Source organism: Paenibacillus sp. RC84, assembly GCF_041260495.1.
Lineage (GTDB): Bacteria > Bacillota > Bacilli > Paenibacillales > NBRC-103111 > Paenibacillus_F.
This window is the reverse complement of the sequence record NZ_JBGBYL010000010.1, coordinates 1-115,343: the sequence shown is the minus strand read 5'-3', so window position 1 is coordinate 115,343 and position 115,343 is coordinate 1. Positions and strand designations below refer to the sequence as shown.

The window sequence follows — 115,343 nt, the reverse complement described above, 5'->3', positions numbered from 1 at the left end:
AAAATATTTTCTTAAATACGGACTGATCTTCCTCGCTGTCCTGATCGCCGTGCTCGTGCTGACGAACGGAATGATGACGTACCTGATGTCGAGAAGTCTGATTACGCCGATCCGCGCCCTGCAGCGTTCCGCGGAGCACATCAAGGAAGGGCGGCTGGATATTGAAGTGCGTCCGGCTTCCAGCGACGAGATCGGGGAGCTTGCCGTTTCTTTCGAAGAAATGCGCCGCAGGCTCAAACAGTCCATTGAACTTCAGATGCAGTACGAGGAAAACCGGAAGCAGCTGATCTCGAACATTTCCCATGATCTGAAAACGCCGGTGACGGCCATCAAGGGATACGTCGAGGGAATTATGGACGGCGTTACGAACTCCCAGGCCAAATTTGACCGTTATCTTCAGACGGTCTATTCCAAAACGGTCGACATCGACCGGATGATCGACGAGCTTTTTCTATACTCCAAGCTGGATTTGCGGAAGCTGCCTTTTCAGTTCGAGGAGGCGGATTTAACGGCCTATCTGAAGGATTGCGTCGAAGACATGCAGTTCGATATGGAGAAAAAGGGAATCCGGCTTACGCTTGAGCTCTCCTCGGAGGAACCCCTTCCGGTCGTAATCGACCGGGAGAAGCTGAGGAGGGTACTCACGAATATTACGGAAAATGCGCAGAAGTACCGGGATAAGCCGGAGGGGCATATCCGTATCTTCGTTCTGGAGCGGCCGGAATTCGTGGTGATCGGCGTTCACGACAACGGGCAGGGCATTCCGTCCGATGTGCTGCCGCATATTTTCGACCGGTTTTACCGGGGGGACCCGTCCCGGAGCTCGCAAACCGGGGGGAGCGGGCTGGGGCTCGCCATCGCTAAACAGATCGTCGAAGAGCACGGGGGCACGATCTGGGCCAACAGCCGGTTCGGGGAAGGGACGACCATTCAATTTACCGTGCGCAAAAACCGGGAAGAGAAAGGAAGGATGGCAACATGAAAGAAGGCGGACGCATTCTGATCGTCGAGGACGATGTAAGCATTGCCGAGCTGGAGCGCGATTATTTGGAGCTGGACGGATTTACGGTCGATATGGAGCATCACGGCGAAACGGGCCTTCAGCGGGCTCTCGTCGAACGCTACGACCTGATATTGCTGGATGTGATGCTGCCGGGTACCGACGGCTTTGCCATCTGCGAGCGGATTCGCGTGGAGCGGGATATTCCCATTCTGATGGTTTCCGCCAAAAAGGAGGACTTGGATAAAATCCGCGGCTTCAGCCTCGGAGCCGACGATTATATCATCAAGCCGTTCAGCCCGGGAGAACTCGTGGCGCGCGTCAAGGCGCACTTGTCCCGGTACGAGAGACTGAAAGGGCAGCAGGACCAGGATAAGGACGAAATCCGCATCCGCGGACTCGTCATTAACCGTGCTTCCAGAAGGGTATACGTAAACGGCAAAGAAATTCCTTTCACGACCAAGGAATTCGATTTGCTGACTCATCTTGCCATGAATCCCAACCGCGTGTTCAGCAAAGATCAGCTGTTCGACCATCTGTGGGGCATGGACGCGATCGGTGATATTTCGACCGTGACGGTTCATATCCGCAAACTCCGGGAGAAAATCGAGCCGAACCCGTCGGATCCCGCCTATATCGAGACGATCTGGGGAGCGGGCTACAGGTTCAAGCCGTAAGGGTTCGAAGGGGGAGCCCCGGGTTCCGGCGGACCGCTTTCGGCCGCGAGATTTTCGCCGGAACCGGTATAGGCGATCGTGCCCGTCGGATTGGTGTAAGGCCCGATCGGACGGAACTGGCGGATATGCTTGATCCGCGACTGGAGGCTGACCGGACCGCTGCCGCCCACCTGCATCACCGACGAGGCGGACACACCGAGCACCTTAACCGGGCCTACCTGGATGGTGCCGAGGTTGCGGGTCGTTTTCTCCGCTTCCGGTGGAAAAAGCACTTCCGGATGCGGACGGGCGAAAATGGAATACGCTTCGAACGAGCCTTCGTCACCCAGATAGACGGGAATTTCCCGCTGCAGGGCGAGAGCTCTGAAGCGTGTGTGAATCCCGCCGTTGTCGCCGATCTGGAAAACGGCGGAGCTGGAGACCGAAAGCACTTTCGCCTGGGTGAGCCAAACCAGACGTCTGGCCATGGCTCAAGTATGGGGCAGCGGAACGAGCGGTCCCACTATGACGGATTCCGGCGGGGTATCGAACATGGACGATGCGGTGATGGAATCGGTGTCCCCGATAAGGAAGGTTGAAGAACTGGATACCCCGATGATATAGACGGAGCCTACCTGCAGACATTTATTTTCCACATAAAAATCTACCTTCACGGATGTTCATCTCCTTTTCCTTCCTGATATTGAGCCAAATAATTGCGGATGCCGGCGCGTATGTCGGCTTTTGTTTTTTCGATAAGTTTCCACGTTGCGTTCCCCGGCGGCTCCTGTTCGCCTACGCCCGTATGCAAGAGATCGGGGGAGGAAGCATACTGCCGGACTCTGGCTTCGATCTGCTGCCGCAAATCGTCCATAACCCGTCTGCTTTCGTCCGCTCCGATGTTCAAGTGTCGCTTGGCCGCAAGCTCGATCAGCTCTTCCATGGCTTCGCGGTCGAGAAAGTCGTGAAGGTGCCGGTTGGCGGCTCCTTCGTCTGCGGCCGGGCGGTCTTCGCCGGCTTGTGCGGGCTCCCGGCTTTCATTCGGGGAGAAGCCGTCGGAAGACGGAGTCCCGTTACCGGGGAAGGAGGCGTCCATTCCGTTTACGGAGAAATCTTCGATTTCGTCCACGGTAGAGGGAGAGACGCCGATCGTCAGTGTGCCGTCCAACTGTTCGACTTTCAGTTGATCGAATTTGTATTCGATGCGGTCGATATGTATCCCGCGCTGTCGCTTCAACTCTTCGATCTCGCCGCGCATGGCTGCGGTCGTCTCTTCGAGCTTGGCAATGCGGGCTTCCTGCCGCTGAATGTGCGTCCACATCTGTTGAAGCTGATAGGCGTACAGATTGGGATCGCCCGGCCCGTAGCCGTACATAAGCTCACCTCTCTTTCGCTTTCGCAAAAATGCCGCCGGGGCTCATCCCCGGCGGGAAGTATGAGGCCGCCTGCAGCGGCAGGGCCCGGCGCGCTGTCAACTGCCGCGGGAGGGTCCTCGGCAAGCCGGCGGCCGCCACGGCATCCACGGCGGGAACGGCGGCTGCAGGTGGGGACCCGGCCCGAGCAGGCCGCCCGCTCCGGGAGCCGCCTCCGCAGCGCCGGTGGAGCCGGGAGCCGCCGCCGGCTTGCCGGACGCGCCAGGTCCGGCCGAACCGGCCTTACCGGGAGGCCCTCCGCCTTCCGCAGCGCCGGGCAGGCCCCCGCCTGCGGCTCCGCCGAAGCCTGCGAGGGGGCCTTTGCCCACTTCCGGGGCGGGTCCGGTGAAGCCGCCCGTGTTGTACTGGTTCGAGAGCGCACGGATGCTGCCCGCGCTCCCGACCTGCAGGACGGAGGAGTTGGACACGGCATCGACCCTGAGCTGGTGGATCGTAATCGTCTGATGGATCGTCCAGCTCATGCCGTTGCCGTTTTATTCGCTTCAGCTTCGACAGCATCGCTGTCGTTCGTATTCGTGGCGCTGACGGCATTAAATACATGCGGCAAATCACCTGTATTAAAAGAACCTGCTCCAGCATAGCTTTTTGAACTGCTGTTTGGCGATATGACCAGGCAGTCCCCGAATTGAACGACAGAGCTGGGGCCTACGGTCAGTATTTTCACGTTTCCGACGATGGCCGGCATAGGCGTTCTCCTTTGCTGCATCTTCTTTTATAGCTTATGTACGGGAGCGCCCAGATGTTCATACTCCTTTCCCCGATTTAACGGATTCCGCAAAGAATGTTCACCACCGGGCGGTCTCCGTTCATATAATGCAGAAGAAGCGGGGGGGAGCTGCGATGAATCAGCCGGACACGAGTAAATGGCTTAAATGGGAGCATGTCGAAAAATTTCTCGATCAGCCCCAGAAATATATTGAGAATATCAAATGGATCGAAGGGTTCGTGCGCGACGTCTTCGACCGTACACTACCGCCGCCCCAGATGAATGCGGACGTTCAGCAGACGCAGACGCAGCCCAAGGCTCAGCAGAAGGGCAAGGAGCGAACGCCGTCCCAGGAGCCGAGGGAGACCGTGAACGGCGATACGTTCGAAACGCATACGGACGTATTCGTCCGGTTAAAAATTCCGAAACGCGAAGATCCGCGTTCGCTGCAGGTACTGGTGAAAACCAGTCACGTCAAAATTCTCGGGCTGACGGACGAACCGAGAAAACTCATTAAACTGCCCAGCCCGGTTCTGCCGAAAACGGCGAAGGCCACTTACAAGGAAGGCGTTCTGCAAATACAGGTGCGCAGGCGCAAGTATAAAGACAGCTACCATGAAGCGTATATCGAGTACTGATACGAAAAGAACCGGCCGTCGGAGGCCGGTTCTTTTTTTGCTGTGTTGGAGAGATGGATTCACGCTCGGGTTCTCTTTTGTTTCAGCGTGCAGCGGTGCCGAAAGGAGATCGGAGCGTCCCGATCCTACAAGTAGGGTCCGAAATCGCAGCGCGTGCAGCTCCCGGCAACCGGTGTTTGGCGTCTCCTGGCGATGGTCCGAAAGCGATTGGACCGGACCCCGGTTTTCCTTAATCCTTCGGGAGCCTGACATGAACTTCGGTGCCGATATCCGGCTCGCTTTGGATTTTGAGAGTTCCGGCATGGAGCTTGACGATGTTCTCGGCGATGGCGAGCCCGAGTCCGACGCCTCCGTTCTTGCGGCTGCGCGCTTTATCGACGCGGTAAAACCGGTTGAACAGCTGCGGGATGTCCTCCTTCTCGATGCCGATCCCTTTGTCCACGACGGAGATCTGCAGGTGACGGGGCTGCTCCCGGACGATGATGTCGATCGGCAGCTGACTGTACTTGATCGCGTTGTCGAGCAGAATGATCAGCAGCTGGCGGATTTTCTCGGGGTCGCCTTTCATCTTCAGAGGAGTGTCCTCTTCGGGAAGATCCAGACGCACCTCGCGGTCGAACGTCAGCTGAATGGACGCGGCCGTAGCCTGGACCAGGGGGCGCAGCTCGAATTCCTGCCATTCGGTCCGCTGCCTTTCGTCGGAATCCGCAAGAGTGAGCAGGCTCTTCGTCATTTCCCTCAGCCGGACGGATTCGCTCAGAATCGCTTCGATCGCTTCTTCACGGATCTGGGGATCGTTGCTGGCCCAGCGCTTGAGCAGCCTGGCGTAGCTCTCGATAATCGTGAGCGGGGTGCGCAGTTCATGGGAAGCATCCGCCAGAAACTGCTTCTGCTGCTCGAAATGCTGTTCCAGCCGGCCGATCATTTCATTAAACGTCTGGCCGAGCTGGGCAATCTCGTCTTTTTTTCGCGTGGATTTGATTTCCAGCCGTCTGAATGTCCCGCTCCGTTCAATGCTTTCCATCGTCTGGGCCAGCCTGTGAATGGGGTTGAACACCAGACTGGCGTAGATATACCCGATGATAACGGATAAGACAAGCGCACCGAGCGTCGTATAAAAAAGAGCGAGAAACAGCACCTGCACGTTATCGTTCAGGGTGACCAGCTTGCGGGCGATTTCCAGCGAAGCGATCTGGCGCTCGTTTTCCATGACCGGTACCTGTACATAGAGACAAAAGCCGTTGTCCGTGGAGACCAGCTTGGAGATGGTGCCCGAAGACGTTATAAACTTGGCGGGACGCTGTAGGAGCGTTTCGTCCGTGTAGATTTCTTTTTGCACCATGGAGTCCGGTCCGATGAGCCGGATGAGTTCGTTGGCTACGAGAAAGTCTTTGAGCAGAAAAGGATTTTCCCAATATTCAGGATGCTGCACCACATTTTCTTGAAGCAGCAGCTTGGCTGCTTTTCGTTCGATATTTTGAGTCTCATTGCGCGAATTGTTTTCGATAAACAGATAGTAAATGAAGAAGTTGACACCCAGAAGAATCAGAAAAAGCAGGGAAGTCTGAAGCAAAGCGAACCGCAGCTTAAGACTCATCGGGGCCACTTCCTTTTATGAGGTAACCGACACCGCGGATCGTATGGATCAGCTTGCCGGGGAAATTTTTTTCGAGCTTCTGCCGCAAATAACGGATGTAGACGTCCACAATGTTCGTATCGCCTACAAAATCGTAGCCCCATACATCGGAAATGATATCTTCCCGGGATTTCACTTCCCCCTTGTGCTGGAGCAGGTACTGCAGCAGGTCGAATTCCTTGGGCGTAAGCTCGACGGATTTCCCCATGCGGGTAACCTCGCGGCTCTTCAGGTTCATGAGAATATCTTCCGCCTGAAGAATCTGTTCGTTCTCCGCCTGGCTCTGCTGAGTCGTCAGCCGGAGCAGGTTGCGGATGCGGGCGAGCAGTTCTTCGATGGCGAAAGGCTTCGTCACGTAGTCGTTCGCCCCCTGGTCCAGGCCGCTTACCCGGTCGGGCACCGCGTCCCTTGCGGTCAGGAGGATGACGGGGACCGCGGACTGCTGCCGCAGGCGGCGCAGCACTTCCAGCCCGCTCAGCTCGGGGAGCATGATATCGAGCAGGATGAGATCCCACGGCTCCGCCAGAGCCATGTCGAGCCCCTCGCGCCCGTCCTCGGCCAGACTGACCTCGTAGCCCTCATGCTGCAGCTCCAGCTGCAGGACGCGTGCAATTTTACTCTCGTCTTCCACCAACAAAATTTTGCTGCTCATCCCGCACCTCCGCTTTTACAGATAGTGTTTGTGGAGGGGGCGGTTTCCATACGGAACAGATGAAAATTGAACGGCAATCCGGCAAGGTTTGAAAAAAGAGGCCCGTTTTTAGACAAAAGGGCTAAAATGTAAGGCTGTTTGGCCGGCGGGACCCGTTGATTTTGACCCGTAAAGATGATATTGTTTTGACTACAGAACTAAAATAGGATTTTGGTCAAAACGGAGGTGCCGAATGGATCAGCGGCGCGATAACATTCTCGATGCGGCGAAAAAATCGTTTGCTTTGTTCGGATACAAAGGAACGACGGTCGACCAGATCGCCAAAATCGCCAGTGTAGGGAAGGGAACGCTGTACCTGTATTTTGAGACAAAAGAAGATTTGTTAAACGAGATCGTCAAATCCCTGATCGCCGAGATGAGAAAACTGGCCGATGCCAGCATTTCCAAGGGCGGCACGATCATGGAGAAGCTGCATTCCGCAACATACAGCATTCTGGTTTACCGGAAGGAGCACGAGCTGCTGCTTAAATTGTCGCAGGAGGTGGCCCAATTCGGTACTCCGGCGGCTCAGCACGCTCTGCGCGAGATCGAGGAAGGCGTCATCGGCTACATCAAACAGCATCTGGAGATCGCTGTCGCGAACGGAACCATCAAGCCGTGCGACCCCGAGATTACCGCCTTCGTGCTGGTGCGTATGTATCTAGTGCTGCTCGTCGATTGGGAAAGAAAGCACCCGCCTCTTACCAATGAGCAGATTTCGGATTTAATCCAGCTTTATATGATGGACGGAATCGCCCTCTAAGGGCGGTTCGTCCGTTTACACCCTAAATTATGAACTAGAGAAAGTATCCTGGGAGGGAAATGTTAGATGAAGTTTGTTAGACCTGTTGTATACGTAGTGATGGCCGGATTGATCGGCGGGGGAACTTTCCTGCTCTCTTCCAAAGAAGCCATGAGCAGCACTCAGAACCGTCCGGCGAATCTGCCGACCGCTTATATCGAAGCGAATCAGGTGGCGGCAAGTTTTAAAGCCGGTGGCCGCGTGACCGAAATTCTCGTCAAAGAAGGGGACACCGTGAAGAAAGGCCAGGTGCTGGCCCGGATTCAAAGCCAGGAAATCGAGGCGAAAGTAGCCCAGGCCAAAGCGGCCGTAGCGCTCTCCCAAGGGAAAATCGCCGAAGCGAAAGGCGCGGAAGCGACAGCCCAGGCGAAAAAACAGCAGGGTCAGGAAGCGGTGACGCTTACCGCGGAAACGGCCGAGAAACAAGTGAAGCAGGCCGAAGCGGTCGTGAAAGCCGCGCAGACGAAGGTCGACGCCCTCAAGAACGGAGCGAGACCGGAAGAGAAAAAGCAGGCGGAAATTCAGCTGAATGCGACTAAAGAGGTTTTCCAGACAGCGGAAGAAAGCTACAACCGGGTTAAAAAAATGAAGGAAGAGGGTCTCGTCGCCCAGACGGACGTGGATAAAGCGAAGGTCAGCTACGAAGAGGCCAAAGCCAAATACGAAGTGGCGCAGCAGCAGTATGCGCTTGCCCAGCAAGGACCGCGCGTGGAGGAAATCCAGGCCGCGGAAGCGCAGCTGGAACAGGCCAAAGCGGCCGTCGAGCTGGCTAAGGCGAACATGGATCAGGTGAAAATCCGCCAGGGTGACGTAAATGCCGCTCAGGCGTCGATCCAGCAGGCGCAGGGCGCCGTCAAATCCGCCCAGTCCGGGCAGCAGCAGGCCCAGGCGGCCCAAAGCGAAGCCGAGACGTACCTGAGCTATACCGAGCTGCTTGCTCCGTCCGACGGCATCATCATTTCCCAATCCGCTCAACTGGGTGAAATGGTAGGCTCCGGCTTCCCGGTGTTCACGATGGAAACGTCCGCCGAGACGAAATGGGCGCGTTTCTATCTGAAAGAAACGGACGCGGCCGGCCTGAAAGCGGGCGATACCGTGACCGTAAAAGTGACGGCTAACGGCGCCGCCGTGACCGGCAAAGTAAGCACGGTCGCTCCGGCTGCGGACTTCGCCGTGAAGAAAGCGACTCAGAACGCGTCCGATACCGATATCCGCTCGTTCGGCGTGAAAGTCGAACTGCCTCAGCTGCCGGAATCGGTTCTGACGGGAATGACCGTACAATGGGAAGGAAAAGCGGGTGATACCGTTGCCCCTTAAAGTCGGAAGCGTGATCGCCGAGGAATGGCGGCAAATTTTCAAGGACCGCCGGTTGATGGCGATTCTGTTCCTCGTGCCGATCCTTTACACAACCTTATTCGGATCGATTTATATACAGCATAAAGTAACCGAGATGCAGACCGTTGTCTTCGACGAGGACAACAGTCAGCTCAGCCGCCAGATCGTGCAGGCGTTCGACCAGAGCGAAACGTTCCAGGTCGTGAACGCCTACCATTCGGAGGCGGAGGTGACGGAAGCCATCTCCCGCGGAGAAGCGAAGGTCGGGGTCATTATCCCGAAAGAATTCGAAGCCCGCATTAAACACGGCGATGTGCAGCCGGTCATGACGCTGATCGACGGCGCGAACATGATGATCTCCAACTCCGCGACGCGCGCGGCCAATGAGATCGTGACCACGTACAGCTACGGCGTCAGCGGCAAGAAGCTCCAGCAGCAGGGCCTTCAGGATGAACAGGTCAGCTCGACGTTCTCCGCGGTCCCGTTCCGCTACCGGGTGCTTTACAACCCGACGTTCAATTACAGCGATTTTATGATTTTCGGTCTGGCGGGCGCGATTTTACAGCAGGTGCTTCTGCTCGGCATCGCCTTGACCATCACCCGCGATAAGGAAAAAGGGATCTGGAGCCGTTTTGCGGAGTGGAAAAAGATGCCGTGGCGCCTCGCTTACGCGAAATCGGTTCCCTATTTTATCGTCGGAATGCTGAATGCGGTCGTGGTGTTCACGATCATGCTGTTCGGCTTCGACCTTCCGATGCGCGGACAGATTCTGATGGCCTTGCTGCTCTCGGCCTGCTTCAACTTTGCGGTGCTCGGCATCGGGTATTTCATCTCCCTGTTCTCGAGCGCGCAGCTCGGCTCCACTCAGATTGCGATGCTGATCGCGGTGCCGTCGTTCATGCTGTCCGGCTATACATGGCCGTTTGAAGCGATGCCGAAGGCACTGAGCATTCTCGGTCATATGCTGCCGCTTACTTATTTCCTGGAGGGTGTCCGCCATGTGTTCGTCAAAGGCAACGGCTACGACGTCATCGTCAAGGACTGCATCGCGCTTGTTCTGACGGGTCTCATCACTTACTTTGCGGCATTCCTGCTCACCCGGTTCGCCATGTTCCGCAAGCAGAAGGATGAGCCGGCTTCGGCCGGGCTGCCTGCGGTTCAGCCGGAGAGCGGCTCCCTTACGGTGTAAGAGTCCTGTTCCGGCCGACACCCTGCCAAACGACGTTTCACCGGCGCGCGAAAGCCTTGCTTTTACCGTGCACGCGCGCCGTTTACATAGTTTCAGTCATCAGCGCTTTTGTTCCCATGTCCCTCAGCCTGCGTTTAGTTCTTATCATACCTTGGAAAAGAAGGGATTTTCGATGAAAAAAATCATAGCTACGCTGACCGCGTCCGCTTTTGTATTCGGGATGATGCCTGCCGCATGGGCGGCGGATACCCATTCGCCCTACTACGAAATCAAAGACGGCAACCTTATTCAACTTCACGCGACAACCGATAAACCTCTCGATAAGGACGAAGTACGCCTGCCCGCGCTGGAGAAAGTCAGCAAGCTGACCCTCGATAACGTGCTGGAACGTACGCTAAACAACTCCTACAACATGAAGCTGCTCTACCTGAAAACGGCCGCGCTCGGAAGCAAAAGCAGCGATCTCAAGAATCAGAGCGACAACCTGTACGGCGGCAGCTTCGAAGGCTATAAGCTTCCGGCTTCCCCGCAGGACTACATGACGCCCGAGGCGATGGAGAAGTATCAGATCGATCCGACCAAAGCGACCCCGGACAGCTTCTTCTGGATCGGTCCGGTTGTCGAAACCAACACAGTGCTGAATAAAGTCATCGAAGGCCAGGGACAGATGGTTAATGGCATTAACCAGATTTTGCAGGCTCAGCGCGAACAGATGAAAACAACCTCGCATCAGCTCGACACGGATATGTGGAACAACCTGCTCCAGACCGATGAAGCGATTGAGGGCATCAAGCTTCAGGTGACGGCGCAGTACGTGCAGCTTCTCGGTTCCAAGAAGCAAATCGTCCTCATGCATGAGTACAAAGGCGTGGCGGAGAAAGAGATGAAACGCGCCCAGGTGCTGAGCGACGCGGGTCTCGCTTCTCCCGAGGACGTGGAAACCGCTCGCAAAGCGGTGAACAAAATCGGCGACGATATTCAGACGCTGGAGAACAATTACCGCCTGGGTCTCGTACAGCTGTGCTTCGATATCGGCGTGGAATATTCTCCGGATCTGCTGCTTGAAGAGCCGGCCGCCGTATCCGCGAACGTGGAGCCGGTTGTGAAGAAAGATACCGAAACGCTGCTCGCCAATTCTTTTAAACTGAAAATGGATCACAACGGCATCGACGAAGCCATCTGGCAGCAGCAGAATACCGTGACCAAGAATACGTACGGCGGCCAGTATCAGAGCGTCAACACGGGAATCGCTTATCAGAAACAGGAACAGACGAAAGCCGAGCTGGTCAAAAAGATTTACGCGACCTATAGTGATGCCGAGAACGCTTATCAGACCGTGCTGAACGAGCAGCGCAACCTGAAAGACGCGCAGGCCGATGTCGCCAAAATGAAAATCCGTTACGAGAACGGGTTTGTCTCCAAGCACGATTTCGATAAATTTTCCTTTAAACTTCAGCAGGCTCAAACCACGCTGGAGGGAGCCAGACTGAAATACTTCGCGCTGGTACGCAAAGCCGAAGCGATGGATAGAGGGTTTATCTCGTAAAAGGCCCGTATTTCGGAAGTTTATGCAGCTGAATGTATATGGACTTTATTATTATGCGAATGAATAAGAGGGACCGGTCCTGGGGATCGGTCTCTTTTTTAGATCCATTGAAAGGATGCTTGTTGAAAAACGGAGCATGAAGAGTCCTTAGTATCCCGTTTTTTCGTGGTTAGGTCGATTGTATTCGGCGGTCATCCGCTTGCCGGTGAAGGTCGTGTTCAAAAGTAGGGAAACAGGAAGTTGACATTGTATAAATATACATTACAATGAATAATTAATCCATTTCGTATATACACGTACCGGAGGCGAGAGCGATGACCTTTAAGATCCGCACGGGTCTGCCGGCGAAAGCCGATTATTATGAGCTGTTCCAATCGACAGGATGGAACGGGGACGGAATCTGGACGGAAGACATGCTGCACGAAGCGGTCCGGAGCAGCTGGTACGTCGTTACGGTCTACAAGGGCGATAGGCTGGTCGCGTCAGGCCGCATGGTTTCGGACGGGGTTATTCAGTGTATCATCTGCGAAATGATGGTGCTGCCGGATTACCGGAACCAGGGACTTGGCAGCAAAATCATGGATCATCTTCTGGACTACTGCAGGGCAAAAGGGATCCGCTGGGTTCAGCTTGCCTGCGCCAAAGGGAAGCAAGGCTTCTATGAACGCTACGGATTTCGCGAGCGGCCGGCCGATGCTCCGGGGATGGGCCTGTTCCTCTGACCGGGGAGGATGGCCGGCCTTGATGCGAGTAGCGGCAGGAAGTGTGGTGGAGCATGGGTATGGGCGAAAGCACGCCTGGAGCGGGAACAGCCGCACGCCTAGAGCGAAGGCAGCCGTACGCCGAGAACGGCGAGCGCACGCATCCCGGCGGTCCCGCAGCCGAACGCAAAAAGACGTACAGAATTGTCTCCAATTTTGTACGTCTTTTTCGTGTATCCGGCCGCTTGCGGGTCTGTCCCTCCGGGCCGCGAAGAAAGCGGGCACCGACGGAGCGGCTTACAGCCCTTCGAAGCTGAAATCGTCGTCGCTAAGCGGTTCGACGCGGAGGGCGCGGACGTAGCCGTTGCCTTTTTTCGAGAAAAAGTCATGCTGCTTCGTCTGCGTCCGGATTCCGTTCAGAACGACCGGATGAACCGGCTCTTCCGGGAAATAAGGATCGCGTCCGAGATTCATCAGCGCTTTGTTGGCGTTGTAGCGCACGTAACGCAGCACATCGTCCTGCAGGCCGAGCGGAGTGTACAGCTCTTCCGTGTAGAGCTTCTCGATCTCGTACAGCTCCAGAAGCAGCTTGATCTGCTCCTCGGCGGCTTCCTGCTGATCGGCTTCGCTCAGAGACGCGAACAGCTCCTGCGCCAGCGTACCGACGTACAGGCCGTGGATGCTTTCATCGCGCAGAATGAGGTCGATGATCTCGCCGCTGTTCGTCATTTTGCCTTGTCCCGCCAAGTAGAGCGGGTAGAAGAAGCCGCTGTAGAACAGGTAGCTTTCGAGATAAACGGAAGCCGTCATCGCCAGATACAGGTCTTTGTCGGACTGGATGCTGTTGTAGTAACGGTTGATGAGATCCGCTTTCTGCTGCAGGCGTCCGTTCTCTTCGACCCAGCGGAAAATGCCGTCGATCTCTTCGTTGCTCGCCAGCGTCGTGAAAATGCTGCTGTAGGACTTCGCATGAATCTGCTCCATCATGCCCATAAACGACAGCACCGCTTTGCGCTGGAGGCCGTCCATGTGCTCGACGAGTCTCGGCATGCCGACTCCGCCTTGAAGGGTATCCAGAAGCGTCAGGCCGCCCAGAACCTTCTTGTAGACGTCCTGCTCGTCGGGGCTCATCTCGATCCAGACCATTTTATCGTCGGAAAGGGGAATTTCTTCTTCGGTCCAGAACTGCATCACGTTCTGCTGCCAAAACGACCAGGTGTAATCGTCGTCGGGTTTATTCCAATTGACGGCTTTCATCGCTTTCTCTCCTTTGGATGGGGCGCGCTGCAAATGCGGCATCAGTCGCTGCCGTGCATAACCATAGGCAGCTTTATACGGGGCTGACAATTCCGGCCCTGCATAAAGCTGCTTATAGGGATAGCGCCATACGGATGATTTGCGGCCTGCGCGGAGCATTTTTACGCTCCTTTCGCGCAGCCGGTTTCTTTTACACGAATCTATTCTTATCCTAGCCCTCTCTTAAACGGAGCAGCTCAGGCATTCTTCCATGGTCAACCGCTTTGTGCGGGTATAGTAGAGCGATTTCAGGCCTTTTTTGGCGGCGTACAGGTAGTTGCGGGCCAGCTCGCGGGTCGAGATGTCGCTGTTTACGTGCAGTACGGTTGAAATCCCCTGATCCACATGTTCCTGGATTTCCGCGATAAGATCAATGATCTTGAACGGGTCCATCCGGTAAGCCGACTTGTAGAAGAACATGTTCTCCTTGGACAGGTAAGGCATCGGATAGTAGGTCGTCGAGTTTGCATACGTGCGCGTTTCGATCTGATCGACGATCGGCATAACGCTCGAAGTGGCGTTTTGAACGTAAGAGATGCTCTGCGTCGGCGCGATGGCCAGGCGGTAAGCATGGTACAGGCCGTGTTTCATGACCTGTTCTTTCAGGGCTTTCCAGTCTTCCGGCGAAGGAAGATTCATGCCCTCGAAGAGAGCTTTGACTTTATCGGATTCCGGACGGTAATCCTTCTCTTCGTACTTGGCGAAATAGGTGCCTTTCGCGTATTCGGAGCGTTCGAAATCGGCGAAAGTGATACCGCGGTCGCGTGCGATTTCCATGCTCTTCTCCAGCGAGTAGAAGTTGATGGCCATGAAGAAGGCGCGCGCAAACTCTTTCGCTTCCGGGCTTTCGTAAGCGATCCGGTTCTTCGACAGATAGCCGTGCAGGTTCATCGCGCCGAGTCCGACGGAATGAAGCTCCTTGTTCGCTTTCACAACGCCCGGCGCGTTCGCGACCGTCGTGTTGTCGCTGACGGAAGTCAGCGCTTCGATGCCGCTGTGGACGGAATCGCGGATGCTTTTCGTTTCCATCACGTTCACGATGTTAAGCGAAGCGAGGTTGCAGGAAATGTCCCGGCGGATAATATCGCCTTGGCCGTAATCGCCGATTTCCGTCGTCTCCTGGAGCTGGAAAATTTCCGTGCACAGGTTGGACATTTTCACTTTGCCGATGTCTTTCAGGGCATGTCCGCGGTTCGCGTTGGAACGGTTCATGATGTAAGGATAGCCGGATTCCAGCTGGATAACGGCAATTTTGGTCAGCATGTCGCGGGCGCTCATGACGACTTTCTTCTTCACGTTCGGGTTGGCTAGCAGCTCTTCGTACATGTCGTCGATATTCATATCGTCGAGGTGACGGCCGTACTCCTTGTAGACGGAGAACGGGGCGAACACGTGCAGCGGCTTGTTCTGCTCGGCCAGCTCGTAAAACTTCTGCGGCACGATCAGGCCGATGGAAAGCGTCTGGATGCGGGATTTCTCGTCCGCGTTGATCTTTTTGCAGTCGAGGAATTCGATGATGTCCCAGCCGAATACGGAGTAGTAGACCGCTCCGGAGCCCCGGCGCTGACCCATCTGGTCCGCATAGGAGAAGGCATCCTCAAGGAGCTTCATGACGGGCATGATGCCCTTCGCGGCGCCTTCGACGCCTTTGATCGGCTCGCCGCGTCCGCGCAGCTTGGACATGTTCACGGCTACGCCACCGCCGATTTTGGACAGCTGCATGCAGGTGCCGATGACGTACTGAATGGAGTTCAGGGAGTCGTCCATCTCCAGCAGGAAGCAGGAGACCATTTCGCCCCGGCGGCTGCGTCCGGCGTTCAGGAACGTCGGCGTTGCCGGCTGGACGCGCTGCTCGATGATCGCCTTGGCGATCCGCTGGGCTTTGCCGATATCGCCTTCACCCAAGTGAAGGGCGACGATGGCGGCACGGTCCTCGTACGATTCGAGGACTTGCTTTTTATCGTTGGTACGCAGGGCGTAATCTTTATAAAATTTCGAAGCGGCCATGTAGGATTGGAACTTAAAGCCGCTTTCGCGGATGGTTTCGTGGATGGCTTCGATCTGCTCCAGCGTGTAGTGTTCGTACACGTTCTCGTAGAAATCTTCGCCGATCAGATAATCGTAGCGTTCTTTGATGCTGCCGAAAGGAACGGTCTGCCCCTGCACTTCTTCAAGGAAGGCGTCCAGCGCTTCGCGGTCTTTCTCCAGACGGTAAAACCCGTCTTCCCCCGGTATCATGAGTTCGTTGTTCAGTTCAATATGCTTCAAGATGGCGCACCCCTTTATGGAATCGTTCCACGTCGCTAGACGTGCCGGAAAGTTCGAATTTGGCAAGCACCGGAACACCGTATGCCGATGAAATGCGGTCGGCGCTCAGGGCAAAGGATTGTCCCCAGTTCTGGTTGCCGCTTGCGGCTACACCGCGCAGAAGGGAAGAGTGATGTTTCAGAAAGTCCAGCACTTTGCCGGGAATTTGACCGAATCCGGTCGTATAGGTAACAAGGACGAACGGCTCCTGGATCGTCAAATCCTCTTCGATCCGTACGGCCTTCAAATTCAGCTTGTTAATGAATCGTTGAACATTTCCCGTACGGGAATCGTACACTACCAGCATGGAAGCATCTTCCTTTCCACTCTTTCAAAAATACGGGGCGCGCCGACCACGGGAAGTAGTCGGCGCGCCCGGATGAAAGCCGCTCCTTGTGTGACAAAGAGCGGCTCTAAATTCACAGTCAGCTTCCAGCCCTTTCGCGCGCCGCTGACGGCTCTGCAAAAAGGCTGGCTGAAGCCGCGCGTACAAGCCGGCTGCCCGGCTCCCCGCCCGGAGGCGGAAGAGGGGGACAGCCAGGCAAGCGGCTGTATGTGAAAAACGTCCGGACACCTCCCTATCTCCCGTAGGTTCAGCGGTGTCTTTCAGACAGGCAGGTCTCCTGGCTCCAGGTTCATTGCGCCCCTCCGCGGCCTTCCCGACGGCATTCGTCAGTGGCGGTATGGGTGGGGCGCTCCCCGTTGACAGTGGCGGGACCGCGCCGGATTCTCACCGGACTTCCCTTTTGATTCCCGCCTGGTAGGCGGGAAACCTGTCCAATCCATATATAGTCTATATATAGTGAATATGTAGGTGATAGATATGAATTTACCTCAATATATTGTGGTTTGTCAACTGTGCGTAAGGACTCAACAAGGGGAGAAAAACCGAGATATAAGGCGAAAAAGGTGTGATAACCTGCCCATAAACGGGCGAGATTTTATTTCGGATTCTTTTTATTTCGACAAAGTTTGCGGGCGGCGGAGGGACGTGCATCCACGCTGGTCTCCAGGCGCTGAGCGGGGGTTTTACTTGCATCTAAATAAAAAAGGATCAAGCTCCTTGGATTGGAGCTTGATCCTTTTTTACATGTTTAAATTCTTTTTGTTGTTCTTTTTATAAAGAATCATTATGCCAGCAAGTATCCATTCGATCACGTGCAGAGCGACAGATAAAGTGAGAGCGGATAAAAAATCCTTGATGTACACACCGGGAATCAGATGAGCAAAAACATAAATCAAAAGACAGTCCGCAATTATCGTAATGATTTGTCTGCCGTAAACGGAAGGAGGCCTTTGGAGTCCGGCTGTCTCACTGGCCGCTGCCCTGCCTAACCAGCTCATCCACGGACCACGCCACGCACCAGGGATACTGGTTTTTCGTTTCCTGCGGAATCCAGTAGCAGCGGTCCGTTTTATTTTTATCGGGGTAAAACACATACATGAGCAGCTTCACTTCGCTGATATCATCGGTTTCGCCCGGACGGGGATTCGGGTAACGGACCGTACAGCCCATTTGAGATGAGAACTGGGTGGACACGTTCACTTCATACGTGTACATGAAGCTGGACCCTACACCGATCGAAAACACATCGCCGGGCGCCTTGCCCGCAGGCTTGCATTCAACGGATACGCTGTTGGAAACGGAGGTGATGGTTTTGCTGACTTTAATAAAATTTTCTTCGATTTTCATGGATTCCGACCAATTCACCGGCATACTGAACGAAAGCTGCTTATCCGCATAATCGGGCAGCGCCGTAAATCTTTGCACATAATTCTCGATGCGGTTCGGATCGGGCTGTTTCGGAAACGTGCTCAAGGATTTGCCTTTGCGGGCTTCGATGCTAAGATCCGATACGGAGAAAAGACTGAGCTGCACGCCCAGGTCGTTCTCCTGCCAATCCGCCAGTTTGTAGGTAAGCCTGGTTATGTTGGGCCGGATATACAAATGTGCAGCCGTTTTTTTGGTGGCAGACGGGTACAGTTCAATCGAAAATTCCTTGATGCTCTTCATTTCGGAAGTGACGGACCGCGTCCGCTCATAAGCGATCTTCAGCTCGCCGCCGAGACCTACAACCGGAACTTTGCCGCTAAAGTTGAGAGAAGCGCCGAATTTGTACTTCGCGGATACCGCCGCCTGCTCCTCCTTCGACCACTTGAACCGGAAGGAACAGATAGAATCTTTAAGCTCGGAGCCGTTCAGCACGTGGGGAGGGGGGCTTTCCACAACGCCCAGAAACGTAAGATGGTCATCGTTGGCCCAGTTCGTAAGCGTGTCCGTCAAGGTAAGCCGGTCGGAGCGGTATCGGCCTATTCCGAGATGTTTTTTCATACCGGAGCCGTCGAACGTCTGCGTAAACCAGATTTCCGACCGGATATGTCCCTCGTCCGTAGGTTTGAAAAACTGGAAAGCGTCCACATGGTGCCCGGAAGGCGTCGACATATGCCCCCAGTTCCGGGGAATGGGAGACGACCAGCGGCCCGAAGGGACGGAGTATTCGTATCTCCTGGCTTTGATGTCTTTCTCGGCTTTGCCGCTGACGAACATCTGAAGGACGCTGCCTGTACAGCCATTCTCGATAGAGCCCGGAACGATCGCGAAGTGGCTGACGTTTTCATCTTCCGCTATGGACTGCGGTTCAGTTACTTTCCGGGGCGGCGCATTCTCTTCGTGGTGCAGGAGCCACGTTTTTAAAGCTTCTTTTTTGCGGGGAATGACCGCCTTCGTATCCCGGCTTCTTTGAATGTAGCCGACCATGATCCGCACTTCGCCGCCGGGGTCCCGGTAGCTGCACGCCGCCGCATGAGTGACGTCCGCAATGCCGATTTCATCCGCCTTGCCGTCATTCGCGGGGCGTTGTTCACGGACATCAGTCCGCTCCCACGTCTGCCCTCCGTCATCCGTCCAGTTCAGCGCCAGCTTGCCGTCCGCACCGGAGCCGATGAGATACAAGCGGGTTCCGGCCGACACGGCTGCGAACCGGCTGTCCGTCCGAAGGCGCATGCGCTCGCTTAAGGTAAGAGCCGATGACCATTCGATCCCGTCCTGGGAGGTCATTTGGTGCAGCGCTCCCCTCTGATCCGCGTAAAACAGGTACAGGACGCCTTCATGCGCGCACGCCGCCAGAGCAGGTATCCAGCCTCCGCTGACCCCGTCGCCCCCATAGGCCACTTTGGTCAAATACTCGATACCGAGCGGCCCTTTCTTCTTGTTGGGGCTCTTAACGACTCTGACCATTTCTTGTTTATCATCATTGAGATAGGTTTCCATACAGACGAGATCCAGCAAATTCCCGTTCGTGTAAAAAAGATAAGCTTTATCGTTGAAAAACGTGCCGGCAGCCGGTCCGAGATTGGATGCCCTCGTATAAAACTCCTCAAAAGCATCGTGTTTGGTTTTGGCAGACATGGTCTCACTCCAGTGGTTAATAAGATGGCGTTCTTTTCCATGGACCACTATACCAAACCGAAATTTTTAAGAAAATTAACGAAAGTTAACGGAAAGAGAAGGATTTTAAAATTCCCGGAGACGGAAAAGCAAAAAGATCCCTTCCCGGAGGAAAGGATCTTTTTAAGGTGATTAATTGTTGGCGATAGTTTCCGGCGTCGTCAGCTTGTCGTAGAACTCGACGTACTTGTCCTTGTCCGCGGTGTTGCGGACAGCCATGGCTACGCGCGGGTGTTCGTTGAGCGTTCCGGCGACCATGTAAGGAATGATGTAGCCCCACTCCACTTTCTCGCGCATGGCGACCATGTGGCGTTCGATCAGGTCCAGGACGGGACGCACATCGTAACGCGGGTTTTTCAGGTAGCTGACGAGCAGCTCGGTGGTGCAGTTGCCTGCCGCGCGGCCCATGCCGAAGACGGAGGTGTCGAGGAATTCGACGCCTTTCTCGGCACCGATTACGGTGTTGGAGAACGCGAGTTGCATATTGTTATGCATATGAAGGCCCAGTTTCTTCTCGGGGAGAAGACGCTGGAATTTATTGACCATATAGTCGATATCCTTATGATTCATGCTGCCGTACGAATCGACGACGTATACCACGTCAACCGGGCTTTTGTTGATGAGCTCGAACGCTTCGTTGAGTTCGTTTTCCATCACGTGGGAGAGAGCCATGATGTTCAGCGTCGTTTCGTAGCCCATGTCGTGGAACTTTTGTACCAGCTGCAGACCCTTGTCCACATCTTTGATATAAGAAGCTACGCGGATCAGATCCAGCTGGCTCTGCTCGCGGGGGAGAATGTCGTTCTCGTCGACGCGGCCGATATCCACGAGCGCGGAAAGCTTCGTATCGTTTTTGGTAGGGATAACCTCACGCAGGAAATCCTCATTCAGAAAACGCCAAGGGCCCGCATTGTCGCTTTTCAGGAGCTTGGCCGAGTTTTTGTAACCGATCTCCATATATTCAACGCCGGCTGCGTTTAAGCCGCGATACATATCCTGAACAAATTCCACGCTAAAATCCCAATTGTTGACGAGTCCTCCGTCGCGTATCGTACAATCGAGAATTTTATGCTGATCGTGTTTCATTTCGGTACCCTCCAAAAGCCGCATACCGGCTCAACTTTTTGCTATATTATCACGCATCTGATAAGGGTTGTCAATCAATCGGCGCAATTGTCGGACAAACGAAAGAACTGACAGACGGTCAAATAAAAAAGCGGACTCCTAAGGGAATCCGCCTTTTTACAGGTTCCGGCGCCGCATGCCTTCTTTTGTAAGTCCGGGTTTACCGGACGAGGACAAGCTTCCCAATGAGTGGCAGCGGTCTCATTCTGCCGTCATGAGCGTTCCGGATCCCGATAAAAGCCAGCGCGAAGACGGAGATGTCCAGGGGAGGCATAAGCAGGTTCTCCACACCCGGAAGCAGCCCGAGCAGCAGATGCGCGAAAACCGCGTAGAGCAGGAGCAGCAGCCCCTGGTTCGCATGGTACATCGCGAATCTGGAATGCCTGGCAACCATCAGCGGCAGACAAAAAATCAGATAAGCGGACATGGCGGCGGATTTGTTGCTGTCGATATCAGAGGAATTGTGATTGTGCATACGCGGACACCTCACACTCAGAATCGAAAACATGAAGCCGGAGAAATTTCTGCTATACTTCTACTATAGAATATGCATACCCCGTTTGAAAAGGGATAGACGCAGGCTGGACACGGAAATGGAGGAATTTATTTGGAAAAAGCTTCGGTTCATATAAAAAAGGCGGGATACGGCGATTCCGGCGCGATTTTGCGGGATATCGACTTCCGTATCCTGGAGGGCCAGCTGATCGGTCTAATCGGGCCTAACGGCGCAGGCAAAAGCACGACCATCAAGAGCATGCTCGGCCTGCTGAAGGATGTCGAGGGGAACATCGAATTTGCCGACGGACGGGCTTCGGTGGCTTATGTGCCGGAGCAGCCGGTGCTGTACGAGGAGCTTACGCTGTGGGAGCACATGGAGCTTGCGGCGGCGGCCTACGGGCTGGAGCGCCCGGTCTTCGAGGAACGGGCGGAGGCGCTGTTGGCCCAGTTTAAGCTGTCGGGTGACCGGCACCGGCTGCCGGTGGCCTTCTCCAAAGGCATGCAGCAGAAGGTGATGCTCATCATCGGCTTCCTTAACCGGCCCTCCTTGTACATCGTCGACGAGCCGTTCATCGGACTGGACCCGAGGGCGACGAAGGACTTCCTGGAGCTGCTGCGGAAGGAGCGGGAGAGGGGAGCGGGCATTCTGATGAGCACCCACGTGCTCGATACCGCGGAGCGCATCTGCGACTCTTTCCTGCTGCTCAGCGAAGGGCGGATCGTAGCGCAGGGGACGCTGGACGAAGTGCGGCAGGAGTCGGGACTGCCGGACGGCACTCTCTTTGACTGCTTCCATGCGCTGGTCTGAGGAGGGGGAGAAGATGAACATGACACCGGCAAAATTATTCAAGCGAAGGCTGCTCGATGACTGGACCTACCAGTACCGCATTCTGCGTACGGCGGTAGACTGGACGGTGGCCGTGTATCTAATCGTTCCGGCCCTGATCTTCGCCTTCATTTATTATTCGGCGTGGTGGCGGACGCCGCCCGAATGGTTCGGCTATATCCCGGCATCGCTGGTCGCCGTTTTCTTGTATCTGTTCGCCTGGTCCGGCACCGTCCGCTTCTTCATCGAGGAAGCGGACCAGCTCTTCCTCGTGCGCAGCGAAGGCTGGATGCCCGCGATCAAGCGCCGCGGGCTCCTGTACTCGCTTGCGCTGCAGGCGCTGACGACGGCCCTGCTGGCCGGCGCTCTGCTGCCCCTGCTGCGCGCGGAAGGCTCGGGCGGCGCGCTGAAGCTTGCGGCCCTGTTCCTGGCCGTCTACGCGGCCAAGGTCAACCTGGGCCTGCTGCGCCAGCTTGCGGCGCTCGCCTGGGCGGGATGGAAGCGCGTGGCCGCTTCCATCGTGCTGTTCGCGGCAGGCTTTCTCATCTACTGGGCCTGCGTACAGTTGATTCTGGCGGGTGCTGCCGCGGGCTATCTCGCCGCGCCGCTCCTGCTTGCGGCCGCGGTTCCGCTCAGCCGCCGCCGTCTGCGGGCGGCGGGAGCGTTCTACCCCGACGTGCAGCGGGAGCGGGAGGCGAGGCTGAAGCTCGCCTCCCTGATGCTCCGCGGCATCGTCGAGGGCAAGAAGCCGCGGCAGCGCCGGGCTCCGCTGGTGCTGGGCCGCTCGCAGCGGGTGGTCCGCGGGACGGGCGCTTCGGCGGTTCTGGCCGATTCGCTCGTCAAATCGGTCCTCCGCCGGCCCGGCCAGTGGAAGCTGTACGCCCAGTTGACGGCTGTGCTCGCGTTCGCCGCATGGCGGCTTCCCGGTCCGATGCACGTCGTCCTGTGGGCCGTCGCCGCTTTCGTGCTGGCCTACTGGATGAAGTCGGTCGCGCGGGAAACGCTGGGCGCTTCCTTCTTCCGCATGTTCGCGTGGAGCGAAATCAGCAAGCAGGAGGCGCTCCGCAAAGCGTCGTTCGCTCTGGCCGTGCCCGGACTCGCGCTGATCGGGCTTGTCGCGGGCGGCAGCATCTCGCTGCCGCTGGGGATTGCCGCTCTTGTGCTTTCCGTGCCCGCCGCGTATGCGGCCGCTTTTCTGGTGACCATCTGGTATTAAACGCCAGGGTTTGGCGAACACTAAGGGCGACCGGCAAGCGTGCGTCCCGGGTAGAAAGCTCGGTAGGAAGAGCGCACGGCGGATCTGACAGCACCGGAAAGGATGCCTTATGAGCGACACACCGATATTTTTCGAATTTCCGCAGGAACGGGATATGCGGCTTGCTTATGATACGTTGTTTGAGCTGGGCTACCGGCCGGGCGTCAATGCTTCGGAAGGGAAGTCTACGCTGCACATCCATGTGGAAGGGCAAGACCTTGCTTCCGCCATGCAGATCGCCCAGGCCCACGCGGGTGAGCTGATCGACGCGCCGCCTGCCGCCGAGGTCAGTTACAGCGAACCGCAGGCTTATGCAGCGGCGTACGATCTCGACACGATCCGGATCCCCGCTCACTTGATCCAGGATCCGGAGGAGGACGCGCCGGAAGGGACCCTGGCTGCTGTGCATAATGGGAACGGAATCGGCAGCGTTCCGGACGCTTTTACCGGTGCGGCGGGTGCGGATACCGACGGCTCGTACGAGGAGCCGCAGCGGCAGTTTGACCCGTCCGACGACGATCTGGACCGGTTCTCGGCCGGGATTCATTTATGAGACGGAGCTGCCCTGCGGGTCCCGGCTGTCCGCCGGACGCCCCGCGAGTTCTTGGCGCATAACAGAGGCGGAGCGCCCCATGAGGATGGTCGCTGCATGGTCTCGTCCTCCTGTTGTTATTCAGCGGCAGCGGATACCGGCAGGAATACAGCCGATCCGCGGCAGCCTGAACTCCTTTCGCCAGAACGACAAAAAAACCAGCCTCTCCGGAAGGAGGAGTTGGTTTTTTTGGTTTAGACGGGGCGGTAGTGTCCTGTCCCGTTTGTTCAGCGCTTGGCTGTGCGATGTCATCCGGCCTGGCGGGCGGCTTCGAAGCACCCGCTTTGCGCGGAAACAGGCTGCATTTTACAGGGAGGCAGCTTCCTGCTTCCATCGGCAGCCCGCAAGAGAATAAGCTGCCGGAAGTCCTTCTCGATTCCCGAAAGACTCATGGGTGACGAATGGAACGGCACCGTACGTCCGATTTTCTCCGCTTTTCGTGCCCCATCGCAGCCGGTTAACGGCGATTCCTTATTCCTTATGCCGCAGTCCCGTCTCTTAAACAGTCACTTCCTCCGCCCGCATAGCCGCATGCTTGCCCGCCGTATAGCCCGTGGCGAAAGCCGCCGTAATGTTGTAGCCGCCCGTATACCCGTGAATATCCAGAACCTCGCCGCAAAAAAACAGGCCCTCCGTCAGCTTGGATTCCATCGTTTTGGGATCGATTTCTTTCAAGTTCACGCCTCCGCCGGTGACGAAGGCTTCCTCGATCGACAAGGTTCCGTTAACGCGGAGAGGGAAAGCTTTCAGGAGCTTGCTCAGCTCCATCCAGTTCTGCTTGGGCAGGTTGGCGTGGGTGAGCGCTTCGTCCAGCTCCGCTTTCCGGAGCAGCAGGGGAACGAGACGCTCGGAGACGGCGCCCTTCAGCACGTTCTTGATCGCCCGTTTCGGTTCGGCCGCGGCGAGCGCCAGCGTCTGTTCGAACACTTCCTCCGTACTCTGATCGGGGAACAGGTCGATAGTGAGCTCGACGCTGTCCTTCTGCGACTTGCGGAGTTCCTTGACGACGAACTGGCTGCAGCGCAGCGAGATGGGGCCCGAGATCCCGAAATGCGTAAAAATCATATCGCCTTGATGGGTAATCAGCTTCTTGCCCTTGGCGTTCCATACGGTAAGCGCCGCATTGCGCAGCGACAAGCCCTGCAGCTCCCGGTTTTTGATAAAAGGCTCAGCCGAAGTGAGCGGCACTTCCGTAGGGAAAAGCTCGGTAATGGTATGACCGGCCGCCTCCGCCCAAGCATAGCCGTCGCCCGTCGAACCCGTGTGAGGCACGGACTTGCCGCCGGAAGCGACGATCACGCATTTGCCCCGCAGCGTTTCCCCGGTTTGCAGCCGCACGCCGGTCGTCCGCCCGTCCTCGTAAAGCACGCGGTCTACGGAGCAGTGGGTCCGGATGGTTACGCCTTGGCCGCGCACTTGGCGGATCAGCGTATCTACGACGGTTTTGGCTTTATCGGAAACGGGGAACATGCGCCCGTTGTCTTCCTCTTTCAGCCGGATGCCGAGATTTTCAAAGAAAGCGATAATATCCTGGTTGTTGAAATGAGAGAAGGCGCTGTATAAAAAACGGCCGTTGCCGGGAATGTGCCGGATGAGTTCGTCCATTTCCTTATTATTTGTGACGTTGCAGCGTCCGCCGCCCGAAATTCCGAGCTTCCGGCCCAATTTGTCGCCTTTGTCCAACAGAAGCACGCTGGCTCCGTCCGCGCTTGCGGCGACGCCGGCCATAAGACCCGCCGAACCGCCGCCGATAATAATGACATCGTAAATCATGTAGTTGTAAACTCCCTGAACCTTCGAATTTTATTCGATCATATCACGGATCGTCCGCTTTTCAAACCGGTAGGGATCGCGCCTTGGAAGGGTGTATGGAGGCCAAATTGGAAGGGACCGGCGGGAGATCAGGGAAGGGGCGAACCGTCGCAGTCTCCGCGGCGAGCCGGGGAACGAAGAGACCGTCCAGCTTTCTCTCTTTTCTTATTATATAGGTCAGCTTAAAATGGCAGCTCAGGATGGGGGCAGTTCGTGAACGTAGGTACCGATCCACGACCGGCTGTAATGCTCCCGGACCCGGATGACCAGCTTGTCCGGATATACCTGGACAAGAAGACTCTCGCTCTTAGCCGGTTTTACCGGCTTTTGATGGAAATCAAGCACTTTCCGGACCGAGGAGGATCCGATGGAGAGAAAGCCGGTCGGGACTGCCTGACCGCCAAGACTCCAGTCGTAATGGGAGTGGCCGGAGAAAAGAACGGCCTGCGGATACTCCGTCATTACGCGGCGGAACGCCTTATAGTCCGTTACGCCCCGCTCCTGCCCGGAGCCTTTCAGCGTATGGACAAGAGGCTGGTGCAGGAAGACGAAGACCGGCCTGCCGGGGTGCGTCCGGGAAGCCTCGGACAAGCGCCCGCCGAGCCAGTTCATCTGCTCCGCCGACAAGTAAGCGTCCTCCCGGGCATCTTTGACGACGTCCCGGTAGCCTTCTCCGCTGAGGAAGATGAACGTGTATCCGGCCATCTCCGCCGCATGGTAAGGCTTCTCGTAGCCGAAGCAGCGCGTGAACAATCCGACCGCCTCGCGTGTGGACCAGAACGGATTGAGCCGGCTCGTATCGATAGAGCCGAACGGCGTACGCCACATCCGGTAATACTCGTGATTGCCCATTGTCGCATGAAGAGGCGGATGGGGCATGGCGTTCAGCACCGCTGCCAGCGCGTTGTAGTCCGCCGGATTGCCGTCGGTCAAGTCGCCGTTCAGCACCATCATGCCGCTGTCCGGCGCTAGAGCCGCATGATCCAGTAAAGCCGTCCGCAGGAGATCCTGCGACAGTTTGTCGTGCGCCTCGATGTGAATGTCGCTCAGCACGGAGAACGTCAGCAGCGCCCGGGGCGTCTCTAACGGGGAAGCCGTCCGTCCGCCGTCCGCTCCGGCTCCGGCTTGCTGCCCGGAGTGCTGCGGTGGCGCTGCGGCAAGCAAAGCTTCTGCCGCAGGCACCGTCTGCCGGCCCGGCGGCAGAAGGCAGACGGCTGTGCAGCAGGCCAGAAAAACCGCGGCGGCACGCTGAAAATGTTTCACGGCACTACACCTCCGTCTCCATTGTCAGGATCATTTGGGTTAGTGTTCCTTGCCGCCTGTTTTTTATGCGTACGACCCGGGCCGGAGCCCGGTTATCCTGAGGTCGGATATCGGCCCCGACTTAGGTCCAGGACCAAAAACCGCCGCGAGTCCGTTTTGGCGAATGCCGCTGTCGACTAGAATAAAGACATAAGACAACGACAACGAAAGGCGGTGACGCAAAAAGATGAAACGCAATCCTAACATGGGCCTGGCGATCGTGCTGATCGCATTCGGAGCCTGGCTGATTCTCGGCAAACTGGGCATTCACCTGGGTCCGATTATGAGTTACCTGATTCCGATCGGCATGATCGTGGTCGGCTACTTCGGGATTCAGAGAGGCAGCAAGCTGGGATGGGTAATCGCCCTCCTCGGTATCTTCGCCCTTCTAGGCAAAATGACGACATTGTTCATTATCCTGATCGCTGTCGCCATGATCGCGTTCGGTGTATCGATGCTGAAAGGCACGTCCAATTCCTAAGCCCAAGACGCTGATAAAAGAAGGTGGTAAATACAATGAGCATTCTGAAACGAATTCGTGATATAACGGTAGCAACGCTGAACGAGCGGCTGGAAGAAAGCGAAGATCCCATTCGCCTGATCGACCAATATCTCTCGGCCAAGAGAGAGCAGCTCATGCAAAGCGAGCGTTTGTATCAACAGTGTACGGCGCATGCTTCCTCGCTGAGACAACAATACTTAAGTGCACTGGAAACGAAAGAGAAACGCGAGCAGCAGGCCGCACTCGCCCTGAAAGCGGGCGAAGAGAATATGGCCCGCCTGATCCTTCACGAGAAGCTTCAGGCCGAAGAGCGCAGCGACCAGTACCGCGGCCTCTACGAGCAGGCCGGACAGTCGGCCGCCGAGCTGGAAGAAGAGCTTCAGGCCATGCGCGCCGATTACCAGGAAGTGCTCGACAAGCGGGGCTACTACATGGCCCGCATGGAGTCGGCGAGGCTGCAGCAGCGGCTGAACTCGCGCCTGGGTTACGGAGACGGTTCCTCGTCGCCCCGCATGTTTTACCGGATGGAAGAGCACGTATCCGATATGGAGATGCAGGCACACGTCCTTCGCGACCTGCGCCGTACAACCCGGGAGGGCGGCTCCGAGAACTCGAATCCGGTTTTAGAGAAGGAGCTTGAGGCGCTGCGCCGCAAGATTAACCGGGAGGAGTCATAATACATGAGAAAACTATACCGCTCGCGCACCGACAAGAAAGTAACGGGACTTTGCGGCGGACTTGCGGAAGTGTTGAACGTCGATGCAACCCTGCTGCGGCTGCTCACAGTCGTCGCGGTGTTCATCACCAGCGGTTCGCTGATCCTGCTTTACTTCATCGCCAGCTTTATCGTTCCGAAGGAACCGGGCTTCGACCCACCGCGCGGTCCTTACGGACCGGGTCCGTACGGCGGAGACTCCTACGGTCCTTACGGCAACGCCAACAACAATAACTACGGCGGCTCTTACGGCGGCAACCAGGCTTACAACGGCTGGAACGGCAAAGAGGCTAAACACGGCAGACAGCAGTCCGCCGCAGGCTCCTCTTTCGGAGCGCCGAAGGCTGACAATATTGATGAAATGATGAAAGATATCGAGAAAAAAGCGATGCAGCGCGAAATCGAAGAGCTTCGCGGCAAACTCGACCGCTTGGAAAAGCAACAAAAACCAACTAATAACGATTCCAAAGGAGATGTATAAACATGGGAGTTTTTTCGAGAATTAAAGATATGACTAAGGCGTCTATTCACGAGGTATTGGATAAAGTCGAAGATCCGGTCGTTATGCTCAACCAGTATATCCGCGACATGGAAGAAGAAATCGCGAAAGCGGAAGTGACCGTGGCGAAGCAAATCGCCAACGAGCGCAAGCTGAAACAGCGCCTGGAAGAAAGCGTACGCCTGTCCGCCGACCGTGAAGGCAGAGCGGCAGCCGCGCTGAAAGACGGCGAGGAGCAAGCGGCACGCCAAGCGCTTGAGGAAAAACTGTACCACGACGAGAAAATCGCCGAGTATACCGATCTTCACGAAGCTTCCAAAGGTCATGCGTCTGAACTGACTCAGCAGCTTCACGACATGAAAGACGAGTATTACAAGCTGCGCAACAAGCGCAATGAGCTTGTGGCCCGCACTCAGCTGGCCAAAGCGAAAAAACAAATGGCGCAAGTGAGCTATAACGGCGTGATCGAAAGCGGAAATGCCTCTAGAGGTTTCCAGCGCATCGAAGAGAAAATCATCCAGCTGGAAGTGGAAGCGGAAATCGCCCGCAAGCCTTACGTACCGGCGTCCGGTTACAGCAGCGTGTCGAGCTACAATCCGTCCGATTCCGCCAAGCAGGCCAAAGTCGACGAGCAGCTCCAGCAGTTGAAGAACAAAATCGGCGGTACGAAAGCCGAGAAGTAATCGGCTTCGCAGAAGCCTTATGACTGACCGGCAGGCGCCGGAATTCAGAGCAGGAATTCCGCGCCGCCTCCGGCCGGTTCTTGCCGCAATAAGCGGCACCTCTTGCAGCTATACCTGACCTTGCCTTCGGAGATCGGACTCCGGAGGCTTTTTTTCTGTCCGCTCCCTGGTTGATTGACCAATCATGCGACGCGGCTCCGCAGGTGACAAGAGCGAATTGCCCTCCAACGCGGTGCGCATACTACGGAAAAGAAAGGAGATGAACCTCGAATGGCTAAATCCAACAATTCCAAAGAGCAGGATATTCACGAAAAAGAAAATAAACAACGCAAAAGCACCCCGTCCGAATCCGGCGGCGTCGACAAAAAACTGAACGGGCCGAATTTTCCCGCGACGTAGCGGCATTTAGGGTCTTGCGGACGCCATGGATCTTATACAGCCCCTTTGCTTTCTTTTCCCCCGATTGTATAATGGAATGGAAAAGAAAATGTCCATGACATTGATCACAGGGGAGTGAACCGATTATGGTGATGTCTTTTGACTCATATATGAGAGACATGGTACAACCAATGCGTGAGGATCTGACCCGCATCGGCGTGAAGGAACTTCTGACGCCCGAGCAGGCAGCGGAAACGCTGGAGAATTCGGAAGGAACGCTGCTGCTCGTTATCAACTCCGTTTGCGGCTGCGCGGCGGGCCAATGCCGTCCAGGCGTTGCCAAAGCTCTGCAGAACGAAGTGAAGCCGGATCACCTGTACACCGTTTTCGCCGGTCAGGAGAAAGAAGCGACGGCTAAAGCCCGCGAATATCTGGCGCCTTATCCGCCTTCGTCGCCTTCGATCGCGCTGTTTAAAGACGGCCAACTGGTGCATTTTATCCAGCGCCACCAAATCGAAGACCGTTCCGCCGACATGATTGCCGGCGATCTGACGGATGCCTTCGAAAAGTACTGCAAATAAGAACGAGGCCGTTAACCGGTCCGTTCTCAATAAAGCAAGCTCCTGCGGCCGTCTTTGGACGGAAGCGGGGGCTTTTTTCTTGTCCCCGGGAGGGCTTCGCGCGGCGTACGGCTTAAATTAGTCATATGGCCCTAACACGTTGAGCATATCAGACTATAGCCCGGCCCGGAGGAATTGAGTAAAGTTTTAATATAAAGAGAGCGTTTCCAAGATGTGGGGATCGGGAAACGTCCGTGGACGTGAGTGTAAAACGAACAGCTGAATCCGGAAGCGGGCATGATTTTTTCATGTGGCCCGGAGGAGGTGATTGAGCGGATAAAAGTCGGGATGAGCGGCGCAAGTATAAACGGCGGCAGGACGCTGATTACAAAGCGGCGGAATGAAGCAAGCAAAAGGAGGTTTTTTGAAAGCGTTTACTAAAGATCGAAAAGATCGTCCACTCAAACGAGGAAGAAGGGAAATAAATGAAAAGCAACAAAAAAATTAAAATGACCTGGCTGGGTTTCTTTGCGCTTCTGCTGGCGCTGCTCCCTCTGTTCAACACGGGCGCGGGCAGGGCTTCTGCGGCCGAACCGGCCAAAATCGTCGGGTATTTTACCTCCTGGGGGATTTACGGCCGCAATTATCAAGTTAAAGATATCGACGGCTCCAAATTGACTCATTTGAATTATGCCTTTGCGGACATTTGCTGGGGCGGGGTGCACGGCAACAATTCGACCGACAGCCCTAACAAGCAGACGTGGTCTTGTACGGATTCACATGTGCCTCTGCAATCCAAATCCGTCCCTAACGGAACGATTGTGCTTGGAGAGCCGTGGGCGGACGTAAATACGCCGTACGCCGGCTACTCGTACGAGGAGTGCGACCAGAAGGCGCTTTGCGGCAACTTTGCGGGTCTGCGTGACCTCAAGAAAAAGAACCCGTCGCTCAAAACGCTCATCTCCGTGGGCGGATGGACTTGGTCCAACCGTTTCTCCGATGTGGCGGCCAACGCGACTACGCGCGAAACTTTCGCCAATTCCGCTGTCGAGTTTATCCGCACGTACGGTTTTGACGGTGTGGATCTGGACTGGGAGTATCCCGTAGCGGGCGGCCTGTCCGGCAACACCTACAGCCCTGCGGATAAGCAGAACTACACGCTTCTGCTCAAAAAAGTCCGCGAGAAATTGGACGCGGCCGGAACTGCTGACGGCAAGAAATACCTCTTGACCATCGCATCCGGCGCCAGCCAGAAGTATGCGAACAACACGGAGCTGTCCGAGATCGCCAAAACCGTCGATTGGATCAACATCATGACGTACGATTTCCACGGCGGCTGGGAAAAGTCGACCAACCATAACGCGGCGCTTTATCCGGATCCGAACGATCCGTCCACGGGCGAAATCAAGAAGTTCAACACGAGCGACGCGATCGACATTTACTTTCAGTCGGGCGTTCCGGCCAACAAGCTGGTGCTCGGTCTTCCTTTCTACGGCAAGGGCTGGAAGGGCTGCCCTCCGGGTCCGAACAATGACGGCCAGTACCAGACCTGCGTAGGGGGCTGGGACGGCAGCGTTCTGCCGACCGGTACTTGGGACGACTGGGCGTCCGGAAACAGCGGCACGTTCGATTACGGCGACATCATGGCCAACTATGTGAACAAGAACGGCTTCACCCGCTACTGGAACGACACGACCAAAACGCCTTATCTGTTCAACCCGACGAGCGGCACGTTCATCTCCTATGAAGACACGCAATCCATTGCCGCCAAAACGGCTTACATCAAAAGCAAAGGCCTGGCCGGCGCGATGTTCTGGGAAACCAGCTCCGACTGCCGCACGAGCCCGAAATTCTCCTGCACCACCAAGCTGCTCGATAAAGTAGCCGCCGATCTTCTGAGCCCAGTAATACCGGATACACAGGCTCCGACAGCGGTTACGAATCTGGTTTCCACGGGCAAAACATCGACCAGCGTAACCTTGAGCTGGACGGCCGCGACGGATAACGTGGGCGTAGCAGGATACGAAGTGTCCTACGGCACGACGAAAGTCAATGTGACGGGAACCACCGCCAACATCACGGGCCTGACGGCAAATACCGCTTATACGTTCACCGTAAAAGCGAAAGACGCGGCAGGCAACGTATCCGCACCGGCTTCCGTAACCGTCACGACGGACGGCGGAACGACAACCCCGGATACGCAAGCTCCGACAGCGGTCACGAACCTCGTCTCTACCGGTAAAACATCGACCAGCGCAGCTCTTAGCTGGACAGCGGCGACGGATAACGTAGGCGTTACGGGCTATGACGTCACATACGGCGCGAAGACCGTCTCCACGACGGCGACAAGCCTCAACGTGACCGATCTTACACCGAACACAGCCTATACGTTCACGGTCAAAGCCAAGGATGCGGCGGGCAACATATCCGCTCCGGCTTCCGTCACGGTTACCACGGACCCAGCGACGAACCCGGGCTCTCCAGTTCAGCCGACCTTCACGGTAACGAGCGATTGGGGAACGGGCTACAACTTCAGTTTCTCCATCAAGAACACGGGAACGACCCCGATCACGAACTGGAAGTTGGAATTCGACTATGCGGGAAGCATCACATCCGTCTGGGATGCATCCATTGTCAGTTCCGCCAATAACCATTTCGTGATCAAAGGCGCAGGCTGGAACAACACGCTTCAGCCCGGAGCTACCGTTACTTTCGGAGGCGCGGGACTTGTCAAAGCCCAACCGACGAACATTGTGGTAACAGGCAGCTAATCCGCTGCGGATTTTGAAGTGAGGTAATCTGACATGAAAAACCGTCCCGGCCATCCTTTTGGTGGTTGGGGCGGTTTTCTTTGTGGTAAGATAAGTTCAAACCTTAGGTGTGGAGAAGGAGGATTTTTTTAATGAGCCTGCAGCAGGAAATTATCAAAGAACTTGGCGTTAAACCGCAGATCGACGTTCAGGAAGAAATCCGCAGACGCGTAGATTTCCTGAAGCAGTATGTAAAATCGGCTGGCGTATCCGGTCTGCTGATTGCCATCAGCGGGGGCATCGACAGCGCCGTTGCCGCCGGTTTGTGCAAAATAGCGACGGACGAGCTGACGGAAGAGAGCGGCAAAGAGTATAAGACAGTCGGCGTCTTCCAGCCGTACGGGACACAAGAGGATATTCATGACAGCTACGCGACGGCAGAAGCGTTCAACCTCAAATACCGCATGGAAACCAATATCGAAGAAGCGGTGAACGAGATCGCGCTCGAAGTCGAGTTCGGTCTGAAAAATGCGGGCGACTCCCGCCATATGAGTAAAGAAGGCAAGGGCAACGTGAAGGCGAGAACACGGATGGTCGTGCAGTATGCCATCGCTTTCGAAATGAACCTGCTCGTCGTCGGTACGGATCATGCTTCCGAGGCGATTACGGGCTTCTTTACGAAGTGGGGCGACGGCGCCGTCGATATCACTCCTCTCAGCTCTCTCAACAAACGTCAAGTACGCGCTCTGGCGGCCGAACTGGGCGTTCCGGACAGTGTGCTGCATAAAGCTCCGACTGCCGGACTGTGGGAAGGACAGACAGACGAGAAGGAACTTGGAGTCAGCTACGAGGACAACAGCGACTATCTGGAAGGCAAAGCGATCGATCCGGGCGCCGCGGAAAAACTCGAGAAGCATTATATGAAAACGAGACATAAGCGCAACAGCATTCCCGGTATTTAAATCCGAGCGTTCAGGCGGAAACATGCCTGGCATTCGGAGACATGTTCTTTTTCGGGAAAAAAGATAAAGAAGCGGAGGAGCGGAGCTCTTTCGCTTCTTTTGTGTATGCCAGTGCTGCGATTTTACCGGAGGACGGCAGGGGAATTCCGTTTCCTCTTTTTCCGGAGCGCGGTAAACTGCGCACTGATCAGCCAGAGCCGTAATTAATACAGATCCTGCCGTCCGAGGGAGCGGTCAGGCGAAGCGTAGCCAATGCCCGGAGCGGAACAGTACGGTACGGCTGGATGTGCAGGCTGACTGTTTTATCTTTGCATATAGAAGGCGCGTCCAGGCTTGACCTCGTGGAATGGCCATGCCACAATCAGGCAAGGTGAACGAAACGGAAAAAAAGGATGAGTAACGGAGGCGTACACATGATTATCGGAATCGGAATGGACATGGTTGATATCGCCCGTGTAGCAGGATTGCTGCGGGAAGAGAGCGGAGATCGGTTCATGCGGAGAATTTTAACCGAAGAAGAACAGCAGCTTGCAGCCGGGAAAAAAGGCAGGCTTGCCGAGTTTACGGCAGGGCGTTTTGCCGCGAAAGAGGCCGTGGTCAAAGCGTTGGGATGCGGAATCGGCCGCCAGGCGGGTTTTCATGACGTCAGCGTCCTTCCGGACGAGTCGGGCAAGCCCCATTGTTTCCTATCCGAGAGGACGAGGCAAAGGCTGGGGCTCGGACAGGACGTTGTCATTCATTTGAGCATTACGCACACGGATACGATGGCGGCGGCCTACGCGGTTGTCGAGCGGCCTTAGCCCGGAAAAGGCCGGAAGGCGGATACACTCACGGTTACGGGGCGTTATGAAGGCGCATCGGAAGATGAGCGGGCCTGCTCAATAGCGCACGTCAGGTATGCGGCGAATCGCCATCAAGCGGAAGTGCCAAGAAGGCGTACAGGGTAAGCCGGCATTCGGAGGATAAAACGCGAAGGGTAAATGAAAGTCCGCAGTCGCGGTCAAACGCGAACGGTAAGCGAAAGGGACTGCTATAGAACAGCAAGCGAAAAGGAGAGCTGTAGAACGGCAAACGAACCGGAGAGCTACAATCTGGCGCCCTCCTGGGTGCAGCCCGTGTGCGCTGCCAAAGTGGGCCGATGCAGCGCTGCACAAAAGGCTGGGTGTTTTGTAAACTCCCCCCGCGCAAAAAAAGACAGCCCGTTTCCGAAGCTGTCCGAGCTGCCTGATTCTGTACCCAGAGGGCCGTGCGGTTGGCTGACGTAAGCGAGGCGAGCGCGCACCACCACGCTCCGGGAGCCGCGGCTCAAAGATGGAAAACCGTCTGAGCCGGGCCTACGGCCAAGCGGAGAGCTTGGCACGTGAGGCAGAGCCTGTGAGACAGGCGGCCGCAAAAAAACTTGCGGCGCTATCCCGTCACAGGCGCCAGCGGCCTTGTCAGGGACCAGGCGCAAACGAGCAGGCTGAGGCCGCTCATCCCCTGCAAAATGACGCCGGAGTAGCCCAAATACCAGAGGGCCATCACGATCGTAAGCGCGAAGAGCCACAGACCGAGCCAGAAAAGCCGGCGGTCGGCGGCCGCTCCGAGCAGGACGAAAACGACCGAGAGCAGGAACGCCCTCAGAAGCGCGACGAAATAAGGGCCGACCGCCTGCACATATTCGAGCACGGCTACGGCGCCGATCAGCATAACGGCGGGGAAGGCGAGCATAATGAGGGAAATGGAGCCTTCGCGCGCGGCGCCGGCTTTGCGGCGCATTTTTACCCAGATCACGATGCTGGCAAGCACGGCCGCCGCGAATATTCCCTGCGCGAGCCAGTCTAAATCGACCCATTCTTGAAAGAAATCGACCGCCGCCGCGACGACTCCCTGAATGCCCCATACAGCCAGATAAGGCGCGAGCCAGCGAAAGCCGGAAGGAATCACGGCCGGTCTGCCGGGTGCCGTTCGGGCTTCTTTCATTTTGTACAACCTCCGTTCCCGAATCCAATCATCCGAAAAAGTCCGAATACGACAAGAATACCCAATTCAGCCCGCAAAAACAAGCAAAGGCCGGACAGTTCCATCCTCCCCTCTTTTGCTTTATAATAAAAGGTTGTGGGTGTTCAAAACGTGAGCCCCGGAGAGGAGAGGGAATCCAGGTGGCAGAGCTTGAACGGCAGCAGGAACGCAATCAGCCGGTACCGGCTGAAGAGGGACAAGTTCCGGAAAAGCCGAAGAAAACAAAATCGGCATCCAAAACGGATAAAACACCGCCGGTGGAATACCCGACGGAACAAAAACGATTTTTCTCCGCCAATTTGTTGGCGTGGTATTTGATACATCGCCGCGATCTCCCGTGGAGACGCAGCCGCAACCCTTATTATATCTGGATTTCGGAAGTTATGCTCCAGCAGACGAGAGTGGACACGGTGATACCGTATTTCCACCGGTTCGTCGATTTGTTTCCGACGGTAGAGGCTTTGGCCGTAGCCCCGGAGGATGAGGTTCTGAAAGCGTGGGAAGGGCTCGGCTACTATTCCCGCGCGAGAAACCTCCAGCAGGCCGTACGCGAGGTTCACGAGCGTTACGGGGGCATCGTGCCGGACACGAAGGAGGACATCTCCTCCCTCAGAGGGGTAGGCCCGTATACGTCAGGCGCGATTCTCAGCATCGCGTACAACAAGCCGGAGCCCGCTGTCGACGGCAACGTCATGCGGGTGCTTTCGCGCTACTTCCTCATCGAGGACGATATCGCGAAGCCCGCCGCAAGAGTGGGGATGGAGCGGCTGGCCCGCGATCTCATCCCCGAAGGCTCCGCGGGGGACTTCAACCAGGCGCTGATGGAACTCGGCGCCATGGTCTGCACCCCGCGCTCGCCGCAGTGCCTGACCTGCCCGGTCATGGACCACTGCTCGGGCAGGCTGGCCGGCAGGGAAGAGACCCTGCCGGTGAAGAGCAAGGCCAAGCCGCCGAAACCGGAGCGGCGGCTTGTGGCCCTGATCGAGGGCGAGGGCGAGAACGCGGGGCGGATACTTATCCGCCAGCGGCCCCAGGAGGGCCTCCTCGCCCGCATGTGGGAGCTGCCGCACGTAGAGCTGCCGGCGGCCGCCTCAGGCGGCGCCCGCGGCTCCCTCGCGGCAGCGGAACCTCCCGGCCCCGAGGGCGGGCCGGGGCTGCTTCTCGCGGCGGCGGATGAAGCCGCCGCATCTTCCGCCGGCGCGGACCGGTCGGCGGAGGCACAGCCTGCCGTCGGCAGCGCGGCCGCCGGGCCGGAAGCGCCGGCGAAGCGGGGCCGCCGCGGCAAAGCCGCCGCTGCGGGGAGCGAGGCTCCCGCAGCTTGGCCGGGCGATGCGCACAGCATGGAGCATCTGCGCATCGCGCTGGCCGAGGAGGAGCACGTGGACGTGCTCCCGCAGGGCTGGATCGCCGACACGAACCACACCTTCAGCCATCTCTACTGGGACATGAAGGTGTACCGGTGCCGGCTCGGCGGCCAGGGAGGCGCTCCCGCGGGGCAGCTGCCTTATCGCTACCGCTGGATGTCGCCGGAGGAGCTGGAGCGCTACGCGTTCCCGAACGTGTTCCTGCGCGTCTTGAAGATGTACGCGGAGGAACAGGGCGTATGGGCCGGGAAGTAGACCCGGCCGCCCGGGCTGCCGTCTAAAGGCGTATCACCGGGACGTAAAGCGCGACAAGGGCTCTAAACCGTTCCTTCGCAGCTCCTTCAGCGCCTCGGCCGTTAGCTAGGCATCGCATTCGCTGCTGGATCTGTTCGGAAGGATCACGCTCGCCGGCAGCCGGTTCTCCCTTGCGCCGTATGTCCCGCTCCCGGGCCGAGCAAGCACGAAGAACGTGCACCTACCCGGAAAGGGCAGATTCTTTATCCCTTATAAACACATTCCCATAGACACATTTCCATAAACACATTCTTCTAGACACATTCTTCTAGACACATACAGCCCCATATAAAAAAGACGCCCTCCCAGGCTTATCGCCCGGGAGGGCGTCTTGCGTATACCGGAATTATTTCTTAGCGGCTTCGTAACGCTTGTTAACGGCATCCCAGTTAACAACGTTCCAGAAAGCGGAGATATAGTCCGGGCGTTTGTTTTGGTATTTCAGGTAGTAAGCGTGCTCCCATACGTCCAGTCCGAGAAGCGGAGTGTCGCCTTCGAAGAGCGGGCTGTCTTGGTTAGGAAGGCTGTATACTTTCAGTTGGCCGTCTTTACCGAGCGCAAGCCATGCCCAGCCGCTGCCGAAACGGGTAGTAGCCGCTTTGGCGAAATCTTCTTTGAATTTATCGAAACCGCCCAGCTCGCTGTCGATAGCTTGAGCCAAAGCGCCGGTAGGCTGACCGCCGGCGTTAGGAGCGATGGTTTCCCAGAAGAGGGAGTGGTTGGCGTGTCCGCCGCCGTTGTTGCGTACTGCAGTGCGGATCGCTTCCGGAATGCTGTTCAGATCGCTGATCAGATCTTCCAGGGATTTGTTCTGAAGGTCGGCATGGCCTTCAAGTGCCGCGTTCAGGTTCGTTACGTATGTGTTGTGATGACGGTCGTGGTGAATTTCCATCGTTGTTGCGTCGATGTGCGGTTCCAGTGCGTTATTCGGATAAGGTAGAGCCGGTAATTGATGTGCCATGATTTGAATACCTCCTAAGCGATATGTTAACACTTACCTGTTTATTATAAGACGATTTTTGATAGTAAATCAACATTTATGTATATTAAGTCGGTTAGACCGTATTCTCCCGCCTTCTTTCAATCTCCCGGATGACCTGCGCGTGTATAGCCGTACCCTGTGCGTTGAGCCAGGGAGACAGCTCGCTCATCACCGAATGGTGATAAGATAATTCTTCTTCATCCCAGGCGGAAGCGTCCAGTGAACTCAGTTCGTGCAGATGCCGTCTTTCCTGCTGTGCCATTTTTTCACCTCCTTTTATTAAGAATGACCGGAAACCGGAGTTATTATCAGAAATTTTCTGCAAGAAGGCGCCGGGAAGATGTGAAGAAGACGGGGGTGAGGTTTAGAAGAACCGGAAAGGACAACGTTTTTCTTTACCGTATGATTTGTAAGCGCTATACATTTTTGCTTGCAAAAGCAAATAAGGGATTGACACCCGGCATGAAAGCGTTTATCTTAAATTTATAAAAGTTAAACCCTTTTAATTTTCGAGAACAAGCTGACACGGATGACAGAAAAGGAATTTGAAGTGGTTTGCGAGGTTTTAGGCTGAAAAATGGGCGTAATATCCAGAAATCCGAATCGGTTTACATGGAAATCATGCCTTTTATTTTTGGACTAAAATTAAAGCGTTTTAACTTTCGGAAGGAAGGATGCCATGAGAACCAAAACGGCAAGGCACCAAACGCTCTGGTTTTACATCTTCATTTCACCCTGGCTGATCGGAGCTGTTCTGTTCGCCCTGTATCCCATCGTATCATCAGCTTACTACAGTTTTACCGAGTATGACATCGTAAATCCCCCGAAATGGATCGGTTTTCAGAACTACGTCGATTTGTTCCACGATGATATCTTCTGGATTTCCATCTGGGCTACCGTGCGGTATACGCTGCTGAGCGTTCCGATCCAGCTCGGGCTTTCGCTTCTTTTCGCGCTCCTGCTCAATCAGAAGATCCCGTTCAAAGGTTTTTTCCGGACGGTCATGTATTTCCCGAGCATGATATCGGGTGTGGCCATGGCTCTGATCTGGATGTGGATTTTCAATCCGCAGAGCGGGCTTCTCAATCAGGGGCTCAGCCTGCTGGGGCTGCCCGGGCCGCTTTGGCTGTTTGACGAGAAGTGGGCCATCTTCGCTCTCGTGCTCATGTCGCTGTGGACGGTAGGCGGGGGAATGGTCATCTTCCTGGCCGGTCTGCAAAGCGTGCCGCCAAGTCTGTACGAAGCGGCCGAACTGGACGGCGTAACGCGCCTCCGCTCTTTCTGGCACATTACGCTGCCGATGATCTCGCCCGTGTTCCTTTTTCAGCTGATTATGGGTCTGATCGAGTCTTTCCAGGTCTTTACCCAAGCGTTCATCATGACCAAGGGCGGACCGAACTATTCGACGATGTTCTACGTGTATTACCTGTATCAGAACGCCTTCAAGAATTTCAAAATGGGCTATGCTTCCGCGATGGCCTGGCTGCTGCTGATCGTCGTCATGGTCCTTGCCCTGCTTATTATGAAAGGCTCTAAACGATTCGTTCATTACGAAGGGGGAGACGGAGTTTGAGCAGCACGGTTCCTACACAGCCCGCGAGGGCCTATAAACCTTCCAGGCTGAAGGCTGGGCGCAGAACATGGTTCGACTGGTTCGTCTTCGCCATGCTGATCGTCCTGTCGGTCTTGATGATTCTGCCGTCGGTTCACATGCTGTCCACGGCTTTCAAAACGCGGGCGGAATCGCTGAGATTCCCACCGACGATCCTGCCGGATAAATTCGTGACGGAAAACTTCAAGAAATTGTTCGAGCTCGATTTTCTCAACTGGTATCAGAACAGCCTGCTCATCGGCATTATGACGGTGATCGGCACGGTGCTTTCCTCCGCTCTGGTCGCCTACGGTTTTTCGCGGTACCGGGCGAAGGGCAAGGACGCCCTGTTCGCTTTTCTGCTGGCCACGATGATGCTGCCTTACCCGGCCGTCATGATCCCGCAGTTCATCCTGTTCAAGGAACTCGGCTGGATCGATACGTTCCTGCCGCTGATCGTTCCGGCCTTTCTAGGCTCCGCCTATTTTATATTCCTGCTCAGGCAGTTCTATACCTCCCTGAGCAACGAGCTTTTCGAAGCGGCCAAAGTCGACGGCTGCTCGGAGCTCCGCCAGTGGTGGAGCATCGCCCTTCCGCTGTCGGGCCCGGCCCTGGCGACCGTCGCCATCTTCTCCTTCATCTGGAGCTGGAACGACCTGCTCGGGCAGGTGCTTTATCTGAACTCGACCGAGAAGTTCACTCTGCCGATAGGTATGGCCGGCATGGTGTCCTCGACCACGCGCCCTCCTTCCTGGAACGTCGTTATGGCCGCATCTCTGCTGGCGCTGGTACCGATTCTGGTTTTATTCTCCGTCGCGCAGCGTTATTTCGTACAGAGCATCGTGCTGACGGGTGTGAAATAAGAGAGGGAAACAATAAGGAGGTCTACCTTAAATGTGGATGACTAGAAAACCGTATCATATGACGCTCGCGGCCGTATTGGCGGCGTCGGTAACGCTGGCGGGCTGCTCCGGGGGAGACAAGAAGACCGAGGGAACGGGCGGTTCCGGCAAGTCGGGAGAAACCGTAACGATTACCCACTACACTCAGGACGCGCCGGACAAAGCCTACGTGGAGCAGCTCATTCCGGAATTCGAGAAGAAGTTCCCCAACATCAAGGTCAAGGTGGTAAAAGCGCCTTACGAGCAATTCGAATCGAAGCTGCAGAGCATGGTAGCCGCCGGCAATTCGCCGGACGTCACTTCCCACTGGGGCGATGCGGGCTTCGCGGAATATTACAACAAAGGCTTGGTCCGCGACATAACCGATCTTCTGAAAGAAGACAGCTTCAAACCTTCCGACTATGGAATTTCGGATCATTTGATGGATATCTACAAAGTCAATGGCAAAACTTATGGAATTCCTGTCTATAGTTACGTATCCGTTCTCGTATATAATAAGGATATGTTTGACAAGGCAGGAATTCCGTACCCTCCGTCCGATTATGAAGACAAATCGTGGACGTTCGAGAAGATGCAGGAATATGCCAAGAAGCTGACCAAAATATCCAAAAACCTGAACGATACCCAGTACGGCATCGATTGGGGCTGGTCCGAGAGAGATATGAGACCGCTTTATTTCGGCGCCAGCACGTATCCGGAAGAAACGTTTACGAAGAACGGGGGTAACCCGGAGGTTTCCAAATTCAATTCGCCCGAAGTGAAGGACGCTTACCGTACGCTGTTCGATATGATGCACAAAGACAAAAGCATGATCGATCCCGTTACGACCAAAGCTGTCGCGGGCGAAGGAGGAGACCCGTTTGCCGCAGGCAAAGTCGCGATGTCCGTGGGCGGTGCCTGGCTTCTCGCCGGTTCCAACGATTTCGGCTTTAAAGTCGGCGTAGCCGCCGTCCCGGCCGGGAAGAACGAGAAGGCGAGAGACGTGCTGTTCGTCGATCCCCTGTTCATCCTCAAAGACTCGAAGCATCCGAAAGAAGCGCTGGAGTGGATTAAATTCCAGCTTTCCAAGGAAACGCAGGAGAAAGCGGTCGAACTCAGCGGAGGCACGCCGCCGGCGAATTCGCAAGCAGGCGAGAAGTATTTCAGCTACTTCCAGAATATCGATCCGAAAGATCTCAAGAACGTGTACGAAGGCGGCCTGAAGTACGGCGTGGAATCGTGGAACCATATGATCCCGGGCTACGCGGAGCTTAACACGATCATCAAAAACGAAATGGAGCCGATCGAGAACGGCAAAAAATCGGTCGACGAAGTCATGCCGGATCTTGAGAAGCACATCAACGACGTTTTGGCGAAAAGGCAGAAAAAATAACACAGTCGGACTCTTGACCAGCCCCGCTGCATGGTGGGATTCCGACGTTGGGAGTTCGATTGGATGAAAATAAGCATATTTGACGTTGCAAAAAGAGCGGGAGTATCGGTGGTCACCGTCTCCCGCGTTCTGAACGACTCGCCTACGGTGAGGGAAAACAACCGGCAGAAAGTGCGCCAGGCTATCAAGGAGCTCGATTACCGGCCCAATTCGGCCGCAAGGAGTTTAGCCAGAGGGAAGACGGGCGTAATCGGCCTTACGCTTACGACTTTGCAGGATTCCCTGTTCGACGGAATCGTCAAGTGCGTGAACGATGCGCTGAAGGAGCACGGCTATTTCCTGGCCTTGTCCATCGGACCGGACACGAGCGATTCCGACTGGGGAGAAGGCAGCAACTTTCTGTATCAGGAAGACAGGGTGGACGGAATTATCGTACTTTCCCCTCTTAAGGAGGAAAACGACGTCCTGGAGTTGAAAAGGAAAAAGATCCCATTTGTACTGGTGGATAACCAGCAGGAAGACATGAGCGCCTCGGTCGTTAACGTCGATAACTATATGGGCGGTTTGGAGGCGACGCGTCACCTGCTGAGTCTCGGGCATACCAAAATCGCGCATATCGCGGGTCCCGAGCTCTACCGGAGCGCCAGGGAGCGGAAACGGGGCTATATCGATGCCATGGCGGAAGCGGGGCATCCCCCGTTTCTTTTGGTGGATTCGGATTTCGATATCCGAAGCGGCTTTGACATCGCCAAGAGCTGGCTGGCGGAGGGCGAGAGGCCGACGGCCGTATTCGCCGCCGACGATTTCATCGCGCTGGGCGTGATCGAGGCCTTCCGCGATGCGGGACTTCACGTGCCGCGCGATCTTTCCGTCATCGGCTACGATGACCAAGCCTTCTCGTCGGCGATTCATCCCCGGCTGACGACAGTCCGTCAGCCCTCCGAGGGGATGGCGCAGGAAGCGGTGAAGCTGCTGCTGAAGATCGTGAACGGCACGCAGAAACGGAATGCTTCGGTGAAGCTGGAGCCGAAATTGATCGTGCGCGAATCCACGGCGTCTCCGGACGGCAGAACACTCGAAATAGACAGATAAAACAGGAGCTGTGAAATAGGAGAACAATTGCATGGAACGGGAGATGGAGAACTGTGAACTATTATTTGGGCATGGATGCAGGCGGCAGCAAAACCTATGCGGTTATCGCCGATGAAACCGGACGGGTGGTCGGCACCGGCAGAAGCGGTATGGGGAATCATCAAATTCATCACGATCGGGCGGCCGCGAGCATCGGGGGCGCCGTGGACGAGGCGCTTCGCGAAGCGGGCCTGACGAAAGCGGATATCGCTTTCGCTTATTTCGGGCTGGCGGGGGCGGACCGCGAGATCGACTTCCGCATCCTGCGGAAGCTTCTGGAGCCGATCGGCTTCACGAACTGGGATCTCGCTTGCGATACCATCGTCGCCATGCGGGCGGGCACCACGAAGCCTTACGGCGTCGTCGCCATCTGCGGCAGCGGTGTGAACTGCTCGGGCATGAACCGGCAGGGCGAAGCCTACCAGTGCGGCGGCTTCACCTACACGTTCGGCGACTTCGGCGGCGGGGGCGGCCTTGCCGTCGAAGCGTTCCGCTCGGTCGTCCGCGCCTGGGACGGACGGGGAGAGCAGACCCTGCTGACGGGCCTGGTTCTGGAGCTGCTCGGCTACGAGACGGTCGGAGACATGTTCCACGAGTTTCTCGACCATAACAAGTCCGTTCCGCTGGAGCTCGCGAAGCTGCTTTTCACGGCCGCAGGCCAGGGAGATCAGGTTGCACGCGATATTCTGAAGGAGCAGGGCGAGGAAATCGGCCTCTCGGTCAAGGCGATCGTGAACAAGCTCGGCATGGCCGAAGAGGAGTTCGATGTCGTACTCGCCGGCAGCGTGCTGATGCGCGGAAACGGCGACTACGTCGAGAAGTATATCGTAGACGCGGCGAAGAAAGCGGCTCCGGCAAGCACGATCCGCCGGCTGGACGCCGAGCCTGTAGTGGGCTCCGTGCTGCTTGCGATGGAACGCGGCGGCTTGACGGTCAGCGAAGAAGTGAGCGAGAAACTGAAGCAGTTAAAAATGTAAACCAAATCGGGGAGTGAGAGAGATGGACAAAAGCTTGAAAATCGTCGTCATCGGTGGAGGTTCCTCTTATACACCGGAAATCGTAGAAGGATTTATTCTGAATTACGACAAGCTGCCGATTCGTGAAATTTGGCTCGTCGACATTCCGCAGGGTGAATGGAAGTTGAACATCGTCGGCAGCCTGGCGAAGCGCATGGTCGAGAAATCCGGCCTGCCGATCCAGGTTCATCTGACGCTGGACCGCCGGGAAGCTCTGCCGGGCGCAGACTTCGTCTCCACGCAAATGCGTGTCGGCATGCTGGAAGCCCGCGCCTGGGATGAGTCCATCCCGCTGAAATACGGCGTCATCGGCCAGGAAACGACGGGACCGGGAGGCATGATGAAGGCGTTCCGGACGATTCCGGTCCTGCTCGATATCTGCCGCGACATGGAAGAACTGTGTCCGGACGCTTGGCTGCTCAACTTTACGAATCCGGCCGGCATGGTAACGGAAGCTATCTCCAAGCACAGCTCCATCAAATCGATCGGCCTGTGCAACGCTCCGATCGGCATGCACAAATGGCTGATGAAAGAATACGACGTTCCGGCGTCGAGCATTTATACCGAGTTTGTCGGTCTCAATCACCTTCACTGGATCACGCAGATCACCGTGGACGGGGAGTCGAAGCTGGAAGAACTCGTCGGCAGCGGCAGCGGATATTCCGCCAAGAACGTGCCTCAGATGGAATGGAACGCAAGCTTTATCCGCGGTCTGGGCGCGGTGCCCTCCTACTATCTCAAGTATTTCTACCTGAAGGATGAAATGCTGGAGGAACAGATCGAGGCATCGAAGAAGGACGGCACGCGCGCCGAGGTCGTCAAGCGGGTCGAAGACGAGCTTTTCGAGCTCTATAAGGACCCGGATCTGGCGGAGAAGCCGAAGCAGCTGGAGAAGCGCGGCGGAGCTTACTATTCCGAAGCGGCGGTTAACCTGATGTGTTCCCTTTACAACGACTCAAGGGATATTCAGACCTTGAACGTGCGCAACGACGGCATTCTGGATTTCCTTCCGGACGAGTCGAGTATCGAGGTGAACTGTGTCGTGACCCGGCAGGGACCGATCCCGCTTTCGGTGACACGCGTGCCGGAGGCTGTCAAAGGCCTGATCCATGCCGTGAAAACGTATGAAATCCTCGCGATCGAGGCGGCCGTTACGGGAGACAGAAGCATCGCCCTCCAGGCGCTTGCCCATCATCCGCTCATTTCCTCGGTCAATACGGCCGAAAAGATGCTGGACGAAATGCTGGAGCAGAACCGCGCATATCTGCCTAATTTCTTTCCCGCTGCCGAACATTCGAACGTTTAACGGTTTACGGCCCTAATCATTATCGACAAAAGAAAAATCGACAGCGAACAGACGAATTAGCTGTTGGCATAGAACGAAAAACAGCCGGGATTACCCGGCTGTTTTTTTGTGCCCGGAAGTAGACCTTCCAAAAGATTCAAATGAGGAAGAACCCGAAAACGGCTTCTTCCAGGTCCGTAATCCTATGAAACTGTTGGAAGAAGAAGGACTTTTTAGGCGAAAAAAAGCACAAAAAGTCATGTAAACGCTTCCTATTAAGCGCTTTCAAGAGATTTATTAAGAAAAGCTAGTGTTTTTTGAAAAAAAGGGAGGATTTTCGGCGTTTTTTGTCGTAAAATTATTTTTACACCGAAAAATTGATATTGTGGGAGTGGACCTCATGCGTGTTCGTTCTTTTCGATTGTCTGATTACAGCTCGATCTCCGGTTTGCTTCAGGAAGCGCTCAGCGATCCTTGTTACAAGGAAACGATGCAGGCGTTTGCCAAGCAGCTGTCGTGGGACGGCGAATTAGTGTTGGTTGCGGAAGAGCAGGATGAGCTGGTTGGTATGGTAATCGGGACTATCGATGATAACAAAGGGTACTATTACCGCCTGGCAGTTGCACCCGGGCATCGTCGCAAGGGAATCGGCAAGGCTTTGATTGAAGGAATGAAGCAGCGTTTTATGCAGCGTAAGGTTAAACGCATTCTTGTCACAGTCGATCATCACAATGAATTGGTGCTGCCTGTTTATGAGTCGGCGGGATACAATCACTCCGATTTTACGAGAACGGCAAACCGGCTCAGCATTGTAAAGAAAGCAAGCATGTAGGGGTCAATTATAGTATAATGAAGGCATATCTTTTTGTCGCTGGCGGACAGGCTCCGCTCCCGGGAGGAAGGTATGCTTTTATTGTAACCACTTCTTTTATGCCGGGAAGAACGGGCTCCGTAGGGAGCTTTTTTAGTCGCTGCGTATTTATTTTTCTACGCGGGTTCCGGTCATTTCGTTTCAACCTGATCGAATTTCAAATTAACCGACAATACCAATGAAGTCATGAGCATAAGCTGCATTAGCCGGATGAGACGGTTTATATAGAGGGGCAATTTCAATGAAATCTTTCGAGCATTTTGTCATTAAGAGCTTTAAGCACGACGGTCATCTGCACCGGATGTGGCTGGAGAACTGGAAAGTGCCCCGGCACGAGCTCCATCCCGAACATCAGAGAGAAAACATGAACGTGTTTATCAACAATCAGACGAAAATCCAGGAAGCGGACGGGAAGGAATGGACAAGCCGGATTCCGGGCGTCTCTTTTTTTATACCGGGGGAATGGTACAATATCGTCGCTCTTCTCGAAGAGGGGGGCGTGCGCTACTACTGCAACGTAGCCTCTCCGTTTTACCGGGCGGGCAACGTGATCACCTACATCGACTACGATCTGGATGTGATCCGGATGGCCGGAGGCGACGTTCATGTCGTGGACCGGGAGGAATACGAGCAGCATAAGGCGCTGTACCGGTATCCTCCGCTGGTCGAATCGAAAGTAAAGGCGGGGCTGGACGCCCTGCTGAAGCGAATCGGCAAACAGGGCGCCCCGTTCGGGGACGAAAGCGTCCGCCGATACTATCAGCTGTGGAAGGACAGGGAAACGGAGGCGTGAGGTGACGGATTCCGGGCGGGAACCCCGGTCTTCTTCCTCGCCCGCACCGGAGACGGGCGGAGTGCAGGGAGGCGGGCGCATTTCCGGTAGAAGAAACTGGAGCAGGCTGGGAACTTTCGTTGTCATTATACTGGCTGCTGCCGTTATTCAGCGGTACGGATTCAACATTTCCGCCGTCCGCGGAATATCGATGGAGCCGACCCTGCATGAAGGGCAGCGGCTTTTTGTGAATAAAACGGCTGCTTGGACCGGGAATTTCAGCCGGGGAGACGTCGTAGTCCTGAAAGAACCGGATGGGACAGACACGGAGAAGACCCACCCCTATCTGGTCAAAAGGATCGTGGCTGCGGCCGGTGACCGGCTTGAAATTACGGACGGCCGGGTATTTGTAAACGGGGAAGAACTGAAGGAGCCCTATACGGACGAAAGGATCGGGGACGGCGATTACGGTCCTTTAACCGTAGGAAAAGGCTACTGTTTCGTCATGGGCGACAACCGGCGCAGCGGAGCGAGCCTGGACAGCCGGAGTTTCGGTCCGGCAGCCGTTAGTTTGCTGGTCGGACGGGCAGAATGGATAGTATGGCCGCCAGACGCCCTGAAAGGTCTCTAGGGAGGCTTTTAGGGGCACGAATAAGACCAGAGAAGCAGATGGCGCTTAAAGAGCGCACACGCAGGAAGAAAGGCCCCTGCCCGGATACGCCGTCCGTTAGCAGAGCCGGCTTGGACGTTCCAACTCAGACGATACGGAAGGAGGGATAGAGCATGCGGATAACACTTGCGGATGCTTCCGAAAGGGAACTGCTCCTGCTTAAGCAGGAAATCATCCAGGCGGCCCCGTCGCTCGGAATCGATAAAATCGGTTTCGCTTCGGCGGAGCCTTTTCACGATTTGAAGGATATTCTTCTTCGGCACCGCGAGAAGGGCTATGAATCCGGCTTCGAAGAGCCGGATATCGATAAGCGCGTTAACCCGGACCGCAGCTTCGAAGGGGTCAAATCCATCATCGCCATCGCGGTCGCCTATCCCTCCAAGCTGGTTAACCCTCCACGCTCGGAAGCGGGGGCGTACCGGGGGATGCTGGCCCGGGCCGCCTGGGGCGACGATTACCACCTGGTCCTGCGGGAGCGGTTGAAGCGCCTGGGCGCGTTTCTGGAAGAGCGCGTCGAAGGCGTCCGGTTTATGGACATGGTTGACACCGGCGCTCTCGTGGACCGTGCCGTGGCCGAGCGTGCGGGAATCGGCTGGATCGGCAAAAACTGCGCCGTCATAACCCCCGAGTGGGGTTCCTGGGTTTACCTCGGCGAATTGCTTACAAATCTTCCGTTCCCCGCCGATACTCCTATTATGGACCAGTGCGGGGAATGCCGGATTTGCATCGACGCTTGCCCGACGGGAGCGCTTGTCGGGCCCGGGCAGCTGAACTCCAGCCGGTGCATCTCCTTCATCACGCAGACGAAGGGAACGATTCCGGACGAGTTCAAGGAGAAGATCGGGAACCGGCTGTACGGATGCGATACGTGCCAGATCGTCTGCCCGGTGAACAAGGGCAAGAACTGGACGCACCACGAGGATCTCCAGCCGGATCACGAGGTCGTGAAGCCGCTGCTGATCCCGCTGCTCACCATGGGCAACCGGGAATTCAAGGAGCGCTTTGGAAAAAGCTCGGCGGCCTGGAGGGGGCGCAAGCCCATCCAGCGCAATGCGGTGCTCGCGCTGGGCAATTTCAAGGACCGGTCGGCCGTTCCGGTGCTCGCTTCCCTGCTCAAGGACGATCCGCGTCCGGAGCTTCGGGCCACGGCGGCCTGGTCGCTCGGCAAGATCGGAGGCGAGGCGGCGCTGGAAGCCGTGCTCCGGGCGCAGCGCAGCGAACGCGACGAAGCGGTGCTTGCCGAGCTGGACAATGCGGCGCGGAAGCTCGGCGGGCCTTCGCCAAGCGGCGGCGATCCGGCCGCGCCAGAAGCCGGCGGGCCGCAGGCGGACGGCGCCGGAACGGCACCGGCTGCGGAGTAGCCGCCGTGCGTTAAGCCCGGGGCGTGCTGCCGCAAGTGCCGACAGCCAACTACCACAAGCGGAGGGATGCGTAATGGACGACAGCGGCAGAGGAACGGTCACGACGGCAGGGGAATCTGTCTATATAGAAACCGATACGCTGGATTCTCCAATCGGCCCTCTGCTTCTCGCCAGGACGGAGACGGGGCTCTGCGCGATCGAATTCGGGAGCGGTCCGGAAGCGGTCCGCAAGCTGGAGCAATGGACGGACCGCTGGATTCCGGGCGGCACCCTTGTTCCGAATCCCGGAGGACTCCGGGAAATCAGAGAACAGCTTGACGAGTATTTCAGCGGACAGAGACGCTCGTTCGACCTCGCATTCGATCTGCGGGGGACGGAGTTTCAGCTCCGGGTCTGGAAGGCGCTGCTATCCGTTCCGTATGGAGCTACCGCTTCTTATAAAGACATCGCCGCCGCCATCGGATCGCCTCAGGCGGTCAGGGCGGTCGGCGGGGCTAACAACCGCAATCCGGTCCCGATCGTCATTCCGTGCCACCGCATTATAGGCGCAGGCGGGCAGCTGGTAGGATACGGGGGCGGGCTTCCCGTCAAGACGGCTCTGCTTGAGCTGGAGGGCTGGTCACCGGCGGATGTCCGGCATACATCGAAGAATCGGGAGTGGAAAGCATGAAATATGTTCCTATTGATTCCATAGAACCGGGACAATATCTGGGAAAGACGATTTTTACGGCGTCCGGGGCGGTTATGCTGGCCGAGGGGGTTCAGCTTACCGTTTATATGATTAATACGCTGAGACGCATCGGGGTTTCCATGCTCTATATCCAGGATCAGGAGACGGACGATATCGAAATTCCCGAAGTCGTCAGCGAGGAAACGAAGCGGATCGTCATCCGGCAGATGCTGGACACCTTCGATTCCATCCGGTCCGGTAAAGACTTCAATACACGCCACATGAGCAAAAACGTGGATACGCTGCTGGACGAAATTTTAAAAAACAAGGACGTTCTGATCCAGCTGACGGATATCCGCACGAAAGACAATGACATGTATCTGCATGCCCTCAATGTCTGCATGATTTCCACACTGATCGGGATCAATATGAATCTGAATCCGCAGCAGCTGAAGGAGCTGGCTATCGGTGCGCTTCTTCACGATGTAGGCAAGCTGGACCGGATTACGGACGACGAAGCCAAGGACGACCGGCTTCATCATACGTGGAGAGGCTTCGAGCTGCTTAAAGCCAAGCGGGAATACAGCCTGCTTATCGCGCATGTCGCGTTCCAGCACCACGAAACGCCCGACGGGCTCGGCAAGCCGCGCAGACTCCTGGGAGAGCAGATTCATCTGTACGCGAAGATCGTAAGTGCGGCCGATACCTACGACAGTCTCCTTCAAGGCAGCGGCCTGGATGCGGGGCTGCTCCCCCATGTGGCGATCGAGCACATGATGGCTATGGCGGGTACGAAGCTGGACAGGGACATCCTGATTCACTTCCTGCGCACCGTATCGGTCTATCCGACGGGGATTTCCGTCCGTCTGTCCACTCGTGAAACGGGTGTCGTGGTCGGCCAGCACCGGGGCTTGCCGGGCCGTCCGGTGGTCCGCATCATCAAACAGGGTGGCGGCAAAGAGTACGATGTGAAGGAAATGGATCTGGCGAAACACACCACGCTTTTTATCGAACACGTGTTGGCCTGAGAAGCTTGGATTTTCGGCTTTATAATGCTATGATGAGTTTGACTGAAAACAATTTTTGAACGCAGGGGGAAAAGCAGGATGTGGCAAATTATCATTCCGATTCTGACCTTGATAGCGGGACTGGTCGGAGGCTTTTTTATCGGAGTGTTCTATCTCCGTAAGCAGCTCGAATCGATGCAGAACAATCCGGAAATGATCCAGAAGATGGCTAAGCAGATGGGCTACAACATGAACAAGCAGCAAATGAACAAAGTGCAGACCATGATGAAGAACCAGAACCTGACCAGCAAAAAGCCGAATAAAAATGCAAGATCCAAATAAAAAATCCGCATGAAAGCGGCCGGGAATCCTGTTTCACAGGCTGCTCGGCCCTTTGAGTAGAACGGACCAGTATTATCCAGAGGTGGTTGGCTTATGCCCAGCAACAAAGACAAGATTATCGCTGCTGCCATGGAACTTTTTCACGAGCAAGGCTTTCAGGCTACGGGCCTGGAAGAAATTCTCTCCCGGTGCGGCGTGGTGAAAAGCAACTTTTACTACCATTTTAAGAGTAAGGAAGAGCTCGGCCGGCAAGTCATTCAGCAGAAGATCGCGCTGATGGAGGAGCAGATATTCGGGCCGTCGCTGGGCAACCGGGCGCTCGGGCCGAAAGAGAGGCTGGGACGGCTGTTCCGCCTCATGCAGGTCTCGGCGGAAGAGCATGATTGCCGCAGGGGATGCTACATCGGCAACCTGGTTCTTGAATTGGGGGACCGGTACGAAGAACTGCGCCGCTTGCTGGTGGATTTTCTCGAAGACATAGAGAATAGAATCGAAGCCTGCCTGCAGGAAGGGGCAGCTAATCAAGAGATCAACCTTCATGGCATGAAAGCCAGGGAAACGGCCGTTGCGCTGACCGCACTGCTGCAGGGCGGCATGCTTCTCGGCAAAGCGCACCGCAGCAGTTTCGCGCTGCAGTACGGCGGCAAGCTGGTGAAACATATCATAGGGAACGGATCGGAAGGAGAGCAACATGCCGGCTAAAGAATACAAAAACACGAAAGTCGCGGATAACCGCGAACAGATTGAAGGGCATATCCGGGAAATACTTCGTTTGATCGGAGAGAACCCGGAACGCGAGGGGCTGCTGGATACTCCGGCGCGTGTAACCCGGATGTACGAGGAGATCTTCGCCGGATATGAGGCGGATTTTCGCGACGTACTCGGCGTAACCTTCGATGAGCAGCATGAGGAACTCGTTATCATCAAAGATATCGTCTATTACAGCCAGTGCGAGCATCATATGGCGCCGTTTTTCGGCAAAATCCACGTGGGTTACATTCCGAGCGGAAAGATAGCGGGCCTCAGCAAATTCGCCCGTCTGGTTGAAGCCATCACCCGCAAATTGCAGGTGCAGGAGCGCATTACTTCCCAGATCGCCAACACACTGGACGAGGTGCTGGAGCCTCACGGCATTATGGTCGTCGTGGAAGGCGAGCATCTGTGCATGTGCTCCCGCGGCGTGAAGAAGCCCGGCAGCAAAACCGTCACGTCGGCCGTACGCGGCTCGTTCCGGACGGATTCCGCTTTGCGGGCGGAGTTTTTGTCGCTGATTAAGTAATTCGGCGGAAAAATGCGGGTGAACCTGCCGGACCGCTGCGGGAAAGTCAGGCGAACGTCGGATCCAAGCAATCGCAGGCAAAACAAAGTAAATAAGAACTTCGGCCCAACCGAAATTCAACTAGCAAGAAGGACAGTCTTAAAAAGGCTGTCCTTTTTTGTTAGGTTCATCGTCTTAAATGCAACTAAAAACAACAAAACAAAATTAAATACACAATCTTTACTTGTATTTAATCGTGAGTTTACAAAACTTCTTTACCATAACAACTGTAAGAGAAATGAATCCAAACGCAGCTTATTCCATTTTACAAATTCGAGAGGATGAACGACGGTCATGAAAAAAACAGCTTCACTTTGCCTGACTCTTCTTATGGCGATTTCCCTTCTGGCAGGCTGCGGAAAAAGCGGCAGCGAAGCGGGTGCCGCGACCAAGCCACCGGAAAAGGCGGGAGGCAATGAGGGCTCTTCCCAATCGGGCGCTCTGAAAGGCGACCTGACGGTGTACACCGCACTGGAAGACGACCAGATTAAAGCTTACCTCGAATCGTTCAAAAAAACGAACCCGGATGTAAAGGTAAATATTGTCCGGGATTCGACGGGCATCATTACGGCCAAGCTGCTGGCCGAGAAGGATAACCCTCAAGCGGACGTCGTCTGGGGCGTTGCGGCGACAAGCCTGCTTGTGCTCGATCAGAACGGCATGGTGGAGAGCTACTCGCCCAAAGGGATCGAACGTGTCTCCCCGATGTTCAAAAGCACCGGCACTCCGGCGAAATGGGTGGGCATCGACGCGTGGGAAACGGCTTTTATCGTCAATACGAAGGAACTTGAGAAAAAGAAGCTTCCGGTTCCGAAGACTTACCAGGATCTGATCAAACCCGAGTACAAAGGCATGATCGTGATGCCGAATCCGGCTTCCTCGGGAACGGGATTTTTCGATGTGACGGGCTGGCAGCAGCTCTACGGCAAAGGTCCGTCCTGGGAGTTCATGGACAAACTTCATGACAATATCGCCGTCTACACGCACTCCGGTTCCAAACCGGCCAAGATGGCGGCTGCCGGGGAATACCCGATCGGCATTTCGTTCGGTTACCGCGGCATCCAGGAGAAGAAGAAAGGCGCGCCGGTTGAAGTTGTATTCCCTCAGGAAGGCTCCGGCTGGGATGTGGAAGCGAACGCCTTGATGAAGAAGGCGGCGATTAAGCCCGAAGCGAAGGCATTCCTGGACTGGGCGATCAGCGACGAGGCGATGAAAGCCTACAACAAGAACTATGCGATCATCAGTGTGAACGACGGTTCCGGCACGATTCCGGAAGGCTACTCCAAAGACCCGCTCAGCCAGCTCATCAAATACGACCTGAACGATGCGGCGAAGAATAGAGACGGCATTTTGAAAGAGTGGGAAAAACGCTACAACGCCAAGAGCGAGCCCAAATCCTAAAATAAAGCGGTAATCCCGCTTGCGGCAACAAGCCAGAACCGTTAAGCCGGCAGCCGGAAGGAGAGGAACACATGAATCAGGCTCACTTATCGATCCGGGGGATCCGCAAGACATTCGGTTCTTTCACGGCCTTGGACAGCATTTCCCTGGATGTCCGCAAAAATGAATTCGTCTGCCTGCTCGGCCCCAGCGGCTGCGGCAAAACGACGCTGCTCCGCATCATTGCCGGGCTGGAGCACCCGGACAGGGGCGCGATATCGGCAGGAGGAAAAGACATCACCGCTCTTCCTCCGGCTCAACGGAATTTCGGCATGGTGTTCCAGTCGTATGCCTTGTTCCCGAACATGACGGCAGCGCAGAATATCGCGTTCGGCTTGAAGAGCCGGAGGCTCGGCAAACGCGATATCGCCGAGAAGGTGAGAGAATCGTTGGACCTGGTGGACCTCTGGGAGATGAGGGACAAGTACCCGTCGCAGCTCTCGGGAGGCCAGCAGCAGCGTATCGCGTTGGCGCGCGCCGTCGCGCTGTCCCCGGACTTCCTGCTGCTGGATGAGCCGCTGTCGGCGCTGGACGCCAAGGTGCGGCATAAGCTGCGCGGAGAAATCCGCGCGCTGCAGGAGAAGATCGGCGTCACGACCATTATGGTGACGCACGACCAGGAGGAGGCGCTGACGATGGCGGATCGCATTGTGGTGATGAACAATGCGGAGGTCGCACAGATCGGCACGCCGAGAGAGGTTTACGAACGGCCGGCTTCGCCGTTCGTAGCCGATTTCATCGGCGCGATCAACTTCCTGGACGGAGCCGAGCTCCAGGGAAGGGGCGTGCGCGGCGCCGGCATGATGGCGGTCCGGCCCGAGCATATCGGCGCCGAAGAGCCCGGTTCGCGCGGCGGCATACCGGCCGTTGTCCGCGGCATCGAATTCCGCGGACCTTTCTATCACGTCGTGCTGGACGTATTGGACAGCGGCGGGGAGCCGCTCGGACGCCCGATGACGATTCACGTGTCCGCCCAGCATTACCAGCAGCTGGGCCTCGAGAAGAATAAGAAGCTGTCGCTCCACCTGCCGGAAGAACGGCTGATCGCCTTCGAGCCCCAGGCCGCAGCGAAGTAAGAGAAAGGAGTCCTTGTCATGATGATCGTACGCAGGGTGCAGGGCGCCGCCAGAGACCTTCGCTCCAGTCTTACGGGAACGGGAGGAAGGATCAGGCGCCGGCACGGCAAAGAGGAGCGGATACAGCAGGCTCTGATCGCCCTCATGATCGCGATGCTGGCCGTTACGGTACTACTGCCCCTGATCGGGTTGTTTTCCAAAGCGTTTTACGATAAAACGAGGCAATTTGCGGGTCTGGAAAACTTTGTCGTGTATTTCACGACACCGGCCCTTCTCCGTTCCCTGCTCCATACCTTGAACGTGTCTTTACTCACTACAGTCATCTCAGTCAGCCTCGCGTTCTTGTATGCATATGCGCTGACCCGTACGGATATCAAAGGCAGGACGCTTTTCCGCTATATCGCGCTGCTCCCGCTTTTTGCCCCGACGATGATGCACGGGATCGGCCTTATTTATTTGTTCGGCAACCAGGGGCTGGTGACGACCGGTTTGTTCGGTCTTCTGCCCGCCGGACTGGATATCGGCTTGTACGGTCCGGTCGGAATCGTACTGGCGGAAGTGGCTTACACCTTTCCTCAGGCGATGATGATCATGCTCGTGTCGCTGGCGGTAACCGACAACCGGTTGTACGAAGCGGCCGAAACGCTTGGGGCGGGGAAGCGGAGAACATTTCTGAGCGTAACGCTGCCAAGCGTGAAATACGGCGTCATCAGCGCTCTGTTCGTCTGCTTTACGATGAGCTTTACGGATTTCGGCGCCCCGAAAATCGTCGGGGGCAACTACAATGTGCTTGCGACGGATATTTACAAGCAAGTGATCGGCCAGCAGAACATGACGATGGGCGCGGCCGTAGGCATCCTGCTTACACTGCCGGCTATTCTGGCTTTTGCGGTGGACCGTTTCGTGGAACGCAGGCAGAAGGCGCTCGTTTCCTCCAAATCGGTTCCCTATCGGATTCAGAAAGGAAGCTGGCGCAACGCCGTGTTTTACGTGATTTGCAGCTTGATCGGGGGCGCCATCCTGCTCCTGCTGGGTGCCGTAATTTTCGCTTCCGTGATTAAGGTGTGGCCCTATGATTTATCATTTACGTGGAATCATTTCGATTTCACATCCGTGGCCGGCGAAGGGCTGGCTCCTTTCTGGAACAGCATGCAGGCGGCTCTCTATACCGCTTTGATCGGTACGGCGGTTACATTCATTTTCGCTTATCTAATTGAAAAAGTGCGCCACTGGCACGCTCTGCGGCAGTTTGCTTATTTCCTTTCGATTCTGCCGCTCGCGCTGCCGGGAATGGTAATCGGGCTTGCTTTTATTTTCTTCTTCAACCGGCCGGACAATCCGCTGAGCGGGATCTACGGCACCATCTGGATCGTCGTTTTGGCCAACATCGTGCATTTCTATGCCGTTCCTTTTATTACGGCGACAGCCTCGCTCAAGAAACTCGATAAGGAATTCGAGACGGTTTCGGAATCGATGCGTGTTCCGTTCTACCGGACATTCGCACGGGTAACGGTTCCCATGTCCCTGCCGGCTGTCCTGGAAATGTTCGTTTATTACTTTGTGAATTCCATGGTAACCGTGTCGGCAGTCGTGTTTCTGTACTCCGCCGATTTCAAGCTGGCTTCGGTTGCCATTGTCAATATGGACGATGCGGGGGATACCGCCCCGGCCGCCGCCATGTCCGTCCTCATTCTGCTGGCCAACATTGTCGTGAGGATCGGCTACGAGCAGCTTACGAAAGTGATGCGGAACCGGGCTTCCGCCTGGCAGCGGAAATAATTTTTTAACAGGTTTGAACGTTAGCCCGATAGAATATCAACGCCTTTACTTCATCAAACCGAAAGCGGAGCCGGATAGGCGGATGATCCGCGACGGCCCGTTACCAGGAGGAGACTCGACATGATCAAAGCCGTCATTATGGACTGGGCAGGCACGACTGTAGATTACGGCTGCTTTGCTCCCTTGAATGTTTTTATAGAAATATTCCGCCGCAAAGGCATAGAAATTACGCAGGAGGAAGCACGCGGACCGATGGGGCTCCTTAAATGGGATCACATCCGTGAGATTACGAAAATGCCTCGCGTGGCGGACCTCTGGGAACAAAAATTCGGCAGCCGCCCCGACGACCGCGACGTAGATACCTTGTATGCGGATTTCGAGCCGCTCCTGTTCGCTTCGCTGCGCAATCACTGCGAGCCGATCCCCGGCGCGTTGGAACTCATGGGAAGACTGCGCGAACGCGGGATCAAGATCGGGTCCACAACCGGTTATACCGAGGAAATGATGGACATCGTCGTCGAGGAAGCCGGCAAAAGAGGCTACCGTCCCGATGTGCTCGTGACGCCTACGGAGATGCCCGCGGGCCGTCCGTACCCCTGGATGATCTACGAGAACTGCATCCGTCTCGGCGTTTACCCGCTGCATCATGTCGTGAAAGTCGGAGATACCTTGAGCGACATCCGGGAAGGCCTGAACGCAGGCGTCTGGACGGTCGGGATTGTGCTCGGCAGCAGCGAGCTCGGGATGAGCGAAGCGGAGGTATCCGCCTGCCCGCCGGAAGAACTGAAGCGCAGATGCGAGGAAGTGCGCGAGAGATTTTATAAAGCCGGGGCCCACTATGTGATTGAATCCGTCGGCAGGCTGGATGCGGTGCTGGAATTGATTGAGGCGAGACTGAAAGCCGATGCGGTCGCCCCTGCAGGTACGGCTGTATCTGCGCCGGAAGGTGTACGGCATGCATAAGGGGGAAGCGGAAATGGTACAGACGGACACCATGTACTCGGCGATGCCGGACAACGAATACCTGCTGCTGACGCCGGGGCCGTTGACGACGACGAAGCGCGTCAAAGCGGCCATGCTGCGAGACTGGTGCACCTGGGACCGGGATTATAACGGACTGGTCCAGGATATACGCGCCCGCCTTGTCGCTTTGGGTGCAGGACGAGCGGAAGGCTACACCTGCGTGCTGATGCAGGGCAGCGGAACGTTCTGCGTGGAGTCCGTCATCGGCTCCGTTATCCCGCCAGGAGGCAAGCTGGCCGTGCTGACGAACGGGGCCTACGGTGACCGTATTGCCCAGATGGCGCGCGTACTCGGCATAGAGACGGCCGTTCTCGATTCGGGAGAGCTCAGCCCGGTCAGTCCCGGCGAGCTGGAGGAACTGCTTCGGCGGGATGAGGCGATTACCCACGTGGCGGTCGTTCATTCGGAAACGACGACGGGCATGCTGAATCCGATAGCCGAAGTAGGCGCCGCAGCCAAGAAATACGGCAAAACCTTTATCGTCGATGCCATGAGTTCGTTCGGCGGTATTGAAATGGATATGAGCGAGCTCAATATCGACTTCCTGATCAGCAGCGCCAACAAGTGCATTCAGGGCGTTCCGGGCTTCGGCTTTGTGCTGGCCCGCACGGAGGAACTGAAGCGCTGTGAAGGGCAGGCAAGGTCCCTGTCGCTGGATCTGTATGACCAGTGGAACACGATGGAACGGCAGTCGGGCAAGTGGAGATTTACATCTCCCACGCACGTGGTTAGAGCTTTTCACGAAGCGCTGAAAGAGCTGGAGGACGAGGGCGGCATCAAGACCCGCTGCGAACGTTACACCGAGAACCAGCGCACGCTGGCTGAAGGGATGGAAGCGATCGGGTTCCGGCCGCTGTTGGACCCGTCCGTGCAGTCTCCTTTTATCACTTCTTTTTACTATCCCGATTCGTCGGACTTCACGTTCCTTGCCTTTTACGAGGAATTGAAAAAGAACGGGTTCGTCATTTATCCCGGTAAAATATCCGCCGCCCAGACTTTCCGAATCGGATCGATCGGCGATATTCATCCGGCCGATATGCGGCGGCTTGTACGCACAATAGCGGACGTCACGGGAGGTGCTGCGGTAACGGCGCCTCCAGCCCGGAACTGAGACGGGAGAGCGTGGGATTTAAAGCGAACGGGACAAGCGGAATGATCACTTGCGGGGAGGATTCGTCATGAAAGTATTTTGTCTGGGCGGAGCGGGCCGGATTTGCAGGGAAGCGATCCTGGATCTTGTCCAGTATTCCGTATTCGAGCAAATTACGGTCGCCGATTTTAACGAAGAGGAAGGACGCAAGGTCGTGCGGGAGCTGAACGATCCGCGTGTGGAATTCATAAAAGTGAACGTTTATGACAAAGAAGCGACCGTCGCGCAGATGCGGGGCTACGATATCGTCATGGACGGTACGGCGATCACGCTTAACGGATTGTCTACGGCGTGCATAGCGGAAGCGGGCTGCCACGGCATCAACCTGAACGGCTTCGGGGACGAAGACGCTTCGGCGGCTCTGTTCGAGCGGTACGGCAAAACTTGCGTGCCCGGCTTCGGCATGACCCCGGGCGTCACCCAGATGATGGCGATGCACGCCGCTTCGCAGCTCGATACGGTGGATACCGTCCGCGTCAGCCACGGGTCTTACCGGCCGATCGCTTTTTCGAGGTCCATTACGGAAACGACGACCTATGAGTACGATCCGAACCTTCCGGGCCGCGTCGTATACGAAAACGGGCAGTTCATTCAGGTTCCGCCTTTTGCGCGTCCCCGTGAAATCCGGCTCCCCGAGCCTTACGGCACGTCGGTTCAATATATCATCCCGCATGCCGAAACAAAGACGCTGGCAAGGGCTCTGGCGAAGAAAGAAGTCCGTCTGATCGAAGTCCGCGGTACTTGGCCGCAGCCGAATATGAGACTCGTTCAGGCTCTCTATGAGTACGGGTTTATGCGCAACGACAAGATACGGGTCAACGGCGCGGAAATCGGCATCATGGACTGCATCAGCGAATATTTGTATCACACCCGCGAAGGCTCGGAGACGGAGCTGTACGGCTACGCGCTGCATATCGAAGTCACCGGCGTTAAAAACGGCGTGCCGATGCGGCTGACGCTTACGCATGCGCATCCGGCCTCCGACGGCTCCGTGCCGGGCTGGGAAGGACTTCGCGCCTACACCCGCAATGTGGGCATCCCGATGGCCATTGCGGCCGTCATGATCGCGGAAGGCCGGGTCAACGGCGCGGGCATCCTGACGCCGGAAGAAGCTTTCGAGCCGCAGGCGGTCTTCGCCGAGCTGGAGAAGCGGGGCATCCGCATTCATCAGGCCACGGAAGTGTTGATGGAACGGGAGCCGGTCCAGGCATGAGCGCAGCCATATCTTTCCACTCCGTTCTGCTCGGCTGCGCAGTTGATTTTGTACGAAGGCACAGAATAAAACACGAACGGCCGATCATCAAGCGGCTGACCGTATGGATTGATCCGTCCGGAACTTATCATGGGTGCCGTATCCATAAAAGGCTGTCGCCCTTCCGCAAGGTTGGGTATAATGAATCCGGAAACTATCACAGAACCGAAAGAACGGAGGCGGGCATGTGTCTCTAGTAGGGGAAGAACGCAAGGAACACATCCTCCACTTGCTCAATCTTCACAATAAAGTCCGGACACACGAACTGGTGGAGCATTTCGAAGTTTCCTCGGAAACGATCCGGCGCTATCTGGAGGAGCTGGAGCAGGAAAACAAGCTCAAGCGCGTGTACGGCGGGGCGGTCAAGTTTGACTTGATGAAGGAAGAACCTTCCCCCTTTAACCGGGAAGTCACGAAAGCGGAGGAGAAGAAGCGGATCGGCCGGGCGGCCGCCGCGATGGTCCGGGACAACGACGTGATCGTCATCGACGACGGAACGACGACCCTGCAGATGATCAATTATTTGGCGAATACGCGGAATTTGACCGTTCTGACGCCGTCGGTGCCTGCCTTGTCTCTGCTTATCGAATACAAGAACAAAGAAATGTTCTCCGGGGACATTTATTTTATCGGGGGCAAAATCAATGCGAAGCATTACCGTGCATCCGGCTCGGTAGCCGAGAGTATGATGGAATCCTTCTACGTGGACAAAGCGTTCGTGGCCGTCGACGGGCTTCATCCGCAAAGCGGGTTAACGAGCTACGATGCCGAGCGGGGGCTTCTCGTCCGGAAGTTTATGGAACATGCGGCCCAGACAGTCGCGCTGATGGATCATACGAAGAACGGCAAGACGCACTTCTACAAAATTTCGGATCTGAAAGAAATCCACGCGGTTATTTGCGATACGGAGCATCCACCCGAGTGGAACGGGGATTTCGAGGCGATAGACACGAAGTGGATTGTGGCGGAATAACCCGCCAGGACGGCGCGCAAATGTTAGGTGTCGCATGACGGTGGTCAACTACATGCAGGAATAAGGGAGGCTGGTTTCCGGCTGGCTTTACCTATTCTCAAGAAGGTCTTGTCCCAAAAAATGTTCGCACGGTAGGTCGGTATCTCCAATGGAAAACGAAAAGATCTCAAACCCACCGCAAGGTGGAGATGAGATCTTTTTTTATAGAAACATTTGATTGAAGTGGGGCGCGTAAAATCAAAATTGACTTTGTAACGGCCCCTTCGCCGCATTAATAGGGAAGCCAAGTGAGCTTGCTGGCGGGCTCGAATCGTTCATTGACATGATCCCAGTTGACGACTTTCCACCAGTCTTCGATGTATTTGGCTCTGTTGCTTTTATGTTTGAGGTAATAAGCGTGTTCCCACACGTCAAGCACCAGCAAAGGAATAACGTCCCATTGGGAAAGGTTCTGGTGTTTTTCCGCCTGCAAAATTTCAAGCCGGTGGCTGCGCGGGCTCCAAACCAGAATAGCCCATCCGCCGCCTTCCACTTTCTTGGCGGCTTCGGTGAACTGCTTCTTGAACCGGTCGAAGCTGCCGAACGATTTGTTGATTTCGGCGGCAATGGGACCGTAGGCTTTCCCGCCGCCGTTCGGTTTCATGATGTTCCAGAAAATCGTGTGCAGGTAATGGCCCGCGCCGTTGAAAGCCAGCTCCCGCTCCCAATGCTTGACGAGATCGAAGTCTCCGCTGTCGCGGGCTTTCGCCAGCATCTGCTCGGCCTTGTTGAGATCATCGACATAGGCTTTGTGATGCTTGTCGTGATGCTCGCGCATGGTCGCCTCGTCGATATGAGGCTCCAGAGCGTTGTAGGCGTACGGCAGGGGAGGAAGCTTGTGCCCGCCTATCGGCACGGGCTTGTAGGGCGACAGGGCCGGGACGGTCTGCCCCTGCCCCGAAGCGTGGGCCGGAGGCGGCGCTGCACCGCTCTGTGCCGCCATATCGCTTAGGGGCGGACGGTCGCCTTCCGTGCGCGTGTCCCAGGGGCCTTCCGGCCCGGCAGGTCCGATCCCCGCGCCGGGATAAGCGGACGGTCCCGGCGTGTAGCTCGCCGGAGGACCGGGCACCCCGACGCCGAAGCCGGGAGGCACACCCGTTCCGGGTGTGGGGCCCACGCTCTGCGGGACGGGAAAGCCCGGGCTGCCGGATGAGTAGCCCGGAGGGGGATACCCGGGGTATCCGACGGGATCGGGGCCGTCCGAATCGTGGCCGGGGACGGGCACGCTGTAGATCCCGTACTGTCCCGGACCGGTTCCGGGACCGGCTCCTCCGCCGGCCGTCCCCGGCGTGCTGACGCCTTCCAGCGAGCTGCCGGCTCCGCCGATGGAGGTACCGGGCAAGTCATGGCCGTCCGGGTTGTTCTCGGATCTGCCGAAGCCCGCCCCGGGCAAGATTACGCCGCCCGGCCCGTAATAGCCGGGTGCGCCCCATGCTCCGGGCGCCCCCCATGCTCCGGGAGCGCCGCCCGGACTCCCGGGCGCCCCGAAAGCGCCCGGACCGTCCCCGGCTTGGCCCGCGTAGCCGCCAAGGCCCGAATGAGCGCCCGGCGGCCATTGGCCCGGTACGCCGAAGCCCCAGCTCCCCGTACCGTAGGGGCTGCCCTTCTGGGCGGTTTCAAGGCCTTTGAGCGTGCCGAGGAAGTACTCCGACTCGCGGATAATATGCTCGATGACCGTTTTGACAACGGGATTCGAGCTGACGGGTTTGCTTTCTTTTTCTACAATCTGCAAAAACTCGATAAATTGAACCGACTGCTTGGTGGAGACATCGATCAACTGCCGCAGCTGCTGCTGAAGGAAGGGATCGGTGGGATTTTGAGTGCGGATCGCCCATTCTACCCATTGTACGGCTGCCGCCTCCGTCTTGGCGAAAACTTCCTCCCACTCCTTGAGCGCCTGCACATAGGCCGGCTCCAGCGCAGGGACCAGTTCGCGGATAACGACGGTATGCTCCTTCTCCTGGGTTTTCCAGAAACGGATTTCTTCTAAAATTCTAAGCGGCATCAAGCTGCCGTAGACCGAAAGCATCAGGACTAACCTCCCCGGAATCAACGTTATTCCTATCTTTATTCAAGGGAGGGATTGGCCTATTCTACTTACATTTCAACAAAACCCGATTCCGAAAGCTGGGGACGGGAGATTGTTTTCAGGAACCCGAAGGTGCGGGTGATGTATTCGTCGGGTTTCGCCGAGTAGATCAGTTCGTGTTTGCCGGTCGGAAGCACCCAGTAGTTGCTGAACACGTTGTGCTGATTTTTATAGACCTGTTCGGCAATTTCATGCGGGGCCCGTTCATCTTCATCGCCGTGAATGAAATAAATCGGCATCGGATATTCATGAGTAGTGACGGCCTGATACGGAATCTGATTCATGTTAACCCCGTTAAGAAGCGGGAAAAATACACGGACAAGAGGGAGCGAAGGGAATTTAGGAATATTTACATACTGTTTCATATTATGATAAAGCGTATCGGGATTGAGCAGGAACGTGCTGTCCAGAATCATGCCGTCGATATCTTTGGTCTGCAGGGCGGCCTGGAGGGCTGTGCCCGCTCCCATGGAGAAGCCCCATACATAGACGCGCTCGGAGCCTTTTTCTTTAATATAATTAACGGCCCCAAGAAGCTCTTTGGATTCCTGGATACCGGCCGTAACGATCCGGTCGTTTTCGGGATGGACGTAGCCGTAATCGAACATCAGCACATTGTATCCGCTGTCATGAAGCTTTTTGGCAAGAGAATAGATGGGGACCCAAAGTTCTTCGCGGTTGCCGCCGTACCCGTGCGAGAAAATGACCGTCTGGGAGGAAGCTTGTGCCGTCGGAATGTACCAGCCGCTAAGCGTGCTGCTGCCGTTCGAACTGGGAAACGTAACGTTCTGATAAGGCAGACCGACCGCTTTCGCAGGGTTCGAGCTTAACGGCGCAATGGTAGGCCGAGCCAGCGTCCAGGCGATAAAACCGTGGAAGCCGAGGATCAGACTGGAACAGAGCACGAAGAAGCAGAGAAGAGAAAGCAGGACAGCCTTCTTGCGTCGCGAAAACGATTTAACCGGAATATGATCCAGCGGTGCGGGTTGAAGGGGAGTCGAGTTAACGGGATGCATGCTCATATAGGTTCCCTCCTTTGGAGAATGGGTCTTTGTAGGAGAATTTAGTTAGTAGGAACCTGAATAATTAGAAGGTTTATAATTAACTAAATATTCTGAAAAGGACCTCGTGGTACTCTAATATTATGTCAACTTACACGCTTCGTCAATATGTGCAACACAATGTTAATTGTCTTGTAATCTCGCTGTAATACAAGGCTTTCGGGCGGTTTTTTCCTTTGCCTTTCGAGGGTTCATCAAGTATAATAAAAGAAACAGAGTTTCACTATGTGAAACAAAAATAGGCGGTGGTGAAACCCGATGGAGGAAGCAAAATCGACCGTCCGCGCCGTGGAACGGGCACTGGATGTACTCCTGTGTTATACCGACGCAACCGAACTGACGTTAACGGAGATTTCATCCAAAGTCTCTTTGCATAAAAGCACGGTTTACCGTCTCCTTGCGTCCCTGGAGGCGAAGGGATTCCTTGTGAGGGAGTCCGACGGAGACAAATACAGGCTCGGCTTCAGCATCTGGGAACTTGCCGCGCACATGTCCCAGAGCGACGACCCCGGCATGATCCTGCTGCCGGAGATGGAACGCTTGCGCGATCAGGTGAACGAGACGATCTCGCTGTACGTGCGAGACGGCCGGGAACGCGTACGCGTCCAGGCCGTGCAGAGCAACCACGCGATCCGGCGGGTCGCGCCGATCGGTGCGAGAATGCCCCTGTTCGTCGGGGCATCGAGCAAGATCCTTCTCGCCTTCGGCGAGGCGGAAGTGCAGGAACAGGCGATGCTGGAGGCCGAGCTTGCGGGCATCCTGCGGGAACCGTTCCTGCAGCAGCTTCACGAGACGCGGAAGGCGGGCTACGCCACCAGCGTCGAGGAGCGCGAACCGGGAGCGGCGGCGCTTGCCGCTCCGGTGTTTAACCGCGCGGGCAAGCTCGTGGCCGCGCTGGCGGTGTCGGGGCCGTCCAACCGGCTCACGCTGGAGGCCATGCTGGAGCAGGCTCCGGTCGTGATGGAGGCGGCCCGGCGAATGGGCACCATGCTGAGATAGCGCGGCATGGGGGTTGTGTGGACACAGGAAACAAGATGGCCGGAGAGGGACTGCGGGAGAAGCATCGGAGGGAATACCGGAGAACGGCCGGGACTACCGAAGAACAACCGGGAGACTACCGAAGAACAGCCGGCCAACCGACTGCCGGAGGCATTCTTCAGCCGGAAGATCCTGTCCGGGATCTGGAGCGGGTTAGGCCCGCGGCCGGCCTGCTGTTTCAAACCCTTCCGCGGAAGCGTATCAATAGATAAGGCCAGCTGAGCCCTTGCCAGCTGGCCTTCGCTTGCCCGTGCGGGAAAGGGGAGGGAAAGCATGCTCCCTTTCCGAGAGGCCGTTTTCCCCAATATTCGATTGAGGAAGGCGCGTAAAGGCATTTTTTTCCACCATGGGGGCAATACTAGATCGGAACATACGGAAGGGGACGGGTTGATGGAACAGCGCAAGTCGATGATTGCGATCTGGATCAGCCTGATTAGCAATGTCGTCCTAACGGGCATCAAGCTGGTCGTCGGCTGGTTGTTCGGCAGCCAGGTTCTGATTGCAGACGGAATACATAATGCCGGTGACGTGATTGCCACGGCAACGGCTTACAGCTCCATGCGGATTTCCAACCGCCCGGCCGACCACGATCATCCTTACGGGCACGGCAAAGCGGAGGTGCTCGGCTCGGGGGCCGTCGCGCTTCTGCTGGGCGCCGCGGCAATCTATATGGGGTATCATGCGGTTATGGCGCTTTTAGAGCCGCCGGGCGAAGCTCATGTCCTCGCTCTGGTCGCGGCGGTTATTTCCCTGGTCTGGAAGCAATGGCTCTACGTATATACGATGAGGCTGGGCAGGGCCGCGAACAGCAAAGGCCTTATTGCCACGGCTTACGATCATCTGGCTGACGTTTATGCTTCCATTGCCGCTTCTGCGGGGATCGCACTGGCCCTGGCTGGCGATTACCTTGATATTCCTTTCTTGGCCTACGGGGATCCGGCAGCCGGAATTATCGTCTCTTTCCTCGTCATCAAGCTCGCTTATACGATGGGGACGGAAGCGGTCAATATTCTAATGGAAACGAACGTCGAGGACGCCAAGCTGCAGCAGTATAAGGAGATCATTGAGTCGTTTCCCGATGTCAAACGCATCGACCGTCTGCGTGCCCGCGAACACGGCCATTACATACTTGTTGATGCGAGGATCGGTATTATGGGCACGTTAACGATTCAGCAGGGGCACGATATCGGGCGCAGCATCAAGGAAGCGATCCGGGCCAAGCATCCCGAAGTGGACGAGGTGCTTGTGCATCTAAATCCTTGGTACCCGGATGAGGAACATAACCCCGATGCCGGCCGGGATCACTCGTTCGAAAGCGGCAGCTAACCCGGTTAACGGAAAAAAGTAAAAAATAACGAAGACGGCATTCCTGCGGAAGGAAGGGCCGTCTTTTTCTATGCCATACAAAGCGGATCTGCGGATCTTATGAACGCCGCAGCCTGATTTTAAAATTTAAGTTTTGCACGGCCTTTTACTAAAATTTATAAGATCGCTGCGCCCTTAAAGGTTTAGAAGATGTCTGTATGCGGCGGCTTTTCTTTTATACACTGAAGTTAGATCAAAGCATAGAGGATCGAATTCGTGTTAAAGGGGATATGGGTATGGGTCTTGCCATGAAAACGGATTGCCAGATTTGCGGGCACACGCTTGACGCTCGGTCGGAAGCTTACATTTGCGTGCATGAATGCACATTCTGCAAAAATTGCACGGAAGAGAGAGGTCACATCTGCCCTAACTGTTCGGGAGAATTGGTGCGAAGACCGCGTACGCCGTTAACTGAGGCAGCAGCTTGTCCACTAGGCTAGGAAGAGCGAGAAAGAAGCGCGAGAGATAGTTCATGTCCTTGATTGTTAAGGACAGAAGAGGGTCTCAGGAAGCATAGAGTTGAGGGCATGCTCTAGAGTTGAGGGCATGCTCCTCTTTTTAGCGCCGTTCGAACTCAGAGGAGCGAGGACCGCAGCATTTCTAACGCAAAAAAGAGAGCCCGAGGGCTCTCTTTTTTTGTTTACTGGTTACTAAGCGTTGGTTTTTAGTACATCATTTGACGGAGTACGGTTTGCAGGATACCGCCGTTACGGTAGTAATCCACGTCCACCATGCTGTCCAAACGAACGATAGCTTTGAACTCGAACGACGTGCCGTCTTCACGGGTAGCCGTTACGGTTACTTGCTCGCCTGGCTGCACATCGTTGGACAAGCCGGAAATCTCGATCGTTTCGCGGCCGGTCAGACCAAGCGTTTTCCATCCTTGACCTTCGAGGAATTGAAGCGGAAGTACGCCCATACCTACCAGGTTGCTGCGGTGAATACGCTCGAAGCTCTCTGCGATAACGGCTTTGACACCCAGCAGAAGCGTACCTTTGGCCGCCCAGTCACGGGAGCTTCCGGTTCCGTACTCTTTACCCGCGATAACGACGAGGGAAGTGTTTTTATCCTGATAGTTCATCGAAGCATCGTAAATCGACATCACTTCGCCTGTCGGCAGGTAAGTCGTTACGCCGCCCTCGGTGCCCGGAGCCACTTGGTTACGGATGCGGATGTTCGCGAACGTACCGCGCATCATGACTTCGTGGTTACCACGGCGGGAACCGTAGGAGTTAAAGTCTTTTTTGTCCACGCCATGCTCGATCAGGTATTTGCCCGCAGGGCTGTCTACCTTGATGTTACCGGCAGGAGAGATGTGGTCCGTCGTAACGGAGTCGGCAAGAAGCGCAAGCGTTTTGGCGCCGCGGACGTCTTTGATGTCGTCCAGGGACTGGCCAAGGTTTTGGAAGAACGGAGGCTCTTGAATGTAAGTGGAGTTTTTGTCCCACTCGTACAGCTCGCCTTCCGGTACCGCGATTTGGTTCCAGCGCTCGTTGGCACGGAACACGTCTTTATATTTCTCGCGGAAAGCTTCGGCCGTAACGGCTGTTGCGACAGCTTCCTCGATTTCTTTGTTGGTCGGCCAGATGTCTTTCAGGTAGACAGGCTCGTTGTTCGTGCCGTAGCCGATCGGATCTTTCGTCAGGTCGATGTTCACGTTGCCTGCCAGCGCGTAAGCGACAACCAGCGGCGGGGAAGCGAGGTAGTTCGCTTTAACCTGCGCGTGAACGCGGCCTTCGAAGTTACGGTTACCGGACAGAACGGCAGCGACCGTCATGTCGTTGTCGGCAACGGCTTGGCTCACTTCGTCCGGAAGCGGACCGGAGTTACCGATACAAGTTGCGCAGCCGTATCCCGCTACGAAGAAGCCAAGATCTTCAAGCGGTTTAAGCAGGTTGGCTTTCTCCAGATAGTCGGTAACGACCAGGGAACCCGGAGTCAGGGAAGTTTTCACGTAAGCCGGCGTTTTCAGGCCGCGCTCGACGGCTTTCTTCGCGAGAAGGCCCGCACCGAGCATAACGTTCGGGTTGGATGTATTTGTACAGCTGGTAATCGCTGCAATTACAACGGCGCCCGTGCTCATTTTGGCTGTTCTGCCGTCCGCGTATTTCACTTCGACTTCTTCGGCGATTTTCTCGTCGGACAGGCCGTATCCGCCTTTGTCTACAGGCGTACGCAGGATGTCGTTGAAAGATTCTTTCATCGCCGTCAGCTCGACGCGGTCTTGAGGACGTTTAGGGCCTGCAAGGCTCGGTACAACGGTGGACAAGTCGATTTCGATTACATCGGAGTAGATCGGCTCTTCCGAGTCTTTCGTACGGAACATGCCTTGCGCTTTATAGTAAGCTTCAACGAGAGCGATCTGCTCTTCGCTGCGGCCTGTGTTTCTCAGGTATTCCAGCGTGCTGTTGTCAACCGGGAAGAAACCTACGGTTGCGCCGTACTCAGGAGCCATGTTGGCAACCGTCGCACGGTCGGACAGGACGAGGTCGTCAAGGCCGGGACCGAAGAACTCGACAAATTTACCGACAACGCCCTTCTTGCGAAGCGTTTGAGTGACAGTGAGGGCAAGGTCGGTCGCCGTTGCGCCTTCGGCAAGACGTCCGGTCAGTTTGAAGCCGATAACTTCAGGCGTTACGAAGTACAGCGGCTGTCCGAGCATACCGGCTTCGGCTTCGATACCGCCAACGCCCCAGCCTACGATACCGAGACCGTTGATCATGGTGGTGTGGGAGTCGGTACCTACCAGGGAGTCCGGATATACGGTCGTTTCACCGTCTACGGTTTTGGTAGCCGCAACGGAAGCGAGATACTCCAGGTTTACCTGGTGAACGATACCGGTCGCCGGAGGTACGGCACGGAAGTTATCGAATGCGGTTTGCGCCCAGCGCAGGAAGCGGTAGCGCTCTTCGTTACGCTCGAATTCAAGCTCCATGTTGGTTTCAAGCGCCATACCGTTACCGAAAGCGTCGACCATAACGGAGTGGTCGATTACGAGGTCAACCGGTACGAGCGGGTTAATGCGTTTAGGGTCTCCGCCTGCGCGTGCAACGGTGTCTCTCATTGCCGCGAGGTCAACTACGACCGGTACGCCGGTAAAGTCCTGCAGGACGATACGGGCAGGAATGAAAGGAATTTCTTTATTGTGGTCGGCGTTCTCGTCGCCCCAAGTTGCGATTTGCTTCACATGTTCGTCCGTGATGGCGCGGCCGTCGTATTGGCGGATCGCGGCTTCAAGCAGAACTTTAATGGAGAAAGGCAGTTTGGATATTCCGGCGAACTGCTGCTGAAGATCCTGCAGGCTGTAGTAGTGGTAAGATTTACCGGCTACCGTCAACTGCTTGCGTACGTTAAAAGCGTCTTTTTGCGGCATTGCAAAGCCTCCCTTATGATCTTTGAAATGGCGAATTGAAATTTGTCCGTGTCTTACGTTTGGTTGGTTGATGGTGTTTCATCTGATGAAACTCAATTTCATATTTCGCTATATCCTTAGTATACCGTGTTCCCCCTGCCGCGTAAAGAATAAAATGACTCATTTTTATTTGAAATTTTTCATATATTTAAGCGAATATCCACGCGTATTATCCATGCGTATAAGGCCGGTCCCCGCAACGGACTGTAGGCTCTTGGGAGGGAAAGGCATGTCCTGGAAAACAGCGCTGTACGATTATCTGCACGCACGCAATACGGCGGAAACGGAAGCGTCGGCCGGAGTGCTGGCAAACGTGGTGGAAGACGAACGGTTCAGCCGAGAAACCGACGCCCGGTATCACCGGCTGATCGAAAGCCGCAAAGAACGCGGAGTCAAGGCGCTGCGTGGAGAAATGCGGCTTAAGCTTCAGCATGTGAACGAACACGAGGAAGGCGTTACCGCGGATGTCGAGTGCCAGCGGCAGTTTTTTTACGAACAAGGGGGCAGGGAGCGGAAGGAATGCATCGTCATCCGGGAGCGGGTCGGTTTGATCCGTAAGGGATCGCGCTGGGTCATCGCGGAGATTTCGGCCCGGGAGAGTGAGCGGGAAAAAACGAGACAATCGTACTCCTGGCTGGCGGAGGAAGGAATTTACACGCCCGAAGGTGAAATCTCCTCGTCGCAGCCCTACCTGAATTATAGTATACTGAACCATGTCGGAACTTACCCCGAAACCCGGAAGAAGCTTTACGATCGCGGCAAAGCGGTCAAATATGCGGACACCTGGTGGAAACGGTACAATCCGGCTTTTATTGAATTTGAAGTGGACTGCACAAGCTACGTCTCCCAATGTCTCTTTGCAGGGGGGACACCGATGAACTATACTGGGAAAAGAGGCGCCGGCTGGTGGTACGCGGGCAAGCAGGGCAGCCGCGAGTTCTGGAGTTACAGCTGGGCGGTCGCCCAGGCTCTTCAGCTTTACGTGCCCGCTTCCCGCAGAGGGCTGAGCGGAACGCTCGTTTCCTCGGCCGCCGAACTAAGGCCGGGCGATTTTATCAGCTATGACTGGGACGGGGACGGACGTTTTCAGCACAATACGTTCGTGACCGCACTGGATGCGAGCGGCATGCCGCTCGTGAACGCGCATACCGTCAGCAGCAAGCACCGCTACTGGGATTATAAGGACTCGTACGCGTGGACGGATAAAACCCGGTACGCCTTTGTCCGTGTTTCGGATGAAATGGATGGATAAATAAAGATGATCGAAATCAGGCGGAGGGGAAACATGAGCCGGAAATTGCGGATAGGACTGATCTATGGCGGTAAATCCGGGGAGCATGAGGTATCTTTGCAAACCGCGCATGCCGTCATTGGAGCATTGGATGTATCGAAGTATGAAATTACTCCTTTCTATATTACGAAGCAAGGGGAATGGCGCCGGGGAGCGGCTCTGAACGGCCGGGTGGAACGCAAGGAACTGCTCGCTTTCGACGCTTCCGAGAGCGAAGCGGCGGGTGCGGCTCTGGCTCCTTTCTTCTCCGGCCTTACGAGCCAGGCGGGCGGGGTAATGGCCGAAGTGGCCGCTGCGGGTGAAGCCGCCCGGACGGAAGCCGTCGATGTCGTGCTGCCGCTGCTGCACGGCACCTTCGGAGAGGACGGCACCATCCAGGGGCTGCTTGAGATGGCGAACATTCCGTACGTGGGAGCGGGCGTGCTCGCCTCGGCCGTCGGAATGGACAAAGTCGCCATGAAGAAAATGTTCGCGCAGGAGGGGCTCCCGCAGTGCGTGTACCGGCACTTCACCCGCTCCCAGTGGGAGAAGGATCAGCCGTTCTTCCTGATGGAAACCGAAATTTCCATCGGCTATCCGTGCTTCATCAAACCGGCCAACCTGGGTTCGAGCGTGGGCATTTCCAAAGCCCGCAACCGGCAGGAGCTGATCGAAGCGGTGGAGTATGCCTTCCAGTTCGACCGGAAGGTGATTGTGGAAGAGTTCGTGGACGCGCGGGAGATTGAAGTCGCCATCCTCGGCAACGAAGAGCCGCTGGCCTCCGTTCCGGGCGAGATTGTATCTTCCAGCGAGTTTTACGACTACAAGGCCAAATACGTCGACGGCAAATCGACGATGGTCATTCCGGCGGATCTGCCGGAAGAAACCGCCGCGCAGATTCAGGAACTCGCCGTCCAGGCGTTCCAGTCCATCGACGGGTCGGGCCTGTCGCGGGTCGATTTCTTCCTGACCCGGACGGACGGCCGGATTTATATCAATGAGATCAACACCATGCCGGGCTTTACCCCGTTCAGCATGTATCCCCTTCTCTGGAAGGAAACCGGCAAACCTTACGCGGAGCTGCTGGACGATCTCATCCGGCTTGCGCTGGAACGCCACGCGGCCAAACAGCAAATCAAATATACGGTGGAGTAACGGCTTGGCCGGACACCGTTTTCGCATGCAGGGGAGCAGGCTGCCGTCTGCAGGTACAACCCCGCGGGCCCGGGTAAACCGGAGGCTGACGATGATGCCGGAGAGCGGCTTTCCCGCATGCGCTTTTAGCAACGACTACTATTTCGATCAGCCGGGAGGGCGCTATGGGCTTTCAGACCGAATTTAATTCCGTATGCAAATTCAAATCCGAGCAGGAACTGTACGAGCTGTTGGAATACGGGCGCTGTAAAATGCGCAAAAGCGGGTTCCGCGTGTATCCGACCGGCCAGAAAGTAATCGCGTATTCGCCGGCCAACGAGGCGGTGGCTATCGTAAAGATCAGCGCTTCTATCGCGGAAATCACTTTTCAGGGGGATGAAGTTACCCTCGTGGAAATGGATCTGGTGCGCAAGCTGACCGAGGAAGAGGCGCGCGTGCAGACCGCGTTGGCCTACGAGATGTTTTTCGGCGAACAAGGAAGCCGGTAAGAAGCGACCGTTTCGGACAATCCTTTTTGTTGTATACCGTGAATATGAAAAGCAGCTTTGATCTCGGCCCCGGTTGAGAAAACGGCTGCTTTTTGTTTTGGGCCGCTGAAATTTCGGATCGTTAAAATTTTGCTTCCATAAATATAGTAGCCTTTTATTCGGGGCATCTTATCACTAAAGACCAATCAGGAGCAAGGATGTGACCAACGGCCATGATCGTACGCTTGGGGTATGTGGCGATGTCCACGGAAGTGAAGAATGCGTCCCCGTCCAAGACCATGACGGCAACGCTGTTCGGCCAGTTGAATGACCGGGAAGCCGCTGTCCGCAAGCTGGAGAGAATAGGAGCCGAAAACCTTCATAATACGCTCCGGCTGCTTAGGCATAACCGCGCTTACGATATCAAGGTGTACCGCTACTCGTCCAAACTGATTCCCCTGCTGGGCCATGACATGCTGGAAGGTTGGGATCCGATCCCGGCTCTTGCCGAGGAATTTAAAGAAGTGGGGGATTACGCCAAGCTGCACGGAATGCGGACGAGCTTCCATCCCGATCACTTTACGGTTCTCAGCACCCCCCGCAAAGATGTCCTGCTCAAGTCTTATGCGGACCTTGAGCGGCATGCCGCGATGCTGGAGGCAATGGGACTCGGAGAGGACGCCAAGCTCAACATCCACGTAGGCGGAACTTACGGAGATAAACTGAAAGCGGCCAAGCGGTTTGTGGCTCATTTTGCCGATTTGAACGAAAGCGCCCGGCGCCGTCTCACTCTGGAAAACGACGACAAAACGTTCACCGCCCGCGAAACGCTGGAAATTTGCGAGAAGGTCGGAGTGCCCATGGTGCTCGATGTCCATCATCATCAAGTGAATAACGAGGGGGAGGACATTCTGGAGCTGTGGCCCCGGATACAGGCGACATGGGAAGGGCAGCTCTGCGTCTCGCTTCCGGATAGCGCGGATCAGCCGCTGCCGCCCAAAATCCATGTGTCGAGCCCCAAGAACGATAAAGACATTCGAAGCCATGCGGATTACGTGGAAGCCGGACCTTTGCTGGAATTTTTCAGAGGCATTGCCGGGATCACTCCGCGGCTCGACGTTATGATTGAAGCCAAAATGAAGGACGCCGCCCTTTTTCGTCTGATGAAGGATCTGGAACGGGAAAAAGACGTAGACATACTGACAGAGGCTTCCGTGCAAATAAACGTTCCGTAGGATCGTGCCGGAAGCGATGAAGGCAAGGGAATCGGACTGTGCGAGATGATGGCTCACATAGGCTGCGATTTTTCGCTTAAATCTATAAAAACCTCCGGAATTCCGCGTTAATCCGGTAACGGCGCATGTTTTTGCCGTGTTCTTCTTGTCTTTGCCGGTCAAATGGGGTACCTTGTTAAAGTGAAGGATTGTCCAATTTCGAACCGAGAGGAGATTGTCGAATGACGACATCGGGTTTATTGAACGGCAAGAACATTCTGGTTATGGGGGTTGCCAACGACCGCAGCATCGCATGGGCGATTGCGCAATCTTTGGCGGCTCAAGGCGCGCGCCTCGCATTCACTTACGAGAGCGAGCGTGTGGAAGAGCGTGTACGCAAATTGGCCGGTAATATTCCGGATTCGCTTATTTTGCCCTGCAACGTAACGGTAGACGAAGATCTCGTACGCCTGGCTGATGCGCTCAAAGGCGAGTTCGGCGTTCTGCACGGAGTGGTGCACAGCATCGCGTTCGCACGCACGGAAGAGCTGGAAGGCATGTTCGTGGATACTTCCCGCGACGGCTACGCTCTGGCACAAGATATCAGCGCATTCTCGCTGGTTGCGGTGTCGAAGCACATGTATCCGCTGATGACGGAGGGCGGCAGCATCATGACAATGACCTACCTCGGCGCGGAACGCGTTATGCGCAACTACAACGTGATGGGCGTGGCCAAAGCGGCGCTGGAAGCAAGCGTACGTTACCTGGCGGCCGATCTTGGCCAGCACGGTATCCGTGTGAACGGCATTTCGGCCGGTCCGATCCGTACCCTCGCCGCCAAAGGCATTAAAGATTTCAACTCCATCCTGCATCAGGTGGAAGAGAAAGCTCCGCTGCGCAAAACGACGGAAACGGCGGAAGTCGGCGATACGGCCATGTTCCTGATGAGCCATCTGTCCCGCGGCATTACCGGCGAAATTATTCACGTAGACGGCGGTTACAACATCGTAGGCGCGTAAAGCAACGCTGCCTGCAAGGAATAGTCCTTCCGAAAATTTGCAACTCCATACATACATGAAGACCCCTTTGGGCGGTTACACCTTGTGAGAATGGGAAGGTGTGCGCCGTCTGTGGGGGTTTTTGTGTTTTTTGTTGTTGTGAAGCGATCCGATATCAGGTAAAATTTATGAAAATCAATCTTATTTTGCAAAAAGAGAGGACCTTCCATGGCGCGTTTTTTGACCCGGATCGGAAATGAGCGGATCGGCATTGAAACGGACTCCCCGGTACTCGGTGAGTGGTTGAGAGAATCATTTGATAGAGGCTTCGGGGACGACGGGGAAGAACCGCGTCTGCGGCTGGATATAAAAGGCGGATACGGCGTGCCGTTTGTCGATTTCGACGTTGCCGTGGAGAAGCGCGGCGGGAGGGTTATCTATACCCGGGCCGATTACCGGATCGAAGCCGACGAGGATCTTAAGTCGGCTTCCGTTGCGGTTCAAGACGAGTTTGCGCTGAAGCATGCGTTGATGAATGTCTACAGCGCTTTCCTGATCCGCAACGGGCTGGGCCTGCTGATGCACTCTTCGTGCGCCGTTCAGGACGGCAGGGGCTACTTGTTCGCCGGCCCGTCTGGAGCAGGCAAATCAACGGCCGCGCTGCTGTCCAGGCCACGTGTCCTGCTCAGCGACGAGGCGACGGTGATCGCCCTTCCCGAAGCGGGACCGGACGGCGGAGCCGGGGCGCTGGCGTACAACTCGCCTTTCCGCAGCGATTCGCGCTGGGATATCGGCGAGGGCATTCCGGCCGCTCCGCTGGAGGGGATGTACGTGCTCAGGCAGTCGGAGGAAGTCCGGACGGAGCCGATGAAAGCGGCGGACGCCCTGCCGATCGTCATGAGCCAGGTTTTCTTCTGGACGACGGGGGCAGAGGAGACCCGCGCGGTGATGCAGCTGTGCATGCGTTTCCTGGAACGGGTACCGGTCCGTGAGCTTTTCTTCCAGAAGAACGATCTCTTCTGGAATGTCATTGCTCCCCGGAAGGCCGGCGTCTGATGGGCGGAGAGGTCCATAGCCGACTCGGCAGCGAAGGACTCGGCGCCGAGGCGCTTGTCGTGCGGCGCGCCCTGGAGCTTAAAGGGCGCGTGGAGATTCCGTCGCGCGGCACGAGCATGCGGCCGCTGATCCGCGAGGGCAGCGTCTGCACGTTCGTGCAGGTGAGCGCCGCGGATCTCCGGAGAGGCGATATCGTCCTCTTCCAAGGGGAAGAGGGAGGGCTTATCGCCCACCGCCTGATCCGCCGTGGAGGAGAAGGCCCGCAGGCTCCGCTGCTCTGCAAGGGCGACGCGAACATCGGCTTCGATCCGCCTGTGCCCGCCGCGAAGGTGCTGGCCCGGCTGGAGACGATAAGCCGGGAAGGCCGCGTATCGTCGAGGCTGTCGCCCGGCTTCCGGGTCTGGGGCCGGATCATGACGGCTTTTCCGGTACTTTCGCGGGGATTCCGTCTAGCTTCGCGGGTTGCGGGAAGGCTGCGCGGGCAGAAAAATTGACCGGCGGATGAATGTACCGCGTACGCGGCTTTATTTTTTGGCAGATCCTACGAGGAAATTTGGGTGAAACGATGTGGCACGGAATTCGTTTCATTTACTATACTAGAACTATACTAGATTGCGAGAGAAAAGAGTGATATCCAATGACGACTGTAAATCAGGAACCTTACCGTGTCGGCGGCAAAAGCTTTACGGCCGTCGCTATCAATACCGCCGCGAAGGCGGGCGAATGGATTAAGAGCCGGGTGGGTGAAATCCGCCGGGTGGATGTGAAGTATTCCCCCCACGATCTTGTGACGGAAGTGGACAAGGGATCGGAGAAAATGATCCGCAATCTGATTCTGACGCATTTTCCCCATCATGCGTTTCTTGGCGAGGAAGGCGTGGAGCCGGGCCCCGAGGCGTCGGCGGCCGCCCTTGACAACGTGAGCGATGCCGAGTACTTATGGATCGTTGATCCTATCGACGGTACGACGAATTTTATACATGGATTTCCGTTCTTCAGCGTGTCCATTGCGCTTGCTTACAAAGGTGAAGTGATTGTGGGCGTGGTCTACGATCCCATGCGCGACGAGCTGTTTGTGGCGGAAAAAGGCAAGGGCGCTTATCTGAAAGCCGCTAAGCTTGGCGTATCGGATGAATCGGCGCTGTCCGAAAGTCTGGTCGGAACCGGTTTCCCCGCCGACCGCGAAGGCGCTCTTCCAATCAACCTGGCCGGTATCAACGCTCTCATGCCGAAGGTGCGCAATCTCCGCAATGCGGGTTCGGCGGCGCTGCATCTGGCTTACGTGGCGGCGGGCCGTCTGTCGGGCTTCTACGAAATCGGGCTGAATGCCTGGGATATAGCCGCGGGTGCGCTGCTCGTCCAGGAATCGGGCGGTCGTGTAACCGATACGGCGGGACAGCCTTATACGCTTGGCGTACGCAATGTGATGGCGACAAACGGTCTCATTCACGATGAGCTGCAAAATGAGCTTCAGCAGGCCGGCGCCACAGGTTTATAGGCTTTTCGGACTTGTTGACGCGAGGCGCTGCCGGAACCCGCTTAGGTACCGGGACGCAAGGAAATGCGAAGGCTTAGGCCCCAGGCCCCGAAGGAAACTTCGGGGTTTGTTTTTTTGGCGCGGAGGAAGTAACATGGACAAAGAGAGAAACGGAGGGGAACGGATGAATAGAAGAAAATGGCTGATCGGACTCATTTTGTTGTGTCTGGCTGCCGGGATATACGCGGTGATCCGTTTTAACATAGATCCGACGCTGGCGCCCGAGGACATTAAGCTCCGTGCCCGGGTCGTGCCTGCGGCGGAGAAGCCTGCGGAGGTGCCGTCCCAAGCATCCGCAGCCGCGGCGTACGCCACGGTGGTCGAGGTAGAGCTGGAGAGCACCGGCGGCAAAGCGCTGAAGCAGGAAGGATACAGCTACAAGGTGTATCCTTACGTTCAGAACGGCACCGTGGCCGCTTGGGAGCCCGCGCCTGACGCGCTCGGCAAGGGCCAGAAGCCGGAGAGCTACGCCTTCGGTCCCGATGCCGTGACGATGCCGCGTGCGCTGGAGATGATCGAGCGGCTTACAGGCGCGTCGACGAACGAAGAAGAAGCGAAGAAGGCGGGCATGTCCGGCGGGTTCGTCTACACCGGCGAGACGTTCCCGGCGAAAGTTCGCTATTACGCCAAGGAAGCGGGAGCGGGAGCGGGCACGGATGCGAACGACGGGCGCACCTACATCCTGTTCTCATACCACGAGAAAAAATGGGGCAAAGACGTCAGTTGGGTCAAAGCGGTGAAAGTCGCTCCTTAGCCGTCGGCGGAGCTGTTCGGGGGAAGGCAAGCGGGTCCGCGCCGCGTATGAGCAGAGCGGAATGAGCGGCTTGATGGTGCGTCTGCAGGAGCATGCCCCGGGCGGCCACCGTATGTGGCGCTGCGTCTGGATGCTTGGAGCTTCGGATAGCAGCGCGAAAAGATACAAAATGCCGGTTCGGCGCAGCAGGAAAAACAGCCCTTGTCCGGGAGTGGACAAGGGCTGTTTTGGTTTGGCCGCTATTTCGGCCGGTACGGTCTTCAAGTCACGCCGTGTTCTTGCGGTTTCTCCAGGCTGCCGAGCTTGCCGTCGCGGTACTCGCGGGGAGAGAGGCCCATCCGCGCCCGGAAGGTGCGGTGGAAATACGAATAGCTGTGGAAGCCGCACGATTCCGCAGCCTGTTCCAGCGTCATCGCGCCGAAGCGGATGCGCTCGCACGCCATCGAGATCCGGACCTCGATGGCGTAATCCATGACGGACTGGCCGAACGTCTCACGGAACAGGTGACCCGCGCGCGAGGTGCTTAGTCCGACGTGGTCGGCCAGATCCTGGAGCGTGAAGGCCTCCGAGGCATTCTGCTCGATGTACGTTTTCATGCGCTGGACCATGTAAGAGAAGCGCGGCTTCTGGGGAAACGACCCCAGATCCGCGAGATCGCCGATGACGCGGTCCAGCGACAGGCAGAGCACGCGAACGAGATAATCGCCGATTTCCTGAAGGTTATCGTGCAGCCGGCGGCGTTCGCGGAAAATTTCCCGCCAGATGTTCAGCCAGCTGTCGTCCAGGCCGACCCGGATAATGCCGGGCCTCTTGAAACGCTCCCACCAGGCGTCCATCCAGCTTCCGCTGCACATCAGGTAATAATCGCCGCTGTATACGGTATCGGCGTCCGGCGGTAAAGTCTCGTGCTGGCTGCCGATGCGCAGCTCGTAGGCATCTCCGGGACGGTACAGCAGAAGATCGCCCGGCTCTGCGGTTACATAGCGGCCTTCCTGCCAAACCTGGCAGGTGCCTTCCGTTTGAAGACGCAGCAAATAGTATTCAATTCCGTCCCGCTGATTGGAGACGAAAGGCTTGCGGTGCACCGAATAACCGGCGGACAAAATATGGACCTCATCTTTAACGGCTGACGCCGGGTCCTGAATTCCTGTCACGAGGCATCGTTCCTTTTTGATAATTTAGCAAAATAGTTCATGTTCTGCGTGGATCATTCATTCTCATTATAAACGAGGTATGGTATCAATAGAAGGAGAGGTTTTTTGGCGAAGGGAAGCGTTTCCCTTCCGACATCCCCATAACCCAGGACAGAGGAAAGGTGATCGTAGATGACAAAGATCGGAATTGGCGTGCAGTTATACACCCTGCGTTCGGAAACGGAGAAGGACTTCAGAGGCTCTTTGCGGAAAGTGGCGGAGCTCGGGTATGAAGGGGTAGAATTTGCCGGTTACGGAGGACTTTCTTCCCGTGAATTGAGTGAACTTCTGAAAGAACTGAACCTGACTTCGGTCGGCAGTCATGTGGGCATTCACCGTCTTCAGGAAAACCTGGACGAGGAAATCGAAATGAACGTGGCCATCGGGAGCAAGTATGTCGCCTGCCCGGGCTGGTTTCCGCCTGAACGTACGGAGGAAGGCTTCCGTGAAATCGTGGAAATTCTCAAGGAGAGCAGCCGCCGTTTCGCGGAACACGGAATCGCTTTCGGGTATCACAACCATTCGTTCGAGTTTGAAGAGAAAATCGGCGATCAGACGATGTTTGACGCATTTTTCTCCGCGCTCCCGCAAAATGAGCTGTTCGTGGAATTGGATGTGTGCTGGGCTCATAACGCCGGCTTCGATCCGATCGGGGTTATGAAGCAGTATGCGGGCAGAACGCCGCTTCTTCACGTGAAAGACCTGCGCAAGGAAGACGGCAAGCTGCTCACGGTTGAGCTGGGCACAGGCGAAGTCGACCTGAAGCCGGTGCTGTCCGCCGCCGAAGAAATCGGTACGAAGTGGTTTATCGTCGAGCAGGACGAGTGCCAGAATCCGCCGTTTGAAAGCATTGCCGCAAGCCGGGAATGGCTGCGCCAAAACTATCGGTAGCATTTAACCCGCCGGGGTTCCGGCGGTTCAGGAAGAGCATTTCCCTTCGGGGAGATGCTCTTTTTTTTGTGAGCGTTAAAGGGGAAGGATTGCCTTTACGAATACCGGACCAGGAAATAACTTCCCGTGCGGGTGAAATCCTGTTACAATAAACCTGATTGTAAACCTTAATTTATTTTATTAGGTTAACAATTAACGACCGGGCGAAATTTATGGAATGTAAAATTCGGATGATTATTCAACTTTTTTTGGCAAGAAAGGACGTGCTGAGCATGCATACGGAACAACAAACGGCTGGGGGGACAGGAACCCTGTCTAGATGGGAACATTACGCGGACAAGGCGCTTCGGGGTGAGAAGCTCGAGATGGAAGAGGCGCTTACCGTACTCCGGGCCGACGACGATGAGCTGCTGCCCCTTATGCAGGCGGCTTTCCGTGTACGCAAGCATTATTACGGACGCAAGGTGAAGCTCAATCTCATCATTAACGCGAAAAGCGGACTGTGCCCCGAGGACTGCGGCTACTGCTCTCAATCCATCGTGTCCAAGGCTCCCATCACCAAGTACCCGCTTCTGGAGAAGGATGTTCTGATCGAGGGGGCGCGGAAAGCGCTGGAGATGAAAGTGGGTACCTACTGCATCGTCGCCAGCGGCAGAGGACCGACTAACCGTGAGCTGGATCAGGTGATTGAAGCCGTGCAGACAATTAAGGGGGAAATGCCCCTGAAAATTTGCGCCTGTCTGGGCATCTTGTCGGACGAGCAGGCTGTGCGCCTGAAAGAAGCCGGTGTAGACCGCTACAACCACAATCTCAACACGAGCGCCTCCCATTTCGCCAAAATTACGTCCACGCATACATACGATGACCGTGTCCGGACGGTAGATCAGGCAAAGCGGGCGGGAATGTCGCCCTGCTCCGGAATTATTGCGGGGATGGGCGAGTCGGAGGAGGAACTGGCGGAGATGGCCTTCGCGCTGCGTGAGCTGGATGCCGACTCCATTCCCGTCAACTTCCTGAACCCGATTCCCGGCACGCCGCTGGCGGACCAACGGAGCCTGAATCCGCGGCAGTGCCTCAAAATTCTCGCGCTCATGCGGCTGATTTGCCCGTCCAAGGAAATCCGCATCGCCGGCGGCCGGGAAGTGAATCTGAAATCGCTGCAGCCCCTGGGCCTGTATGCGGCGAACTCCATTTTCCTGGGGGATTATCTGACCACGGAAGGCCAGGAAGCCGGCGAAGACCACCGGATGCTGGAGGATCTCGGCTTCGAGATCGAACTGTGCGCCTTGTAGGCGGCCTTTTTTTAAGCAATTAGCGCAGCGGACAATCTCGAACGAAAAAGAGCAGAAGGGCAGAACGCCCTCTGCTTTTTTTTGCATTTTTATACAAACGAATGTGAATTGCATTGAATAGTATTAAATTTCGTTGTTCCGTCAAATGGGCGGACAAAACGAAAGCGGATACAATTAGTCTAACGGCTTAAGGCCGGAAAGGAGGGGAGACAATGGCACAAGTTGCAGTAGAAACCAGCGTAAGTAAAGAGGCGAAAAGCCCGTCGATATGGAAGCGTTTTTTCAAACAGTGGGATATTCAGCTCATGGTATTGCCAGGGATTGTTTTTCTTCTTATCTTCCATTACATTCCGATGTACGGAGTGTTGACCGCATTTAAGGATTATGATCTTTTCAACGGTTTTTTCGGAAGTCCTTGGGTAGGACTCAAGCATTTCAAAATGTTTTTCGAGTCTCCTGATTTCCCGAGGGTTATGAGGAACACGATCATGATCAGTTTGTTCAAGCTTCTGATCGCATTCCCGGCGCCTATTATACTGGCCCTCATGCTGAACGAGGTCCGGAACAAGCTTTTCAAAAACGTCGTACAAACGGTCACGTACCTGCCCCACTTCTTGTCCTGGGTTGTCGTGGCGGGATTCGTGACGTCCTTCCTGTCCACGGACAACGGAAGTTTGAACATCGCTATGCAGAAGCTGAGCATGATCGACGAGCCGATCAACTTCCTGGCGATTCCGGAATATTTCTGGACGATCCTGATCTCCACGGGGATATGGAAAGATATCGGGTTCGGCTCGATCGTCTATTTGGCGGCTATCGCGGGAATCGATCCGGCTTTATACGAATCCGCATCGATCGACGGAGCGTCGCGTTTTAAGCAAATCTATCTGATTACATTGCCTTGCATTTTCCCGGTCATCATCATTTTCCTTATTCTCGCCATCGGAAGTCTGATGAACGCGGGCGCCAACGGCGGATACGAAGATATTCTTCTACTCAGTGCGAATCCGGTCCTTCGGGAATACTCGGACGTGCTGGATACGTTCGTATATCGGACCGGCATTCAGAACCAGCTGTTCTCTTACGCGACGGCAGTCGGATTGTTTAAAGCGGTGATCAGTATTGTTCTGCTGAGCGGCGCCAACTTACTTGCTCGCAGAACGGGGCAAAGTCTATGGTAGCTGGAGAAAGAGAGGCGGACACAACATGTTGAGAGCAAGCTTTGGGGACCGGTTCATGACGGTCGTCATTTATACGCTGCTGATACTTCTGGCCTTCATTACGCTGTATCCGTTCTGGAATTCGGTGGTCATTTCGTTCAACAGCGGGAAAGACACGATGCTGGGCGGTATCACCTTCTGGCCGCGTGAATTTACACTGGAAAACTACAACGTCGTTTTCGAAGACAAGAGGATCATTCAAGGCTTTCTGATTACGGTCAGCCGCACGGTGATGGGAACCATTCTCGGCATTCTGGCGACCTCCATCTTCGCCTACGGGATGTCCCGGCGCGATCTTGTCTTTCGCAAATATTACATGGTTATGGCCGTGGTCACGATGTATTTCACCGGCGGCCTGATCCCGTCCTTCCTGCTCATCCGGGGCCTCGGCCTGATGGATACGTTCTGGGTCATGATCTTGCCGGTACTGATCAACGTCTGGAACATGATTATCTTCATGACTTTCTTCCGGAGTATTCCGGCGGGGCTTGAAGAAGCCGCCAAGCTGGACGGCTGCAGCACCTGGTCGGTGTTTTTCCGGATCGTGCTTCCTTTGTCCGGGCCCGTTATCGCCACCTTGGGGCTGTTCACGGCGGTTCAGCACTGGAACGAGTGGTTTCTGCCCAGCATCTACCTGAACAACACCGATTTGTACCCGGTACAAACGTTGCTGAGACAAATTTTGAACTCCAATATTATGTCGGAGCAGTTAGCCAATCTGGACTCTGCGGCCCTGACTCAACTGTCCAAGATGCAGTCGATTACGACCAAATCGTTGTCGATGGCCACGATGGTCGTTTCTACCCTGCCCGTTATGCTCATCTATCCGTTTGTTCAGAAATATTTTTCGAAAGGCGTTATGATCGGCTCCCTCAAGGAGTAGATCTTCGCTTTTTGAACAGAATGTAAGCGTAACCAGATGCAACACGATTGACCACATAGATTATAATATCGTTTAAGGGGAGTGTCACAAATGGCAAAATGGAAAAAAGGGGTCTCGCTTACGCTCATTACCGTGCTGTCTTCCATCGCGGTGCTTAGCGGCTGCAGCAGCGACGGCAAGCCGGCTGCTTCGGATTCCGGCAAACAAGGTACTACTCAATCGACCGGAGTTAAGTTCGGCGAGCAGCAGCTGGATATCAGCTTCTACGGCAACTACGACTGGTTCACTATGCCGGTGTGGGGCCAGGATCTCGCTACAAAATGGGTAAAAGAAAACAAGAAAGTCAACGTAACGGGCGTACCTAACGGCGGGAACTCCGAGCAGAAGTTCAATACGCTGATGGCTTCCAAAGAGCTGCCGGATGTCATCTGGCTGGAGCGCGGAGCCCAGGTAGAGAAACTGCGTGCGGCAGGCATGCTGGTGTCTTTCGACGAATACCTCGACAAATATCCTAACCTGAAGAAGTGGGCGGGAGAAGCGACCCTCAACATGCTGCGCTCCAGCGACGGCAAGCTCTATCAGTTCCCGAACTGGTACACGCAGCGTCCTGCAGGCAACGCGGGTTATATGATCAACCTGAAAATTTACAAAGAACTGGGCGAGCCGAAGCTCGAAACCTACGATGATCTGTACGCTTACCTGAAACAAGTGAAAGCGAAATATCCGGACGTGACTCCGTTCGATTCCGGCGTGCAGGCTCAAAACGTTGAAATCATGTACCCGGGCTTTGCCAACGATCATCCGGTCACGAACATCTCCATGCGTGCCGTTCCGGAAGGCAACGAGCTGAAATCGATCTTCGCGGATCCGGTTTACCGGGAGTCTCTGACTTACTCAAGCAAGCTTTTCCGTGAGAAATTGATTACTCAAGACGTATTGACTCAAACGAAAGACCAGATCGACGAGAAAGTGAACAACGGCAAAGTTGCGGTTATGGCAGCTTCCAGCGTGACGGAATTCGGCTCCAAAGGTACGACGGCTCTTCAAACGAAGGATCCGAGCCACCCGGGCTACCAAATGATCTGGCCGATTCATAAAGAAGGCGTGGACAAAACCAAAGTATTCCCTGGCCACTACGCAACACTCGGCTGGAACGTAAACGTTATTACGAAGAGCGCTAAAAATCCGGAAGCGATCTTCGCCTTCCTCGATTGGATGACCGGAGAAGAAGGACAGCGCGTTATGTTCTGGGGTCCTGAAGGCGAATACTGGCAGGGCACAGACGAGAAAGGCACACCTAAATTCACGGATAAATACTACAGCGACGCAACCGGACGCGCCAAGCTGATGGATTCTCTCGTCAACCTGCAATGGGTCGGCAATACGACCTATATCGATACGGCTAAGACGGATATCGAGCTGAAGCTTCCTGCTGAAAAACAAAGCTGGGAAACGCGCAATCAGACGCAAGTGGCATGGAAAACCGTATTTAACCGTACGGAGTTCGTAAATCTCGATCCGCCTTCCAACACGGAAGAAGGTATGGTACAGCAGCGCATTAAGGATATCTTCACCGAATCCCGCGCCAAAGCTCTCTTCGCGAAAAGCGACGCGGAAGTGACATCCATCCTGGATAAAGCGGAGAAGGACGCTCAGGCTGCCGGATACGCCAAGCTGCTGAAATACCAAACGGAACGCTGGCAGGAAAACAAGAAGAAAATCGGCAAATAAGAAGTTGATTGGAAATTTAATGCCGCCTAGGCGGGCAGAAGAGGTATACTTGGGGTATACCTCTTTTGCTATTCGCCGGGAAAGGAGAACAACATGTATAACGTGCTGCTGGCAGACGATGAAATATTGGACCTGGAGGGCATGCAGACTTTTATCCCTTGGGAGCGTCTCGGTCTTCATGTGGTCGGGGCCGTCAATAACGGCTTCGATGCCGTAAGGGTTATGGAACAGGAGAAGGTCGATATCCTCGTGACGGACGTACGGATGCCGAGCATGACCGGCCTGGAGCTGGCTCGTAAGGCGCTGGAGCGGCATACGGGGCTGCGGGTTATTTTCGTCAGCGGGCATCAGGATTTCGGCTATGTTAAGGAAGCGCTTTCTCTAAAAGCGTGCAGCTACGTGTTAAAGCCCATGGATGATAACGAACTGATCCAATCGCTGGAAACGATTATCGGGGATCTCAACCGCGAACAAAAGCGCCGCAAAACGGAACGGGCCTTCGAACAGATGAGACCGATTGTGCACAATGAATATGTGTTTCGTTTGCTGGAAGGCACGGCAGGCCGGCAGGAGCTGGATGACCTGTTGACCGAGGAAGGTCTGGAACCGATCCGGTATCCCATCCGGGCCGCGGTTTTGGAAACCGACGATCTGTCGTGGAAGCTGAATCCGTATACGGCCAAGGAACGCCAGGATATGCTTAACGATTTCGGCGGACAGATTATGGATTTGTGCCGGCCGCGCGGAATTACCCATATGTGCCGGATTACGAAGCAGCGCCTGGGCCTGCTGGTTACGGCCGATGAGAAGGGGACCAAAGAGCTTCAGGAAGTGATCGCATACGTGAAGGAGCATTTTCCTTTTACGATCACGATCGGGCTCGGCAACCCGGCTGACGATCCGTCGGCTCTGCAGGAGTCTTACCGCGAGGCGCTCGCCGCTCTCGATGCCAAGATGTTCTACGGAAAAGCGAAGATTATCGAGACCCGCGAAATTCCGAAGGAAGAAATCGCCGACGCCAAGCAGCTGGAGTTCCGGCTCGACGCTTTGTTCAATGCGATGGTCCAGTATGACCTGGTCGGCATTCATGATGAAATCGACCGGCTGTTTAACGTGGCGGTTTGTCTGCGGTCGCGTTTTACGATCCATAACTTCGCCACGTACCTGATCGTCAAGCTGGACGGCTATCTCCAGACGAGAAACGAGCAGCTGTTCACCCTGTTGGGGATGGAGCTGCAGAACCTCGATATTTTGCTGCAATTCGAAACCATCGAGGACATACGGAGCTGGATGCGCCGCATGCTTTTCGAAATTTCGGAAAAGTTGAACATGGGAAATCAGAGCAAGAACCGCAAGCTGATCCGCGATATGATGGAGTACATCAAGGAACGACTTCAGGAGAATGTGACGCTGCGCGACGTGGCGGACCGTTTTTCTTTTTCCCCGAACTATCTCGGCCATGTGTTCAAAGAAGAAACCGGCCAAAATTTCAGCGATTACGTGATTGCACTGCGGATGGAGAAGGCGAAGGAGCTTTTGGGAGACCCCACGCTTAAAATTTACGAGGTGGCGGACCGGATCGGCTACAGATATCTGCCTTATTTCAGCCGGCAGTTCAAGGAAACGTTCGGTATGACCCCCATGCAGTTCAGAAGAAGCCACTAACGGCGGGGATGCGCCCCCGATGCAGGAAAGGAGCCGGAACGGATGAAACCGGAAGGGCGCCGGCGGTTCGTTCCGTTCGGCTATAAGCTGATGCTTTCGTACGCGCTCTGCATTCTCGTGCCGGTGATCATTGTAGGCTCGTTCGCGGTTTCTACTTTGGTGAAGTCGGTGCGTGAGCAGGCGGAGAGCAGCGTGCAGGGCACGATGAGACAGATCAGAGACAATATCCAGTACAAAATCGAGGATATGAGACGTCTGACGAATATGATTTACGTGGATACGACGCTGGCCAAACATTTAAAGCATTACGAAGAGGGGTGGGTAAGCTACGACGCGACGACGTCTTACCTCCTTCCCAAAATGATGCAGACTATTCAATCGAGCAGCCTCAGGCTGTGGCTTTCCGTCTATCTGCACAATGAAACCCTGCCGGAAGTGTACTACAATCACGAGAATATCGATCCCCTTATGACGGTCGGGAAGCTGTACGAGCTCTACCATATGAACCGGATCGAGGGAGCGGACTGGTATAAGAGCTTTCCGCCCGAGCGCTACGGAATGACGATGCAGTGGCGGCAGATCGAGGACGACGCCCGGTTCGGCCGGCTTTCTTTGCTGCGCAGAATCGTGGATACGACCAACGGAGTGGAGCTGAGGGAGATCGGCTTCATCCGGGTTTCCGCCCATCTGCAGGATCTTTTTGAAAGCGTGGATTATACGAAAGTCGGGGAAGGCAGCGCCATTTATATTGTCGGTCCCCAGGGAGACATCCTTTATTCGTCGACTGCCGATCCGAACATGAAAGGCAAGACATGGGATGAATCATGGACCCAAAATCATCTCGTGCTGCGCCAGCCTCTTGAAGGACTGGAGTGGAGCGTGGTTTCGCTCGTTCCGACCGCGATCATGGAGCAGGATGCGGACAAAGTGCGGATGCTGACGGCGATCGTGTGTCTGATTTCCGTTCTGGTCATTTTTTTCGTGGGCTGGATGTTTTCGCGGTTCTTCTCCAAAAGGGTGACCAAAATCGTCTCTGTCCTGCACGCGTTCAGGGAAGGGGAATTCCGGAAGCGGATGGCGTACGAAGGGCGGGACGAATTCGCCCAGATTGCGGCCGCGCTGAACGATATGGGACAGCACACGGAAGGGCTCATCCGGGAAGTCTATCTCACGAACCTTCAGAAAAAAGAGGCGGAGCTGGAATCGCTGCAGGCGCAGATCAACCCGCACTTTCTGTATAACACCTTGTCGTCGATCAGCCGTCTGGCCCGGTTCGGCGATATCGACAAGCTTCACCGGATGGTGATCGGGCTGGCGAAATTTTACCGGCTGACGCTGAACGACGGACGCACCTTCATCCCGCTGAGCAAGGAGCTGGAGCAGGTGCAGGCTTACGTGGACATTCAATCGATCAAGTACGGCGACCGCATGGAGGTTCTCTTTGATATCCAGCCGGAAGTGAACCGGTACGATACGGTGAAGCTCATCGTGCAGCCTTTTATCGAAAATGCGCTTCAGCACGCCTGGTGCGGCGATCATATTCACATCCGGATCAGCGGGGAAATCATCGGCGACGATATTCATCTGAAAATCATCGATGACGGCAACGGCATCCCGCAGGACCGGTTCCGCAAGCTTTTCGATCCTCTGGCCGAAGTGGAATCCGGTTACGGCATCCGCAATGTGGACCAGCGGATCAAGCTTCATTTCGGCAAAAAGTACGGCGTCTCGCTGGCAAGCCGGCCCGGAATCGGCACTGCCGTGCTGCTGCGCATACCGACCTACAAACACAAGAAGAACCAAGGGTGACCACGCAAAAAAGCTCCCGTCCTGCATAAGCAGAGCGGGAGCTTTTGGTATGGGGGCAGGCTGCGCAAGCGAAGCGGCCTCTGTGAACGGCAAAGGCTGGCTTCACGCTGCGGTGCGCACCGCAGCGGGCGTAAGGCGGCGCTTACGGCGCGGATGGAGCGGCCGCTTGAGCCGATGTCCTGCTTTTCGTGCACGCGGATACGAAGCTCCGGCCTGCGCCGGCCTCACAAATGCGACGGACAAGAGACGGGGCCGGGGCTGCGAGGAGACGCCGTAAGGACGACTCTTCCGCCCCGGAGCATCAGCCCAGCAGGCGGAAAGCCTCGTCGGCCGCCTGCAGCGTGCGGGCTACGTCTTCGTCGGTGTGCGCGGTGGTCAGGAACCACGCCTCGTACTTCGACGGCGCGAGATTGATGCCGCGCTCCAGCATGAGCCGGAAGAAGCGGCCGAACCGCTCGCCGTCCGTGTCCTGCGCCTCGTCGTAGTTCGTGACCGGATGGTCGCAGAAGTGCGTCGAGATCGCGCCGGCGATGCGGTTCACGGTCAGCGCGACGCCGTGGCGGGAGGCCGACTCGCGGAGGCCGTCCGCCAGCTTCGCGCCGAGCTGCTCGAGGCGCTCGTACGTGCCGGGCTGCCTTAGCACCTCGAGGCAGGCGATGCCGGCGGAGATGGAGGCGGGGTTGCCCGCCATCGTGCCGGCCTGGTACGCAGGTCCTAGCGGAGCGACCTGCTCCATCACTTCCTTACGGCCGCCGTATGCGCCGATCGGCAGTCCGCCGCCGATGATTTTGCCGAGCGCCGTAAGGTCGGGCTCGATCTCCTCGGGCCGGCTGTTCAGGCCCGCGTAGGTTTGCGTCGTTCCGTAGTGGAAACGGAACGCGGTAATCACCTCGTCGTAGATGACGAGGGAGCCGTTTGCGCGCGCGGCGGCGCAGAGCCCTTCGAGGAAGCCCGGCTTCGGCATCACCATGCCGAAGTTGCCGACGATGGGCTCGACCATCACCGCGGCGATGTCGCCGCCCCAGCGCGCCAGGGCTTCTTCCAGTGCCGGGATATCGTTGAACGGCACGGTGATGACCTCCTGCGCGATGGAAGCGGGGACGCCGGCGCTGTCGGGCGTGCCCAGCGTGGACGGGCCGGAGCCGGCCGCGACGAGCACGAGATCGGAATGGCCGTGGTAGCAGCCTGCGAATTTGATGATCTTCGTGCGGCCGGTGTAAGCCCTCGCCACGCGGATGGTCGTCATGACGGCTTCCGTGCCGGAGTTAACGAAGCGGACTTTGTCCAGCGACGGAATGGCTTCCTTCAGCATCCGGGCGAAGGTGATTTCAAGCTCCGTCGGAGTGCCGTAGAGCGTGCCGCTGCGGGCGGCGCGGATGATCGCTTCGGTCACATGCGGATGGGCGTGTCCCGTAATAATCGGTCCGTAAGCGGCGAGATAGTCGATGTATCGGTTATCGTCCTCGTCCCAGAAGTAGGCGCCTTCCGCACGTTTCATAAATACGGGAGCGCCGCCTCCGACCGCTTTGAACGAACGGGAAGGGCTGTTGACTCCGCCGACGATGTGCTGGAGCGCTTCTTCATGGAGCTTTTCGGAACGTGTATGATTCATGGCTTTGTAACTCCTTTGTTTATGTAGTTGGATCGTGTCCTCTATAGCCTATCACCGAATGGCGGAGGCCGGGAAGAAAAATAACGTGCCGTCTCCCCGGAGGAGACGGTCACGTTAGAAAGCTTTTACTGCCTGGTGTTCTTGTTGGCGCCGGAGGTTCCGGAAGACGAGCTTCCCGAACTGCCGCCGGACGAGCCGCTGCCCGAACCCGAGCCGGTGCCCGTATCGGTGCCGGTTCCTGTGCCTGCTCCGGGAGCGTCCGCCATGCCCTCGAATACGTCGTCAATGTAGCGTTTGAGCTTCGTCTTGTCGACGGAGAGGACCTGTGCCCCGCTGATTCTGCGTTCGACGACCAGGTTTTCCGGAGGCAGCTGGATGCTCTGAATACCTTTGGCTCTCGCGTCGAAGGCAAGCCCGCCGAGTTTCAGCATATCTCCGAACGACATGTTCGTATTGATGTAAGGCTCCATGGCCTTCAAAATGGAAGGCAGCTTGAGGATAGACTGCGTACTCTGCATTTTATCGGCTACGGCCGTCAAAAATTTGCGCTGGCGTTCCGTACGGGCGTAGTCGGACTGTGCGTCGTGGCGGAACCTGACGTACTGCAGAGCGGTCTGGCCGTCCAGATGCTGCATGCCTTTTTTTAAATTAATATCGAATACGTGTCCGTCCGCGGCATCGGTGTACTTCATGTCCTTCTCGACTTCGAGGTCGATTCCGCCGATCGCGTCCACAAGGGCGATAAACCCTTTGAAATCCGTGTACAAGTAGTACTGGATCGGAATCCCGGTCAGCTCGCTGACGGTTTTCATCGCCAGATTGGGCCCCCCGATAGTAAAGGCCGAGTTAATGCGCCCTTCCTCGTTGCCGGGAATTTTGACCCAGGTGTCCCGGAGGATGGACATCAGGGAAGCCTTCTTGGTCACGGGATCGATGGAGGCGATCATGAGCGTATCGGAGCGCGGCGGCTCCCCGTTCTCTACGCCCCTGGAGTCAGCGCCGAGCAGAAGCACGTTCACACGCCCGGTTCCCTCCCAGACCGGAGGCTTATAGTCGTCCCCCTGGTACTTCTTATCAAATCCCTGAATTGCGTCTTTATTGTTAATGTTATCGGCGAAGCTGTATATGCTGTAAGCAAAATAGCCTGCGGTGCAGATCAGGGCGAAAACAATCCCGACAATCAGCATCCGCCACGGTCTTACCCGTCTTTTTTTAGGCTTCGGCATGTGAGTTCATTCCCTTTCCATCTATAAAATAGGCGTTGTCTGTACATGATTAACTGGATATCCGGCTGCTGAAACAAGGCTTCCGTATTCCCGCGATTTGTACCGGAGCCGCCTCCGGGTGTTTTTACAAAAAGCTCTTTTGTTGTATGATGAGGGGTGGGAATGGCGAACTCATGTATTACATTATAGGGGCAACTTCTTCTCTGCCGCAAGTTACACATGAATTCACAGGGCTTTCAAACTTTCCCAGTCCAACTAAACAGCAGGAGGAAAACATGCCAGCCATCGAAGTGAGAGATCTTCGCAAAGAGTTCCAAGTGCAGAAAAGCAGAAGCGGGCTAAAAGGAGCGTTTCGCGATCTGTTCGACCGTGAATATAACCAGGTTACGGCCGTTAAAGATATCAGTTTTGAAATCCCCGAGGGAGAGATTTGCGGCTATATCGGAGAGAACGGCGCCGGCAAATCGACGACGATCAAAATGCTCACGGGCATTCTCGTTCCCACTTCGGGCCATCTTCAAGTGAACGGATATATCCCCTATAAGGACCGAGAAGCTTTTGTCAAAGGCATCGGGGTCGTTTTCGGCCAGAGGAGCCAGCTGTGGTGGGATATCGGCGTCATCGAATCGTTCCAACTGCTTAAGAAAGTATATCGGGTTCCGGAAAACGATTTTAAAGCGCGGCTGGACGAGCTGTCCGACCGGCTCCAGCTCGGCGAGCTGCTCAGCCGGCCGGTCCGGAAGCTGAGTCTCGGTCAGCGGATGCGCTGCGAGCTTGCGGCTTCGCTGCTGCACAACCCCGCGATCGTTTTCCTGGACGAGCCTACGATCGGGCTCGATATCGTAGTGAAAACCGAGATCCGCGAGTTCCTGAAATCGCTGAACCAGCGCTACGGGACGACCATTCTACTTACCACGCACGATCTTCAAGATATCGAAGCCCTATGTTCAAGGGTCATCATGCTGGACGACGGACGCATCATTTACGACGGAGGTCTCGATCAGTTGAAGGAGACGTGGGGCAAAGGCAAGGAAGTGGTGCTGCAGTTCAACGACCCGGTGCCTCTTGAAAGTCTGAAGCTGCTCACGGAAGGTCTGGACGTGACCTGGGAGCAGGACAGCTCGCTGGACGCCCGTGTGTTCATCCCACAGCGGAGCGCGAACGTGTCCGACGTTCTGGCGCGGATCGTCGGTGTCGTCCGGATTGCGGATATCCGCATCCTGGAAACGAATACCGACGATATCGTCCGCGAGATTTACAAGTCCGGTTCGGCCGAAGTCCGGAAGCCGTCCGCGCCGGAAGCGGGGGAGCCGGGCAGCGGGGCCGAAGAGGATAAAGGAGCGGTGCCGCATGTATAAAGCTTACGTGGAGCTGATCCGCATCCGGTTCATAACCATGCTCGCCTACCGGGTTAACTATTACAGCGGCATCCTGGTGTACGCGCTCAACATCGGTTCCTACTATTTCCTGTGGAAGGCGATTTACGGCAGTCAGGAAACGCTTGCCGGCCAGACGCTGGGACAGATGACGACGTATATCGTGGTATCCTGGATGAGCCGCGCTTTTTACTTCAATAACTTGGACCGGGAAATCGCGAATGAAATCCGGGACGGGAGCGTCGCGATCCAGTTTATCCGTCCTTACAATTATGTCGTGTACAAAATGATGCAGGGCTTCGGAGAAGGCTTGTTCCGGTTTCTTCTCTTTACGACGCCGGGCCTCGTGATCGTCTCACTTTTGTTCCCGGTCGAGCTGCCGACGGATATTTCCTTGTGGCTTGTCTATCTGCTCATGCTGCTGTTCGCTTTTTTAATCAATTCCCAGATTAATATTATGACGGGATTGTCCGCGTTTTTCCTGGAAAACAGCGAGGGTATGATGCGGATGAAACGGGTGGCGGTCGATCTGTTCTCCGGACTGATTCTGCCGATCACCATGTTCCCCGGCTGGACGGCGAAGCTCCTGGAATGGCTGCCGTTCCAAGCCATTACGTATTTGCCCGGTTCGGTGATTACCGGCAAAATGACCGGAAGCGCCGTATGGCAGGCGGTTTCGATTCAAGTCATCTGGTTCGTCGCGCTTCTTGTGCCGATTGCCTTCATGTGGCATAAAGCAAGAACCCGGCTGTTCGTGCAGGGGGGTTAACGCATGTTCTATTTATCGCTTATTCTGGATTACCTGAAAAATTATTTAAAAACCAGGCTGACCTACCGTTCGGATTTCTGGATCGAGGTCGTTTCGGATTTGCTGTTCAACGGGTTGAACCTTGTGTTTATTCTCGTCGTTTTCCAGCAGACCGCGCTTCTCGGAGACTGGAACCGCGATCAGATTTTGTTCATATACGGCTTCTTTATGATCCCGTACGGACTATTCTCCACGATTTTCAACCTGTGGAATTTCAGCGAACGCTACATCGTCAAAGGGGAAATGGACCGTATTCTGACCCGCCCGGCCCACAGCCTGTGGCAGGTTATGCTGGAGAACATGGACCCGGCCTCCCTGTTCAGCGCTCTAGCCGGACTGGTCGTGATGATCTACTCGTGGGGCCAGCTCGATTTGCCGGTCCACTGGAGCGATCCGCTGGTGATGCTGATGATGGTCGTGTCCGGCGTGCTGATTTACGGCGGCATTTACGTCTCCCTGAGCGCGCTTGCGTTCTTTTCCGATTCGCCGACAGGCATCATGCCTCTGATCTGGAACATCCAGAACTACGGGCGGTATCCGGTCACGATTTACAACAAGCTGCTGCGCGGTATTCTGACGTGGATTCTGCCGTTCGCATTCGTCGGGTTTTATCCGGCGGCTTATTTCTTGGATCCGCTCAATTGGAAGGGCTTCGCCCTGCTGACGCCGGTCATGGGGATCATTTTCATTACGATCGGCCTGAGCGTGTGGAACATCGGGGTCAAGCGCTACCGCGGGGCGGGGTCCTGATTCGACGGTATGAAACGGAGGCTGCCACAATTTTCAGGTTGCTTTCAGCAAAGTTTTAGGTTTCGCTAAGCTTCGCGTAAAAGTTCCGTCATAACTTCTGCCTATACTTGGGGTGTAGCATAAACAAGCCCCCATTTGAAAGGTGGAAATAAGAATGAATAAAACCCGCAGCAAATTGATGGTATCCACATTGGCTGCAGCACTTCTGCTCGGCGGAGGAGCCGCTCTTTCCAGCCAGGTATTCGCAGCCGACAGCACCGATTCGGGTCAAACGTCGACTCAGCAGTCGGCGCCATTCAAGCATGACGGCAAGGACCGCAAACCTTTCGGACAATTCGGCGGTCCGGGATCTTACCTGAAAGACGCGGCAGCCGTTCTCGGTCTGGAAGAAAACGCCTTGATCACCGAGTTGAAAGCGGGCAAGTCCCTGGCTCAGCTGGCCGAAGCTAAAGGCATCAGCCAGGCGGACCTGGTGAAGAAGCTGGTGGAAGCTTCCACGAAAGAGATTGATGCCAAAGTAACCGAAGGCAAAATCGACAGCACGAAGGCGACCGAACTGAAGGCGGACCTTCAGAAGCGCATCGAGAATGCCGTCACAACTACCGGCTTCAAAAACTTTAAAGGCGGCAAACACGGCCACGGCGGCGGCTTTGTAGATCCGGAGAAGCTTGCGGCTATCCTCGGGATTACCAAGGAAGAGCTGAAAACGCAGCAGGAAGCCGGTAAAACCGTCGCCGAGATTGCGTCGGCCAAAGGTATCACAAGAGAGCAGCTTCTTGAGAAGCTGAAAACAGAGTTGACTCCTTCGCTGGAGAAGTTTATCGATGCGAAGAAGGGCGATAAGCCTCAGAAGAAAGACCAAAAACAAGCCCAGACGGAGCAGGCCGAGTAAGAACGGCGGCATGCAGCAAGCAATACGGTCAAGGGAATGAAAGAAAGACCGGCAGCGGACAACGCTGCCGGTCTTTCTGCGTAACAGGCTTGAACTCGATTTCCAATGAATCCGTTAGATGAGTATAATGGAAACTAATGCAAAAACGACGAACCGAAGGAGGCTCCCGATATGAGTATAAACACGGGGCATCAAGCACCGGACTTCGAACTGCCGGCCAACAACGGACAGCAGGTGAAATTGTCCGATTTTAAAGGGAAGAAAGTGGTCCTGTATTTTTATCCGAAAGACATGACGCCGGCCTGCACGACCCAGGCGTGCGATTTCCGGGACAAGCATACGGAATTCGAATCTTTAAACGCCGTCATTCTGGGCGTCAGCACGGATTCCCTGAAACGGCACGAGAAATTTATCGACAAGTACAGCCTGCCTTTCCTGCTGCTGGCCGATGAAGACCATGCGGTAGCCGAAATCTACGGGGTCTGGAAAGAGAAGAGCATGTACGGCAAGACGTTTATGGGTATCGAACGCTCGACGTTTCTCATCGACGAAGAAGGCATCCTTATCCAGGAATGGCGCAAGGTCAAAGTGAAAGGCCATATCGAAGAAGCGCTGGCTTATCTGAAGGAAAACTAATCTGTTTTGAAGAAATTCGCTGACATACTTGGACAGCGGGAGCGGAGCCATGGTGTCTGAACGCCGTCTGCCGCGTTAAGAAGACGCGGCAGGCGGCGGATGAGCGGTGAGCCGCCCGCTATCTCCCAGCAGCGAAGCCCGCCCCACGGACCCGGGGCGGAGCGGAAGAAGAGGGCGGTAACTTACACGTCCACCCACCGCTGGCGCTCATGGCTTTGCAGAACCGCTTCGACGATTCTCATTATGCCGCAGGCCTGATTGAAGGTAGCGAACTTGGAGCTCGTTTCATCCGTCTGGCGCACTCTGCGTTTGCCGATGAGAGAGTAGTAGTCGAGCAGCAGGTTTTTAAGCGCATCGGGCCAGCCTTCTTCATGACCGCCGGGATAATGGGTGATGGAGGCGGCCTGGGAGCTCATCAGGCTGGCATCGCGCATCTGGATCTGATTGGGTACATCACGGGAGCCGATCCACAGCCGGTTCGCTTCCTCCTGGTCCCAGCGCAGGGCGCCTTTTTCGGCGGAAATCTCGAAATACAGCTTGTTTTTGCGGCCGGGACTGACCTGGGAGATGCAGAAGACGCCCTTGGTGCCGTCCTCGAACCGGACCAGAATGGACCCGAAATCCTCGGTGTCCACCTCAACGCGTTCGCAATCCTCCGGCTTGGGCGCGGCGTTCGTGAACGTGGCCTGCTTGTCTTTGGGCTTATACCGTACGGGATGGACGATTCCGAGGTCCGCGAAGACCGACACGATGCGGGTGCCCAGCACATACTGGACGGTATCGCACCAATGGGAGCCGATGTCCGCCACCGCCCGCGAAGGCCCGTTCAGGCGTGAATCCATGCGCCAGTTATAATCCGTCTCGTACAGCAGCCAGTCCTGGAGGTAGCCGCCCAGCACATAGTGCGGCTTGCCGTATGTCCGGGAAGCGATCTGCTGCTTGATTTCCTCGACGAGGGGATAGTGGCGGTAAATAAACGCCACGCCGGCGACGAGACCTTTTTCCCGCGCAAGCTTCTGGAGTTCATCCGACTCCTCGACGGTAACGGAGAGCGGCTTTTCGGACAAGACGTGTTTGCCGGCAAGCAGAGCCGCCTTATTGAACGTGTAGTGCAGATGATTGGGTGTACAGTTGTGTACAACGTCGATATCCGGGTCCTGGATAAGCTCCATGGCATCACCGTAATACATGGGGATCCGGTAGCGGGCCGCCGCTTCCTCCGCATGCGACAGCCGTGAAGAAGCAATCGCGACGACTTGAACCGAAGGCACCCGCTGGAGGGCCTCGATGTGGGCCATGGCCGAGAATCCGGTCCCGATCACGCCGACTTTAATATCTCCCATTCGTTTCACCTCTTTAATTAGTCTGGTTTGCGGTTAACTGCGCTAACGTTTAGCTCCCTGGAACAGGCAGCAGGTTACAGATTAAGCTTTTAATCTGCTTTTACCCCAAAAAGCGCCGGATTGATTGAAGAACTGAAAAATTTCGGAAACCGGAGGGCTTTTATGGAAGCGGTCATACGTGAAAAATTAAAAGAAATCGAAGAAAACGAGCAGGTAAAAGTCTTGTTTGCCATTGAGTCGGGAAGCCGCGCCTGGGGATTTCCTTCCAGGGACAGCGACTATGACGTGCGGTTTGTTTATGTCCGCAGACCCGAATGGTATCTTTCCATCGACGACAAAAGAGACGTGATCGAAGTGCCGATCAACGAGATGCTCGATATTAACGGCTGGGATATCCGGAAAGCGCTGAAGCTGTTCCGCAAATCGAATCCGCCTCTTATGGAATGGCTGATTTCGGATATCGTCTATCAGGAAGCTTACGGATTCAAGGAAGAGATGCTCCGCCTCCGCAGCGAAGTGTTCTCGCCCAAGGCGTCTCTTCATCATTATCTGAGCATGGCGAAGGGCAATTTCCGGGAATACCTCCAAAGGGACCAGGTCCGGATCAAAAAATATTTCTACGTGCTCCGTCCGATTCTGGCCTGCAAATGGATCGAGGAAAACGACACGAACCCGCCTATTCTTTTTCAGGAGCTAGTAGATAGGCTTCTGCCCGAATCCGGGTTGAGAGATCAGATCAATGAGCTTTTAAGGAGAAAAATAGCCGGGGAAGAGCTGGACCTTGAAGCGAGGGTCGAGGAGATTCACGCGTTCATCGGGAAAGAGATCGAACATCTGACCAAGGTGGCCGCGGCAAGCAAGGCGGAGCTGGAGGACCCGACGGCCCTGCTTGACGATGTATACCGCCACTATTTGACCCTCGTATGGAAATAAAGTGCTAGATTTGTCTATCCGCATATCGCTTAATTACGGGAGCCTGGCGTCAGCCGGGCTCTTTTTTGCGTGCAAAAGCATACCCCCGGCAACTCTCTCATATACTCTACCAGCAGCCAAATGATCGAATAATGCGGAGGGATTGTCATGCTGAAAACGAAGTTGTCCCACTTTCGCTTCACCCGGATCGCTCTTATCCTTCTCCTTATTTTCGTTGTATTCCCGTCCATACAGCCTGCGTACAGAGCTTATGCCGCCGAAGCGGACGGAGACCCGGCAGAGAGTATTTACGAAGCGCTTATAAGCGGACAGAAGGTCGCCTCGGACCGGCCCTACGCTGTTCCTGATAAACCGACGGTCTATTTGACGTTCGACGACGGACCGAGCAAATATACACCGGGAGTGCTGGATATTTTGCGAAAAGAAGAAATCCCCGCCACATTTTTTGTCGTCGGTGAACATGTGGAGGAAAATCCGAAGATGGTCAAGCGGATCGTCTCCGAAGGCCATGCGCTGGGCAACCACAGCTACGATCATACCTACAAGAAGCTGTACTCGGATTACAAAGGCTTCTGGAAGCAGGTCGAGCAGACCGACCGGGCTATCGAGAAAGCGGCCGGTTTCCGGACCGGCTTGATGCGGGCACCCGGCGGAACCGCCGAGAATTTCGATGCCTTCTACTTCTACTACATGAAGGAAGCGGGCTACACGCTGTTCGATTGGGATATCGACAGCGAGGACTCCAAACGGACGGGCGTTCCCGCGGCGGAAATTATCCGCTCGATCCGTAAAGCTCCGCTTAAACATGAGGTGACGGTTTTGTTTCATGACGGGACCGGGCACAAGGAAACGGTAAAAGCGCTCCCGGAAGTTATCCGGTACTTCAGGGACAAGGGCTATACCTTTGCGAGGCTGGACGATCAGGTGAAGCCCGCCCAGTTCCCCGTCCGCAAAGCCGGGCGGTGGCACCGGAGCGCACCCGGCGAAGCGGAATTCGCCCGGACGGCTGCGGCGATGAGAGACTGGGCCGCTTCTGCTACCGCTTCCGTTTCCGGCGGGCGTACGCCTGTCCCGTCCGGCGAAGAAGCGGCCGTGGGAGCGGGCTCCATCCGGCCCCGGCAGGCGGAGCCGCAGCTTCCTCTGACGCTGACCGTAGACGGCAGAAGGACGGTGCTTCCCCCCGAGCAGGCTCTTTTCCGGGAGGAGCGGCTCGAAGTGCCGCTGCGAGTGCTTGCGCAGCAGATGGGGGCCAAGGTCAGCTGGGATCAGGCGGCCTCCACAGCGAGCGTCGACTACGGGTTCACCCGGCTGGACTATAATCTGCGCGACTACACCTTGTCGGTGCGCCTATGGGCCGGGGTGACGGCCGTCTATCATCTGCCCAATATGCGCCTTCTCGACGGGAGTCTCTATGTCCCTCTGAGGAAGACAGTAGAGCTGCTCGGCGGCGACATATTAGACTATCACGCGGACGAAAGCGGGAGAGAAGTGACGATTTCCGGCGGAACCGCTCTTTTTTCCTAGCAAACTGCAAGTCTATTTCCATAGAGAACGGGGAACACTGGGAATATATCATTTCACTAGGAGGCTTTCCCCGTGATTTCCAATCGGACGTTCTTATTTGACCAGCCCCATACTCTTCTACAAAAAGTAGTCGATCAAGTCGCCAAAGTCGTTGTCGGCAAACGGGATGTGATCGAGAAAAGCGTCATTGCCATGCTGTGCGGAGGCCATGTTCTTCTGGAAGATGTGCCGGGCGTAGGCAAAACGCTGCTTGTCCGCAGTCTGGCGGCCACGGTAGGCTGCGGCTGTAAAAGAATTCAATGCACGCCGGATTTAATGCCGTCGGATATTACGGGAGTTTCCGTATTCCGGCCGCAAACCGCCGCATTCGAATTCAGACCGGGACCGATTATGAATCCGGTCGTTCTGGCCGATGAACTGAATCGCGCGCTGCCGAGGACACAGGCGGCCTTCCTGGAAGCGATGGAAGAGCGCAGCGTAACCGTGGACGGTGTCACCTACGAGCTTCCGAAGCCCTTCCTGCTGCTCGCCACGCAAAATCCGCTCGATCATGAAGGGACGTATCCCATTCCCGAAGCGCAGTTGGACCGCTTCCTGATGAAGCTGTCGCTCGGCTATCCGGAGCACGGGGACGAAGTCGGCATGCTGGAGCAGCAGCTTCAGCGGCGTTCGGAGGGCAGCTTGAGGCCTGTTTTGCTGCAGGAAGAATGGGTGCAACTGCAGAACGAGGCCGCCACGGTCAACGTCGACGAGTCCCTGCGCGAGTATATCGTAAGCCTCGCCGGGGCCACGCGGAGGCATCCCGATCTGCGGCTCGGGGCCAGTCCCCGCGCATCCGCGGCCTTGATGCGGGCCGCTCAGGCCAGAGCGCTGATGCAGGGCCGCCGCTACGTCGTGCCCGACGACATCAAATGCCTGGCCGTGCCCGTTTTCGCCCACCGGCTGCTGCCCTCGACGGACGCGCTTATCGGCGGCAGGACGCCTCAGGCTGCGGTCGAAGCGGCCGTCGCTTCCGTGCCGATTCCCGTGCTGCGTTTTGCGGCTGTCCGCTAGGAGGACGCCATGATGAAAACTTGGCTGAATCTGGCGGGAACGGTCGCGGGAGCGGTAGGGGCGCACGTTCTTTACCTCGCTGCCGGGGGACTGGCTCCTCTGATCATCGAGTGCCTGCTCTGGGCGAATGCGGTCTCCGGCGCTTCCGTCCTTTTCTTCACGCTTAACGGGGCGGAGGTTTCCCGCAGGCTCGGGGCGCCCCGGCTTTTTGCGGGTCAGAACGCGGAAGTGAAGCTTGAAGTGACTCAGCGCTCCCTGCTGCCCGTATGCTGGATGGTGGTCCGCGAGCACTGGGTGCATGAGGGACGGGAAGAGAGCAGCTGCAAGTCGCTGCTTTGTTTTCCCTGGACCGCGCCGACTGTCTCACTTTCATACAGACTGGAAGATGTAGGCCGGGGACAGTATGTTTTGGAACGCACAGAACTGCTTTGCGGGGATTTGTTCGGGCTGTTCACCAAAAGGCGCGTCGTGAAAACAGAAGCCGCCTTCACGGTCTACCCAGCGCCTGAATCATTCGGGCTGCGCGGGGTGCCGGGTACGGAAAGCGAAAGCCGCGGGAAACCGTCCCGGCACCTCCGTACAACCGGCGTGTCTGCCGGCATACGGGCTTATGCCGAGGGAGATCCCATGTCATGGATCGACTGGAAAGCGACCGCCCGTACAGGCTCGCTGCAGACGCAGGTACGTTCCGGGATGGTTAAACCGTCCCGGATTATCGTGCTCGACACGGAGCCGGGCTGCGGGGGAGCGGACACCGGGTGCGAATGCGTGCATTCGGCGGGCAAGGGCGCGAAAGGCGGGAAAAGTGCAAGCAGCGCAAAAAAAGGCAAGAACGGGAGGAAAGGCTGGAACGGAACGAGCAGGGAGAGCGATAGGTCCGGGGAAAGCGGCCAGGGTGAGAAGCTCGGCAGCCCGACCGGGACATTAGTTCCAAATTCGGCAGACCGGAACTACCCGGCTAGAACGAATGAACATCCGCAAGCAGACCGCCGCCGACTCGCTTTCGGCAAAAGCAAACATATCCGCGGCAAGCACTCGGCATCCGGCCCATGTGGTCTGGGACAGGCCATGCTGGAGAAGCGGATCCGTCTTGCCGCCTACGCCGTCCTTGAACCGGATACCGGAACCGGCGGGGTCGTTACGGGGACCTCCTTCCGGGAAAGGGCTGTACTTGCTCAATCGGCGCAGCCGTACAGCTTTCCCGTGTTCCAGGGCGTACCCTCTTTTAACCCGGATAACGGCGCTTCGGCTCCAGTTGCAAGCGCGCCTCTGGAACTGCTGGCGGCCGTCCGGGGCGAGACAGGCAAAGGGATTCACATGCTGCGCAAGGAGCATGCTTCCAGAGGCTCGGGCGTTACGCTGCTCTATCTGACTTCACGTTTGGATGAAGCCCTGATAGTCTGTGCCATGGAACTGCTTGCCGCAAGACGGCCTCTGCAGATTGTGTACGTTTCACAATCGCCCATGCTTACGTCTCAGGAGCAAAGACGGCTCTCCGTGTTGCGTGAAGCCGGGGTGGAGGCGGCTTGTTTTGCCGCCGTGGAAGATACGGCTGCCGAGGCGCCTGCCGCGGGGTACGGACAAAGCGCGAAAAACTCCGGTTCCGCCGTCAACAAACGAACGTTTTTCATGAAAAAACATAAAGCGAAACGAATGAAAGTTTCTGCCTCCGCCGATAATTCCGAGGGAATTCAGGAGATGGAGAGGGCCGGCAGCAACGCTTATCCGGGGGTTGTGTCCCGGTCATCCGGCAGCGCTGATTTTTTTAATGAGCATTCGTCTGTCCCTCACAGCATCCCGGGAGATCAAGAGAAGCCGAAAGAGGGAGGGGCGGAAGATGCAATCGGTTAAAAAAACGCTTATTTCACCCTATAAAGCAGCGGATTCCGGGACTTATTCTGAAAGGAACCAAGCTGCCGGACGCCTCGTTGAGAACGAAAAACAGGGGGAGATTTCCTGGATACGGGACGCTGTGCTGACTGTGATCTGGTATATGCTTCTGCTCGAATGGCTGAGTCCGCTTGCTCTCGGTTCTGCCGAATTCCAGCCTTTCGGCATCACTCCTTATGCGGTCATGTTCGGATATTTTCTGCTGATTTCAGCCGGCGTGCGTTCCTTTACGCTGTTATGGACACTTAAGCTGGCCGGGATTGCCGCAGTTTCGGGCTATCAGTTTCAAAAATTGCTGTTTCCTTTCGGCCCTTGGCCGGTCCGACTTTGGGAAACGTTCTTGACTGACCTCGACTATATGGCATCCGGTCAACTTGGCGCACTTAGCGGTTTGACTGAATCGCTGCTGTTTTTGTTCGGTGCGGCCGCTTTTATTTCGGCCTCCCATCAACTACTGCTGCACCGTCAAAACGGGGCCTGGTTTGCAGCCGCAACCGGCGGTTACTTGATGCTCCTCCAAGTCGGCCTCGGCATCGATACAACGCCCGGTTTGATCCGCACCGGGGCGCTCGGCCTGCTTCTGCTTGCGGGCCTGACCGTTCCCCGTCTGCGGAGACAATTCGGCATCGCCGAAACCGGCCGCGGGGGGGCTTTGCCGTGGATGGGCATCAGTGTCCTTGCTGCAGCGGTTTTCTATGCGGCGGGTACCTGGGCAGCGGGCGAAGCCGGATCAGCGGCAAAAATGAAGCCCCTGAGCTTGTCCGCCGCCGCAGACAAATGGGCTGCGCTCACGCGCGGGCATACGGGTTCAGGCGCCGGCCAGGCAAACGGCTCATCCTCCCTCAGAATTTCGGGATACGGAGCCGATGATTCCGTGCTGGGCGGTGCGCTGATTTCAGACAACAGGGTTGTGTTTAGCGCCCGGACGCCGGTTCTTGCGTATTGGCGCGGGGAAGCCAAGAGCGTCTATGACGGGCGCGGCTGGTCCCAGCCTTCCGGCACGCTCCGTCCGGCATTCCCGGCTTTGCCGGGGCAGACGGAGTCGGCCGGAAGAGGTGAGGTTTCTAAGGGCGGCGCGTCGCCCGCAGAAGCCGGAGCGGCCGCCGGTAACGGACAGTCTGCGGAGGGAAGTAACATGACTTCGGCCGATCGCAAAGCCACTGATGCAGCAGCCGTGAAAGGTCCCTACACCCAGGAGGTTACAGGGATTTCGGGGCAGCTGGGGATGCAGCTGTTTGCCGGAGGTGAAGTGTTGAAGCTGGAAGAAGCCAAAAATACTTCCGGCCAATCCGTTAAGCCGGAGACTCTCTGGCTGAACAACGAAAGCGGGAAAGCTGCCCTTCCCGTGACGGATGATCCGCTGCAATCCTACCGCGTGACGGTTAAGCCTTTTGCATTCGGCAGCGGCTGGTCCATGCCCGATCCCGGCCCGCAAGCGTTCCCGGTTATGCCAGTGAGCGACGCCGAGATCAGAAGCGGATCGCGAAGCAGTGTGGACGGCAAGGGGGATAGAGGAGATGGTAGAGGGAATGGGGCTGTGGACGAAAATGTCAGCGGTATGGGGACCGCAGGAGGCGGTTCCGGTTCAAGTGATAGTAGTGGAAACGCTGGTGGTACGGGAACCACAGGTGACTACTCTGGCGCAGCGAATGGCAGCCCGGGAGCCGGCGGCACAAACGTCAGCGGCAGGGGAAGCGCAGGCGAGCATCCTGACACTGTAAGCGGCAGCGAAACAAACGCGGGTTCCGTCAGCAGACCCGGACCCGAGGCAAATGGTGCAAATGCCGACCGTACGGGAAGCGCGGGCGAACGATCCGGCACAGCTGACAGCAGCGAAGTAAATGCGGCGGCTGATAGCCGTACTTCCGCTGCCGGAGGCAACGGCAGCCGTAGTGAAACCGTAGGCGCGGAAGCCGGAAGCCCCGGGCGGAACACGCATGCTTCAGCTGCGCTTGCCGAGCCGGAGCCTGCCGAGCTCGCCGCGTACCTCCAGCTCCCGGACCGGCTGCCGCAGCGCGTCCGCGACCTTGCGGAGCGCGTGACCGCCGGCAGCGGGCAGGACCGTCTCGCGGCGGCGCTCGCCCTGGAGCGGTACCTCCGCACGGAGTACCGCTACAGCATGGACAAGCCGACGCTCCCGGCCGCCGGCGGAGACTTTGTCGACCACTTCCTGTTCGTCGACAAGCTGGGGTACTGCGACCATTTCTCGTCGGCTATGGTCGTGATGCTGCGCGCGGCGGGCATTCCCGCCCGCTGGGTCAAAGGCTTCGCCCCCGGCGAAGCGGGCGAACGCGGCCCGGACGGCACCCTGGCGGTTACCGTCCGCAGCCGCGACGCCCACTCGTGGGCCGAAGCGTACATCCCGGGCGCCGGCTGGCTCGCTTTCGAGCCGACGCCCGGCTTCGCGGCTCCGTCCGGCGCCGGAGCCGGGGCCGTGCCCGCAGCCATCTCCTCGCCGGAAGAGGAGACGGCCGCTGCGGACACGGCCGGCCCTTGGGCAGCGGAGCTGCTGCCCGCACTTGCCCGGGCGGCCGATTCGCCGGCCGCCTGGGGTTCGGCCGCGCTGCTCGCTGCGCTTGGCGCGGCCTGGCTGCTGCGGCGCTTCCGGCCGCGCCGCGCATCCAAGGCGCCGCTGCGCAAGAGCGCGGCGCTCCGCCGCGGCACGGGCAGCACGGCGCTGATGGAGCGGCTGTGGCTGAAAGTGTTCCGCAGCCACGGCCGCCTAGCCCCGCAGCAGACGCTGCGCGAGTACGTCGCGGGACTCGCTGGACTTGATCCCCGCCGGCGACGGGCGCTGGAGGAATTTGCCGCTTTGTACGAGGAAGTCCGCTATGACCGCAGCGGCGCCGGGATTATCGGCAAAGGGCGCATTTTGGAGCTTTGGAAGCGGATCGAAGGCTAGGGTATGCCTTGATTCATCCGCCTTTGTTATATATAATGATCAAGATTATACTAGGAGGCGGACCATGGATATCCAAAAATCACACGAATTGATTGTCGTTTTAGACTTCGGCGGGCAGTACAATCAGCTGATCGCCAGACGCATTCGCGACCTTGGCGTTTACAGCGAATTGCTCCCTTACAATACTTCAGCGGACAAAATCCGCGAATTGAACCCGAAAGGGATCGTTTTCTCGGGCGGACCTGTCAGCGTATACGGAGAAGGTTCTCCGGTCGTAGACCCTGGTGTGTACGATCTCGGCATTCCGATCATGGGCATTTGCTACGGCATGCAGATGATCGCGCACCAGCTGAACGGTAAAGTAGAGCGCGCCGTTACGCGCGAATACGGCAAATCGGAAGTTGAATTCCAGTCTCACAGCCGTCTTGCGAAGAATCTGGATTCCAAGCAAGTGGTCTGGATGAGTCACGGGGACCATGTCTGCGATCTGCCGGAAGGATTCGTTCTTGACGCAAGCACGGAAACGTGCCCGATCGCGGCGATGAGCCACCCGGATAAAAACATTGTGGCCGTCCAATTCCACCCGGAAGTCCGCCACTCGGCGCAAGGCAACGAAATGATCCGCAACTTCATTTTCGATATTTGCGGCTGTACCGGCGACTGGAGCATGGAAAGCTTCATCGAAGATACGATCCGCGATATCCGCGAACAAGTCGGCGACCGTAAAGTGCTGTGCGCACTGAGCGGCGGCGTAGATTCTTCCGTTGTGGCCATTTTGATCCACAAAGCAATCGGAGATCAGCTGACCTGCATGTTCATCGACCACGGCCTGCTCCGTAAGGACGAAGCCGAGAGCGTGATGGAGACCTTTGTAGGCAAATTCGATATGCACGTAGTCAAAATCGACGCACGCGACCGCTTCCTCGGCAAACTGGCCGGAGTGAGCGATCCGGAGCAAAAGCGTAAAATTATCGGCAACGAGTTTATCCGCGTTTTCGAAGAAGAATCCGCACAGCTGGGCGATTTCGCTTTCCTCGCTCAGGGCACACTGTACACGGATATTGTCGAGAGCGGCACGGCAACGGCTCACACAATCAAATCTCACCACAACGTAGGCGGACTTCCCGAAGACATGAAGTTCCAGCTTGTCGAGCCTCTTAAGGCGCTCTTCAAGGACGAAGTGCGCAAAGTCGGCGAAGAATGCGGCCTTCCGGGCGCCATCGTTTGGCGTCAGCCGTTCCCGGGCCCGGGTCTTGCGATCCGTGTTCTCGGCGAAGTAACGGAAGAGAAGCTGAAAATCGTCCGTGATTCCGACGCGATCCTTCGCGATGAGATCGCCAAAGCCGGTCTCGACCGCGAGATCTGGCAGTACTTCACGGCTCTTCCTAACATGAAGAGCGTGGGTGTTATGGGCGATGCCCGGACATACTCTTACACAGTAGGCATCCGTGCCGTTACATCCATCGACGGCATGACAGCCGACTGGGCGCGTATTCCTTGGGATGTCCTGGAGAAAATCTCCGTACGGATCGTCAACGAAGTGGATAACGTCAACCGTATCGTCTACGATGTGACGTCGAAGCCGCCTGCAACAATTGAGTGGGAATAGCATAAAAAGAGCAAGGCCGGACCCTTCCGAAAAGGGCTCCGGCCTTTTTTATCGCCTCCGTTCCTCTCCGCCTTACATGGAAAAAATCCCGAACATTAACTCTTTTTTGCCAGTTAAATATTCGTTATTCCGTATTGACAAGATCCGATTCGCTTACTAGAATGAAGAAGAATAACAAAATTGAATGCTTTTCGTATAATTCCGGGGATTGGCCCGGAAGTTTCTACGAGGTCACCGTAATGATCTGGCTACGAAAAGAACGTGCAGCCCAGCGGCCTTTGGCGCCTCTTTTTGAAATGGACGATCGCGAATTTGCTCCGGCAAATTAGGGAAGTTTATTTCCAAAGGAAGTGACCGATGACCGTGGGAGCCGCTCTTTCTTGCAACCGGCCCAGGTGATACAACGTCGCCCGGGCTTTTTGTTGTTCTCATCCAATTTAAGGGGGATTTCGTTGCAATGGATCGTTTTTTTAGATTAAAGGAAAACGGCTCAAACGTACGGACCGAAATTATGGCGGGTATCACCACGTTTATGGCTATGGCTTACGTGCTGGTGATTAACCCGAACATCTTGACCGCTTTCGGCAAAACAGGCATGGAGTGGTATCCCGTATTTCTCGCGACGGCTCTGGCCGCCGGTATTTTTACCATCGCCATGGGTCTGTTCGTGAACTTTCCGGTCGCTCTGGCGCCGGGTATGGGACTTAACGCGTACTTTGCGACTGTCGTGGTATCCACCGCTTCCACCAACAACCCGATCACTTGGCAGATGGCTCTGACCGCCGTCTTTATCTCGGGGATCATTTTTATCATTCTGACCATTACAAGACTGCGGCAGATGCTGCTCGTCGCGATTCCGGACGGAATCAAGCACGCGATTACGGTGGGGATCGGTCTTTTTATCACCATCGTGGGGTTGAAAAATACCGGCCTTATGACAATTGCGGCTGAAACCGTTAACGATATTCCGAAAGGCCAGTTTACACCGCTTAAGGGCTTCGAAACCGTTATTGAACTGGGCAGCTTTAAAAGCCCGGACGTGATTATGGCTTTGATCGGCCTCGTCCTGATTTCCATTCTGATGGTGCTCCGTGTACGCGGTGCGATTTTGTTCGGTATTTTGGGCACGACGATTATCGCTCTTCTGATGGGATACGTTGACCTGAGCTCGCTGAACAATCCCCAGACGCCTTGGATCCCGGATCTCGGCCAGCTTAACTTCTGGGAGTTTGATTTTGCCGGTATTATGGGCGTAGGCATCGTATCGGTCATCGTGACCTTTACCTTCGTCGAAATGTTCGACACGTTCGGTACGCTTGTAGGTACGGCTAACCGTGCCGGCATCATGAAAAACAAAGAAGAAGGCAACAAACGCGTCGGTAAAGCGATGTTCGTCGATGCTTTTGCGGTGAGCGGCGGCGCCATGCTGGGTACCAGCACCGTAACCGCTTATGTGGAAAGCTCCGCCGGTGTTGCGGAAGGCGGCCGTACCGGTCTGACTTCGCTCACAACGGGCATCCTGTTCATTCTCGCTCTGTTCTTCGCTCCGATTATCGCTTTGATTCCGGGTTCCGCGACAGGCGCGGCCTTGATCGTCGTAGGCGTTCTGATGATGCAGTCGGTGCGTGACATCGACTTCCAGGATCTCGTGATCGGGATTCCGGCGTTCCTGACCATCACGTTCATGCCGTTCACTTACAGCATTGCCAACGGTATTTCTCTTGGTATCGTAGGTTATGTCATTCTGGCGGTTATTTCTCAGTTGAGCAGCCGCGTTGAAAAGAAACACAGCATTCATTGGCTCATGTGGGTATTGTTCGTCCTCGTTATCGCGCGCTACGTGTTTATCGGCGTGAGCGGTTAATGGTTTGAAAAGTCCCGGACCGGCCTCGGATTAAATCCGACTGGCCGGTTTTTTTGTGGTCATTTACTTGATTTTATTTTCACTATTTCCAAAATTTGATAGATCGTATATACTAGGTTTTGTGCCTTTGTTTTTCCTCATTCCCCCTCCCGCTCGTCCCTCTAACTCCTTTCGTGTCATTTTTATCTCTTCCATTGCTGTGCCAATCAAAGCTATTTGGTTTACTCTCTATGTTTATTTGCTGTGCCTGCTTCTACTATTTAACGTGTGAAAAGGAGGTTTTTTAATGGTTTTTCTCAGAAAAAACAAAAGCATTTGGGGAGCTGCCCTTTTATTTGGGACGGCCGCTATACTCCTGCATGAGGATGCCAAAGCAGATGGCCTTACGACAGAGCTTGCCGCGGCTGTTCCGGCCCAGTCTTTTAGCGATGTGGAAGGGCACTGGGCTGAAACGGTCATCCGCAAGGCAGCCGAGCTTAACCTGGTACAAGGGTACAGCGACGGGACCTTTCACCCGGACGGCAAAATTACGCGTGCCGAATTCGCGGCAATGCTGAACCGGGCTACAAAGCAGAAAACGGACACTACGGCGGCAGAGAGTTCCCTTTCCGGCTTGCAAAACCACTGGAGCCAAGCGGAGGTGAACAAGCTTGCTGCTCTCGGCTTTATAGACCTGAGGGACTATAAGGACGGCTTTTCACCCGACCAAGAACTGACGCGCTACGAGATGATCAAATGGATTTCAACGGGCCTCGCCCAATCGGAAGTAAGCTTTAAACAGGCGTTGGAGGACACGAAGGGGACCCTGCTGCCGACTCCCGAAACCTACAAAGGAGGTATTGCCAGCGACCAGATTCCTTATGTGGCGCTCGTAAAGGGTACCGGTATCGTAGACGGGTTTGAAGACAGCACGTTCCGGCTTGCCCAAGCGACCACAAGGGCGGAAGTCTCCGCCATTTTGATGCGTTTTATGGAGGTGGAAGGCAGCAAAGCCGAACAATACAAGGGGCTTAACGAGCTTAGAGAGGTTGGGCTGACAGGGTCTAATTTGACGACTATAACGAAGTATAAGTATGGGATGGATTATAACGGCGTAGTTCGTGACTTTTCTTTTATAAGAGGCAAAAGTATTTCTCTCCGAGGCGGCGTCGGAACAATGAAAATCAACCGCGTAATCGCTGTGGATTCCGATAATGACAGCAACGTCAGCATTTATAAGCCTATGTTTCTTGAAAATGTCGAGAAGTATCAGATAGGTAAGTATATTTTGTATAGTGAAATTGCAGTTCAATCTGATGTAAAGGATTTAAGCAATTTAGAACTAGGTAATGCAATGGGGAATGGAATTACATCAGCGACTAGATTACGAGGAGAGAATGTTAATCAATTTAGTTTAAAGACCTTGTCGAACCGCAATAACAATGAACTTCTTAATAGCAGCAAAGATGAGTTGTTCTGGGTTTCACAAGTGCTACAAACAACTTTACCTGAAAATCGACCATCTCTTTCTTATAGCATAACAGCAGATAATAAAGATTTTATAATGATATATTTATCACAATAAGAAAGGGAAAAGTAGAAGTGACGATGAAGCTAAAATTAATAAGAATTATTTCTATAATTGGATTGCAGTTGCTTTTGATTTTATGTTGGACTACCCAAACTGTAAGGGCCTTAGAACCCCCTGAATCGTCAAAGAGTTCTAAAACTAAAATAGCACTTTCGGGAAATGTGACCGCTAATCCGGGAGTATATTGGTACCAATTGGATAACGGGAAATTCCGAGCCGACTATTCAAACGGTACGAAACAAAAAGATGTGGAGTGGAATAGAGTTTGTGACAGTCCTTTCCCAATAAAATCAACCATGGAAGATGATATAAACTTATCGAAGTGGAAAGCACAAACATGGGAGTATAACGGCAGAACAATTCAAAGTGATAAAGTTGATAAAGTTCGATTGTATGAAGTTACATATCATGATGCATTTTCATATGAACCCGTCATTCCGGGATCAAAACCCGACATCATCAACGATAGTTACGCTTTGTTAAATACCTATACAGGTATGGATTTTATCGAATCCGACTACAAAGAATTTATGAAGAGGCCGAATGGCTGCCCGAAGGTAGTCGTTATGTACGAAACCCCAGTCGATATCACCTGGGCAGGAGACATCTACGAGGAAAAAGAAATCACCGTAGTACCCGACTCGTCCATTTCCGTGGGTCAGAAAGTTCAGCTCCAGGCAAACGTCAAAACAAAGGACTGGGGAGCGAGTGACTGGGGAAAGGAATATGACGTTGCCACCCGAACAACCGAAACCACGTGGAAATCCGAAGACGAAACTATCGCGACTGTGAATGCTTCCGGACAAGTTCAAGGAAAGAAGGCCGGCAAGGTTAAGGTAAGAGCTACTTGGGATAACGGCGATTACCGCATCTCGGATGCTGCTGAAATTACGGTTACGACAGACCCCGGCCTTGTCATCAATCTCCCGAAGCCCGAATTCTGCACCTCCGACTCTTCTCCACAGCAGGCGGAAGCCATATTGACTAAGCCGGACGGCACCTCTTGGCCCCTCCAAAAACACGATAAACTTACTTGGACCAGTTCCAACCCCTCCATCGCAGTCATTGACCAAACCGGCAAAATCACCCTGAAAGCAGCAGTAGGAGCCACGGAAATCACGGCTCATTTCAAAGATGATCTTCAGCATCTGGACGAGAAGAAATCGGTGACTCTAACAGTCAAAGATTGCGGCTCCTCAGGCGGAGGAAACCCCGGTACGGGAAATCCCCAGCCTCCCGGAGGAACCAACGGATGCAGTCCGGTGATCAATCCGCCGGCTAAAGGCCTCACACAAAGCGGTTACTCCATGGACCCCCAAACAAGCGGAATGCTTCGTGCCGACAGGCGCGGTGCCGAAACCTTTAACGTCCTCGAAGGCATCCCCACTTCCGAAAGCCTTTACGCCAATGTACAAAGCCTCCACTACCTCTTTCAAAACAAATTCACCAACATGACCGGAGAGGTCACCTACAACGTCCCCGTCACCAAGACGTATGTATGGACCGTTCCCGTTCCTCCGCCCGGTGCTCCGATCCCCATGAGCCAGACAGTTACTCAAACGATGACCGTCAAGCGTCCTTACGGCTACTGGCAAATCGATAATCTGGAAGTTTACCGGCCTGGGCAGGCGCGAGTCAGCAACTATGCTCTTGGCGGGTATGGCGGTTCGGTTACTTTGGACGCTAAAAATTACACGCCTCCCGTTATAACAAGCACAAATAAAGACGACGTATCCTCTCACGTACAACCCTCGAATTGCAATTCCATAAACTTGGGTACCGGCGGAGGCCCGCCTATGAACGAGACCGGCTTGTATCAAGCTGCTGCGGAAGCTGCGGTCGGCGCTAACAAAGTGAGCAACGATCTTTTGGTGTTCGACGGGGCCACGCTTATGGACAACCGGATTCACGACGCCGCGGCTCCACTGCCCAAGCCTATTCCGGAGCCTGCCAGGTTAGGTGCGGATACTTTTTACGGGACCGGCTACACGATCAGCAAAACACTGGCCAATCGGCAGGCCCAGCCCACAACGGGAACAATCGCGTACACGCTTCTCCCGGGGAACATTAAAGGAGGAGCGGACAAAACCTTCGACATCCCCGGAATCAATCCCGTCACGGTTTACACGCCGGTCATTATGGTGCCTTCGGTTTCCGACGATCAGGCGCATAATCAGAAAACGTCCCCTGCATACGACCGCTCCGCGCTAATCCTTGACCGTCCTTTTAGCGTAACCGTACCCACAACGGGTCCGCACCGCGGCATCCCGGGTTACGGAATTCGTGATTATGCCAAGTACACCAGGCAGAAACAAGTGTGGTTCCCGTTTGACACTTACGACGCATCTATGAAATTTATACCGAAGCATACGTGGATTGACATTCCGTTAGGGCAATTGTCTGCAACGTTTTATATGCCTGTATGGGTCGACGAAGGTCCTTATAGTGTTCTTTTTCGCTCTATTGCGGAAAATGCTCCGGTATCGTTTACGACAGAACCGCAGGCTAACCTAACCTTGATCAATCATGTTGCCACTGATACAGTTCCGGTCGATGTGATCGGACGTCTCTATGATTTTAAAGTGACGGACATCGCAGATTATAATTGGGAAAACGTATTTCGTACGGCTAAAGGCAGTGCGGCACACACCGGAACGAAATATTGGATAGGGGAAAAAGGTATCGACGGTCAACCGCGGCCGACTGGCTATCCCTTCATCCTTCCGATTCATCCGGGAAGCCACCCCGAACCGGGATTTAAGAACATTTCGGTTAAAACAGGCTATCATATCAAATTTGATCTCAAAACCAAAGGCAATATGTTCGGTTCGGACGATGGTGTGCGGATTACGCCTGCGTTCTATTTCATCTCTAATGAAGACGGCAAAAGACAGCCCGTTGATTTGTATTATCATGCCGATAACAAGCCTTTTGTTCGTATAGGTTCCCCGCAGGACCAGGAAAAGCGTTTTGTCGTATTAAACGACCGGCTTCGCAATTTGAGCGCACTGGAGCTTGAGCAGACGGCTGGGTATCTTTTCGATCAGGCTCCGGGTTCCTTCACGAACCTTGCGGCATTTACGGCCGACTATATAAAGAAAGCGGCCAAGCCGACCTGGGTGGGGACTTATCATTGGCTCATTTTGCCCCAGCAAGTGCGGACTTTTATTGGGGAGACGCAAAACATTCCGGCTGGAGTTGATAGAGCCAGGGCCCTCGCTTCCGATCAAAAATGGTACGGGGAGTACAGCCTGCCTGCAGCGGTCTATACCGTAACGAAAGGAACCGACCTCGCCGTCTATGGCCGGAAACAAACGCTCGACGACCGGTCGCCTGTCTTTTTGCGGAATGGCTACATCGTCGTGAATTTCAATATTGAAAGCATTCGGGGAAGAGACGTGAACAGGCCATATTTGCAATATATCCACGGCCCATTGAATAACCAGTGGCAGATGGAGGGTGGCGCGGGGAGCGTTACCGACACCAAGGGACAATCATTCCCGGTGATGGACGGAGACGTCGTTTTTTATCATGGAGACCTTTCAAGCTACGATGATTTCGGCTCTAACGGTACTCATTAGACATTAAGGTACACGATTGCAAGTAAAAAGAGGCAGAGAAAAGAGTCTGGAACACGGCTCTTTTCCGCTTCCACAAAATGGTTGTTGCAAAAGACGTCGGATGCTGGTAAAGTTACTTCTTGCCGGCAACAACGAAACACGCCGCGAAAA

102 protein-coding genes, 1 pseudogene and 2 riboswitches (1 of these 105 running past the window's edge) are annotated in these 115,343 nt (G+C 55.8%); of the genes and pseudogenes, 78 read left to right on the top strand and 25 right to left on the bottom strand.

The genetic code is table 11. The features are described 5' to 3' along the window. Both ABH899_RS22075 and ABH899_RS22070 read left to right on the top strand, forming a co-directional pair. A protein-coding gene (locus tag ABH899_RS22075; protein ID WP_370000591.1) for a sensor histidine kinase crosses the window boundary here: on the top strand, window positions 1–982 show its 3' portion. Its footprint begins 497 nt before the window's first position; 982 of the gene's 1,479 nt are visible here — the last part of the coding sequence; its start codon lies beyond the left edge, outside the window; its stop codon occupies window positions 980–982. Continuing rightward, window positions 979–1,677 carry a response regulator transcription factor gene (locus ABH899_RS22070; protein WP_009676338.1) on the top strand — a complete coding sequence of 233 codons (699 nt, stop codon included), beginning with the start codon at window positions 979–981 and terminating at the stop codon, window positions 1,675–1,677. Before ABH899_RS22075 ends, ABH899_RS22070 begins: the two co-directional genes overlap by 4 nt. Here the strand turns inward: ABH899_RS22070 and ABH899_RS22065 are convergent. From ABH899_RS22065 to ABH899_RS22045, 5 genes and pseudogenes are all read right to left on the bottom strand, one after another. After that, window positions 1,659–2,144 (bottom strand): spore germination protein GerPE, encoded by a 486-nt coding sequence (locus tag ABH899_RS22065; RefSeq protein ID WP_370000588.1) that lies wholly within the window; start codon window positions 2,142–2,144, stop codon window positions 1,659–1,661. The genes ABH899_RS22070 and ABH899_RS22065 overlap by 19 nt on opposite strands. Window positions 2,145–2,147: 3 nt before the next feature. Continuing rightward, window positions 2,148–2,330: a germination protein GerPD gene (locus ABH899_RS22060; protein WP_009676346.1), complete on the bottom strand. Its 183-nt coding sequence runs from the start codon at window positions 2,328–2,330 to the stop codon at window positions 2,148–2,150. Next, window positions 2,327–3,031: a spore germination protein GerPC gene (gene gerPC / locus ABH899_RS22055; RefSeq protein ID WP_370000586.1), complete on the bottom strand. Its 705-nt coding sequence runs from the start codon at window positions 3,029–3,031 to the stop codon at window positions 2,327–2,329. The genes ABH899_RS22060 and gerPC overlap by 4 nt, the downstream gene beginning before the upstream one ends. Window positions 3,032–3,388: 357 nt before the next feature. Beyond that, window positions 3,389–3,550, bottom strand: a pseudogene (locus ABH899_RS22050) (spore germination protein GerPB); the annotation flags it as partial. Further along, window positions 3,547–3,774: a spore germination protein gene (locus ABH899_RS22045; RefSeq protein ID WP_009676340.1), complete on the bottom strand. Its 228-nt coding sequence runs from the start codon at window positions 3,772–3,774 to the stop codon at window positions 3,547–3,549. The gene ABH899_RS22045 and the pseudogene ABH899_RS22050, both read right to left, overlap by 4 nt. Before the next feature lie 155 nt (window positions 3,775–3,929). On the opposite strand from ABH899_RS22045, the gene ABH899_RS22040 reads away from it, so the two are divergent. Further along, complete coding sequence (locus ABH899_RS22040) at window positions 3,930–4,433, top strand: Hsp20/alpha crystallin family protein (protein WP_218231493.1); 504 nt, start codon at window positions 3,930–3,932, stop codon at window positions 4,431–4,433. A 229-nt stretch (window positions 4,434–4,662) separates the two neighbouring features. Here ABH899_RS22040 and ABH899_RS22035 read toward each other — a convergent pair whose 3' ends face one another. Both ABH899_RS22035 and ABH899_RS22030 read right to left on the bottom strand, forming a co-directional pair. Further along, a complete protein-coding gene (locus tag ABH899_RS22035; RefSeq protein ID WP_370000583.1) occupies window positions 4,663–6,030 on the bottom strand; it encodes a sensor histidine kinase in 1,368 nt (455 codons plus the stop codon). After that, on the bottom strand, window positions 6,020–6,721 hold the full coding sequence (locus ABH899_RS22030) for a response regulator transcription factor (RefSeq protein ID WP_218231494.1): 702 nt from the start codon (window positions 6,719–6,721) through the stop codon (window positions 6,020–6,022). Before ABH899_RS22030 ends, ABH899_RS22035 begins: the two co-directional genes overlap by 11 nt. Window positions 6,722–6,953: 232 nt before the next feature. Between ABH899_RS22030 and ABH899_RS22025 the strand changes: the two genes are divergently transcribed. The 5 genes from ABH899_RS22025 (at window position 6,954) to ABH899_RS22005 (ending at window position 12,354) form a co-directional block, all read left to right on the top strand. Then, complete coding sequence (locus tag ABH899_RS22025) at window positions 6,954–7,523, top strand: TetR/AcrR family transcriptional regulator (protein ID WP_009676345.1); 570 nt, start codon at window positions 6,954–6,956, stop codon at window positions 7,521–7,523. A gap of 66 nt (window positions 7,524–7,589) precedes the next feature. Next, window positions 7,590–8,879, top strand: a complete 1,290-nt coding sequence (locus ABH899_RS22020) for an HlyD family secretion protein (protein WP_370000580.1) — start codon at window positions 7,590–7,592, stop codon at window positions 8,877–8,879. Then, window positions 8,860–10,086, top strand: coding sequence for an ABC transporter permease (locus tag ABH899_RS22015; protein WP_370000578.1), 1,227 nt, complete (start codon window positions 8,860–8,862; stop codon window positions 10,084–10,086). Before ABH899_RS22020 ends, ABH899_RS22015 begins: the two co-directional genes overlap by 20 nt. A gap of 172 nt (window positions 10,087–10,258) precedes the next feature. Further along, the gene (locus ABH899_RS22010; protein ID WP_370000576.1) at window positions 10,259–11,632 is read left to right on the top strand and encodes a TolC family protein; all 1,374 of its coding nucleotides are present in this window, start codon (window positions 10,259–10,261) and stop codon (window positions 11,630–11,632) included. 314 nt (window positions 11,633–11,946) lie between these two features. After that, window positions 11,947–12,354, top strand: a complete 408-nt coding sequence (locus ABH899_RS22005; protein ID WP_370000574.1) for a GNAT family N-acetyltransferase — start codon at window positions 11,947–11,949, stop codon at window positions 12,352–12,354. A gap of 276 nt (window positions 12,355–12,630) precedes the next feature. Here the strand turns inward: ABH899_RS22005 and nrdF are convergent, their stop codons facing one another. The 3 genes from nrdF to nrdI form a co-directional block, all read right to left on the bottom strand. Then, window positions 12,631–13,590, bottom strand: a complete 960-nt coding sequence (nrdF, locus tag ABH899_RS22000) for a class 1b ribonucleoside-diphosphate reductase subunit beta (protein WP_016423626.1) — start codon at window positions 13,588–13,590, stop codon at window positions 12,631–12,633. A 222-nt stretch (window positions 13,591–13,812) separates the two neighbouring features. Beyond that, the gene (gene nrdE, locus ABH899_RS21995; protein WP_370000571.1) at window positions 13,813–15,897 is read right to left on the bottom strand and encodes a class 1b ribonucleoside-diphosphate reductase subunit alpha; all 2,085 of its coding nucleotides are present in this window, start codon (window positions 15,895–15,897) and stop codon (window positions 13,813–13,815) included. After that, a complete protein-coding gene (nrdI, locus tag ABH899_RS21990) occupies window positions 15,884–16,243 on the bottom strand; it encodes a class Ib ribonucleoside-diphosphate reductase assembly flavoprotein NrdI (RefSeq protein WP_009676335.1) in 360 nt (119 codons plus the stop codon). Before nrdI ends, nrdE begins: the two co-directional genes overlap by 14 nt. Window positions 16,244–16,333: 90 nt before the next feature. Between nrdI and ABH899_RS21985 the strand changes: the two genes are divergently transcribed. Next, a complete protein-coding gene (locus ABH899_RS21985) occupies window positions 16,334–16,495 on the top strand; it encodes a hypothetical protein (protein ID WP_370000569.1) in 162 nt (53 codons plus the stop codon). Between the two features lie 37 nt (window positions 16,496–16,532). Next, window positions 16,533–16,728: riboswitch (cobalamin riboswitch) on the bottom strand. A 520-nt stretch (window positions 16,729–17,248) separates the two neighbouring features. Here the strand turns inward: ABH899_RS21985 and ABH899_RS21980 are convergent. From ABH899_RS21980 to ABH899_RS21970, 3 genes are all read right to left on the bottom strand, one after another. Then, on the bottom strand, window positions 17,249–19,345 hold the full coding sequence (locus ABH899_RS21980) for a hypothetical protein (RefSeq protein WP_370000567.1): 2,097 nt from the start codon (window positions 19,343–19,345) through the stop codon (window positions 17,249–17,251). A gap of 171 nt (window positions 19,346–19,516) precedes the next feature. Next, window positions 19,517–20,470, bottom strand: a complete 954-nt coding sequence (locus tag ABH899_RS21975) for an aldolase catalytic domain-containing protein (protein ID WP_009676343.1) — start codon at window positions 20,468–20,470, stop codon at window positions 19,517–19,519. A gap of 199 nt (window positions 20,471–20,669) precedes the next feature. Then, window positions 20,670–20,984 carry a hypothetical protein gene (locus tag ABH899_RS21970; protein ID WP_009676312.1) on the bottom strand — a complete coding sequence of 105 codons (315 nt, stop codon included), beginning with the start codon at window positions 20,982–20,984 and terminating at the stop codon, window positions 20,670–20,672. Between the two features lie 132 nt (window positions 20,985–21,116). Between ABH899_RS21970 and ABH899_RS21965 the strand changes: the two genes are divergently transcribed. From ABH899_RS21965 to ABH899_RS21955, 3 genes are all read left to right on the top strand, one after another. Next, window positions 21,117–21,815: an ABC transporter ATP-binding protein gene (locus ABH899_RS21965; RefSeq protein WP_218231501.1), complete on the top strand. Its 699-nt coding sequence runs from the start codon at window positions 21,117–21,119 to the stop codon at window positions 21,813–21,815. Window positions 21,816–21,828: 13 nt separating this feature from the next. Beyond that, the gene (locus tag ABH899_RS21960; protein ID WP_370000564.1) at window positions 21,829–23,049 is read left to right on the top strand and encodes an ABC transporter permease; all 1,221 of its coding nucleotides are present in this window, start codon (window positions 21,829–21,831) and stop codon (window positions 23,047–23,049) included. Window positions 23,050–23,158: 109 nt separating this feature from the next. Further along, the gene (locus tag ABH899_RS21955; RefSeq protein WP_370000562.1) at window positions 23,159–23,641 is read left to right on the top strand and encodes a hypothetical protein; all 483 of its coding nucleotides are present in this window, start codon (window positions 23,159–23,161) and stop codon (window positions 23,639–23,641) included. A 537-nt stretch (window positions 23,642–24,178) separates the two neighbouring features. Here the strand turns inward: ABH899_RS21955 and ABH899_RS21950 are convergent. Continuing rightward, window positions 24,179–25,453, bottom strand: a complete 1,275-nt coding sequence (locus ABH899_RS21950) for a BaiN/RdsA family NAD(P)/FAD-dependent oxidoreductase (RefSeq protein ID WP_370000560.1) — start codon at window positions 25,451–25,453, stop codon at window positions 24,179–24,181. 234 nt (window positions 25,454–25,687) lie between these two features. Further along, window positions 25,688–26,755: a metallophosphoesterase family protein gene (locus ABH899_RS21945; RefSeq protein ID WP_370000558.1), complete on the bottom strand. Its 1,068-nt coding sequence runs from the start codon at window positions 26,753–26,755 to the stop codon at window positions 25,688–25,690. 226 nt (window positions 26,756–26,981) lie between these two features. Between ABH899_RS21945 and ABH899_RS21940 the strand changes: the two genes are divergently transcribed. The 9 genes from ABH899_RS21940 (at window position 26,982) to acpS (ending at window position 34,643) form a co-directional block, all read left to right on the top strand. Next, on the top strand, window positions 26,982–27,275 hold the full coding sequence (locus ABH899_RS21940) for a LiaF transmembrane domain-containing protein (RefSeq protein WP_009676300.1): 294 nt from the start codon (window positions 26,982–26,984) through the stop codon (window positions 27,273–27,275). Window positions 27,276–27,310: 35 nt separating this feature from the next. After that, window positions 27,311–27,973, top strand: coding sequence for a PspA/IM30 family protein (locus ABH899_RS21935; protein WP_370000555.1), 663 nt, complete (start codon window positions 27,311–27,313; stop codon window positions 27,971–27,973). Between the two features lie 3 nt (window positions 27,974–27,976). Further along, window positions 27,977–28,492 (top strand): PspC domain-containing protein, encoded by a 516-nt coding sequence (locus ABH899_RS21930; RefSeq protein WP_009676341.1) that lies wholly within the window; start codon window positions 27,977–27,979, stop codon window positions 28,490–28,492. A 2-nt stretch (window positions 28,493–28,494) separates the two neighbouring features. Continuing rightward, a complete protein-coding gene (locus ABH899_RS21925) occupies window positions 28,495–29,193 on the top strand; it encodes a PspA/IM30 family protein (RefSeq protein ID WP_009676348.1) in 699 nt (232 codons plus the stop codon). A 270-nt stretch (window positions 29,194–29,463) separates the two neighbouring features. Continuing rightward, window positions 29,464–29,592: a hypothetical protein gene (locus ABH899_RS21920; RefSeq protein ID WP_370000553.1), complete on the top strand. Its 129-nt coding sequence runs from the start codon at window positions 29,464–29,466 to the stop codon at window positions 29,590–29,592. 125 nt (window positions 29,593–29,717) lie between these two features. Then, complete coding sequence (locus ABH899_RS21915; protein WP_009676320.1) at window positions 29,718–30,152, top strand: BrxA/BrxB family bacilliredoxin; 435 nt, start codon at window positions 29,718–29,720, stop codon at window positions 30,150–30,152. 488 nt (window positions 30,153–30,640) lie between these two features. Further along, window positions 30,641–32,902, top strand: coding sequence for a glycosyl hydrolase family 18 protein (locus ABH899_RS21910; protein WP_483312623.1), 2,262 nt, complete (start codon window positions 30,641–30,643; stop codon window positions 32,900–32,902). 131 nt (window positions 32,903–33,033) lie between these two features. Further along, on the top strand, window positions 33,034–33,843 hold the full coding sequence (gene nadE / locus ABH899_RS21900; RefSeq protein ID WP_370000550.1) for an ammonia-dependent NAD(+) synthetase: 810 nt from the start codon (window positions 33,034–33,036) through the stop codon (window positions 33,841–33,843). Window positions 33,844–34,256: 413 nt separating this feature from the next. After that, entirely contained in the window at window positions 34,257–34,643 is a 387-nt protein-coding gene (gene acpS, locus ABH899_RS21895; RefSeq protein WP_370000548.1) for a holo-ACP synthase, read from the top strand. A 607-nt stretch (window positions 34,644–35,250) separates the two neighbouring features. On the opposite strand, the gene ABH899_RS21890 is transcribed toward acpS, so the two are convergent. Then, a complete protein-coding gene (locus tag ABH899_RS21890; RefSeq protein WP_370000546.1) occupies window positions 35,251–35,805 on the bottom strand; it encodes a hypothetical protein in 555 nt (184 codons plus the stop codon). A gap of 296 nt (window positions 35,806–36,101) precedes the next feature. Between ABH899_RS21890 and mutY the strand changes: the two genes are divergently transcribed. After that, entirely contained in the window at window positions 36,102–37,463 is a 1,362-nt protein-coding gene (gene mutY, locus ABH899_RS21885; protein ID WP_370000872.1) for an A/G-specific adenine glycosylase, read from the top strand. Between the two features lie 385 nt (window positions 37,464–37,848). Here mutY and ABH899_RS21880 read toward each other — a convergent pair whose 3' ends face one another. Both ABH899_RS21880 and ABH899_RS21875 read right to left on the bottom strand, forming a co-directional pair. Beyond that, window positions 37,849–38,463, bottom strand: a complete 615-nt coding sequence (locus tag ABH899_RS21880; RefSeq protein ID WP_009676925.1) for a superoxide dismutase — start codon at window positions 38,461–38,463, stop codon at window positions 37,849–37,851. A gap of 94 nt (window positions 38,464–38,557) precedes the next feature. After that, window positions 38,558–38,746: a hypothetical protein gene (locus ABH899_RS21875; protein ID WP_326054579.1), complete on the bottom strand. Its 189-nt coding sequence runs from the start codon at window positions 38,744–38,746 to the stop codon at window positions 38,558–38,560. Between the two features lie 417 nt (window positions 38,747–39,163). Here ABH899_RS21875 and ABH899_RS21870 point away from each other — a divergent pair, with 417 nt between their 5' ends. The 22 genes from ABH899_RS21870 (at window position 39,164) to ABH899_RS21765 (ending at window position 61,485) form a co-directional block, all read left to right on the top strand. Beyond that, the gene (locus ABH899_RS21870) at window positions 39,164–40,057 is read left to right on the top strand and encodes a carbohydrate ABC transporter permease (RefSeq protein WP_370000543.1); all 894 of its coding nucleotides are present in this window, start codon (window positions 39,164–39,166) and stop codon (window positions 40,055–40,057) included. Beyond that, window positions 40,054–40,938 (top strand): carbohydrate ABC transporter permease, encoded by an 885-nt coding sequence (locus ABH899_RS21865; RefSeq protein ID WP_218231510.1) that lies wholly within the window; start codon window positions 40,054–40,056, stop codon window positions 40,936–40,938. Before ABH899_RS21870 ends, ABH899_RS21865 begins: the two co-directional genes overlap by 4 nt. Before the next feature lie 31 nt (window positions 40,939–40,969). Next, entirely contained in the window at window positions 40,970–42,349 is a 1,380-nt protein-coding gene (locus ABH899_RS21860; RefSeq protein WP_009676889.1) for an ABC transporter substrate-binding protein, read from the top strand. Window positions 42,350–42,412: 63 nt separating this feature from the next. Beyond that, complete coding sequence (locus ABH899_RS21855) at window positions 42,413–43,441, top strand: LacI family DNA-binding transcriptional regulator (protein WP_218231511.1); 1,029 nt, start codon at window positions 42,413–42,415, stop codon at window positions 43,439–43,441. A 53-nt stretch (window positions 43,442–43,494) separates the two neighbouring features. Then, entirely contained in the window at window positions 43,495–44,457 is a 963-nt protein-coding gene (locus ABH899_RS21850) for an N-acetylglucosamine kinase (RefSeq protein ID WP_370000540.1), read from the top strand. 22 nt (window positions 44,458–44,479) lie between these two features. Further along, window positions 44,480–45,802: a 6-phospho-beta-glucosidase gene (locus ABH899_RS21845; protein ID WP_370000538.1), complete on the top strand. Its 1,323-nt coding sequence runs from the start codon at window positions 44,480–44,482 to the stop codon at window positions 45,800–45,802. A gap of 379 nt (window positions 45,803–46,181) precedes the next feature. Continuing rightward, window positions 46,182–46,613: a GNAT family N-acetyltransferase gene (locus ABH899_RS21840; RefSeq protein ID WP_016423621.1), complete on the top strand. Its 432-nt coding sequence runs from the start codon at window positions 46,182–46,184 to the stop codon at window positions 46,611–46,613. 280 nt (window positions 46,614–46,893) lie between these two features. Next, entirely contained in the window at window positions 46,894–47,445 is a 552-nt protein-coding gene (locus tag ABH899_RS21835; RefSeq protein ID WP_370000535.1) for a DUF402 domain-containing protein, read from the top strand. Window position 47,446: 1 nt separating this feature from the next. Continuing rightward, window positions 47,447–48,055 (top strand): signal peptidase I, encoded by a 609-nt coding sequence (lepB, locus tag ABH899_RS21830; RefSeq protein WP_370000533.1) that lies wholly within the window; start codon window positions 47,447–47,449, stop codon window positions 48,053–48,055. Window positions 48,056–48,207: 152 nt separating this feature from the next. Further along, on the top strand, window positions 48,208–49,455 hold the full coding sequence (gene queG, locus ABH899_RS21825; RefSeq protein WP_370000531.1) for a tRNA epoxyqueuosine(34) reductase QueG: 1,248 nt from the start codon (window positions 48,208–48,210) through the stop codon (window positions 49,453–49,455). 73 nt (window positions 49,456–49,528) lie between these two features. Beyond that, entirely contained in the window at window positions 49,529–50,125 is a 597-nt protein-coding gene (locus ABH899_RS21820) for a methylated-DNA--[protein]-cysteine S-methyltransferase (protein ID WP_370000529.1), read from the top strand. Further along, the gene (locus ABH899_RS21815; protein ID WP_370000527.1) at window positions 50,122–51,153 is read left to right on the top strand and encodes an HD-GYP domain-containing protein; all 1,032 of its coding nucleotides are present in this window, start codon (window positions 50,122–50,124) and stop codon (window positions 51,151–51,153) included. The genes ABH899_RS21820 and ABH899_RS21815 overlap by 4 nt, the downstream gene beginning before the upstream one ends. Window positions 51,154–51,231: 78 nt before the next feature. Then, window positions 51,232–51,474, top strand: coding sequence for a YneF family protein (locus ABH899_RS21810; protein WP_009676878.1), 243 nt, complete (start codon window positions 51,232–51,234; stop codon window positions 51,472–51,474). Between the two features lie 93 nt (window positions 51,475–51,567). After that, window positions 51,568–52,176: a TetR/AcrR family transcriptional regulator gene (locus ABH899_RS21805; RefSeq protein ID WP_370000524.1), complete on the top strand. Its 609-nt coding sequence runs from the start codon at window positions 51,568–51,570 to the stop codon at window positions 52,174–52,176. Continuing rightward, window positions 52,166–52,753, top strand: coding sequence for a GTP cyclohydrolase I FolE (folE, locus tag ABH899_RS21800; protein WP_009676881.1), 588 nt, complete (start codon window positions 52,166–52,168; stop codon window positions 52,751–52,753). Before ABH899_RS21805 ends, folE begins: the two co-directional genes overlap by 11 nt. Window positions 52,754–53,086: 333 nt before the next feature. After that, the gene (locus ABH899_RS21795; RefSeq protein ID WP_370000517.1) at window positions 53,087–54,193 is read left to right on the top strand and encodes a putative 2-aminoethylphosphonate ABC transporter substrate-binding protein; all 1,107 of its coding nucleotides are present in this window, start codon (window positions 53,087–53,089) and stop codon (window positions 54,191–54,193) included. A 71-nt stretch (window positions 54,194–54,264) separates the two neighbouring features. After that, a complete protein-coding gene (locus ABH899_RS21790; RefSeq protein WP_370000515.1) occupies window positions 54,265–55,308 on the top strand; it encodes a putative 2-aminoethylphosphonate ABC transporter ATP-binding protein in 1,044 nt (347 codons plus the stop codon). 18 nt (window positions 55,309–55,326) lie between these two features. After that, entirely contained in the window at window positions 55,327–57,087 is a 1,761-nt protein-coding gene (locus tag ABH899_RS21785) for a putative 2-aminoethylphosphonate ABC transporter permease subunit (protein ID WP_370000513.1), read from the top strand. Between the two features lie 120 nt (window positions 57,088–57,207). Further along, entirely contained in the window at window positions 57,208–58,050 is an 843-nt protein-coding gene (gene phnX, locus ABH899_RS21780) for a phosphonoacetaldehyde hydrolase (protein ID WP_370000511.1), read from the top strand. 43 nt (window positions 58,051–58,093) lie between these two features. After that, on the top strand, window positions 58,094–59,221 hold the full coding sequence (phnW, locus tag ABH899_RS21775; protein ID WP_370000870.1) for a 2-aminoethylphosphonate--pyruvate transaminase: 1,128 nt from the start codon (window positions 58,094–58,096) through the stop codon (window positions 59,219–59,221). Between the two features lie 67 nt (window positions 59,222–59,288). Continuing rightward, window positions 59,289–60,473 (top strand): saccharopine dehydrogenase family protein, encoded by a 1,185-nt coding sequence (locus ABH899_RS21770; RefSeq protein ID WP_370000509.1) that lies wholly within the window; start codon window positions 59,289–59,291, stop codon window positions 60,471–60,473. A 226-nt stretch (window positions 60,474–60,699) separates the two neighbouring features. Beyond that, window positions 60,700–61,485, top strand: coding sequence for a DeoR/GlpR family DNA-binding transcription regulator (locus tag ABH899_RS21765; protein WP_370000507.1), 786 nt, complete (start codon window positions 60,700–60,702; stop codon window positions 61,483–61,485). 271 nt (window positions 61,486–61,756) lie between these two features. Here the strand turns inward: ABH899_RS21765 and ABH899_RS21760 are convergent, their stop codons facing one another. Beyond that, window positions 61,757–63,553, bottom strand: a complete 1,797-nt coding sequence (locus tag ABH899_RS21760) for a Fe-Mn family superoxide dismutase (RefSeq protein WP_370000505.1) — start codon at window positions 63,551–63,553, stop codon at window positions 61,757–61,759. Window positions 63,554–63,621: 68 nt separating this feature from the next. Then, the gene (locus ABH899_RS21755) at window positions 63,622–64,635 is read right to left on the bottom strand and encodes an alpha/beta hydrolase (RefSeq protein WP_009676903.1); all 1,014 of its coding nucleotides are present in this window, start codon (window positions 64,633–64,635) and stop codon (window positions 63,622–63,624) included. A 297-nt stretch (window positions 64,636–64,932) separates the two neighbouring features. On the opposite strand from ABH899_RS21755, the gene ABH899_RS21750 reads away from it, so the two are divergent. From ABH899_RS21750 to ABH899_RS21735, 4 genes are all read left to right on the top strand, one after another. After that, complete coding sequence (locus tag ABH899_RS21750) at window positions 64,933–65,673, top strand: IclR family transcriptional regulator (RefSeq protein ID WP_009676919.1); 741 nt, start codon at window positions 64,933–64,935, stop codon at window positions 65,671–65,673. Between the two features lie 17 nt (window positions 65,674–65,690). After that, window positions 65,691–65,924 (top strand): hypothetical protein, encoded by a 234-nt coding sequence (locus tag ABH899_RS21745; protein WP_370000502.1) that lies wholly within the window; start codon window positions 65,691–65,693, stop codon window positions 65,922–65,924. 178 nt (window positions 65,925–66,102) lie between these two features. Further along, window positions 66,103–67,038, top strand: coding sequence for a cation diffusion facilitator family transporter (locus ABH899_RS21740; protein WP_370000500.1), 936 nt, complete (start codon window positions 66,103–66,105; stop codon window positions 67,036–67,038). Between the two features lie 275 nt (window positions 67,039–67,313). Beyond that, on the top strand, window positions 67,314–67,517 hold the full coding sequence (locus ABH899_RS21735) for a DUF1272 domain-containing protein (RefSeq protein ID WP_082211326.1): 204 nt from the start codon (window positions 67,314–67,316) through the stop codon (window positions 67,515–67,517). Between the two features lie 224 nt (window positions 67,518–67,741). Here the strand turns inward: ABH899_RS21735 and acnA are convergent, their stop codons facing one another. Further along, the gene (acnA, locus tag ABH899_RS21730) at window positions 67,742–70,450 is read right to left on the bottom strand and encodes an aconitate hydratase AcnA (RefSeq protein ID WP_370000498.1); all 2,709 of its coding nucleotides are present in this window, start codon (window positions 70,448–70,450) and stop codon (window positions 67,742–67,744) included. A gap of 268 nt (window positions 70,451–70,718) precedes the next feature. On the opposite strand from acnA, the gene ABH899_RS21725 reads away from it, so the two are divergent. The 9 genes from ABH899_RS21725 (at window position 70,719) to ABH899_RS21685 (ending at window position 78,940) form a co-directional block, all read left to right on the top strand. Then, entirely contained in the window at window positions 70,719–71,741 is a 1,023-nt protein-coding gene (locus tag ABH899_RS21725) for an amidase domain-containing protein (RefSeq protein ID WP_370000496.1), read from the top strand. A 33-nt stretch (window positions 71,742–71,774) separates the two neighbouring features. Further along, entirely contained in the window at window positions 71,775–72,914 is a 1,140-nt protein-coding gene (locus ABH899_RS21720; RefSeq protein ID WP_370000494.1) for a D-alanine--D-alanine ligase, read from the top strand. A 164-nt stretch (window positions 72,915–73,078) separates the two neighbouring features. After that, the gene (locus ABH899_RS21715) at window positions 73,079–73,402 is read left to right on the top strand and encodes a hypothetical protein (RefSeq protein WP_370000492.1); all 324 of its coding nucleotides are present in this window, start codon (window positions 73,079–73,081) and stop codon (window positions 73,400–73,402) included. 212 nt (window positions 73,403–73,614) lie between these two features. Further along, window positions 73,615–74,616 carry a UV DNA damage repair endonuclease UvsE gene (uvsE, locus tag ABH899_RS21710; protein WP_370000490.1) on the top strand — a complete coding sequence of 334 codons (1,002 nt, stop codon included), beginning with the start codon at window positions 73,615–73,617 and terminating at the stop codon, window positions 74,614–74,616. 221 nt (window positions 74,617–74,837) lie between these two features. Next, window positions 74,838–75,614, top strand: coding sequence for an enoyl-ACP reductase FabI (gene fabI / locus ABH899_RS21705; protein ID WP_370000488.1), 777 nt, complete (start codon window positions 74,838–74,840; stop codon window positions 75,612–75,614). A gap of 207 nt (window positions 75,615–75,821) precedes the next feature. Continuing rightward, the gene (locus ABH899_RS21700) at window positions 75,822–76,649 is read left to right on the top strand and encodes a hypothetical protein (protein WP_370000486.1); all 828 of its coding nucleotides are present in this window, start codon (window positions 75,822–75,824) and stop codon (window positions 76,647–76,649) included. After that, complete coding sequence (locus ABH899_RS21695) at window positions 76,649–77,143, top strand: S24/S26 family peptidase (RefSeq protein WP_370000482.1); 495 nt, start codon at window positions 76,649–76,651, stop codon at window positions 77,141–77,143. The genes ABH899_RS21700 and ABH899_RS21695 overlap by 1 nt, the downstream gene beginning before the upstream one ends. Window positions 77,144–77,286: 143 nt before the next feature. Continuing rightward, window positions 77,287–78,147: an inositol monophosphatase family protein gene (locus ABH899_RS21690; RefSeq protein WP_009676869.1), complete on the top strand. Its 861-nt coding sequence runs from the start codon at window positions 77,287–77,289 to the stop codon at window positions 78,145–78,147. A 133-nt stretch (window positions 78,148–78,280) separates the two neighbouring features. Then, window positions 78,281–78,940, top strand: a complete 660-nt coding sequence (locus tag ABH899_RS21685) for a hypothetical protein (RefSeq protein WP_218231529.1) — start codon at window positions 78,281–78,283, stop codon at window positions 78,938–78,940. Between the two features lie 260 nt (window positions 78,941–79,200). Here the strand turns inward: ABH899_RS21685 and ABH899_RS21680 are convergent, their stop codons facing one another. Next, window positions 79,201–80,094, bottom strand: a complete 894-nt coding sequence (locus ABH899_RS21680; protein ID WP_009676905.1) for an AraC family transcriptional regulator — start codon at window positions 80,092–80,094, stop codon at window positions 79,201–79,203. A gap of 171 nt (window positions 80,095–80,265) precedes the next feature. Between ABH899_RS21680 and ABH899_RS21675 the strand changes: the two genes are divergently transcribed. From ABH899_RS21675 to ABH899_RS21645, 7 genes are all read left to right on the top strand, one after another. Beyond that, window positions 80,266–81,024, top strand: coding sequence for a sugar phosphate isomerase/epimerase family protein (locus tag ABH899_RS21675; protein ID WP_370000479.1), 759 nt, complete (start codon window positions 80,266–80,268; stop codon window positions 81,022–81,024). 272 nt (window positions 81,025–81,296) lie between these two features. Next, window positions 81,297–82,316 carry a biotin synthase BioB gene (gene bioB / locus ABH899_RS21670; protein WP_370000477.1) on the top strand — a complete coding sequence of 340 codons (1,020 nt, stop codon included), beginning with the start codon at window positions 81,297–81,299 and terminating at the stop codon, window positions 82,314–82,316. A 212-nt stretch (window positions 82,317–82,528) separates the two neighbouring features. Continuing rightward, entirely contained in the window at window positions 82,529–83,497 is a 969-nt protein-coding gene (locus ABH899_RS21665; protein ID WP_326056309.1) for an ABC transporter permease, read from the top strand. A 25-nt stretch (window positions 83,498–83,522) separates the two neighbouring features. Then, window positions 83,523–84,419, top strand: a complete 897-nt coding sequence (locus ABH899_RS21660) for a carbohydrate ABC transporter permease (protein ID WP_009676917.1) — start codon at window positions 83,523–83,525, stop codon at window positions 84,417–84,419. A gap of 90 nt (window positions 84,420–84,509) precedes the next feature. Next, window positions 84,510–86,150 carry an extracellular solute-binding protein gene (locus tag ABH899_RS21655; RefSeq protein WP_370000474.1) on the top strand — a complete coding sequence of 547 codons (1,641 nt, stop codon included), beginning with the start codon at window positions 84,510–84,512 and terminating at the stop codon, window positions 86,148–86,150. A gap of 93 nt (window positions 86,151–86,243) precedes the next feature. Further along, the gene (locus tag ABH899_RS21650) at window positions 86,244–87,815 is read left to right on the top strand and encodes a response regulator (RefSeq protein ID WP_370000472.1); all 1,572 of its coding nucleotides are present in this window, start codon (window positions 86,244–86,246) and stop codon (window positions 87,813–87,815) included. Between the two features lie 42 nt (window positions 87,816–87,857). Continuing rightward, entirely contained in the window at window positions 87,858–89,624 is a 1,767-nt protein-coding gene (locus tag ABH899_RS21645; RefSeq protein WP_370000470.1) for a sensor histidine kinase, read from the top strand. Between the two features lie 301 nt (window positions 89,625–89,925). On the opposite strand, the gene ABH899_RS21640 is transcribed toward ABH899_RS21645, so the two are convergent. Both ABH899_RS21640 and ABH899_RS21635 read right to left on the bottom strand, forming a co-directional pair. Then, on the bottom strand, window positions 89,926–91,236 hold the full coding sequence (locus ABH899_RS21640) for a glutamate-1-semialdehyde 2,1-aminomutase (protein ID WP_370000468.1): 1,311 nt from the start codon (window positions 91,234–91,236) through the stop codon (window positions 89,926–89,928). Between the two features lie 125 nt (window positions 91,237–91,361). Then, window positions 91,362–92,462: an LCP family protein gene (locus tag ABH899_RS21635; RefSeq protein ID WP_370000466.1), complete on the bottom strand. Its 1,101-nt coding sequence runs from the start codon at window positions 92,460–92,462 to the stop codon at window positions 91,362–91,364. Window positions 92,463–92,737: 275 nt separating this feature from the next. Between ABH899_RS21635 and ABH899_RS21630 the strand changes: the two genes are divergently transcribed. The 5 genes from ABH899_RS21630 to bcp all read left to right on the top strand — a co-directional run bounded on the left by ABH899_RS21630 (window position 92,738) and on the right by bcp (window position 96,924). Further along, the gene (locus ABH899_RS21630) at window positions 92,738–93,820 is read left to right on the top strand and encodes an ABC transporter ATP-binding protein (protein WP_370000464.1); all 1,083 of its coding nucleotides are present in this window, start codon (window positions 92,738–92,740) and stop codon (window positions 93,818–93,820) included. Next, complete coding sequence (locus ABH899_RS21625; protein WP_370000462.1) at window positions 93,813–94,607, top strand: ABC transporter permease; 795 nt, start codon at window positions 93,813–93,815, stop codon at window positions 94,605–94,607. The genes ABH899_RS21630 and ABH899_RS21625 overlap by 8 nt, the downstream gene beginning before the upstream one ends. A gap of 3 nt (window positions 94,608–94,610) precedes the next feature. Beyond that, complete coding sequence (locus ABH899_RS21620) at window positions 94,611–95,396, top strand: ABC transporter permease (protein ID WP_370000460.1); 786 nt, start codon at window positions 94,611–94,613, stop codon at window positions 95,394–95,396. Window positions 95,397–95,550: 154 nt separating this feature from the next. Further along, window positions 95,551–96,288, top strand: a complete 738-nt coding sequence (locus ABH899_RS21615) for a hypothetical protein (RefSeq protein WP_370000458.1) — start codon at window positions 95,551–95,553, stop codon at window positions 96,286–96,288. Between the two features lie 171 nt (window positions 96,289–96,459). Continuing rightward, on the top strand, window positions 96,460–96,924 hold the full coding sequence (gene bcp, locus ABH899_RS21610; RefSeq protein WP_370000456.1) for a thioredoxin-dependent thiol peroxidase: 465 nt from the start codon (window positions 96,460–96,462) through the stop codon (window positions 96,922–96,924). A 182-nt stretch (window positions 96,925–97,106) separates the two neighbouring features. On the opposite strand, the gene ABH899_RS21605 is transcribed toward bcp, so the two are convergent. Beyond that, window positions 97,107–98,267, bottom strand: a complete 1,161-nt coding sequence (locus ABH899_RS21605) for a Gfo/Idh/MocA family protein (protein ID WP_370000454.1) — start codon at window positions 98,265–98,267, stop codon at window positions 97,107–97,109. A gap of 162 nt (window positions 98,268–98,429) precedes the next feature. Between ABH899_RS21605 and ABH899_RS21600 the strand changes: the two genes are divergently transcribed. The 9 genes from ABH899_RS21600 (at window position 98,430) to ABH899_RS21560 (ending at window position 115,193) form a co-directional block, all read left to right on the top strand. Next, entirely contained in the window at window positions 98,430–99,200 is a 771-nt protein-coding gene (locus ABH899_RS21600; protein ID WP_370000452.1) for a nucleotidyltransferase domain-containing protein, read from the top strand. Window positions 99,201–99,347: 147 nt separating this feature from the next. Continuing rightward, on the top strand, window positions 99,348–100,724 hold the full coding sequence (locus ABH899_RS21595) for a polysaccharide deacetylase family protein (RefSeq protein ID WP_370000450.1): 1,377 nt from the start codon (window positions 99,348–99,350) through the stop codon (window positions 100,722–100,724). A gap of 72 nt (window positions 100,725–100,796) precedes the next feature. After that, a complete protein-coding gene (locus ABH899_RS21590; protein WP_370000448.1) occupies window positions 100,797–101,777 on the top strand; it encodes an AAA family ATPase in 981 nt (326 codons plus the stop codon). Window positions 101,778–101,786: 9 nt separating this feature from the next. After that, window positions 101,787–103,628, top strand: coding sequence for a DUF58 domain-containing protein (locus tag ABH899_RS21585; RefSeq protein ID WP_370000446.1), 1,842 nt, complete (start codon window positions 101,787–101,789; stop codon window positions 103,626–103,628). Further along, window positions 103,615–106,569: a DUF4129 domain-containing transglutaminase family protein gene (locus ABH899_RS21580; protein WP_370000444.1), complete on the top strand. Its 2,955-nt coding sequence runs from the start codon at window positions 103,615–103,617 to the stop codon at window positions 106,567–106,569. Before ABH899_RS21585 ends, ABH899_RS21580 begins: the two co-directional genes overlap by 14 nt. 64 nt (window positions 106,570–106,633) lie before the next feature. Then, window positions 106,634–108,178, top strand: coding sequence for a glutamine-hydrolyzing GMP synthase (gene guaA, locus ABH899_RS21575; RefSeq protein ID WP_370000442.1), 1,545 nt, complete (start codon window positions 106,634–106,636; stop codon window positions 108,176–108,178). Between the two features lie 171 nt (window positions 108,179–108,349). After that, a riboswitch (purine riboswitch) is annotated at window positions 108,350–108,449 on the top strand. Window positions 108,450–108,635: 186 nt separating this feature from the next. Further along, window positions 108,636–110,042 carry an NCS2 family permease gene (locus ABH899_RS21570; protein ID WP_009677212.1) on the top strand — a complete coding sequence of 469 codons (1,407 nt, stop codon included), beginning with the start codon at window positions 108,636–108,638 and terminating at the stop codon, window positions 110,040–110,042. A gap of 286 nt (window positions 110,043–110,328) precedes the next feature. Continuing rightward, window positions 110,329–111,606, top strand: a complete 1,278-nt coding sequence (locus ABH899_RS21565; protein ID WP_370000440.1) for an S-layer homology domain-containing protein — start codon at window positions 110,329–110,331, stop codon at window positions 111,604–111,606. A gap of 23 nt (window positions 111,607–111,629) precedes the next feature. Next, window positions 111,630–115,193, top strand: coding sequence for a DUF5704 domain-containing protein (locus ABH899_RS21560; RefSeq protein WP_370000868.1), 3,564 nt, complete (start codon window positions 111,630–111,632; stop codon window positions 115,191–115,193). Window positions 115,194–115,343: the final 150 nt, after the last annotated feature.

What these genes read in the sequence shown, in the direction of transcription:
- ABH899_RS22045 (WP_009676340.1), bottom strand. Translation starts at nt 3,774, where the DNA reads ATGCCGGCCATCGTCGGAAACGTGAAAATACTGACCGTAGGCCCCAGC.
- ABH899_RS21560 (WP_370000868.1), top strand. Translation starts at nt 111,630, where the DNA reads ATGAAGCTAAAATTAATAAGAATTATTTCTATAATTGGATTGCAGTTG.
- ABH899_RS21570 (WP_009677212.1), top strand. Translation starts at nt 108,636, where the DNA reads ATGGATCGTTTTTTTAGATTAAAGGAAAACGGCTCAAACGTACGGACC.
- ABH899_RS21665 (WP_326056309.1), top strand. Translation starts at nt 82,529, where the DNA reads ATGGCACAAGTTGCAGTAGAAACCAGCGTAAGTAAAGAGGCGAAAAGC.
- ABH899_RS21960 (WP_370000564.1), top strand. Translation starts at nt 21,829, where the DNA reads ATGAACATGACACCGGCAAAATTATTCAAGCGAAGGCTGCTCGATGAC.
- ABH899_RS21770 (WP_370000509.1), top strand. Translation starts at nt 59,289, where the DNA reads ATGAAAGTATTTTGTCTGGGCGGAGCGGGCCGGATTTGCAGGGAAGCG.
- ABH899_RS21950 (WP_370000560.1), bottom strand. Translation starts at nt 25,453, where the DNA reads ATGATTTACGATGTCATTATTATCGGCGGCGGTTCGGCGGGTCTTATG.
- fabI (WP_370000488.1), top strand. Translation starts at nt 74,838, where the DNA reads ATGACGACATCGGGTTTATTGAACGGCAAGAACATTCTGGTTATGGGG.
- ABH899_RS21565 (WP_370000440.1), top strand. Translation starts at nt 110,329, where the DNA reads ATGGTTTTTCTCAGAAAAAACAAAAGCATTTGGGGAGCTGCCCTTTTA.
- ABH899_RS21795 (WP_370000517.1), top strand. Translation starts at nt 53,087, where the DNA reads ATGAAAAAAACAGCTTCACTTTGCCTGACTCTTCTTATGGCGATTTCC.
- acnA (WP_370000498.1), bottom strand. Translation starts at nt 70,450, where the DNA reads ATGCCGCAAAAAGACGCTTTTAACGTACGCAAGCAGTTGACGGTAGCC.
- ABH899_RS21970 (WP_009676312.1), bottom strand. Translation starts at nt 20,984, where the DNA reads ATGCACAATCACAATTCCTCTGATATCGACAGCAACAAATCCGCCGCC.
- bioB (WP_370000477.1), top strand. Translation starts at nt 81,297, where the DNA reads ATGCATACGGAACAACAAACGGCTGGGGGGACAGGAACCCTGTCTAGA.
- guaA (WP_370000442.1), top strand. Translation starts at nt 106,634, where the DNA reads ATGGATATCCAAAAATCACACGAATTGATTGTCGTTTTAGACTTCGGC.
- ABH899_RS21685 (WP_218231529.1), top strand. Translation starts at nt 78,281, where the DNA reads ATGGACAAAGAGAGAAACGGAGGGGAACGGATGAATAGAAGAAAATGG.
- ABH899_RS21835 (WP_370000535.1), top strand. Translation starts at nt 46,894, where the DNA reads ATGAAATCTTTCGAGCATTTTGTCATTAAGAGCTTTAAGCACGACGGT.
- ABH899_RS21715 (WP_370000492.1), top strand. Translation starts at nt 73,079, where the DNA reads ATGGGCTTTCAGACCGAATTTAATTCCGTATGCAAATTCAAATCCGAG.
- ABH899_RS21675 (WP_370000479.1), top strand. Translation starts at nt 80,266, where the DNA reads ATGACAAAGATCGGAATTGGCGTGCAGTTATACACCCTGCGTTCGGAA.
- ABH899_RS21955 (WP_370000562.1), top strand. Translation starts at nt 23,159, where the DNA reads ATGAGCGACACACCGATATTTTTCGAATTTCCGCAGGAACGGGATATG.
- ABH899_RS21635 (WP_370000466.1), bottom strand. Translation starts at nt 92,462, where the DNA reads ATGCCGAAGCCTAAAAAAAGACGGGTAAGACCGTGGCGGATGCTGATT.
- ABH899_RS21940 (WP_009676300.1), top strand. Translation starts at nt 26,982, where the DNA reads ATGAAACGCAATCCTAACATGGGCCTGGCGATCGTGCTGATCGCATTC.
- ABH899_RS21695 (WP_370000482.1), top strand. Translation starts at nt 76,649, where the DNA reads ATGGGCGGAGAGGTCCATAGCCGACTCGGCAGCGAAGGACTCGGCGCC.
- ABH899_RS21735 (WP_082211326.1), top strand. Translation starts at nt 67,314, where the DNA reads ATGGGTCTTGCCATGAAAACGGATTGCCAGATTTGCGGGCACACGCTT.
- ABH899_RS21785 (WP_370000513.1), top strand. Translation starts at nt 55,327, where the DNA reads ATGATGATCGTACGCAGGGTGCAGGGCGCCGCCAGAGACCTTCGCTCC.
- ABH899_RS22070 (WP_009676338.1), top strand. Translation starts at nt 979, where the DNA reads ATGAAAGAAGGCGGACGCATTCTGATCGTCGAGGACGATGTAAGCATT.
- gerPC (WP_370000586.1), bottom strand. Translation starts at nt 3,031, where the DNA reads ATGTACGGCTACGGGCCGGGCGATCCCAATCTGTACGCCTATCAGCTT.
- ABH899_RS21640 (WP_370000468.1), bottom strand. Translation starts at nt 91,236, where the DNA reads ATGAATCATACACGTTCCGAAAAGCTCCATGAAGAAGCGCTCCAGCAC.
- nadE (WP_370000550.1), top strand. Translation starts at nt 33,034, where the DNA reads ATGAGCCTGCAGCAGGAAATTATCAAAGAACTTGGCGTTAAACCGCAG.
- ABH899_RS21925 (WP_009676348.1), top strand. Translation starts at nt 28,495, where the DNA reads ATGGGAGTTTTTTCGAGAATTAAAGATATGACTAAGGCGTCTATTCAC.
- ABH899_RS21600 (WP_370000452.1), top strand. Translation starts at nt 98,430, where the DNA reads ATGGAAGCGGTCATACGTGAAAAATTAAAAGAAATCGAAGAAAACGAG.
- ABH899_RS21725 (WP_370000496.1), top strand. Translation starts at nt 70,719, where the DNA reads ATGTCCTGGAAAACAGCGCTGTACGATTATCTGCACGCACGCAATACG.
- ABH899_RS21890 (WP_370000546.1), bottom strand. Translation starts at nt 35,805, where the DNA reads ATGAAAGAAGCCCGAACGGCACCCGGCAGACCGGCCGTGATTCCTTCC.
- ABH899_RS21870 (WP_370000543.1), top strand. Translation starts at nt 39,164, where the DNA reads ATGAGAACCAAAACGGCAAGGCACCAAACGCTCTGGTTTTACATCTTC.
- ABH899_RS21585 (WP_370000446.1), top strand. Translation starts at nt 101,787, where the DNA reads ATGATGAAAACTTGGCTGAATCTGGCGGGAACGGTCGCGGGAGCGGTA.
- ABH899_RS21700 (WP_370000486.1), top strand. Translation starts at nt 75,822, where the DNA reads ATGGCGCGTTTTTTGACCCGGATCGGAAATGAGCGGATCGGCATTGAA.
- ABH899_RS21625 (WP_370000462.1), top strand. Translation starts at nt 93,813, where the DNA reads ATGTATAAAGCTTACGTGGAGCTGATCCGCATCCGGTTCATAACCATG.
- phnW (WP_370000870.1), top strand. Translation starts at nt 58,094, where the DNA reads ATGCCGGACAACGAATACCTGCTGCTGACGCCGGGGCCGTTGACGACG.
- ABH899_RS21855 (WP_218231511.1), top strand. Translation starts at nt 42,413, where the DNA reads ATGAAAATAAGCATATTTGACGTTGCAAAAAGAGCGGGAGTATCGGTG.
- ABH899_RS21880 (WP_009676925.1), bottom strand. Translation starts at nt 38,463, where the DNA reads ATGGCACATCAATTACCGGCTCTACCTTATCCGAATAACGCACTGGAA.
- ABH899_RS21915 (WP_009676320.1), top strand. Translation starts at nt 29,718, where the DNA reads ATGGTGATGTCTTTTGACTCATATATGAGAGACATGGTACAACCAATG.
- ABH899_RS21740 (WP_370000500.1), top strand. Translation starts at nt 66,103, where the DNA reads ATGGAACAGCGCAAGTCGATGATTGCGATCTGGATCAGCCTGATTAGC.
- ABH899_RS21760 (WP_370000505.1), bottom strand. Translation starts at nt 63,553, where the DNA reads ATGCTTTCGGTCTACGGCAGCTTGATGCCGCTTAGAATTTTAGAAGAA.
- folE (WP_009676881.1), top strand. Translation starts at nt 52,166, where the DNA reads ATGCCGGCTAAAGAATACAAAAACACGAAAGTCGCGGATAACCGCGAA.
- ABH899_RS22065 (WP_370000588.1), bottom strand. Translation starts at nt 2,144, where the DNA reads ATGGCCAGACGTCTGGTTTGGCTCACCCAGGCGAAAGTGCTTTCGGTC.
- ABH899_RS21930 (WP_009676341.1), top strand. Translation starts at nt 27,977, where the DNA reads ATGAGAAAACTATACCGCTCGCGCACCGACAAGAAAGTAACGGGACTT.
- ABH899_RS21620 (WP_370000460.1), top strand. Translation starts at nt 94,611, where the DNA reads ATGTTCTATTTATCGCTTATTCTGGATTACCTGAAAAATTATTTAAAA.
- nrdI (WP_009676335.1), bottom strand. Translation starts at nt 16,243, where the DNA reads ATGCTGGTAGTGTACGATTCCCGTACGGGAAATGTTCAACGATTCATT.
- ABH899_RS21975 (WP_009676343.1), bottom strand. Translation starts at nt 20,470, where the DNA reads ATGAAACACGATCAGCATAAAATTCTCGATTGTACGATACGCGACGGA.
- nrdF (WP_016423626.1), bottom strand. Translation starts at nt 13,590, where the DNA reads ATGAAAGCCGTCAATTGGAATAAACCCGACGACGATTACACCTGGTCG.
- ABH899_RS21605 (WP_370000454.1), bottom strand. Translation starts at nt 98,267, where the DNA reads ATGGGAGATATTAAAGTCGGCGTGATCGGGACCGGATTCTCGGCCATG.
- ABH899_RS22005 (WP_370000574.1), top strand. Translation starts at nt 11,947, where the DNA reads ATGACCTTTAAGATCCGCACGGGTCTGCCGGCGAAAGCCGATTATTAT.
- ABH899_RS21790 (WP_370000515.1), top strand. Translation starts at nt 54,265, where the DNA reads ATGAATCAGGCTCACTTATCGATCCGGGGGATCCGCAAGACATTCGGT.
- uvsE (WP_370000490.1), top strand. Translation starts at nt 73,615, where the DNA reads ATGATCGTACGCTTGGGGTATGTGGCGATGTCCACGGAAGTGAAGAAT.
- ABH899_RS21630 (WP_370000464.1), top strand. Translation starts at nt 92,738, where the DNA reads ATGCCAGCCATCGAAGTGAGAGATCTTCGCAAAGAGTTCCAAGTGCAG.
- ABH899_RS21750 (WP_009676919.1), top strand. Translation starts at nt 64,933, where the DNA reads ATGGAGGAAGCAAAATCGACCGTCCGCGCCGTGGAACGGGCACTGGAT.
- ABH899_RS21920 (WP_370000553.1), top strand. Translation starts at nt 29,464, where the DNA reads ATGGCTAAATCCAACAATTCCAAAGAGCAGGATATTCACGAAAAAGAA.
- ABH899_RS21805 (WP_370000524.1), top strand. Translation starts at nt 51,568, where the DNA reads ATGCCCAGCAACAAAGACAAGATTATCGCTGCTGCCATGGAACTTTTT.
- ABH899_RS21720 (WP_370000494.1), top strand. Translation starts at nt 71,775, where the DNA reads ATGAGCCGGAAATTGCGGATAGGACTGATCTATGGCGGTAAATCCGGG.
- ABH899_RS21650 (WP_370000472.1), top strand. Translation starts at nt 86,244, where the DNA reads ATGTATAACGTGCTGCTGGCAGACGATGAAATATTGGACCTGGAGGGC.
- ABH899_RS21860 (WP_009676889.1), top strand. Translation starts at nt 40,970, where the DNA reads ATGTGGATGACTAGAAAACCGTATCATATGACGCTCGCGGCCGTATTG.
- ABH899_RS22030 (WP_218231494.1), bottom strand. Translation starts at nt 6,721, where the DNA reads ATGAGCAGCAAAATTTTGTTGGTGGAAGACGAGAGTAAAATTGCACGC.
- ABH899_RS21755 (WP_009676903.1), bottom strand. Translation starts at nt 64,635, where the DNA reads ATGAGCATGCATCCCGTTAACTCGACTCCCCTTCAACCCGCACCGCTG.
- ABH899_RS22020 (WP_370000580.1), top strand. Translation starts at nt 7,590, where the DNA reads ATGAAGTTTGTTAGACCTGTTGTATACGTAGTGATGGCCGGATTGATC.
- acpS (WP_370000548.1), top strand. Translation starts at nt 34,257, where the DNA reads ATGATTATCGGAATCGGAATGGACATGGTTGATATCGCCCGTGTAGCA.
- ABH899_RS21580 (WP_370000444.1), top strand. Translation starts at nt 103,615, where the DNA reads ATGCAATCGGTTAAAAAAACGCTTATTTCACCCTATAAAGCAGCGGAT.
- ABH899_RS21810 (WP_009676878.1), top strand. Translation starts at nt 51,232, where the DNA reads ATGTGGCAAATTATCATTCCGATTCTGACCTTGATAGCGGGACTGGTC.
- bcp (WP_370000456.1), top strand. Translation starts at nt 96,460, where the DNA reads ATGAGTATAAACACGGGGCATCAAGCACCGGACTTCGAACTGCCGGCC.
- ABH899_RS21875 (WP_326054579.1), bottom strand. Translation starts at nt 38,746, where the DNA reads ATGGCACAGCAGGAAAGACGGCATCTGCACGAACTGAGTTCACTGGAC.
- ABH899_RS22025 (WP_009676345.1), top strand. Translation starts at nt 6,954, where the DNA reads ATGGATCAGCGGCGCGATAACATTCTCGATGCGGCGAAAAAATCGTTT.
- ABH899_RS21645 (WP_370000470.1), top strand. Translation starts at nt 87,858, where the DNA reads ATGAAACCGGAAGGGCGCCGGCGGTTCGTTCCGTTCGGCTATAAGCTG.
- ABH899_RS21840 (WP_016423621.1), top strand. Translation starts at nt 46,182, where the DNA reads ATGCGTGTTCGTTCTTTTCGATTGTCTGATTACAGCTCGATCTCCGGT.
- ABH899_RS22035 (WP_370000583.1), bottom strand. Translation starts at nt 6,030, where the DNA reads ATGAGTCTTAAGCTGCGGTTCGCTTTGCTTCAGACTTCCCTGCTTTTT.
- ABH899_RS21815 (WP_370000527.1), top strand. Translation starts at nt 50,122, where the DNA reads ATGAAATATGTTCCTATTGATTCCATAGAACCGGGACAATATCTGGGA.
- ABH899_RS21660 (WP_009676917.1), top strand. Translation starts at nt 83,523, where the DNA reads ATGTTGAGAGCAAGCTTTGGGGACCGGTTCATGACGGTCGTCATTTAT.
- ABH899_RS21910 (WP_483312623.1), top strand. Translation starts at nt 30,641, where the DNA reads ATGACCTGGCTGGGTTTCTTTGCGCTTCTGCTGGCGCTGCTCCCTCTG.
- phnX (WP_370000511.1), top strand. Translation starts at nt 57,208, where the DNA reads ATGATCAAAGCCGTCATTATGGACTGGGCAGGCACGACTGTAGATTAC.
- ABH899_RS21935 (WP_370000555.1), top strand. Translation starts at nt 27,311, where the DNA reads ATGAGCATTCTGAAACGAATTCGTGATATAACGGTAGCAACGCTGAAC.
- ABH899_RS22010 (WP_370000576.1), top strand. Translation starts at nt 10,259, where the DNA reads ATGAAAAAAATCATAGCTACGCTGACCGCGTCCGCTTTTGTATTCGGG.
- ABH899_RS21820 (WP_370000529.1), top strand. Translation starts at nt 49,529, where the DNA reads ATGGACGACAGCGGCAGAGGAACGGTCACGACGGCAGGGGAATCTGTC.
- ABH899_RS21615 (WP_370000458.1), top strand. Translation starts at nt 95,551, where the DNA reads ATGAATAAAACCCGCAGCAAATTGATGGTATCCACATTGGCTGCAGCA.
- ABH899_RS21845 (WP_370000538.1), top strand. Translation starts at nt 44,480, where the DNA reads ATGGACAAAAGCTTGAAAATCGTCGTCATCGGTGGAGGTTCCTCTTAT.
- ABH899_RS21655 (WP_370000474.1), top strand. Translation starts at nt 84,510, where the DNA reads ATGGCAAAATGGAAAAAAGGGGTCTCGCTTACGCTCATTACCGTGCTG.
- ABH899_RS22040 (WP_218231493.1), top strand. Translation starts at nt 3,930, where the DNA reads ATGAATCAGCCGGACACGAGTAAATGGCTTAAATGGGAGCATGTCGAA.
- ABH899_RS21690 (WP_009676869.1), top strand. Translation starts at nt 77,287, where the DNA reads ATGACGACTGTAAATCAGGAACCTTACCGTGTCGGCGGCAAAAGCTTT.
- queG (WP_370000531.1), top strand. Translation starts at nt 48,208, where the DNA reads ATGCGGATAACACTTGCGGATGCTTCCGAAAGGGAACTGCTCCTGCTT.
- ABH899_RS21595 (WP_370000450.1), top strand. Translation starts at nt 99,348, where the DNA reads ATGCTGAAAACGAAGTTGTCCCACTTTCGCTTCACCCGGATCGCTCTT.
- ABH899_RS21980 (WP_370000567.1), bottom strand. Translation starts at nt 19,345, where the DNA reads ATGTCTGCCAAAACCAAACACGATGCTTTTGAGGAGTTTTATACGAGG.